Source organism: Peptoniphilus grossensis (assembly GCF_001940285.1).
In the GTDB taxonomy this organism is placed as follows: domain Bacteria; phylum Bacillota; class Clostridia; order Tissierellales; family Peptoniphilaceae; genus Peptoniphilus_A; species Peptoniphilus_A faecalis.
Window position 1 is genome coordinate 1,326,444 of sequence record NZ_MJIH01000001.1, and the last position, 115,343, is coordinate 1,441,786.

The 115,343-nt window shown below is 31.7% G+C and carries 123 protein-coding genes, 1 tRNA gene, 1 other RNA gene and 2 pseudogenes (2 of these 127 cut by a window edge); 100 read left to right on the top strand and 27 right to left on the bottom strand.

Annotated features, from left to right (window positions below):
* Both BIV18_RS06395 and BIV18_RS06400 read left to right on the top strand, forming a co-directional pair.
* Positions 1 to 100: the 3' end of an HNH endonuclease gene (locus BIV18_RS06395; protein WP_075659817.1), read on the top strand. 263 nt of this gene lie to the left of the window's left edge; 100 of the gene's 363 nt are visible here — the last part of the coding sequence; its start codon lies off the left edge, out of view; it ends in the stop codon at positions 98 to 100.
* A complete protein-coding gene (locus BIV18_RS06400; protein ID WP_075659818.1) occupies positions 87 to 635 on the top strand; it encodes an HNH endonuclease signature motif containing protein in 549 nt (182 codons plus the stop codon). Before BIV18_RS06395 ends, BIV18_RS06400 begins: the two co-directional genes overlap by 14 nt.
* Before the next feature lie 57 nt (positions 636 to 692).
* Here BIV18_RS06400 and BIV18_RS06405 read toward each other — a convergent pair whose 3' ends face one another.
* On the bottom strand, positions 693 to 1,574 hold the full coding sequence (locus BIV18_RS06405; RefSeq protein ID WP_075659819.1) for an Abi family protein: 882 nt from the start codon (positions 1,572 to 1,574) through the stop codon (positions 693 to 695).
* 263 nt (positions 1,575 to 1,837) lie between these two features.
* On the opposite strand from BIV18_RS06405, the gene BIV18_RS06410 reads away from it, so the two are divergent.
* The 20 genes from BIV18_RS06410 (at position 1,838) to BIV18_RS10660 (ending at position 14,463) form a co-directional block, all read left to right on the top strand.
* On the top strand, positions 1,838 to 2,305 hold the full coding sequence (locus BIV18_RS06410) for a P27 family phage terminase small subunit (protein ID WP_075659820.1): 468 nt from the start codon (positions 1,838 to 1,840) through the stop codon (positions 2,303 to 2,305).
* A 9-nt stretch (positions 2,306 to 2,314) separates the two neighbouring features.
* Positions 2,315 to 3,097 carry an S-adenosylmethionine synthetase N-terminal domain-containing protein gene (locus BIV18_RS06415; protein WP_075659821.1) on the top strand — a complete coding sequence of 261 codons (783 nt, stop codon included), beginning with the start codon at positions 2,315 to 2,317 and terminating at the stop codon, positions 3,095 to 3,097.
* Positions 3,097 to 4,317, top strand: coding sequence for a site-specific DNA-methyltransferase (locus tag BIV18_RS06420; protein WP_075659822.1), 1,221 nt, complete (start codon positions 3,097 to 3,099; stop codon positions 4,315 to 4,317). Before BIV18_RS06415 ends, BIV18_RS06420 begins: the two co-directional genes overlap by 1 nt.
* Positions 4,318 to 4,339: 22 nt before the next feature.
* The gene (locus tag BIV18_RS06425) at positions 4,340 to 5,671 is read left to right on the top strand and encodes a DNA cytosine methyltransferase (RefSeq protein ID WP_075659823.1); all 1,332 of its coding nucleotides are present in this window, start codon (positions 4,340 to 4,342) and stop codon (positions 5,669 to 5,671) included.
* A 73-nt stretch (positions 5,672 to 5,744) separates the two neighbouring features.
* Positions 5,745 to 6,029: a transcriptional regulator gene (locus BIV18_RS06430; protein WP_075659824.1), complete on the top strand. Its 285-nt coding sequence runs from the start codon at positions 5,745 to 5,747 to the stop codon at positions 6,027 to 6,029.
* 1 nt (position 6,030) lies between these two features.
* Complete coding sequence (locus tag BIV18_RS06435; RefSeq protein WP_075659825.1) at positions 6,031 to 6,225, top strand: hypothetical protein; 195 nt, start codon at positions 6,031 to 6,033, stop codon at positions 6,223 to 6,225.
* Positions 6,226 to 6,352: 127 nt separating this feature from the next.
* Complete coding sequence (locus BIV18_RS06440) at positions 6,353 to 8,002, top strand: terminase large subunit (RefSeq protein WP_235860808.1); 1,650 nt, start codon at positions 6,353 to 6,355, stop codon at positions 8,000 to 8,002.
* Between the two features lie 52 nt (positions 8,003 to 8,054).
* The gene (locus BIV18_RS06445) at positions 8,055 to 8,834 is read left to right on the top strand and encodes a hypothetical protein (RefSeq protein WP_075659826.1); all 780 of its coding nucleotides are present in this window, start codon (positions 8,055 to 8,057) and stop codon (positions 8,832 to 8,834) included.
* Between the two features lie 193 nt (positions 8,835 to 9,027).
* The gene (locus tag BIV18_RS06450; protein ID WP_235860809.1) at positions 9,028 to 10,140 is read left to right on the top strand and encodes a phage portal protein; all 1,113 of its coding nucleotides are present in this window, start codon (positions 9,028 to 9,030) and stop codon (positions 10,138 to 10,140) included.
* Positions 10,127 to 10,813, top strand: coding sequence for a head maturation protease, ClpP-related (locus tag BIV18_RS06455; RefSeq protein ID WP_075659828.1), 687 nt, complete (start codon positions 10,127 to 10,129; stop codon positions 10,811 to 10,813). Before BIV18_RS06450 ends, BIV18_RS06455 begins: the two co-directional genes overlap by 14 nt.
* Positions 10,814 to 10,817: 4 nt before the next feature.
* Positions 10,818 to 12,008, top strand: coding sequence for a phage major capsid protein (locus tag BIV18_RS06460; protein ID WP_075659829.1), 1,191 nt, complete (start codon positions 10,818 to 10,820; stop codon positions 12,006 to 12,008).
* 10 nt (positions 12,009 to 12,018) lie between these two features.
* Positions 12,019 to 12,138 (top strand): head-tail connector protein, encoded by a 120-nt coding sequence (locus BIV18_RS11545; protein ID WP_268875150.1) that lies wholly within the window; start codon positions 12,019 to 12,021, stop codon positions 12,136 to 12,138.
* Positions 12,119 to 12,292, top strand: coding sequence for a head-tail connector protein (locus BIV18_RS11550; protein ID WP_268875151.1), 174 nt, complete (start codon positions 12,119 to 12,121; stop codon positions 12,290 to 12,292). Before BIV18_RS11545 ends, BIV18_RS11550 begins: the two co-directional genes overlap by 20 nt.
* Positions 12,292 to 12,624 (top strand): phage head closure protein, encoded by a 333-nt coding sequence (locus BIV18_RS06470; RefSeq protein ID WP_075659830.1) that lies wholly within the window; start codon positions 12,292 to 12,294, stop codon positions 12,622 to 12,624. The genes BIV18_RS11550 and BIV18_RS06470 overlap by 1 nt, the downstream gene beginning before the upstream one ends.
* Positions 12,621 to 13,001: an HK97 gp10 family phage protein gene (locus BIV18_RS06475; protein WP_075659831.1), complete on the top strand. Its 381-nt coding sequence runs from the start codon at positions 12,621 to 12,623 to the stop codon at positions 12,999 to 13,001. The genes BIV18_RS06470 and BIV18_RS06475 overlap by 4 nt, the downstream gene beginning before the upstream one ends.
* A complete protein-coding gene (locus BIV18_RS06480) occupies positions 12,994 to 13,320 on the top strand; it encodes a hypothetical protein (RefSeq protein ID WP_075659832.1) in 327 nt (108 codons plus the stop codon). The genes BIV18_RS06475 and BIV18_RS06480 overlap by 8 nt, the downstream gene beginning before the upstream one ends.
* Positions 13,313 to 13,597, top strand: a complete 285-nt coding sequence (locus tag BIV18_RS11555) for a major tail protein (RefSeq protein ID WP_235860850.1) — start codon at positions 13,313 to 13,315, stop codon at positions 13,595 to 13,597. Before BIV18_RS06480 ends, BIV18_RS11555 begins: the two co-directional genes overlap by 8 nt.
* A gap of 10 nt (positions 13,598 to 13,607) precedes the next feature.
* On the top strand, positions 13,608 to 13,922 hold the full coding sequence (locus BIV18_RS11560; RefSeq protein WP_268875189.1) for a major tail protein: 315 nt from the start codon (positions 13,608 to 13,610) through the stop codon (positions 13,920 to 13,922).
* Between the two features lie 2 nt (positions 13,923 to 13,924).
* Positions 13,925 to 14,281, top strand: a complete 357-nt coding sequence (locus BIV18_RS06490) for a hypothetical protein (RefSeq protein ID WP_002834869.1) — start codon at positions 13,925 to 13,927, stop codon at positions 14,279 to 14,281.
* Between the two features lie 17 nt (positions 14,282 to 14,298).
* On the top strand, positions 14,299 to 14,463 hold the full coding sequence (locus BIV18_RS10660; protein WP_004816339.1) for a hypothetical protein: 165 nt from the start codon (positions 14,299 to 14,301) through the stop codon (positions 14,461 to 14,463).
* Here BIV18_RS10660 and BIV18_RS06495 read toward each other — a convergent pair.
* Both BIV18_RS06495 and BIV18_RS06500 read right to left on the bottom strand, forming a co-directional pair.
* Positions 14,460 to 14,789 (bottom strand): type II toxin-antitoxin system RelE family toxin, encoded by a 330-nt coding sequence (locus BIV18_RS06495; protein ID WP_049690779.1) that lies wholly within the window; start codon positions 14,787 to 14,789, stop codon positions 14,460 to 14,462. The genes BIV18_RS10660 and BIV18_RS06495 overlap by 4 nt on opposite strands.
* Positions 14,786 to 15,109 carry a type II toxin-antitoxin system Phd/YefM family antitoxin gene (locus BIV18_RS06500; protein ID WP_019117841.1) on the bottom strand — a complete coding sequence of 108 codons (324 nt, stop codon included), beginning with the start codon at positions 15,107 to 15,109 and terminating at the stop codon, positions 14,786 to 14,788. Before BIV18_RS06500 ends, BIV18_RS06495 begins: the two co-directional genes overlap by 4 nt.
* An 89-nt stretch (positions 15,110 to 15,198) precedes the next feature.
* On the opposite strand from BIV18_RS06500, the gene BIV18_RS06505 reads away from it, so the two are divergent.
* The 9 genes from BIV18_RS06505 to BIV18_RS06545 all read left to right on the top strand — a co-directional run bounded on the left by BIV18_RS06505 (position 15,199) and on the right by BIV18_RS06545 (position 29,743).
* Positions 15,199 to 18,264 carry a phage tail tape measure protein gene (locus BIV18_RS06505; protein ID WP_075659833.1) on the top strand — a complete coding sequence of 1,022 codons (3,066 nt, stop codon included), beginning with the start codon at positions 15,199 to 15,201 and terminating at the stop codon, positions 18,262 to 18,264.
* 103 nt (positions 18,265 to 18,367) lie between these two features.
* Complete coding sequence (locus BIV18_RS06510; RefSeq protein WP_075659834.1) at positions 18,368 to 18,730, top strand: hypothetical protein; 363 nt, start codon at positions 18,368 to 18,370, stop codon at positions 18,728 to 18,730.
* Positions 18,730 to 20,604, top strand: a complete 1,875-nt coding sequence (locus tag BIV18_RS06515; protein ID WP_075659835.1) for a hypothetical protein — start codon at positions 18,730 to 18,732, stop codon at positions 20,602 to 20,604. Before BIV18_RS06510 ends, BIV18_RS06515 begins: the two co-directional genes overlap by 1 nt.
* Positions 20,591 to 21,823: a hypothetical protein gene (locus BIV18_RS06520; protein ID WP_235860810.1), complete on the top strand. Its 1,233-nt coding sequence runs from the start codon at positions 20,591 to 20,593 to the stop codon at positions 21,821 to 21,823. Before BIV18_RS06515 ends, BIV18_RS06520 begins: the two co-directional genes overlap by 14 nt.
* Positions 21,824 to 21,976: 153 nt before the next feature.
* Positions 21,977 to 22,360: a phage holin family protein gene (locus tag BIV18_RS06525; RefSeq protein ID WP_075659836.1), complete on the top strand. Its 384-nt coding sequence runs from the start codon at positions 21,977 to 21,979 to the stop codon at positions 22,358 to 22,360.
* A gap of 18 nt (positions 22,361 to 22,378) precedes the next feature.
* Positions 22,379 to 23,188, top strand: a complete 810-nt coding sequence (locus BIV18_RS06530) for an N-acetylmuramoyl-L-alanine amidase (protein WP_075659837.1) — start codon at positions 22,379 to 22,381, stop codon at positions 23,186 to 23,188.
* Positions 23,189 to 23,325: 137 nt separating this feature from the next.
* Positions 23,326 to 24,885, top strand: a complete 1,560-nt coding sequence (locus tag BIV18_RS06535; RefSeq protein ID WP_075659838.1) for a site-specific DNA-methyltransferase — start codon at positions 23,326 to 23,328, stop codon at positions 24,883 to 24,885.
* A 2-nt stretch (positions 24,886 to 24,887) separates the two neighbouring features.
* Entirely contained in the window at positions 24,888 to 27,857 is a 2,970-nt protein-coding gene (locus BIV18_RS06540) for a type III restriction-modification system endonuclease (RefSeq protein ID WP_075659839.1), read from the top strand.
* Positions 27,858 to 28,126: 269 nt separating this feature from the next.
* Complete coding sequence (locus BIV18_RS06545) at positions 28,127 to 29,743, top strand: alkaline phosphatase (protein ID WP_075659840.1); 1,617 nt, start codon at positions 28,127 to 28,129, stop codon at positions 29,741 to 29,743.
* A gap of 127 nt (positions 29,744 to 29,870) precedes the next feature.
* Here BIV18_RS06545 and BIV18_RS11440 read toward each other — a convergent pair.
* Positions 29,871 to 30,005, bottom strand: a pseudogene (locus BIV18_RS11440) (IS3 family transposase); the annotation flags it as partial.
* Positions 30,006 to 30,301: 296 nt separating this feature from the next.
* Positions 30,302 to 30,424, bottom strand: coding sequence for an IS3 family transposase (locus tag BIV18_RS11445; RefSeq protein WP_144015225.1), 123 nt, complete (start codon positions 30,422 to 30,424; stop codon positions 30,302 to 30,304).
* Between the two features lie 113 nt (positions 30,425 to 30,537).
* On the opposite strand from BIV18_RS11445, the gene BIV18_RS06555 reads away from it, so the two are divergent.
* The 5 genes from BIV18_RS06555 to ggt (BIV18_RS06575) all read left to right on the top strand — a co-directional run bounded on the left by BIV18_RS06555 (position 30,538) and on the right by ggt (BIV18_RS06575) (position 37,769).
* Positions 30,538 to 31,179: a DUF6305 family protein gene (locus tag BIV18_RS06555; protein ID WP_075659841.1), complete on the top strand. Its 642-nt coding sequence runs from the start codon at positions 30,538 to 30,540 to the stop codon at positions 31,177 to 31,179.
* Between the two features lie 33 nt (positions 31,180 to 31,212).
* Positions 31,213 to 32,502 carry a TRAP transporter large permease subunit gene (locus BIV18_RS06560; RefSeq protein ID WP_075659842.1) on the top strand — a complete coding sequence of 430 codons (1,290 nt, stop codon included), beginning with the start codon at positions 31,213 to 31,215 and terminating at the stop codon, positions 32,500 to 32,502.
* A 175-nt stretch (positions 32,503 to 32,677) separates the two neighbouring features.
* Positions 32,678 to 33,829, top strand: a complete 1,152-nt coding sequence (locus tag BIV18_RS06565; RefSeq protein WP_075659843.1) for a M14 family metallopeptidase — start codon at positions 32,678 to 32,680, stop codon at positions 33,827 to 33,829.
* A gap of 42 nt (positions 33,830 to 33,871) precedes the next feature.
* Positions 33,872 to 35,710: a gamma-glutamyltransferase gene (gene ggt / locus BIV18_RS06570; RefSeq protein ID WP_075659844.1), complete on the top strand. Its 1,839-nt coding sequence runs from the start codon at positions 33,872 to 33,874 to the stop codon at positions 35,708 to 35,710.
* 238 nt (positions 35,711 to 35,948) lie between these two features.
* Positions 35,949 to 37,769 carry a gamma-glutamyltransferase gene (gene ggt, locus BIV18_RS06575; RefSeq protein WP_075659845.1) on the top strand — a complete coding sequence of 607 codons (1,821 nt, stop codon included), beginning with the start codon at positions 35,949 to 35,951 and terminating at the stop codon, positions 37,767 to 37,769.
* 464 nt (positions 37,770 to 38,233) lie between these two features.
* Here the strand turns inward: ggt (BIV18_RS06575) and BIV18_RS06580 are convergent, their stop codons facing one another.
* The 10 genes from BIV18_RS06580 to BIV18_RS06625 all read right to left on the bottom strand — a co-directional run bounded on the left by BIV18_RS06580 (position 38,234) and on the right by BIV18_RS06625 (position 47,878).
* Complete coding sequence (locus BIV18_RS06580; protein WP_075659846.1) at positions 38,234 to 38,899, bottom strand: response regulator; 666 nt, start codon at positions 38,897 to 38,899, stop codon at positions 38,234 to 38,236.
* Positions 38,889 to 40,286, bottom strand: coding sequence for a sensor histidine kinase (locus BIV18_RS06585; protein WP_075659847.1), 1,398 nt, complete (start codon positions 40,284 to 40,286; stop codon positions 38,889 to 38,891). The genes BIV18_RS06580 and BIV18_RS06585 overlap by 11 nt, the downstream gene beginning before the upstream one ends.
* Positions 40,264 to 41,343 (bottom strand): poly-gamma-glutamate system protein, encoded by a 1,080-nt coding sequence (pgsW, locus tag BIV18_RS06590; protein WP_075659848.1) that lies wholly within the window; start codon positions 41,341 to 41,343, stop codon positions 40,264 to 40,266. The genes BIV18_RS06585 and pgsW overlap by 23 nt, the downstream gene beginning before the upstream one ends.
* An 11-nt stretch (positions 41,344 to 41,354) precedes the next feature.
* On the bottom strand, positions 41,355 to 41,783 hold the full coding sequence (gene pgsC / locus BIV18_RS06595; protein WP_075659849.1) for a poly-gamma-glutamate biosynthesis protein PgsC: 429 nt from the start codon (positions 41,781 to 41,783) through the stop codon (positions 41,355 to 41,357).
* Entirely contained in the window at positions 41,773 to 42,888 is a 1,116-nt protein-coding gene (gene pgsB, locus BIV18_RS06600; RefSeq protein WP_075659850.1) for a poly-gamma-glutamate synthase PgsB, read from the bottom strand. Before pgsB ends, pgsC begins: the two co-directional genes overlap by 11 nt.
* Positions 42,889 to 42,965: 77 nt before the next feature.
* Positions 42,966 to 44,657, bottom strand: coding sequence for a vWA domain-containing protein (locus tag BIV18_RS06605; RefSeq protein ID WP_075659851.1), 1,692 nt, complete (start codon positions 44,655 to 44,657; stop codon positions 42,966 to 42,968).
* Between the two features lie 2 nt (positions 44,658 to 44,659).
* A complete protein-coding gene (locus BIV18_RS06610; protein WP_075659852.1) occupies positions 44,660 to 45,535 on the bottom strand; it encodes an AAA family ATPase in 876 nt (291 codons plus the stop codon).
* Between the two features lie 4 nt (positions 45,536 to 45,539).
* Positions 45,540 to 45,857, bottom strand: coding sequence for a CC/Se motif containing family (locus BIV18_RS06615; protein WP_075659853.1), 318 nt, complete (start codon positions 45,855 to 45,857; stop codon positions 45,540 to 45,542).
* Positions 45,858 to 45,910: 53 nt separating this feature from the next.
* Positions 45,911 to 47,365: a carbon starvation CstA family protein gene (locus BIV18_RS06620; RefSeq protein ID WP_075659854.1), complete on the bottom strand. Its 1,455-nt coding sequence runs from the start codon at positions 47,363 to 47,365 to the stop codon at positions 45,911 to 45,913.
* 436 nt (positions 47,366 to 47,801) lie between these two features.
* Positions 47,802 to 47,878, bottom strand: a tRNA-Pro gene (locus BIV18_RS06625).
* A gap of 184 nt (positions 47,879 to 48,062) precedes the next feature.
* Here BIV18_RS06625 and BIV18_RS06630 point away from each other — a divergent pair.
* From BIV18_RS06630 to ssrA, 3 genes are all read left to right on the top strand, one after another.
* Positions 48,063 to 48,701, top strand: a complete 639-nt coding sequence (locus tag BIV18_RS06630) for an HAD family hydrolase (protein WP_075659855.1) — start codon at positions 48,063 to 48,065, stop codon at positions 48,699 to 48,701.
* The gene (locus BIV18_RS06635; RefSeq protein WP_075659856.1) at positions 48,698 to 49,330 is read left to right on the top strand and encodes a VanZ family protein; all 633 of its coding nucleotides are present in this window, start codon (positions 48,698 to 48,700) and stop codon (positions 49,328 to 49,330) included. The genes BIV18_RS06630 and BIV18_RS06635 overlap by 4 nt, the downstream gene beginning before the upstream one ends.
* 46 nt (positions 49,331 to 49,376) lie before the next feature.
* Positions 49,377 to 49,719, top strand: a transfer-messenger RNA (tmRNA) gene (gene ssrA / locus BIV18_RS06640).
* Positions 49,720 to 49,808: 89 nt separating this feature from the next.
* On the opposite strand, the gene BIV18_RS11565 is transcribed toward ssrA, so the two are convergent.
* The 4 genes from BIV18_RS11565 to BIV18_RS06650 form a co-directional block, all read right to left on the bottom strand.
* Positions 49,809 to 49,967, bottom strand: a complete 159-nt coding sequence (locus tag BIV18_RS11565; protein ID WP_472924269.1) for a hypothetical protein — start codon at positions 49,965 to 49,967, stop codon at positions 49,809 to 49,811.
* Positions 49,968 to 50,000: 33 nt separating this feature from the next.
* Positions 50,001 to 50,273: a Fic/DOC family protein gene (locus BIV18_RS11570; protein ID WP_472924270.1), complete on the bottom strand. Its 273-nt coding sequence runs from the start codon at positions 50,271 to 50,273 to the stop codon at positions 50,001 to 50,003.
* Positions 50,242 to 50,364: a hypothetical protein gene (locus BIV18_RS11575; protein ID WP_456238488.1), complete on the bottom strand. Its 123-nt coding sequence runs from the start codon at positions 50,362 to 50,364 to the stop codon at positions 50,242 to 50,244. Before BIV18_RS11575 ends, BIV18_RS11570 begins: the two co-directional genes overlap by 32 nt.
* Before the next feature lie 349 nt (positions 50,365 to 50,713).
* Positions 50,714 to 51,130, bottom strand: coding sequence for a hypothetical protein (locus BIV18_RS06650; RefSeq protein ID WP_075659857.1), 417 nt, complete (start codon positions 51,128 to 51,130; stop codon positions 50,714 to 50,716).
* A 46-nt stretch (positions 51,131 to 51,176) separates the two neighbouring features.
* Between BIV18_RS06650 and BIV18_RS06655 the strand changes: the two genes are divergently transcribed.
* From BIV18_RS06655 to BIV18_RS06695, 9 genes are all read left to right on the top strand, one after another.
* A complete protein-coding gene (locus BIV18_RS06655) occupies positions 51,177 to 52,172 on the top strand; it encodes an MBL fold metallo-hydrolase (RefSeq protein ID WP_083635548.1) in 996 nt (331 codons plus the stop codon).
* A gap of 65 nt (positions 52,173 to 52,237) precedes the next feature.
* Positions 52,238 to 53,212: a dihydropteroate synthase gene (gene folP, locus BIV18_RS06660; protein ID WP_075659858.1), complete on the top strand. Its 975-nt coding sequence runs from the start codon at positions 52,238 to 52,240 to the stop codon at positions 53,210 to 53,212.
* 52 nt (positions 53,213 to 53,264) lie between these two features.
* Positions 53,265 to 54,236 carry a phosphate acetyltransferase gene (gene pta / locus BIV18_RS06665; protein ID WP_075659859.1) on the top strand — a complete coding sequence of 324 codons (972 nt, stop codon included), beginning with the start codon at positions 53,265 to 53,267 and terminating at the stop codon, positions 54,234 to 54,236.
* Positions 54,237 to 54,339: 103 nt separating this feature from the next.
* On the top strand, positions 54,340 to 55,029 hold the full coding sequence (locus BIV18_RS06670) for a response regulator transcription factor (RefSeq protein WP_075659860.1): 690 nt from the start codon (positions 54,340 to 54,342) through the stop codon (positions 55,027 to 55,029).
* A 40-nt stretch (positions 55,030 to 55,069) separates the two neighbouring features.
* On the top strand, positions 55,070 to 55,975 hold the full coding sequence (locus BIV18_RS06675; protein WP_235860811.1) for a sensor histidine kinase: 906 nt from the start codon (positions 55,070 to 55,072) through the stop codon (positions 55,973 to 55,975).
* A 113-nt stretch (positions 55,976 to 56,088) separates the two neighbouring features.
* Positions 56,089 to 57,351: an erythromycin esterase family protein gene (locus BIV18_RS06680; RefSeq protein WP_075659862.1), complete on the top strand. Its 1,263-nt coding sequence runs from the start codon at positions 56,089 to 56,091 to the stop codon at positions 57,349 to 57,351.
* Between the two features lie 2 nt (positions 57,352 to 57,353).
* Positions 57,354 to 58,100, top strand: coding sequence for an ABC transporter ATP-binding protein (locus BIV18_RS06685; protein ID WP_075659863.1), 747 nt, complete (start codon positions 57,354 to 57,356; stop codon positions 58,098 to 58,100).
* Between the two features lie 63 nt (positions 58,101 to 58,163).
* The gene (locus BIV18_RS06690) at positions 58,164 to 60,083 is read left to right on the top strand and encodes an ABC transporter permease (protein WP_075659864.1); all 1,920 of its coding nucleotides are present in this window, start codon (positions 58,164 to 58,166) and stop codon (positions 60,081 to 60,083) included.
* Between the two features lie 203 nt (positions 60,084 to 60,286).
* Positions 60,287 to 60,484 (top strand): hypothetical protein, encoded by a 198-nt coding sequence (locus tag BIV18_RS06695; RefSeq protein WP_075659865.1) that lies wholly within the window; start codon positions 60,287 to 60,289, stop codon positions 60,482 to 60,484.
* A 29-nt stretch (positions 60,485 to 60,513) separates the two neighbouring features.
* Here the strand turns inward: BIV18_RS06695 and BIV18_RS06700 are convergent, their stop codons facing one another.
* Positions 60,514 to 61,152 carry a GntR family transcriptional regulator gene (locus tag BIV18_RS06700; protein WP_075659866.1) on the bottom strand — a complete coding sequence of 213 codons (639 nt, stop codon included), beginning with the start codon at positions 61,150 to 61,152 and terminating at the stop codon, positions 60,514 to 60,516.
* Positions 61,153 to 61,282: 130 nt separating this feature from the next.
* Here BIV18_RS06700 and BIV18_RS06705 point away from each other — a divergent pair, with 130 nt between their 5' ends.
* From BIV18_RS06705 to BIV18_RS10780, 5 genes and pseudogenes are all read left to right on the top strand, one after another.
* The gene (locus BIV18_RS06705; RefSeq protein ID WP_202968686.1) at positions 61,283 to 62,197 is read left to right on the top strand and encodes a DUF6282 family protein; all 915 of its coding nucleotides are present in this window, start codon (positions 61,283 to 61,285) and stop codon (positions 62,195 to 62,197) included.
* Between the two features lie 16 nt (positions 62,198 to 62,213).
* The gene (locus tag BIV18_RS06710) at positions 62,214 to 62,942 is read left to right on the top strand and encodes a PIG-L deacetylase family protein (protein WP_075659868.1); all 729 of its coding nucleotides are present in this window, start codon (positions 62,214 to 62,216) and stop codon (positions 62,940 to 62,942) included.
* A gap of 12 nt (positions 62,943 to 62,954) precedes the next feature.
* Positions 62,955 to 63,647, top strand: a complete 693-nt coding sequence (locus tag BIV18_RS06715; protein ID WP_075659869.1) for an RraA family protein — start codon at positions 62,955 to 62,957, stop codon at positions 63,645 to 63,647.
* Between the two features lie 74 nt (positions 63,648 to 63,721).
* A complete protein-coding gene (locus BIV18_RS06720; protein WP_075659870.1) occupies positions 63,722 to 64,852 on the top strand; it encodes an aspartate-alanine antiporter-like transporter in 1,131 nt (376 codons plus the stop codon).
* Between the two features lie 544 nt (positions 64,853 to 65,396).
* Positions 65,397 to 65,606 (top strand): annotated as a pseudogene (locus BIV18_RS10780) (ADP-ribosylglycohydrolase family protein); the annotation flags it as partial.
* 70 nt (positions 65,607 to 65,676) lie between these two features.
* On the opposite strand, the gene BIV18_RS06730 reads toward BIV18_RS10780, so the two are convergent.
* Together BIV18_RS06730 and BIV18_RS06735 are read right to left on the bottom strand one after the other, a co-directional pair.
* Positions 65,677 to 66,234, bottom strand: coding sequence for a chromate transporter (locus tag BIV18_RS06730; protein WP_075659872.1), 558 nt, complete (start codon positions 66,232 to 66,234; stop codon positions 65,677 to 65,679).
* Complete coding sequence (locus BIV18_RS06735; RefSeq protein ID WP_075659873.1) at positions 66,227 to 66,787, bottom strand: chromate transporter; 561 nt, start codon at positions 66,785 to 66,787, stop codon at positions 66,227 to 66,229. The genes BIV18_RS06730 and BIV18_RS06735 overlap by 8 nt, the downstream gene beginning before the upstream one ends.
* A 78-nt stretch (positions 66,788 to 66,865) precedes the next feature.
* Between BIV18_RS06735 and proC the strand changes: the two genes are divergently transcribed.
* The 7 genes from proC to BIV18_RS06770 all read left to right on the top strand — a co-directional run bounded on the left by proC (position 66,866) and on the right by BIV18_RS06770 (position 74,514).
* The gene (proC, locus tag BIV18_RS06740) at positions 66,866 to 67,630 is read left to right on the top strand and encodes a pyrroline-5-carboxylate reductase (RefSeq protein WP_075659874.1); all 765 of its coding nucleotides are present in this window, start codon (positions 66,866 to 66,868) and stop codon (positions 67,628 to 67,630) included.
* Between the two features lie 9 nt (positions 67,631 to 67,639).
* On the top strand, positions 67,640 to 68,206 hold the full coding sequence (locus BIV18_RS06745; RefSeq protein ID WP_075659875.1) for a DJ-1 family glyoxalase III: 567 nt from the start codon (positions 67,640 to 67,642) through the stop codon (positions 68,204 to 68,206).
* 263 nt (positions 68,207 to 68,469) lie between these two features.
* Positions 68,470 to 69,618 (top strand): cation diffusion facilitator family transporter, encoded by a 1,149-nt coding sequence (locus BIV18_RS06750; protein WP_083635549.1) that lies wholly within the window; start codon positions 68,470 to 68,472, stop codon positions 69,616 to 69,618.
* Between the two features lie 8 nt (positions 69,619 to 69,626).
* Positions 69,627 to 71,027 carry a Trk system potassium transporter TrkA gene (trkA, locus tag BIV18_RS06755; RefSeq protein WP_075659876.1) on the top strand — a complete coding sequence of 467 codons (1,401 nt, stop codon included), beginning with the start codon at positions 69,627 to 69,629 and terminating at the stop codon, positions 71,025 to 71,027.
* Positions 71,017 to 72,471 (top strand): TrkH family potassium uptake protein, encoded by a 1,455-nt coding sequence (locus BIV18_RS06760; protein WP_075659877.1) that lies wholly within the window; start codon positions 71,017 to 71,019, stop codon positions 72,469 to 72,471. Before trkA ends, BIV18_RS06760 begins: the two co-directional genes overlap by 11 nt.
* Positions 72,471 to 73,838, top strand: coding sequence for an NAD-binding protein (locus BIV18_RS06765; protein WP_075659878.1), 1,368 nt, complete (start codon positions 72,471 to 72,473; stop codon positions 73,836 to 73,838). The genes BIV18_RS06760 and BIV18_RS06765 overlap by 1 nt, the downstream gene beginning before the upstream one ends.
* Before the next feature lie 4 nt (positions 73,839 to 73,842).
* Entirely contained in the window at positions 73,843 to 74,514 is a 672-nt protein-coding gene (locus BIV18_RS06770) for a uracil-DNA glycosylase (RefSeq protein WP_075660390.1), read from the top strand.
* Here BIV18_RS06770 and mnmH read toward each other — a convergent pair.
* On the bottom strand, positions 74,507 to 75,523 hold the full coding sequence (mnmH, locus tag BIV18_RS06775) for a tRNA 2-selenouridine(34) synthase MnmH (RefSeq protein ID WP_083635550.1): 1,017 nt from the start codon (positions 75,521 to 75,523) through the stop codon (positions 74,507 to 74,509). The genes BIV18_RS06770 and mnmH overlap by 8 nt on opposite strands.
* A 92-nt stretch (positions 75,524 to 75,615) precedes the next feature.
* Here mnmH and BIV18_RS06780 point away from each other — a divergent pair, with 92 nt between their 5' ends.
* On the top strand, positions 75,616 to 76,389 hold the full coding sequence (locus BIV18_RS06780) for a prolyl oligopeptidase family serine peptidase (RefSeq protein ID WP_075659879.1): 774 nt from the start codon (positions 75,616 to 75,618) through the stop codon (positions 76,387 to 76,389).
* Complete coding sequence (locus BIV18_RS06785; RefSeq protein ID WP_075659880.1) at positions 76,389 to 77,249, top strand: polyphosphate kinase 2 family protein; 861 nt, start codon at positions 76,389 to 76,391, stop codon at positions 77,247 to 77,249. Before BIV18_RS06780 ends, BIV18_RS06785 begins: the two co-directional genes overlap by 1 nt.
* A 90-nt stretch (positions 77,250 to 77,339) precedes the next feature.
* Here the strand turns inward: BIV18_RS06785 and rd are convergent, their stop codons facing one another.
* Positions 77,340 to 77,501 carry a rubredoxin gene (gene rd / locus BIV18_RS06790; RefSeq protein ID WP_075659881.1) on the bottom strand — a complete coding sequence of 54 codons (162 nt, stop codon included), beginning with the start codon at positions 77,499 to 77,501 and terminating at the stop codon, positions 77,340 to 77,342.
* A gap of 164 nt (positions 77,502 to 77,665) precedes the next feature.
* Here rd and BIV18_RS06795 point away from each other — a divergent pair, with 164 nt between their 5' ends.
* Positions 77,666 to 78,058 (top strand): ATP-binding protein, encoded by a 393-nt coding sequence (locus tag BIV18_RS06795; RefSeq protein WP_075659882.1) that lies wholly within the window; start codon positions 77,666 to 77,668, stop codon positions 78,056 to 78,058.
* Positions 78,059 to 78,517: 459 nt separating this feature from the next.
* Here the strand turns inward: BIV18_RS06795 and pepD are convergent, their stop codons facing one another.
* Both pepD and tyrS read right to left on the bottom strand, forming a co-directional pair.
* Positions 78,518 to 79,909 (bottom strand): beta-Ala-His dipeptidase, encoded by a 1,392-nt coding sequence (gene pepD, locus BIV18_RS06800; protein WP_075659883.1) that lies wholly within the window; start codon positions 79,907 to 79,909, stop codon positions 78,518 to 78,520.
* 7 nt (positions 79,910 to 79,916) lie between these two features.
* On the bottom strand, positions 79,917 to 81,143 hold the full coding sequence (tyrS, locus tag BIV18_RS06805) for a tyrosine--tRNA ligase (RefSeq protein WP_075659884.1): 1,227 nt from the start codon (positions 81,141 to 81,143) through the stop codon (positions 79,917 to 79,919).
* Positions 81,144 to 81,344: 201 nt separating this feature from the next.
* On the opposite strand from tyrS, the gene BIV18_RS06810 reads away from it, so the two are divergent.
* The 34 genes from BIV18_RS06810 (at position 81,345) to BIV18_RS06975 (ending at position 111,609) form a co-directional block, all read left to right on the top strand.
* On the top strand, positions 81,345 to 82,532 hold the full coding sequence (locus BIV18_RS06810; RefSeq protein ID WP_075659885.1) for an NAD(P)H-hydrate dehydratase: 1,188 nt from the start codon (positions 81,345 to 81,347) through the stop codon (positions 82,530 to 82,532).
* Positions 82,533 to 82,661: 129 nt separating this feature from the next.
* A complete protein-coding gene (locus tag BIV18_RS06815) occupies positions 82,662 to 82,919 on the top strand; it encodes a hypothetical protein (RefSeq protein WP_075659886.1) in 258 nt (85 codons plus the stop codon).
* Between the two features lie 10 nt (positions 82,920 to 82,929).
* The gene (locus tag BIV18_RS06820; protein ID WP_075659887.1) at positions 82,930 to 83,199 is read left to right on the top strand and encodes a hypothetical protein; all 270 of its coding nucleotides are present in this window, start codon (positions 82,930 to 82,932) and stop codon (positions 83,197 to 83,199) included.
* Between the two features lie 139 nt (positions 83,200 to 83,338).
* On the top strand, positions 83,339 to 83,683 hold the full coding sequence (locus BIV18_RS06825) for a type II toxin-antitoxin system PemK/MazF family toxin (protein ID WP_075659888.1): 345 nt from the start codon (positions 83,339 to 83,341) through the stop codon (positions 83,681 to 83,683).
* Positions 83,684 to 83,794: 111 nt separating this feature from the next.
* Positions 83,795 to 84,547, top strand: coding sequence for a WecB/TagA/CpsF family glycosyltransferase (locus BIV18_RS06830; protein ID WP_075659889.1), 753 nt, complete (start codon positions 83,795 to 83,797; stop codon positions 84,545 to 84,547).
* Between the two features lie 11 nt (positions 84,548 to 84,558).
* The gene (gene tkt / locus BIV18_RS06835) at positions 84,559 to 86,508 is read left to right on the top strand and encodes a transketolase (RefSeq protein ID WP_075659890.1); all 1,950 of its coding nucleotides are present in this window, start codon (positions 84,559 to 84,561) and stop codon (positions 86,506 to 86,508) included.
* A gap of 66 nt (positions 86,509 to 86,574) precedes the next feature.
* Positions 86,575 to 87,477 (top strand): DMT family transporter, encoded by a 903-nt coding sequence (locus BIV18_RS06840; RefSeq protein WP_144015207.1) that lies wholly within the window; start codon positions 86,575 to 86,577, stop codon positions 87,475 to 87,477.
* A 412-nt stretch (positions 87,478 to 87,889) separates the two neighbouring features.
* Positions 87,890 to 88,978 (top strand): DMT family transporter, encoded by a 1,089-nt coding sequence (locus tag BIV18_RS06845; RefSeq protein WP_075659892.1) that lies wholly within the window; start codon positions 87,890 to 87,892, stop codon positions 88,976 to 88,978.
* Complete coding sequence (locus tag BIV18_RS06850) at positions 88,978 to 89,241, top strand: hypothetical protein (protein ID WP_075659893.1); 264 nt, start codon at positions 88,978 to 88,980, stop codon at positions 89,239 to 89,241. The genes BIV18_RS06845 and BIV18_RS06850 overlap by 1 nt, the downstream gene beginning before the upstream one ends.
* Before the next feature lie 8 nt (positions 89,242 to 89,249).
* On the top strand, positions 89,250 to 89,855 hold the full coding sequence (locus BIV18_RS11580; RefSeq protein WP_075659894.1) for a BMC-T shell protein: 606 nt from the start codon (positions 89,250 to 89,252) through the stop codon (positions 89,853 to 89,855).
* Positions 89,856 to 89,864: 9 nt separating this feature from the next.
* Positions 89,865 to 91,304 carry an aldehyde dehydrogenase family protein gene (locus BIV18_RS06860; RefSeq protein ID WP_075659895.1) on the top strand — a complete coding sequence of 480 codons (1,440 nt, stop codon included), beginning with the start codon at positions 89,865 to 89,867 and terminating at the stop codon, positions 91,302 to 91,304.
* A gap of 9 nt (positions 91,305 to 91,313) precedes the next feature.
* Positions 91,314 to 93,854, top strand: coding sequence for a choline trimethylamine-lyase (gene cutC, locus BIV18_RS06865; protein WP_075659896.1), 2,541 nt, complete (start codon positions 91,314 to 91,316; stop codon positions 93,852 to 93,854).
* Positions 93,855 to 93,872: 18 nt separating this feature from the next.
* Positions 93,873 to 94,823 carry a choline TMA-lyase-activating enzyme gene (cutD, locus tag BIV18_RS06870; RefSeq protein ID WP_075659897.1) on the top strand — a complete coding sequence of 317 codons (951 nt, stop codon included), beginning with the start codon at positions 93,873 to 93,875 and terminating at the stop codon, positions 94,821 to 94,823.
* A gap of 8 nt (positions 94,824 to 94,831) precedes the next feature.
* Positions 94,832 to 95,167, top strand: a complete 336-nt coding sequence (locus tag BIV18_RS06875) for a BMC domain-containing protein (protein WP_075659898.1) — start codon at positions 94,832 to 94,834, stop codon at positions 95,165 to 95,167.
* The gene (locus BIV18_RS06880; protein WP_075659899.1) at positions 95,164 to 95,604 is read left to right on the top strand and encodes a EutP/PduV family microcompartment system protein; all 441 of its coding nucleotides are present in this window, start codon (positions 95,164 to 95,166) and stop codon (positions 95,602 to 95,604) included. Before BIV18_RS06875 ends, BIV18_RS06880 begins: the two co-directional genes overlap by 4 nt.
* Positions 95,604 to 96,122 carry a hypothetical protein gene (locus tag BIV18_RS10795; RefSeq protein WP_075659900.1) on the top strand — a complete coding sequence of 173 codons (519 nt, stop codon included), beginning with the start codon at positions 95,604 to 95,606 and terminating at the stop codon, positions 96,120 to 96,122. Before BIV18_RS06880 ends, BIV18_RS10795 begins: the two co-directional genes overlap by 1 nt.
* The gene (gene eutJ / locus BIV18_RS06890; protein WP_235860812.1) at positions 96,109 to 96,942 is read left to right on the top strand and encodes an ethanolamine utilization protein EutJ; all 834 of its coding nucleotides are present in this window, start codon (positions 96,109 to 96,111) and stop codon (positions 96,940 to 96,942) included. The genes BIV18_RS10795 and eutJ overlap by 14 nt, the downstream gene beginning before the upstream one ends.
* Before the next feature lie 2 nt (positions 96,943 to 96,944).
* Complete coding sequence (locus BIV18_RS06895) at positions 96,945 to 97,241, top strand: BMC domain-containing protein (RefSeq protein WP_075659902.1); 297 nt, start codon at positions 96,945 to 96,947, stop codon at positions 97,239 to 97,241.
* Positions 97,228 to 97,494: a EutN/CcmL family microcompartment protein gene (locus BIV18_RS06900; RefSeq protein WP_075659903.1), complete on the top strand. Its 267-nt coding sequence runs from the start codon at positions 97,228 to 97,230 to the stop codon at positions 97,492 to 97,494. The genes BIV18_RS06895 and BIV18_RS06900 overlap by 14 nt, the downstream gene beginning before the upstream one ends.
* A 10-nt stretch (positions 97,495 to 97,504) precedes the next feature.
* The gene (gene pduL / locus BIV18_RS06905; RefSeq protein WP_083635551.1) at positions 97,505 to 98,371 is read left to right on the top strand and encodes a phosphate propanoyltransferase; all 867 of its coding nucleotides are present in this window, start codon (positions 97,505 to 97,507) and stop codon (positions 98,369 to 98,371) included.
* A 181-nt stretch (positions 98,372 to 98,552) separates the two neighbouring features.
* The gene (eutM, locus tag BIV18_RS06910; RefSeq protein ID WP_075660393.1) at positions 98,553 to 98,834 is read left to right on the top strand and encodes an ethanolamine utilization microcompartment protein EutM; all 282 of its coding nucleotides are present in this window, start codon (positions 98,553 to 98,555) and stop codon (positions 98,832 to 98,834) included.
* Between the two features lie 35 nt (positions 98,835 to 98,869).
* Positions 98,870 to 100,507 (top strand): acetaldehyde dehydrogenase (acetylating), encoded by a 1,638-nt coding sequence (locus BIV18_RS06915; RefSeq protein ID WP_075659904.1) that lies wholly within the window; start codon positions 98,870 to 98,872, stop codon positions 100,505 to 100,507.
* Between the two features lie 32 nt (positions 100,508 to 100,539).
* On the top strand, positions 100,540 to 100,815 hold the full coding sequence (gene eutM / locus BIV18_RS06920) for an ethanolamine utilization microcompartment protein EutM (RefSeq protein WP_075659905.1): 276 nt from the start codon (positions 100,540 to 100,542) through the stop codon (positions 100,813 to 100,815).
* Between the two features lie 7 nt (positions 100,816 to 100,822).
* On the top strand, positions 100,823 to 101,608 hold the full coding sequence (locus BIV18_RS06925; protein ID WP_075659906.1) for a tetratricopeptide repeat protein: 786 nt from the start codon (positions 100,823 to 100,825) through the stop codon (positions 101,606 to 101,608).
* Positions 101,605 to 102,516: a DUF4037 domain-containing protein gene (locus BIV18_RS06930; RefSeq protein WP_075659907.1), complete on the top strand. Its 912-nt coding sequence runs from the start codon at positions 101,605 to 101,607 to the stop codon at positions 102,514 to 102,516. The genes BIV18_RS06925 and BIV18_RS06930 overlap by 4 nt, the downstream gene beginning before the upstream one ends.
* Positions 102,509 to 103,147 (top strand): DUF4125 family protein, encoded by a 639-nt coding sequence (locus BIV18_RS06935; RefSeq protein WP_075659908.1) that lies wholly within the window; start codon positions 102,509 to 102,511, stop codon positions 103,145 to 103,147. The genes BIV18_RS06930 and BIV18_RS06935 overlap by 8 nt, the downstream gene beginning before the upstream one ends.
* Before the next feature lie 17 nt (positions 103,148 to 103,164).
* Positions 103,165 to 104,025: a MerR family transcriptional regulator gene (locus BIV18_RS06940; RefSeq protein WP_083635552.1), complete on the top strand. Its 861-nt coding sequence runs from the start codon at positions 103,165 to 103,167 to the stop codon at positions 104,023 to 104,025.
* 2 nt (positions 104,026 to 104,027) lie between these two features.
* A complete protein-coding gene (locus BIV18_RS06945; RefSeq protein WP_075659910.1) occupies positions 104,028 to 105,113 on the top strand; it encodes a 1-propanol dehydrogenase PduQ in 1,086 nt (361 codons plus the stop codon).
* Between the two features lie 245 nt (positions 105,114 to 105,358).
* A complete protein-coding gene (locus BIV18_RS06950; RefSeq protein ID WP_075659911.1) occupies positions 105,359 to 106,438 on the top strand; it encodes a hypothetical protein in 1,080 nt (359 codons plus the stop codon).
* A 1-nt stretch (position 106,439) separates the two neighbouring features.
* Positions 106,440 to 107,318 carry a mechanosensitive ion channel family protein gene (locus BIV18_RS06955; RefSeq protein ID WP_075659912.1) on the top strand — a complete coding sequence of 293 codons (879 nt, stop codon included), beginning with the start codon at positions 106,440 to 106,442 and terminating at the stop codon, positions 107,316 to 107,318.
* Positions 107,305 to 107,529, top strand: coding sequence for a DUF951 domain-containing protein (locus BIV18_RS06960; RefSeq protein WP_075659913.1), 225 nt, complete (start codon positions 107,305 to 107,307; stop codon positions 107,527 to 107,529). Before BIV18_RS06955 ends, BIV18_RS06960 begins: the two co-directional genes overlap by 14 nt.
* A 1-nt stretch (position 107,530) precedes the next feature.
* On the top strand, positions 107,531 to 108,739 hold the full coding sequence (ilvA, locus tag BIV18_RS06965; protein WP_075659914.1) for a threonine ammonia-lyase: 1,209 nt from the start codon (positions 107,531 to 107,533) through the stop codon (positions 108,737 to 108,739).
* A 57-nt stretch (positions 108,740 to 108,796) separates the two neighbouring features.
* Positions 108,797 to 111,040: an Aq_aa27 family P-loop NTPase gene (locus BIV18_RS06970; protein ID WP_075659915.1), complete on the top strand. Its 2,244-nt coding sequence runs from the start codon at positions 108,797 to 108,799 to the stop codon at positions 111,038 to 111,040.
* Positions 111,041 to 111,165: 125 nt separating this feature from the next.
* The gene (locus BIV18_RS06975; RefSeq protein WP_075659916.1) at positions 111,166 to 111,609 is read left to right on the top strand and encodes an Hsp20 family protein; all 444 of its coding nucleotides are present in this window, start codon (positions 111,166 to 111,168) and stop codon (positions 111,607 to 111,609) included.
* A gap of 228 nt (positions 111,610 to 111,837) precedes the next feature.
* Here the strand turns inward: BIV18_RS06975 and BIV18_RS06980 are convergent, their stop codons facing one another.
* Complete coding sequence (locus tag BIV18_RS06980) at positions 111,838 to 112,773, bottom strand: LysR family transcriptional regulator (protein WP_075659917.1); 936 nt, start codon at positions 112,771 to 112,773, stop codon at positions 111,838 to 111,840.
* Between the two features lie 121 nt (positions 112,774 to 112,894).
* On the opposite strand from BIV18_RS06980, the gene BIV18_RS06985 reads away from it, so the two are divergent.
* The 3 genes in view from BIV18_RS06985 to BIV18_RS06995 are tightly spaced (at most 13 nt apart) and all read left to right on the top strand, a layout consistent with a single transcriptional unit that may run on beyond the window.
* A complete protein-coding gene (locus tag BIV18_RS06985; protein ID WP_075659918.1) occupies positions 112,895 to 113,740 on the top strand; it encodes a fumarate hydratase in 846 nt (281 codons plus the stop codon).
* Positions 113,741 to 113,753: 13 nt separating this feature from the next.
* Positions 113,754 to 114,308: a FumA C-terminus/TtdB family hydratase beta subunit gene (locus tag BIV18_RS06990; protein WP_075659919.1), complete on the top strand. Its 555-nt coding sequence runs from the start codon at positions 113,754 to 113,756 to the stop codon at positions 114,306 to 114,308.
* A 3-nt stretch (positions 114,309 to 114,311) separates the two neighbouring features.
* Positions 114,312 to 115,343, top strand: the 5' portion of a protein-coding gene (locus tag BIV18_RS06995) for a dicarboxylate/amino acid:cation symporter (RefSeq protein ID WP_075659920.1). 186 nt of this gene lie beyond the right edge of the window; the window shows 1,032 of its 1,218 coding nt (coding positions 1-1,032); the start codon lies at positions 114,312 to 114,314; the stop codon falls past the right edge of the window.

A 115,343-nucleotide genomic window follows, 5' to 3' on the forward strand; every position in this document is an offset into this window, starting at 1 on the left:
TGTTGGAACTAATGACGACGACAATATTATGAGTCTTTGTAAATCTTGTCATTCAAAGATTCATGCTGAGCGTGGAGATAGATGGAATGAAAATAATTAAGAAACCAATACCTTCTTATCCAGGTTATTATGCCGATGAGTATGGAAATATTTATTCTATGAGAAGTGGTGTAGAAATAAAGATTAGTCAAAGAATTCATAAAGATTATTTACATGTAACTGTAAGGGACAACAACTCCCCAGTAAGAAGGCACAAAGAACCAGTTCATAAATTAGTATTACAAGCATTCAAAGGATATAGACTTGACGACTATGTATGTAGACATTTGAATGGGGATCGCTTAGATAACAGAGTAGTGAATTTAGAGTGGGGAACCCAGCAAGAAAATATAATGGATTCAATTAGACATGGTACAGCTGCCTGCTTAAGACACGGAGAGAGTTCTAATGGTTCAAAACTCAAGCTAATAGATATTTTAAAAATAAGGTGGCTAAAGCAATTTGGTTATAAGCAAAAAGAATTAGCACTTTGGTTTAATATAAGTCAGAAGCATGTATCGGATATAACTAGAGGCAGAACATGGCAAAAAGATATTTGCGAGGTGATGAGGGGCGGTAACAATCTCTACGACTGATTTTCCTACCAACGGTGCCGCACTCTCACGCACAAAAAAACGGGTTCAAAGGGGGTATTAAAGAATATCTTTCCAATTAGGAGGAAAACCCATAAATTTATAGTTGAAGTAGCCTTGGTATTTATTAAAGGTATTTTCTAAATCTTTTAAAAGGGATTCCCATTGGTCGTTTGAGTTTAAAATTCTCTTTATGATTAAAAGAATGGGGAATATTTTATTTTGTTTGCCCTTATATTGTTCGTTTTCAGAATAAAGAAGGGGAGTTTCTTTTAAAGGCATATTATAAAGTCGAGTGTAATGGGCACAAATATTTCTTACTTCAACGAGACATAGAATCCAATTTTTTAAATATTTAGGATCTGTGTTGTAATAATTAGAAATTTCTTTTTGATCTTCATCCTTAAGAATACTAAACAAAGAAGATAAATTTCCAAAAGACATGAGTTCAACGGATACCCAGATTGGAAACTTTCCATCATATTTTTTTAGGTGGTGTTTAACAAATGGTTTATTCTTTTGTCTGTCAACTTCGTTGCTCAGATTCTCATTTATGATGGAATATATGGTTTGGCCTTTTTTATTCGTTTTATGAATAAAATTATCTTCGTGCATAAGTACATCGGAACCATACGTCATAGCTAGGTGATAAGCAATTTGTGTTCTAAGCTCTATTTCAATTTGGTCAATAGTTCTAATGAGGTTGTTTTTAAATTTGCTATCAAAGCAATAAAGATTAAAGAGATGCTCAATAGTAATATGATTCTTATAATGCTCTTTATTATTGTATTTTTTAAGACCAATACCATAACCTGAAAGTCTGTAATAATTTACTTTTTTCAAAATTTCTGTTGCATAAACTTCATCTTTGATTTTTAAGTTATGGTCAATTTTTAATTTGGTAATTTGATCTTCGTAGTTTAAAGCAGGTTTTAATGTCATATAAGTTCTCCTTAATATAAAAAAGCCCTCTCCGTGGTCCGCATGTAGAAAATCTACATTAAGCGTGGAGAGGTTCTGTTAAATTAATTATAACATATAACTAGTCAAAGTCAATAACATACATGAGAAAAGAAATAAAATAACTAGGAGGTGATACTATCGCTAAAGATGGAACATATAGAGGTGGAAGAAGAGTAAAAGCTGGAGGAAAACCTCAGCCTGCTGCTGAAAAAATAGAAAAAGGTAAAAAAGTAGAAATACTAATGAATGATATTCCAACATTCACTCCAGAAGAAATAGATGCAGTTGACTTACCAGACGGTGCTGTTCTTGATGGAACAGATATGCCAAGCCCTAGTGATTACTTATCTGCAAAGCAAAAGAATGGAATACCACTAGGTGCTGATGAAATATATAAAGAAACATGGTCTTGGCTAAAACAAAGAAATTGTGAGAATCTAGTAAATCCAAGACTATTGGAATCTTACTCACAGGCCTTTGCACGATATATTCAATGTGAGGAAGCTATCAGTCAGTTTGGACTTTTAGGAAAACATCCAACAACAGGTGGAGTTATAGCATCTCCCTTTGTACAGATGTCTAACCAGTTTCAAAAGACGGCTAATCTTCTATGGTATGAAATTTATGACATTGTAAAAGAAAATTGTACGGAGGTCTATGAAGACTATGGAGAAGATATGATGGAAAAATTACTAAGAAGTAGAAAGTAAGGTGATTAAATGTTTGAAAAAGTAAATCCAAAGCACCCTGACAAACAGGCAGATTGTATTGCAGGTGCAATTGTAGATTTAGCATATAAAGAAAAGGAGAACCCTAAAATTGCAGTCGAGGTTTTGCTTGGTCATGGTGATTGTCATGTGATTATTGAAACGGACTGCAAGTTAGATGTTGAAGAAATCAAATCAGCTATTAATAGAATAGCAGGAGAAGTAAAAGCCGATGTAAAAATTGTAAAGCAAGACATTCACTTATCGAACAATCAAAAAGAAAAGATTAGATGTGGGGATAATGGAATATTTAAAGGAGTGCCTACATCTGAAGAAGAAAAGGAACTCTCAACTATAGCCAGAGAAATTTATAGGAACTACCCATATGATGGGAAATATATTCTTGATAGAGATAAACTTATTATTTGCCAGTCTAATGTATCTACAAAAATCTTAAAGTCAATCTATCCGAAGGCAATCATTAATCCTTTAGGAGATTGGACTGGAGGATTTAATGTAGATACTGGAGCAACCAATAGAAAGCTAGGTTCAGATATGGGTCGAGCTGTAACTGGTGGAGGCATTCATGGTAAAGACCTATCTAAGGCTGATGTATCAATTAATATTTATGCCCACCTAAAGGCACAAGAAGAGAAAAGAGAGATTGAATTATCCTGTGCAATTGGAGATGAAACTGTTGATGGTAAAGCCTATGAAGAAATAGTAGAAATTGCCAAAGACTATGTAAAATCTATTGGTGGTTTTGAGGAATTTGCAAAGTGGGGGCTCATCTAATGAAAGAAGGACTATTACAATATGAATTAAAAAATGTAGATGAACTCATCCCATATATTAATAATGCTAGAACGCATACTGACGAACAAATTAATAAGGTAGCTGCATCTATAAAAGAATTTGGATTTTTAAATCCTATCTTAATTTCAGATGAGAATGTTATTACAGCAGGACATTGCAGACTTCTAGCGGCTAAGAAACTTGGACTAAAGAAAGTTCCATGTATTTTAGAAAATCATCTCACAGAGGCACAAAGAAAAGCTTATGTTCTTGCTGATAATAAGTTAAGTTTAGATGCTGGCTGGGATGAAGAACTATTGAGAGTTGAAATTGAATCCCTAGAAGATTATGGATTTAATGTAGAGCTTACAGGATTTTCAACTGAAGAATTATCTTTGCTCTTTGACCTTGGTGTAGAGGCTGAAGAAGATGACTTTGATGTTGAAGAAGAACTTAAAAAGCCTATTTTTTCCAAGGAAGGAGATATTTGGACTCTAGGTCGACATAAAGTTACTTGTGGTGATTCTACTCAGTGGGAGACTTTTGAAAAGTTAATAGGTGATACTAAGGTCAATTTAGTATGTACCGATGCACCATATTTTGTTGAATTAAAAAATAAATCGGGAACGATTAAAAATGACAACTTAAATGATAAAGAAGCCTATGAATTCTTAATGAAAGTCTTTACAAACTTTAAAGACGCAATGGCTAAGGATGCATCAATTTATGAATTCTATGCAACGATGAAAGCTAGAGTTTTCTATGATGCCTTTGAAGATGCAGGATTTAAAGTTGGTGCAGGGCTTATTTGGAAAAAACCAAGAGCACCTTTTATGAGAACAGATTGGAAATTTAATAGGGAGCCTATTATCTTTGGTTGGAGAAAAGATGGAAAACATAACTGGTATGGAGATCAAAAACAAACAGCAGTCTTTGAATTTGATGGAATTAAAGATTCAGAAAAAGAAGGTTGTGGTCATCCATCATCAAAACCAGTACCACTCATGGCTTATCTAATTAAACAATCTACACAGACTAACGGCTTAGTCCTTGATGGATTTCTTGGGAGTGCGTCTACACTTATCGCCTGTGAACAGATAAATAGAACTTGCTTTGGTGTAGAAATAGAGCCTAAATTTGTAGACGTAGCAGTTAAAAGATATTTGAATTTAGTTGGAAGTGATGAAGAAATAAGGCTACTAAGAGATGGTAAGGAATAAAAATATTCAGAGGTAGTTAAAGATGAATACTAAGCTAACCCTTGGTTCACTTTTTGATGGTAGTGGAGGTTTTCCACTAGCTGCAATAAAATCTGGCATTAAACCTGTATGGGCATCTGAAGTTGAGCCATTTGCCATAAGAGTTACACAGAAAAACCTGCCTCAAGTTAAGCATTTAGGAGATATAAAAGATATTGATGGAGGAGAAATTACTCCAGTAGACATAATATCTTTTGGCAGCCCTTGCCAAGATTTATCTATCGCAGGTAAAAGAGATGGTCTTAAAGGTTCTAAATCTAATCTATTCTATGAGGCAATAAGAATAATAAAAGAAATGAGGTGTAAAACAGGTGGAAAATATCCACGATATATCCTATGGGAGAATGTACCAGGAGCCTTTTCCTCTAACAAAGGAGAAGACTTTAGATGCGTCCTTGAAGAAATTACAAGAATTAAAAATTCCAGCGTATCAATATCTAAAGCTAACAAGTGGAAGTATGCTGGAGAAATCATGGGAGATGAATTTTCCATTGCTTGGAGAGTCCTTGATGCTAAATACTTTGGAGTGCCCCAACGAAGGAGAAGAATCTTTCTTGTCGCAGATTTTGGAGGAAGAGGTGCCAGAGAAATATTATTTGACACCAAAAGCCTGCCAAGGGATTTTAGAAAGAGCAAAGAGGAAGGGGAAGGAAATTCCAAAACCACTAAAGGAGGCCTTAATAAAACAATCTGCCTAAATGACCAAGGTGGAGAAAGGATGGATGTATCTGAAGAAATTACAGGAACAATAAGAGCAAAAGCAGGAAATCCTCCTCTTGTTTATGATATAAGACAAACTTCTAAAAATACTAAAAATGAAAGACATAATATTTACGAGTGTGACGTTTCAAGAACAATCGACACATCGGGGAATACTCCTACAAGAAATCAAGGTGGAGTTGCAATAGTTGAAGATATCTATTCTATGAGTAAAAATTCTCATTTTACAAAAGCAGACAAGAATATATCATCTTCTTTAGTTGCCACTGATTATAAAGACCCTCCACTTGTTAATCAGAGACTTGTAAGAAGATTAACACCAAGAGAATGTGGAAGACTACAAGGGTTCCCAGATTACTGGTGTGATAACTTAGAAATAGAAAATCCAACAGACGAAGACTTGGCCTTTTGGAGAGAAGTTTTTGATAAGGACGCAGAAATAAATGGTCTTAAAAAGAAGAAAACAGATAAGCAGATATTAAAGTGGCTTAAAAATCCTCATACCGATTCAGTAGAATATAAAATGTGGGGCAATGGAATTGCTCTTCCATGTGCTATATATATTTTTAAAAGGCTTGTAAATATTGAAAAATAGGCAATAGAGGACTTGACTAATCCTCTCTTATACGGGAATATGTGTATAACAAAAGAAGAGAAGGAGAGAAACCATGAAACAAGAAATTTTAGAAAGATTAGAAACAGAAGTTAAGGCTTGCAAAAGATACGCAGAAAACGGAGTAAAAAAGGCGAAAGAAGGAAAGATTGGCCTAGCAATTAACTTTTTAGACATAGCACAAACAGCAAAGAAATGTGCCAACCAAGCTCACGAAGACATTTGGGAAGTATCACAAGGAAAGCTAACGGATGAAGAATTTGAGCTTTTTGCAGAAGCAGAAACCTTAGACAGAGAACTTCAAAGAGCCTACGAAGAAATAAAGAGAGCGAGAAAATAAAATGACAACTTTTGAAAGAGACTATAAAGACGCAAAAGAAGGCAATGGAGTAGAAGTTCTTAAGAGAAGACAAGCAGAGCTTAAAAAGTTAGATAAAGAACTAAGGTATTGTAGAAATAATTTTAGAGCAGAATGTATTTTTCAAGAGATTCAAAAGAAAAAAGCGGAATACAGAAAAATAGATGAGTTATTTTAATAAAGAGACAAAAGAGCAAAGGCTCTATTTGTCGTAGGAGAAACTAGCTGATGGCTAGTATTTTTTATGACCTAACCCAAAATCTATGATTTTGATGGTAGGTCAGATGTCGCTTTGTTTCAAATCTATGATTTGTCAAAAAGCGACTATGCCCATTTTTACAGGAAGGAGGATTAATAAAAAATTAAAAAATTACAAGCCTACAAAGTTCATGCTGGACTCATCTCACTATGATAAAAATAAAGCAGATTATGCGGTCACCTTTATAGAATGCCTAAAACATACGAAAGGTAGATGGGCAGGTAAAGACTTCAAGCTTATTGATTGGCAAGAAGAAATAATAAGAGACTTATTTGGCATTGTAAAAGATACAGGATATCGACAATTTAATACAGCCTATATTGAAATACCAAAGAAGATGGGAAAGTCTGAACTTGCAGCTGCTGTAGCGCTCCTCCTTACTTGTGGCGATGGAGAAGAAAGAGCAGAAGTTTATGGATGTGCTGCTGATAGACAACAAGCAACCATTGTCTTTGATGTTGCAGCTGATATGGTAAGGATGAGCCCAGCCCTATCTAAAAGAGTAAAAATTCTAGCATCTCAAAAGAGAATGATATATAAGCCGACCAATTCTTTCTATCAAGTTTTATCTGCAGAGGCGTATTCTAAACACGGCTTTAATATTCATGGTGTTGTTTTTGATGAACTTCATACTCAACCTAATAGAAAGCTATTTGATGTAATGACAAAAGGGTCTGGTGATGCGAGAACTCAACCTCTATATTTTCTCATAACAACTGCTGGAACGGATACTAAATCAATCTGCTATGAGACTCATCAAAAGGCAGTTGACATACTTGAAGGAAGAAAAACTGATTCTACTTTCTATCCTGTAATCTATGGAGCAGACAGAGAAGATGATTGGACAGATGAAAAAGTATGGCATAAAGCGAACCCATCTCTCGGAATTACAGTTCCAATAGAAAAAGTAAGGCAAGCCTGTGAATCGGCTAAGCAAAATCCAACTGAAGAAAATGCTTTTAGGCAACTAAGGCTTAACCAATGGGTCAAACAAGCAATTAGGTGGATGCCTATGGAAAAATGGGACCTATGTAATTTTGCTGTTAATGAAAAAGAACTAAAAGGCAGAGTTTGCTATGGTGGTCTTGACCTATCAAGCACAACGGATATTACAGCTTTTGTTTTAGTCTTTCCTCCAATAGACGAAGATGGTAAGTATCAAATATTACCTTACTTTTGGTTTCCAGAAGACAATCTCGATCTAAGAGTAAAAAGAGACCATGTAAACTATGACCTATGGAAAAAACAAGGCTATATTATGACAACAGAAGGAAATGTAGTCCACTATGGGTTTATAGAAAAATTTATAGAAGACTTGGGTGAGATATATAACATACGAGAAATTGCCTTTGACAGATGGGGAGCAGTTCAGATGGTACAAAACTTAGAAGGAATGGGTTTCACAGTTGTTCCTTTTGGTCAAGGATTTAAAGACATGTCTCCGCCAACAAAAGAATTAATGAAACTAACTCTCGAAAGAAAAATAGCCCATGGAGGTCATCCAGTTCTAAGATGGATGATGGATAATATTTTTATACGAACAGATCCTGCTGGAAACATAAAGGCAGACAAAGAAAAGTCTACAGAAAAAATAGATGGTGTAATTGCTACAATAATGGCTCTTGATAGGGCAATAAGGTGTGGTAATGATACAAGTGAATCTGTTTATGATGAGAGGGGTCTTATCGTATTTTAGAAATAAAAAATAGTGATATAATAAAATATATAAAACAGGTGGGTAAATAGTTATGATTTATGATATAAGAAATTCAGAATTAGCAATTGAAACTTTAATAAATTTAACAAATGTACCAAAAAATGTTTGGATAAATAGTTCCAGAGATGTAAAAAAAACTGATTATACTCAAATCGTTGAATGGCTAATCAATGAATATAGAATTAAAGAGCTTAATTGTGATGATATAGATTTTATTTTTTCTCATATAACTACAAGTAACAATGGCTGTGAATCAATTAAAAAGTATGGATTACTGGATTTAAGAGAGTCTTATTTTTTAAAAGATTCTGAGTTGAGAAAAATGTTGGATTCTAATGGGATAGAAATTGATATAGAAAACAAATTACTAAAATATAAAAATAATACATTTAATATCAACTTTGAAATAGATTGTCCTTCAACAGATATAGTGGAAAAGTTAGCTTGGAAAATCGGATATAAATTTTATTTTGATTATAATATCTGTGGATTTTTAACTTTAGAGAATTCTGCTTATTCAGGGAACATACACAAGCGACCGGAAATATTATTGAATATAGATCAACTTTTGGATTTGCAATTATCAAAAAAGTGGACTAGTGAAACTATTGCATATGAAGTAGTAACAAAAGCAAGAGGAGATTTAATAGATAATGAAGGCAGCAACAACTCGAGATGGATAAGCTATTTATGTAAAGCGTATGATATTGCATTTTGTGGTCAAACAGAAAATATTATCCTTTTAAAAAGAGGAGTAAAGATACCAAAAGAAAATGTTTTGGAAATAAAAAAGTTTTCTAAGTGGAAATAGGTAAGAACTAAAGCATCTACATTAGTAGGTGCTTTTTTAATACCTACTTTTAGGAGGTGGTAATATAAACATTTTAAATTTAATATTTAAGTCGAGAGACAAACCTAAAGACGGGGAGAGGATATCTTCATCGTCTTTTTTATTTGGAAGGACAACAGCAGACAGGAATGTAAACGAATTTACTGCCATGCAAATGACAGCAGTTTATTCATGTGTGAGAGTTCTTGCTGAAACCTTAGCAGGACTTCCTCTCCACTTATATAAAAGAGGAGATTCAAACTCAAAGGAAAAAGCAAAAGACTATGCCATATATTTTCTTTTACATGACGAACCAAATACTGAGATGACATCCTTTGTATTTAGAGAAACACTGATGACCCATCTTCTATTGTGGGGAAATGCCTATGGACAGATTATTCGTAATGGAAGAAATGAAATCATAGGTCTATATCCTCTTATGCCAAACAAGATGACTGTTATGCGAAGTGAAGATGGAGAAATATTTTATAAATACAATCACAAATCAGAAGAAGTTTATCTTTTAAAAGAAGATGTCCTTCATATACCAGGACTTGGTTTTGATGGTCTTATTGGATACTCGCCAATTACCATGGCAAAAAATGCAATTGGTATGGCTATGGCTTGTGAAGATTATGGAGCGTCATTCTTTCAAAATGGAGCACAACCAGGTGGAGTTTTAGAGCATCCAGGTATTATCAAAGACCCAGAAAGAGTAAGGGAGTCATGGAATGCAGCCTTTCAAGGGCCTAAGAACGCCAACAAAGTGGCTGTACTTGAAGAAGGGATGAAGTATCAATCGATAGCCATTGCGCCAAGTGAATCCCAATTTTTGGAAACAAGAAAGTTTCAGTTAAATGAGATAACAAGAATATTTAGAATACCACCTCATATGATTGGAGACTTGGAGAAGTCGTCATTTTCAAATATAGAACAGCAGTCACTTGAGTTTGTTAAATACACTCTTGACCCTTGGATTGTTCGTTGGGAGCAATCCTTGGAAAGAGCACTACTAACAAAGAAAGAAAAGGAATCCTACTTTATTAAATTCAATCTTGATGGACTTCTAAGAGGAGACTATGAATCAAGGATGAATGGATATGCTGTAGGAAGACAGAATGGTTGGATGAGTGCAAATGACATAAGAGAGTTAGAAAATCTAGATAGGATATCAGCTGAAGAAGGTGGTGACTTATATCTTGTAAATGGAAATATGCTACCACTTAATAAGGCAGGTAGTTTTTATCAGCAGAAAGGAGAAGAAATAAATCCTAATGAAGAACAATAAAATATTTTGGAACTGGAAAAAGGATTCAAATGAACTCTATATAGATGGAGTAATTGCAGAAGAGTCTTGGTTTGATGATGAAATCACTCCAAGGCTCTTTTTTGAGGAATTAAAAAATAAAAGTGGAGACATAACTGTGTGGATCAACTCCCCTGGTGGTGATTGTATAGCTGCATCGAGAATTTACACCATGCTTTTAGAGCACAAGGGAAATGTGACTATTAAGATTGATGGGCTTGCAGCATCAGCAGCATCTGTCATTGCCATGGCAGGAACTGAAGTATTGATGAGTCCAACATCATTAATGATGATTCACAACCCTTTAACTGTAGCTATTGGTGACTCAAAAGAAATGCAAAAAGCTATAGATATGTTAAAGGAAGTTAAGGAATCAATCATCAATGCTTATGAGATTAAGACAGGTTTATCCAGAGAAGAGATTTCTAATCTTATGGATGGAGAAACTTGGTTTGATAAGAACAAGGCCATTGAGATGGGTTTTTGTGATGGAACTCTCACTGATAAAAGAAAAGATGAAAAAGTTACGAACATGGTCTTTTCAAGACGAGCAATTACAAACTCGCTATTAACAAAGATAAATAAAGAAGTGAAGACTCACTCAATGAGTGAAGTAGAAGAAAGACTAAATAATATTAAAAATACTTGGAGGTAAAGATATGAACTTAAAAGAATTAATGGAAAAGAGAACTAAAGCTTGGGATGAGGCAAAGGCATTTGCTGAATCTAAGAAAGATGAAAATGGTCTAATGTCTGATGAAGACTTTAAGACATATGAAGAAATGGAAAGAACTATCGAGAATTATACTCGTGAAATTGAAAGAAAGAAGAGGGAAGAAGAAATGGATAAATCCTTAGAAAAACCTACAACTCAAGCATTAATAAATGAACCTGCTACTTTTAATGAAGACGAAAAACCAATGAGAGCAAGAAATATCTATAAGAAGTCTATGATGAAGGCATTAAGAACTAACTTTAGAGATATTTCCAATGAATTAAAAGTTGGTACAGATGAAAGTGGTGGATATTTAGTTCCAGAAGAAATGGAAACAGATATTGTAAATGGACTTGAAGATGAAAATATTGTAAGAAAATTAGCTACAAAAGTTCAAACTTCTGGACTTCATAAAATTAACATTGCAGCTACAAAGCCAGCAGCCCTATGGGTAGAAGAAGGTGGTCAACTTACCTTTGGAGATGGCACATTCGATCAAGTATCTCTTGATGCACATAAACTCCATGTTGGAATTAAAGTTACTGAAGAACTTCTCTATGATGCAGCCTTTAATTTAGAAAAATACATCACTGAAGAATTTACTAGAGCGTTAGCAAATGCTGAAGAGGATGCTTTCTTAAATGGTGATGGAGTAAACAAGCCTACAGGAATTTTTGACTCTAAAAAAGGTGGAGAACTTGGAGTAACAACAAAGGCTCAAACAATTACTGCAGATGAACTGATTGATTTAGTCTACTCCTTAGACAGACCTTATAGAAAGAAAGCAGCCTTTATTTTAAATGATGCAACAGTTGCTCAAATTAGAAAACTTAAAGATGTTAATGGTGCATATATTTGGCAACCATCACTTAAAGATGGAGAACCAGATAGGCTTTTAGGATATCCTGCCTATACATCTGCCTTTGCTCCAAAAGCTGATAAAGGAAAATTGGCAGTAGCCTTTGGAGATTTTTCATATTACAAGATTGGAGATAGGGGAAATAGGTCATTCCAAGACTTAAAGGAACTATTTGCTGGTAATGGCATGGTTGGTTTCTTAGGTAAAGAAAGAGTAGATGGAATCTTAGTTTTAAGAGAAGCAGTTAAACTTTTAAAAATCGGTGCTACTGCCTAAGGAGTAGATTATGATTACTCTTGAAGAGGCAAAGTCCTATTTAAGGGTGGATTTTGATGACGAGGATGAGATGATTGAATCTCTCATCCAATCATCAATAAAGCACTCCATTGGAGGTAGCCAGGGTTGATAGTGAGGAAGAACTTTCTAAAAATCCAAATGGAAAGATAGCTGTCTTATATATGACTGCTTATCTTTATGAACACAGAGAAGAGGCGGATTATTCTGAGCTAAACTTAACTCTAAGGGCTTTATTATTTGGAATGAGAAAGGCTGAATTCTAATGAAGATATCGGATTTAAATAGAAAAATAACCTTTCAAAATAAAAATGTTGCGGTAGATGAAATTGGTAACCATAAATCGGTATGGGCAGATTATCTAGAAACATCAGCCTATATATCTTTTCAAGGTAAAGGAGAAGAAGTTTTTCTTGGGATGGAAGTAGACAGGTTAGATATTTCTTTTACTGTAAGATTTCAAAATAGGTTAAAGAATATTAATACTTCAGATTACAGAATTCTATTTGCTGATGAAAAGTACAATATCATCTCAATTGACTTTATGAACTACAAAAACAGATTTATAAAGTTTAGGTGTAGGAAGGTGAGTAGATGAATGTAAAAATTGAAAACCTAGCCAGTGAAATAATGAAAGGCTTAGAAGAATATTCTGATATGGCAACAGATGAAGTCAAAAAGGAAGTCAAAAAAGCTGGCAGCAATATTAGAAAAGATATACAAGAAAATGCACCTGTAGGAGAAACAAAGAAATATTCTAAATCTTGGTCTGTAAAAACTATGAAAGAAACTTCGAACTCAATAGAACTCATAGTTCACTCAAGAAATAGATACCAGCTGGCTCATTTACTTGGAAAAGGACACGCTCTAAGACAAGGAGGAAGAGTATCTGCTAAGCCTCACATTGGACCAGCTGAGGAGAAAGGAGTCAGGGAATTGGAAGAAAATATTATGAGGAAACTAAACGATGGTTAGGTTATTAAAGATAATTGAAGATATAGGACTTCCCTTTGCATACTCGCACTTTGCTGAGGGAGAAAGTCCAGACCCACCATTTATGGTTTATCTATTTCCAAAGAATAAACACTTTGGTGCAGATGGAGTAGTCTTTTATAAAAGCACCCAGATAGACTTAGAACTATACACCGATAAGAAAGATTTAAAATTAGAAGAAAAGATAGAAGAGACACTTGATAGAGAAAAAATCTATTATGAAAAATCTGAAGTTTGGATTGAATCAGAAAGACTCTATGAAGTTCTCTATGAATTTACTATGGAGGTAAAAAATGGCTAATAAAGTTAAATTTAATATTTGTAATGTACACTACGCTCTCTTTGATAAAGCCGAAGAGGGCGTTATTAAATATAAGACGCCAGTGCCAATGCCTGGTGCTGTTTCAATTTCATTAGATCCTAATGGAGAGCCTGAAAGCTTTTATGCAGATGGAATTGAATACTACACTATTTCAAACAACATGGGATATGACGGAGATTTGGAAATCGCTCTTATTCCAGAATCTTTTAGGACTGATGTTTTGATGGAAAAATCAGATTCTAATAAAGTTCTATAATAAAGTTCTAATTGAATCTTCAAATTCTGAAACTGCTAACTTTGCACTTCTTTTTGAGTTTGACGGTGACCAAAAGAAAATCCGTCACGTCATGTATAACTGCTCAGCAGCAAGACCAACCCTTGAAGGAGAGACTAATGAAGAATCAAGAGAAGTTCAACCAGAAACCTTATCTATTCAATCAAGACCACTTCCAAATGGAAATGTAAAGGCTAGAACAGGTGAAGAGACTACGAAGGAAACTTATGATGGTTGGTATAAGTCAGTCTATATGCCAACAGAAACTACAGTAACACCTTCAAGAGCAAGTGTTGGAGGTAAATAAATATGGCGTTAACCAAGAAAATTCAAATCGATGGACAAGATGTTATTTTCCGTGCCTCAGCAGCTATTCCAAGAATTTATAGATTGAAATTTGGTCGAGATATTTTCAAAGACTTGATGGAATTAGAAAAGTCCATGAAGAAAAACGATGAAGATAAATCTAACCTTGATATAGGCTCATTAGAACTATTTGAAAATATAGCCTATGTAATGGCAAAACATGGAGATAAATCTGTGCCAGATAGTCCAGAAGAATGGTTGGATAATTTCTCAACCTTTTCAATTTATCAAATTCTACCTCAGCTAATTGAGTTGTGGGGACTTAATATAAAGTCGGAAGAAGTTCCTAAAAAAAAGTAAGACCAATAGAAAGACCAATGACTACACCTTTGTTTTTACTAAGGGCAGTAGAACTTGGTCTTTCTGTTTCTGATTTATCTCTACTAACAATTGGACTTGTAAATGATATGTTCACAGAAAAGAATAATGACGACTATAAATACAAAGAAGTAGCTACACAAGAAGACTTTGATAAGTTTTAATCTTCAAGCTTAGCTACTCTTTTTTCAGCATCTTTATAGACTTTGGATTCGGCTCTTGCACCGATAATAATGACAAGAACTTCGTCATCTGATTTTTCCAATTTATAAACGATCCTAAGACCTGAACTCTTAAGTTTAATTTTCATAAGACCAGCAAGCTTAGAATCAGATAGGTTAGAAAGAGGCTTGCCATAGCCACCTTCAGTATTAGGAAGAGGATTTATTAAGATCCTCTTAAGTGCTTTATCGACAATTTTTCTTTGAGATCCATCTAAGGCTTTATAGTCTTGGATGGCTTCTTTTATAAAGGATAGTTTATAGTTCATTCGATTTCGTCCTCATCAAGAGGAGAGACTTCATTTAAATCGATATGGAAGGCTTCTTCAAATTCATCTTGAGAAATTAAATCGGATTTATCCATTGATGACATCCTTGTATTGGCAAGCATAAGATCTCTTGCATCTTCGAGCTCATCAATGAGTTTCGTATATTCATCAGGGGAAACAAGAATGCACTCAGGAGTGTTGTTCTTTAATACGACCTTAGAACCGTTCACTTTGACATCATCGAAAATACGTCCAGCTAGGCCTCGATTAAATTCAGAAATGGATACAGTCTTGTTGGATAATTCTTTTACAAAATTCATACTTATCACCTCAAGATAAGTATAGCAGAAATCGATAAAAACATCAATAAAAATACTGATAAATATATCTGTAAAGAGGAGATGAGATATTGGCAAATAGAATAAAAGGGATAACTGTTGAGATTGGTGGGGATACTACCAAATTGCAGACTGCACTAAAACAAGTTAATACGGAGATTAAACATACTCAGTCTGAACTTCGTGATGTCAATAAACTTCTTAAACTTGATCCTGGCAACACTGAACTTATCTCACAAAAGCATAAGCTATTAGGACAGACCTTAGAAGAGACAAAGAATAAACTAACATCATTAAAAGAGGCACAAAAACAAGCTGAACAGGCTCTTGCAGAAGGTAAGATTTCGGGGGAGCAATATGATGCCCTTAAACGAGAGATTATTGAAACAGAACAAGCCTTAAAGTCTCTAGAAAGACAAGGGGCAACTACTAATCAAACTCTTCAAAACATAGCTATTATTGGAGAAAAATGGCAAAACACAGGGCAAAATATAGAAAATGTAGGAAGAAAAATGATGCCAGTATCTCTTGCGGTAGCAGGTCTTGGGGTAGCGGCTGTAAAGACTGCTTCAGATTTTGACTCTGGTATGTCAAAGGTAAAAGCAGTATCTGGTGCAACAGGGTCTGACTTTGATGCCCTAAGGGAAAAGGCTCGTGAAATGGGAGCCAAGACCAAGTTCTCAGCATCTGAAGCGGCAGAGGCTATGAACTACATGGCCATGGCTGGTTGGAAAAGTAAAGACATGATTGGTGGTATTGAAGGAGTCATGAACCTAGCTGCAGCTAGTGGTGAGGATTTAGCTACTACTTCAGACATCGTTACAGATGCCCTTACAGCCTTTGGTTTAAAAGCCGAAGACTCTTCTCACTTTGCTGATGTTCTTGCTGCTGCGTCATCTAATGCAAACACCAATGTTTCATTAATGGGTGAAACCTTTAAATATGCTGCACCTATTGCTGGGACACTTGGATATTCAGTTGAAGATACAGAAGTCGCTATTGGTTTAATGGCTAACGCAGGAATAAAGGGTTCACAAGCAGGTACAGCTTTAAGGTCTGGACTAACAAGACTCGCATCACCAACTAAAGAAGTTATTAACGGAATGTCTATGTTAGGCTTATCTATTGAAGATGTACAGGGGCTTTCACTTGATGAGACTCTAAGCACATTTAGAGTTGCCTTTGCTAATTTAGACGGAACCCAAAAAGCACAAGCAGCATCCATGATATTTGGTAAAAATGCTATGTCTGGAATGTTGGCAATTATAAATGCCAGTGAAAAAGACTACAACAGTTTGAGTGATGCCATATATAACGCAGATGGAACAGCAGAAAAAATGGCTGCTACTATGCAGGATAACCTGGCTGGTCAATTAAAGATCCTACAATCTGCCTTAGAAGAATTAGCCATATCTTTTGGAGAACTTTTAATGCCTGCTGTTAGAAAAGCAGTAGATATATTAACAAAATTGGTAAATGGACTTAATGCACTTCCAGGACCAGTAAAAGGTATTATTGCAGGTATCGGTCTTTTTATAGCTGCTCTTGGACCTGTACTTATGATTGTCGGAAAACTTATCTGGTCAATAGGAACTATTATGACCAAAGGACCTCTAATAGTAGGAGGAATAACTAAGATAGTTGGAATATTTACAGGTACACTTATACCAGCAATCACTGCAGTAGTATCAGCCATTGGTATAGTTCCTATTGCTATTGGTGCAGTAATAGCTGGCCTTGTTCTTTTATGGAAGAAGTGCGACTGGTTTAGAGAAGGGGTCATCTCCATATGGGAAACTATTAAGGAATCAACTGCTGCCATTTGGAATGGAATAAAAGAATTTTTCGTAAACCTATGGCAGGGAATATCAGAATCTTGGACAAGTACCTGGACTGAAATCACAAGTTTTCTATCAGAGTTTTGGTCTGGATTTATTGAAGGAGTTAAGACTACTTGGAAAGGCATCAAGGACTTCTTTGCCAATCTATGGAATGGACTTGCTGAAGGATGGAACAGTATATGGACATCTATAACAACTTTTCTAACTGAATCTTGGAATACCTTTATTGAGGGAGCCAAGAGTCTATGGCAAAGTTTAGGAGAATTCTTTACAAGTCTTTGGACAGAAATTCAAACTACTTTTACCAATGTATGGACAGCTATTTCAACTACAACTACAGAAGTATTTACAGCAGTTGGAGAGTTTATCAGGACTACTTGGGAAGGTATTAAGACTTTAATTTCAACCGTTCTTGATGCTATAAAGGTAAAAATAGAGACTATTTGGAATGGAATAAAAGAGTTTTTAACAACAGTCATTACTGCCATTGGGACATTTATTTCTACATCCTGGACCAATATAAAAACTACAATTGAGACTATCTTGACTTCTATTAAGACAGTCCTTGAATCAATCTGGAATGGGATAAAGACCTTTATCTCATCAACAATGAATAATATTAAAACCTTTGTTTCATCTGCTTGGAAATCCATAAAGTCGACCATTTCATCTGCAGTAAATACTGCAAAGTCAGCAGTATCGTCTGCATTTAATTCGATGAGATCAAGTATTTCATCGACCATGTCAAATATTCAGTCAACTATTAGAAATGGATTTAATAATGCGGTTAATCATATTAAGAACTTAGCATCTCAAGCTTATACATGGGGAGCCGATATGATTAATGGGATTGCAAGAGGGATTAGAAGTGCGATTAGCAATGTGACATCTGCTGTATCGAATGTAGCATCAACTATTAGGTCTTACCTGCACTTCTCTGTTCCAGATGTTGGACCTTTAACTGACTATGAATCATGGATGCCAGATTTTATGGAAGGCTTATCTAAGGGGATAGAAAAGAGCAGAAGACTAGTTCAATCTTCAATGGAAAATGTGGCAAGCGATATGGTTTTAAGTCCCAATATATCAGCTGTTGGTATGGTTGGATTTGATAAAGAATCTGCTGTAAGCGGTATTGATATAGGAAGACAAATATCCGATGCACTTGCAAATATCAATTTAAAATCTGAAAATACTGGAGACATAGTCATACCAGTTTATCTTGGAGGGACTCTCCTTGATGAAGTTATTGTCAATGCATCTATGCGTAAGAATTTAAGAAGTAGAGGTAGATAATGACCTAACCCAAAATCTGTGATTTTGTTGGTAGGTCAGATGCAGTCTCACCCAATGAACAAGGAGCAAAGCGACGTAGTGAATGGAGGTGTAGTCGTATAAATTGAAATATCAATCATATTTAATTATTGAAGGAGTAGACCTACCACTACCAAATTCTTATGATTTGGAGTTTAGAGATATAGAAGCAGATACTGGCGGAGAGACAGAGGCAGGTACTATTCAAAGGGATATTGTTAGAAACAAAGTAGCAAGTATTTCTGTAGGTTTTTCATGTAGTCCTAAGCTTGTGAAGATATTGAGTGGTCTTGCTAACAAGTCTAATCTTAAAGTTAAATTCTTAGATACAGAAACGTTGGAATTAAAAGAGACACAAATGTATATAGATAAGTTTCAAGTCAAATTAATAAAAGATACTTCTTATAAAGGATTGTGGGAAGTATCTTTTTCATTGGAGGAGTACTAATGTATCCAACAAGCAATGAATATAAAACAGTTATAAAAAAGAACTCTCGTAAATTTTACTGGACGGGAAATATCATCTTAAAAGATGAAACAATCATTCCATTTACCAATAAAGATATTCTTAAAGGGTCTGGATACATTCATCGTTCATGCTCTAGATCTTCTGAACTTGAAATAGGTACAGTTTATGCTGGAGAGTTTGGAATCAGTCTTTTTTCAGATATAGATAGGTATTCTCTAGAAGATTCAAAGCTAGAACTTTTTTATCATCAAGAATTAGAGAATAAAAAGATAGAAACCATACCAATGGGAATTTTTGATGTCACTGAAGCAAATAGGTCTAAGAAAATTTTAGAACTAAAAGGCTATGATTATATGCTTAGATTTGATAAGAATTTCCCAGTAACCGATACATTTGGTACAGCTTTTGAATTACTAAGTCTTTCATGTGAGAAGTGCAAGGTAGAACTAGGCATGACAGAAGATGAAGTAAAAGCTTTTGTAAATGGAGAGGAAGTTTTGGCAATTTATCAAGACCATGATATAGAAACTTACAGGGACTTTATTCATTATATAGCATCGACTCTTGGTGCTTTTGCTGGGGTTTCTCGTAATGGTAAGTTGGTTTTAAAGAAGTATGCAGAAAGCATATCAACTGAAATTAAAAAAAGAGAAAGATTTTCTTCATCAATATCAGATTTTAAGACAAGATATACAGCCATCAACTCAACAAATGCAAAGACTAAAATAGCTGAATACTATTCTTTAGAAAATGATGATGGACTAACTATGAACCTTGGAATAAATCCATTGATGCAATTAGGACTTCCAGAAAAAAGAAAAAGAATGTGTGAGGCTCTTCTTACTGAAATTTGTAAGATTCATCACACACCTTTTGATATGGTAACCATAGGAGACCCAAGTCTTGATGTTGGAGATAGGATAGCTATTTCTTACGAAGAAGAAAAGATTGAAGGGCTTATTACCGACATTGAATACAAGATAAATGGAAAGCACAGGATTTTAGGAGTTGGGAAGAATCCATACCTATCCAAGGCCAAAAGCAAGAATGATAAGAATATAGTAGGACTGTTAAATCAAATTGAATCTGAAAAGTTAGTAGTTCATGCCTATTCTAATTACTCTGCCTTTAGTCTTTCTACCACAGACACGCCAATAATTCGTATAGAATTTGCCTCCAATAAAGAAACGGAGGCAATTTTTAATGCATCTATCTTGTTAAATATCATCTGTGATACTGAAGAAAAAACTAGAAAGATATCAAGAAAGGTTAAGAAACAAGTAGAGGTTTTAAATAATGATGGAAAATCCTATGATCCTCCAAAGTTTGAAGAAAAAGAAGAAGTAGAGGAATTAGACTTTATTGAAAACATAGTAATACCAACAAGGCTTGTCATTACCTATATTTTTAATGATACGAAAATAGAACATCACATTCCAAAGGAAACCTACCTAAGTGGTGACCACATTTTAAATCTTTTTTATCCGTTAACTAAACTTCAGGAAAAGACGATGAACAACTTCTCGGTATTAATTAGGCTTGAGTCTGGTCAAGCAATGATTGGAAAAGATAATGCTATCGCAGCTATATCTGGTCAATCTCTAGGTTCTACAGAGGCTTGGGATGGAAAGCTTAAGATTGATGAATCTTGGAAGAAGATAGAACTTAGCCATTCATTCTTGATTAGAAAATTGAAGGCTGAATACAAAGTTGAAAGTCAAGTCCCAAGGTCACTAGTATTTGATGAAAAGGTAGGAAGATTTAAATATCAAGGATTGATGCTTGGAAAATATAAAGAAGAAATTACAACAGAATTTAAAGATAAGGAGGAGGAAGAAAATGCTCAAGGGTAAATCAGTCATTGAACTAACTGATGTGAGAACAAAAAAGAAGGAGATATATGAAGATGAAAACTTAATAACTAATGCAGTCCCAGATTTATTAAGGCTGAATCCATCAGGGCTTATGTATCCGATATTTAAAACCAATGCAGAGGAATACAAGGAAGAAATATTCCCAATAGCAAATAAGTGTTATGGGGGTATTTTATTATTTGAAGCTCCTCTCGATGAAAATTCAAATAAATATATAGCACCTGCAAATAATAAGATAATTGGATATGCATCGAATGATGTTAATTCAACAGATGCACCAAAAAGAGGCTCTGCAAATTTAACTGAATCTACTCCTATAGAAAACGGATATAAATTTGTTTGGGATTTTTCAACATCACAAGCAAATGGTAGAATATCGTCTCTTGCGTTAACTCATTACAGAGGAGGGAAATACTTCTACGGAGATGCTCATGGAAGAGATCCGTTCCTACTTTTAAATAAAACAAAAATGTATTCTGATAGAGTTATTACAGATATTTACCAAGGTTGTGTAGAATATGATATTGAAAACAGTACACTTATATCAATCTGGCCTAAGAATGAGACTTCTATAGAGATTGTCAAACTTAGAGAATCAATTACAGATATCGGTTTAAATGATCCAATATTTACAAAGGGAAATTATCAAGAAGAAAGAACGATTGTAGATGCAAAGGAGTTTTTTGACAAAGTATATTATTGGAAAGAAACATGTTTTTATAACGGACCAGATGATTATTGGTATGGATTTGGGACTAAGTACAATAAGTTAATAAGGATGAAGATTTCTAAAAAAGATTATTCTACTACTGTGGATGAATGGTCTTTAAATGACATTAGCTTATATAAACTTGGAGATTATAAGGACCAAGATTCTAGCTATTGCGAAAGGAGAGCATATAGCTGTATAAAGGACAGTTATCTATATGCTATTGGTGCTGGAAATGATTATAACTTGTTATATAAGATTAACATTAATAATCCTGTTGATATCAGCAAATTTGATCTAGAATATGATATTCAAAGAACTACTTATTCTGGAGAATATATGTATTTATTTAATTGGGGAGACTATATTCTAGGAAATAAATTTTCAATAAATAGGAATGATGAGATTATTCGTAGAGATGATAAAACAGAGTACGAAGGAAGGAGCATTCCGTATTTAATGTCTACACCTATTCAGTTAGACCTTTAATGCTTGGTTATGGAGGATATGAAAATTCGTTTTATAAACTATTATTTCTTCACACTCCATATCTTGGAACAATTAATAACTTATCAAGTCCAATATTAAAAACGGCAGACAAGACAATGAAAATAACTTATACATTAACTTAGGAGGAATAAAATGAACAAATTCTTTGAAATACTAAAAGTATGCTTTACAGCTATCGGAGGATGGTTGGGATTTTATCTTGGAAGTGTAGATGCTTTTATTTACACACTTCTTGCTTTTGTAATAGCTGACTATTTAACAGGGGTTTTAAGAGCAGGAGTTGAAAGAAAGCTATCCTCGTCCATAGGATTTAAAGGGATAGCAAAAAAGATTATGATTTTTATAGTTGTAGGTATCGCAAACCTATGTGATGTAAATTTAATTAAAGGTGATGGGACAATGATAAGAACAGCCATCATCTTTTTTTATATAGCAAATGAAGGGCTTTCTATCTTAGAAAACTCTGTGGCTTTAGGTATGCCAGTACCAGAAAAATTAAAAAGAGTATTAGAATAATTCAAGGAGGAAAAATAAATGAGTAATAGCCCATTAGTACAATCAACAATTCGCTCACCTAACCATAGTGGAAGAAGGAATCAAAAGATAACAAAAATAGCTATTCACCACGCAGCTGGAGTTATAAATAGTAGAAATCTTGCTGGAGTATTTGTGCTAAGGTCAAGACTAGCATCAGCTAACTACAACTTAGGTTCAGACGGAGTTATTGTTTTAGGGGTTGATGAATCTAACAGAGCCTGGACAACTTCATCTTCCTGGTGTGATAACCGAGCAGTCACAATTGAAGTAGGGAACTCTACGAGAGGTCCTCAGTGGTTAGTTTCTGATTATGTTTTAAATAGACTAATTGATTTAGTAACAGACATCTGTAGGAGAAATGGAATCTATCCTTGTACCTATACTGGAGGCAAAGATGGTGTACTTCAAAAACACGAATGGTATAAAAACACTAACTGTCCTGGTCCATATCTTGGCAGCAAGTTTCCATATATTGCAAGCGAGGTTAATAAAAGACTAAGAGGCGATAAGACTGTTAGTAAATCAGTAGGTGGACTATATAGAGTTAGAAAATTTTGGTCTGAGGTAAATAGTCAGAAAGGTGCATTTAAGAATTTAGATAATGCCAAAAGATGTGCTGATAGATTTAGATTAAAAGTATTCGATGCTAATGGTAAGATAGTTTATCCAAAAGATAAAACAATCGACCAATTAGCCAGAGAAGTTATAAGTGGAAAATGGGGAAATGGAGAAGAAAGAAAAAGAAGGTTAATCAATGCTGGATACGATTATTATGCTATTCAGAGGAGAGTAAATGAATTAATTTAATAGAAAAAATTATGCCTGTATCAACTTATGGTACAGGCTATTTTTTATTTCAAAACCTTTTAACGCTATTTATGTAGGGGTGTGCAAATAGAGTTTATAGTCGTTTTAAAAATCAAACATTAAATTGTATCAAAATAGTGAGAGTCTTAGATCCTCCCTATAATACGGGTTCGGACGGCTTTGTCTACCCTGATAATTTTCAGTTCAGTGTAGAAGAACTTTCTTTAAAAATTGGAATTACAGAAGAAGAAGCAGAAAGGATCCTTGATTTAGCAGGAAAAAGTACCCATTCTGCATGGCTTACCTTTATGTATCCAAGATTAGTATTAGCGAGAGATTTATTATCAGATGACGGGGCTATTTTTATTTCAATTGATGATAATGAACAGGCAAATTTGAAATTAATTTGTGATGAGATTTTTGGTGAGGAAAATTTTATTGTAGATTTAAAATGGGCAAACAAAGAAGGTGGGGGTTCTTCGGATTCGAAACTATTTAGAGTAAAAGATGAACATATATTAGTATATGGAAAACTAATAAATAATTTTGAAATTAGAGGTCTACCACCATCAAACATAGAACGATATAAGGAATCTGATGAATATGAACATACACGTGGAAAATATTATTTACAAAAACTTGGAATGGGTTCAATACAATATTCAGAATCCATGGATTATCCAATAACAATGGAAGACGGTACTATTCTATATCCTGAAGATAATAATTCCGGTAGAAAAGCCATTTGGCGTTGGTCAAAAGAAAAATACCAATGGGGGATTGAGAACGATTATATCGTATCAAAACAAGATAAGGAAGGGAACTGGGTTTTATACACTAAGCAATATCTAAATGCTGACAATAATGGGAATTTAATAGAAAGAACGCAAATTCCAATGGGAATAATTTCTCAATTTTCTAGTACACAGGGATCGAAGGAATTATCAAAATTAGGATTGGACGGATATTTTTCATACCCTAAACCTACATTTCTAATTAAATATCTAATTAATAGGATAACAGGGAATGAATTTACTTGTCTTGACTTCTTCTCAGGCTCTGCAACAACAGCCCACGCTGTTATGGAACTTAATGCCGAAGATAATGGAAAGCGTAAATATATTATGGTCCAGCTTCCGGAAAAGATTGAAGAAAATAAGCCTGCCTATAAAGCTGGCTATAGAACTATTTATGAAATCGGCAGAGCGAGAATTGAAAAAGCAGCACAAAAAATCAAAGAAGAAACAGGTGCAAATATGGACTATGGCTACAAACTCTACTATCTTGAAACTCCTGAAGAGAAAACTCTGATTGATCTTGAAAATTTTGAACCAGAAATTAAATTCCTTACGAAGGACATGATAAAAATATTTGATAATGAATACTCTTTAGGAAAAGAAAGTATACTCACTACTTGGCTTAATGAAGATGGCTATGGTTTAACGAAGAGTTCAAGCCCCTATATACTTGAACATTATTCAGCAGACTTAATTGAAAAATCTCTTTATATTATAGATGAAGGTTTAGAAGATGAAGATGTTATGACCTTGATTAAAAGAATTGAGAATGAAGAACTGGATATTACTAGGGTCGTTGCATATGTTCATTCGCTTCGTTTCAATGTTCTTCATGAACTGAGAAAAAATCTTAAGGTTTTAAGGAATAATAAAAATGTTTCACTCATTGAGAGGTTTTAATTATGAGCATTGAATTATCAATTTTACCTCATCAAGAAGACTTTTTAAAAGCTGTCAGGAAAGCCTTTGAAGATATTCGTGTAGTGGCGGGTGAAAATATCCATCAAAGTCCGGTGATCGATTTTGCGGACAACAAAATCAAAGAGAATATTAATGACTTGTGGAAGGGCTATGAAGATCTGCAAGCAATTCCAAGAATTTGGCGAACAAGAGATGATGAGGACTATTTAGGCATCGATATTCGCATGGAAACAGGCACGGGGAAAACTTATTGCTATACAAGAATGATGTATGAGCTTAATGAAATGTATGGATTTAATAAGTTTATTATTCTCGTCCCTTCAACTCCAATTAAAGAGGGCAGCAAGAGTTTTCTACAAGCAGATTATAGTAAAAGGCATTTTGCTGATCTTTATCCTAATAAAGCTCTTAATTTATCGGTATTAGAACCACAGAAAAAGACAAGGGGCAGGAAGATGTTTCCAGCAGCCATATCTGAGTTTGCTAGGGGAAGTAGTTTAGAGAAAAATCGCTTTTCTGTTTTACTCATGACCTCTGGTATGCTTTTGTCTAATGCAACTATGGCTAAAGATGATTATGATCAAACTATTTTAGGCAATTTCACCCAGCCCTATGAGACCTTGAGAGCAACAAGACCCATTGTAATCATTGATGAACCTCATCGATTTAAAAAAGAAAATCAAGCCTATAAAAGAATCCTTGAAGAGCTACAGCCACAATGCATTATTCGCTTTGGAGCTACTTTTCCCGACAAAAAGAAAAGCAAGGAAAAAGATTATAATAATCTTATTTTTAACTTAGGTGCAAGCCAAGCTTTTAATCAAAATTTAGTTAAGGGCGTGGAGACCTTTATGATTGATGCAGAAAAGGAAAAGGAAACTAAATTAAAGCTGATGGATTTCAAAAGAAGTCCTAAAGTGTGTACTTTTAGAGACGAGCAAACAAAGAAATCTCAAGAACTAGTCAAAGGAGGTGCTCTCTCCATATTTGGTGAAGAGTTCTCGGGAATTACCCTTGAAGAAATAGGTTCTACATCTGATGATTCGATAAAAAGCGGAGTAACTCTATCTAATGGTCAAATACTCGCAAAAGGTGACATTGTTTATGGGGGAATCTACACTGAAACCTACCAAGAACTTATGTTGAAGCAGTCCATCATCAATCACCTTAAGACAGAAAAAGAAAATTTCTTACGAGGCAATAAGATAAAGACTTTGAGTTTGTATTTTATTGATTCTGTCAGGTCTTACCGAGACGAAGGGGGCGAGCCGGGACATTTAAGAGTTAAATTTGAAAATATGTTATCGGCTGCTCTTAATAGGGAAATTAAATCGATAGCTAATAGGAAAGATCAGAGGTTGCAAGAATATAAATCTTATCTTGAATCTTCTTTAGAGGATATTTCAAAAACAAATGGAGGATATTTTAGTGAGGACAACGCCAGTTCAGAAGAAGATATTCAAAATGAAGTGGATAAGATTTTAAGAGATAAAGACTTTTTATTGAATTTTCATGATGAAAAAGGCAATTGGAATACCCTGCGTTTTATTTTTTCAAAATGGACCTTAAAAGAAGGATGGGATAATCCCAATGTATTTCAGATTGTAAAGTTAAGGTCTTCAGGTTCAGAAATTAGCAAACTTCAAGAGGTTGGAAGAGGGCTTAGGCTTCCTGTCGATGAAAAGGGAAGAAGAATTGCAGATGAGCAGTTTTATCTAAAGTATTTAATCGACTATTCTGAAAAAGGTTTTGCAAGTAAGCTGCTTGGAGAAATAGAAGCGGATACACCGGAACAAAGCATGAATATTAAAAAATCTCTTGCTGAAATTGCAAAGATTAGGGGAAGTTCAGAAAACGAAATATTTAGCAAGATGCTTATGAAAGGCTACATTGACTTTGATGGAAATATTCAACCTGAAAAAATAGATGATTTATATGCAGATTATCCTGAAGCAGTGGCTGGACTTAAACCTAATAAGGTGATTGATGGGAATAAAAAGAAAAATTTTGTTAAGGTTAGAAAAGATAAGTTTAATGATATTAGTAAGCTATGGAAAACAATTAATCAAAAATATTATTTGAAATTTGAAGATATTCCTGAAGAAGAGTTAAGCAAGGCTCTTTATGATGTTTTAAATTCTGATATCTATAGAGACACGACCATAGATGTAAAAGCAAGAAGAACAGAATCTGTTGATGGGAAACTTGTACTTCGTGAGTATGTGGCAAACTATTACATTGTTGATGACAAAATAGCCTATGGAGATTTTCTTAAAGAAATGAATAGAAAGACAGGTATTTCTATAAACACGATTCACAGGACTTTGTGTAAATTTAACTACAAAGAAGGGGAAATCGACAGTCGCTTATTTACAAGGACTGGAATTACTTTAGCGGTAAGAGAATTTAATAAGTGGTTAGATGAAAAACTCTTGAAGAAGTTCTCATACAAAGCATTGGATGTTGATTCAAGAAAAACAAGCTTGACAGATTATAATGGAGATGTGCTAGATCAGGTCTATCAAGGTGTTTTAGGTATTCACAGAGACGACACTGCCCTTGTACCTAAAGGCTTTATTTATGATAGCGTTGTGTATGATAGTCCAAAAGAAAGAGAAACTTTATTGAAAAGTGATATAGATGAAGTCCTTGTCTTTGGGAAGATTCCTAGAAGATCTATTCAAATACCTTTATTTACTGGTGGAACTACAAGCCCGGACTTTATGTATGTTATCAATTCAGAAAAGGGGGATTATGAAATTAATTTTATTGTTGAAACCAAGGATATGGATGATGATAAAGGACTAAGGCGTGGCGAAGAATACAGGATTAAGTCGGCAGAGAAGTTCTTCCAAACATTGAAGGAAGAAGGTTTAAATGTTGTATTTAAGAAACAACTTAAAAATGATGATATCGTAGCTATGATCAAGGGAATTAAATTAATTAAATAGCATTATAAAGGCTGTGAGTTTGAATGCTCATAGCCTTTTGCCACCTAAGGATCCATCAAATTAGTTTTCTCAAATCCTAATTCAATTAGGTTTTAGTGTTCTTTAACAGGATTTTTATGGAGTAACCTTTGGAATTAAAGATTTAATAATAAAATATTTCGTAAATAACAGAGCTATAGTAAAAAATAATTATATAATTTACATTATGTAAATAATAATTTTACAATTCTCTGTTAAATTATAGTTAAATAATCTTATAGGAGGAATAAATGAAAAGGTTAAAGAAGATTTTAGCGGCGACACTTGTAGTAGCAACTCTTGTACCAAGTTTTGTCTTTGCTGATAAGAAAGACTATGGGAGTGCAAAAAATGTAATCATAATGATACCAGATGGAATGAGTGTTGAAGCACTTACAACTGCAAGATGGATGACTGAGGACAAAAAATTTGTAATGGATGATTTGGCAACTGGTCTTGTAAGAACTAATAACTCAAACACTCCAATTGCCGACTCTGCACCAGCAGGTACAGCGATGGCAACTGGTATAAAGACGGAATCACCTTTCGTGGGATGTTACCCAACTAAGGGAGGAATGCCAGGGGCTATTGAAATCGAAAAAGATAGAGAAAAACAACCAATAGCAAATGTACTTGAAGGTGCTGAAAGAAGTGGAAGATCTACTGGGATTGTTTCAACTTCAAATATTCAACACGCAACACCAGCTGATTTTTCTGCACACAATCCTGACAGGAATAATTACGAAGACCTTGGCGAACAACAAGTATATCAGGGAATGGAAGTTGTTCTAGGTGCAGGCAGTATGTATTTATCTAAAGAAAGTAGAAAAGACAAAGAAGACCTTATTTCTGAAATCAAAAATAAAGGCTATGATTATTTTGATACACTAGAAGGAATGAAAGCTTCAAAGGGCGACAAAATTTGGGGACTATTCGAAGATAAATCCTTTCCCTATGAAATAGAAAGAGATAAGGCTAATAAACCATCACTAGCAGAAATGACAGACAAGGCTTTAGAAGTTCTTTCAAAAAATGACAAGGGATTTTTCTTGATGGTAGAAGGTTCAGAAATCGACTGGGCAGCTCACTCAAATGATCCCGTTGCACTTGTTCACGAGATAAAAGCCTTTGATGATGCAGTAAAAGTTGCAAAGGACTTTGCAGACAAAAATAAGGACACAGTAATTGTGATTGCAGCAGACCACGGAACTGGCGGAATAACTTTTGGATATAGAAATATAACTAAAGGATATGACAAAGCACCTTTAAATGAATTTACAAACATAATTTCATCTGCAAAAGTTTCTGTAACAAAGGCAGCCGAAGAAGTTAAAGAAGACAAATCAAATATTAAAGAAGTTATGTATAAGAATTTTGGGATTGAAGATCTAAATGAAGAAGAACTAAATCTAGTAAAAAATGAAAAAGACACAGCATCAGCAATGGGAAGAATTATTTCAGCAAGAAGTCACATAGCATGGACAACTGGTGGACATGTAGGTGGAGATGTGGGTTTATATTCATACTCAACAGCAGAAGGTGCAGAAAGATTAATTGGAACGGTCCACAATTATGAAATAGGAAGGTATATAGAAGATTTACTTGACATCGACCTAGATAAACTAACAGAAGAACTTTACCAACCAATTAGAAAGGGATTCGAAGATAAAGGTGCAAAAGTTGAATTTAATGCAAAAGGTGCAAATGATTATGAAGCAATTGTAACAAAGGGCAATGACAAAATTATTTTCCCTGTATCAAAAAATTATGCAATTAAAAATGGCGAAAAAGTAGACCTTGGAGGACTTACAATTTACAGTACGAGATCAGTATATGTACCACAAAAAGCCTTTGAATTAGTAAAATAATAAAAAATTTCTACAAATAAATTTTAAAAAATCCAAATATTTGAAAACTATAATTAAATTTACAAATTACAAAAAAACTGCGGCTAATTTTATGATGTGTACCTATAAAACTGGACACAATATTTAATTAATAAGTTGTAGTGGATGCTAACCTATACCTTGTAGGTGGCATCCCTTTTGTTTTTGATTGAACTCTTTCGTTATTGTAATAATAGATATACTCATCTATTGCCTTTGAAAATTCTTCAAAAGAATTAGAACTCTTTTCATAAACATAATAATTTTATTTTTAATCTTTCAAAAAATGTTTTCATAATTGAGTTATCATAACAATTACTTTTTTTTGACAATGATTGTCTTATACCATGTTTTTTAAGTTCATTTACATAATATTTATGTTGGTATTACTAACATTGATCTGAGTGCAATATTAAGTTATTTAGTTTTGTAAAGGCCTATCTTCTTTAAAATTTCTATTTATTATAATATCAGCTACTTTGCCTATTTCGCCTTTATATGGGTGATATTTTCTCTAGATCTTTTTCCAAATAGTTTTAGTTAATGCATTATTTTTTGAACTTTTTTATGATTTATGACATAGCCTTGATTTAATAAATACATATACACTTTTCTTACTCCATATCTTCCTTTGTGTAAATTAAATAAAAGTATAAAAGTTATTTTAAAGCATTTTAGTTTTTAAAAATTTTATGATAAATATGAGAAAAAATAGCATAAAAGCGTTTGCTATGTTAAATTTAAATTAAAATATTATATTTAGGAGGATTATTTTTATGAAAAAGAAAATTGTATTATTATTGTTGATCGCAGTATCACTTTCTTTAGTTGCTTGTGGAGGTGACAATAAACCTGAAAATAAGACGGCTAATAGCAAGATAAATGCATCTCAAGAAGTAGAAGGTAATAATGAAACAGAAAAAACAGTTACAGCAGATTTTAAAGCAGAGGAACCGGTGCTATTAACAACCGTAGGACAAAGTGCTGACGTTGAAATGGTAAAGGCTGTACTAGACAATTTAGGAATAAATTATAAAATGAATAACCTTGTAAAAAAAGGTGAAACTGGAGATGCTAAGACATTAATATTAGCAGTTGGTGGATCATCTAAAGGTTTGGGAGCAGCTGGAATTGATGCTAACGCTGAGCTCGAAAGAGTAAGTGGACTTATAGAAGATGCGAAAGCTAACGGAGTAAAAATAATAGCTATGCATATTGGTGGAGAAGCTAGAAGAGGAGAATTATCTGACAAATTTATAACACCAAGTTTTGAAAATGCTGATTATGCTATAGTAGTTTCAGAAGGAGATAAAGATGGCATGATGAAGGGAATTGGAGAATCTAAAAATATTCCTATTGAATTCATAGATTCAATGTCCAAATCTTTAGATTCTTTAAAGGTAATATTCGGCAAATAATTTATAAAAAGTGTATTAAGAAAGGAGGATTTAATGAACTTTTATTTTAGTATAGAACTCCTAATCTTTGTAGTTATGGTTGTAACTTTTGTTGTTGCCGCTATGGCTTTTAAATTACCTATAGGATTAAGTATGGCTGTAGCAGCAATTGCGGGATCATTAGTTGGTGGTTATGGATTTCCTTTAAGACATTTAGTTGAGGGAATGTTTTCTTATGTTGACACTATACTAGTTATTGCGACAGCCATGATATTTATGAAAGTTGTTGAAGAATCAGGAACCCTAGATGCCTTAACTACTGATATTGTTGGAAGATTTCATACTAAACCAGCATTACTCTTAATATTAGTTATGGTAGTCGTAATGTTCCCAGCAATGATAACTGGGTCATCCACAGCAAGTGTATTGTCAGCGGGTTCTATTATGGCACCAGTATTAATGATGATGGGTATACCAGCTATAGAAACAGCGTGTATACTATCCTTTGGCGGTATTTTAGGAATGATAGCCCCACCTGTTAATATTCCAGCGATGATAATTGGTGGTGGAGTAGATATACCTTATGTTGGATTTGAAGCACCTTTAGCAATATTAACATTCCCATTAGCAATTTTATTTGTATTGCATTATGGATATAAATACGCCAAAAACATGGATTATGAAAAAGTTTTACCAAGATTAAATCACGAAATAGGAAAACAATATGGGGTTAAGTTATACTTACCAATTATAATCGCTATAGTTTTAATGGTAATTAATAAAGTCGTAACTGTTATACCAGATTTAGGAATGCCACTTGTATTTATAATAGCATCAATTATTGGATTATTCACAGGAAAAAAAATCAATATTCTTTCGACTGCAAAGGATGCTATTAATAGTGTTTTAAGTGTTTTATCTATTCTTATGGGAGTAGGTATGTTTATTCAAATTATGACATTAACAGGTGTAAGAGGATACATAGTTAGCCTTTGTTTAAGTATGCCACAAGGATGGAGATATTTAGCAATGGCTATATCTATACCATTATTTGGTGCAGTATCATCATTTGGTGCATCTTCTGTTTTGGGAGTTCCATTTTTATTGGCACTAATGTCTAAAAACACAATAATAACAGCGGCTGGTATTTCATTGATTTCTGGACTTGGTGATTTAATGCCACCGACAGCCTTGGCTGGAATATTTGCAGCACAAGTTGTAGGTTTAAAAGATGATTATTTTCCTGTTTTGAAGAAATGTATAATACCATCAATTGTAATTATTGCTTGGGGATTATTAATAATAATATTCTCAAATAAGTTAGCACCAATAATTGGATTATAGGAGGATTAAAAATGATTACTATTATTTATAGAATGCTTGTTTTGATAGTATTTCTCCTTACAATAGCAAATATTTTTACAGAGGATAAATTATCTATCCAAATTGATAAAGCACTTGTTATAATACCGTTAATTCTTCGATTTCTTATGATAAAGTAAGGAGGATGATTTATTAAATGAAAGCTAACAAAATTACAGCAACTATATGTTTAGTCATATCGCTTGCAATTGCTACTATTACAGGAATAAATTTTAAAAAATTATCAACTGTACCTGAAATTACACCAGGAAAAGGAGTTACAGAGGTTCGAAAGCTTTCAGATTACTTTGAAGGTATAAAGGGTTCTGATGGAGACACTCCAATTTATGTTATGAAAGGTAAAGAAGATGGAGGGAAAGTTTTAATATTAGGTGGAACACACCCAAATGAACCAGCTAGTCATTTATCTACAGTTTTGTTTATTCAAAACGTTAAAGTAAAAAAAGGAACGATCTATATTTTGCCATACACAAACAGAAGTGGATTTACTCATAATGATAGTCAAGAAGGCTCCCCACATGACATGCACTTTATTACTAAAGATGGAGAAGAGGTAGTCTATAGATACGGTTCTAGAGCTACAAATCCAATTAATCAATGGCCAGACCCGGATGTTTACATACATGCAACCTCAGGACAAAGATTGTCTGGTTCTGAAATGAGAAATATAAACAGAGCTTATCCAGGGAAAAAGGATGGAACATTCACAGAAAAAGTTGCATTTGCAATAACAGAAATGATAAAAAAAGAAAACATTAATTTAACCTTTGACTTACACGAAGCTTCACCAGAATATCCAGTAATAAACGCAACTGTATCTCACGAAAAAGGGATGAATGTTGCAGCACCAGGTGTAATGGCTTTACAATTAGATGGTATTGATATGTCATTAGAGCCTTCTCCTAAAAATCTTCATGGATTGACGCATAGAGAGTTGGGGGACTTTACTGATACAATACCAATCTTGATGGAAACAGCTAATGCTTCTCAAGGAAGGTTAAGAGGTGCAACAAATGAATATCAAGTATTAACTGGTAAGGATAAATTTTATACAAGAGCAAACGAGCTAAAGATGACTTATGTTCCTTACGACGATAAAGGTCATCCGATTGAAGAAAGAGTTGGAAGACACTTACAAGGAATAATAGAGTATACTAAGTCATACAATAAAAACTATCCAGAAAAAATGGTAGAATTTGATAATTGCCCTACTTATAAAGAACTTTTTGCTGATATAGACGAAAAAGATTTAGGAGGAAAGAATCTCGGTAGATTTATGATTAAATAGAAAGCCATAAAGTAGAAAATAGTATTTAGAAAGGGATAAATAATGAATAGTAAGATTTTTAAAAAGATTATTTGTATAATATTAGTATTTTCACTTATTATTCCTTTAGTAAGTTGCGGAAATAGTGATACAAAACAAGCTAATGAAGGTAATCAAAAAAATGAAGCTAGTAAAAATGTAGAAGTTGATAAAAAGTATTCATCACTAGATGACTTTCAATTATGGGATAAAGATGGAAATTTAACTACAACTGGTAGAGATGACACGGGTAAAAATGCAATCATTTCTTCGGGAAAATATGAAGCTTCAAAAATAGGTAGAGAAATCATTAAAAATGGTGGAAATGCCGTAGATGCAGCTGTTGCAGTAGGATTTGCACTAGGGTTAACGGAACCAAATGCTTGTGGACCTGGTGGTGGTGGATTTATGCTAATTAAGTCTAGTGATCCAAATAAAAAACCTCTATTTATCAATTTTAGGGAAAAAGCACCATCACACGCTAGTCCTGATATGTGGCAAACTGTAAAAGTTAAAGATGATAAAGGAAATGAAATAGAGAAAGTTATTGGAGATCAAAAAAATGTAGGTGGTAAAGCTTCTGGAATCCCTGGAACAGTTGCAGGTTTAACTTATGCTTTGGAAAATTATGGAACAATGTCTTTAGAAGAAGTATTGAAGCCAACTATTGAATTAGCAAGGAAGGGATATACAGTTACCACATCCTTATCCAAACATATAAATGAGGAGTATGGTCTTCTTAGTAAATATCCTGAAGCAGCATCTATTTATTTAAAAGATGACAATGGAATAAAAGTTCCATATGAAGCTGGAGATGTTATTCAAAATGAAGGATATGCAAAACTTTTGGAAGTAATTGCTAAAGAAGGCAAAAAGGGATTTTATGAAGGAGAAGTTGCAAACACTATAGTAGAGACTATTAATAAATATGGTGGTATATTTACAATGGAGGATATGAAAAACTATGAGGTTGAGACAATGGAACCTATTCATTTCAATTACAGAGGGTATGACATATACTCATCACCATTACCATCTTCAGGTGGAACTATAGTAGCAGAAGTATTAAATATTGTTGAGCAATTCAATCTTAAAGATGTTGAATTTGACTCCCCAGAGAGACTTCACATATTTGCAGATGCATTTTCTTTAGCATATGCAGACAGAGGAAAATACATGGGAGATACAAAATTCGTAAAAGTACCTGTAAAAGGATTAGTTAGTAAAGATTATGCAGCAAAACAAGCGGCAAAGATTAAAGATAAAGCTATAAATAATCCTTTGCCAGATGATCCATGGATGTTTGAACATGAGGATACTACACACTTCTCAGTAGCAGATAAAGAAGGAAATATGGTAGCAACTACTTTTACAATAAATAGTTTCTTCGGATGTAAAGTTGCAGTACCAGGATACGGAATATTAATGAACAATGAAATGGATGATTTTGATGTAGGAGCAAATCACCCAAATTCAATTGCAGGAGGTAAAACTCCGTTATCTTCTATGTCACCTGCATTATTATTCAAAGATGGAAAGCCATTTGCAGCAGTGGGTACACCTGGTGGAACAACTATAATTTCTACAATTGCACAGATTATTTCAAATTTAATAGATTATAATATGTCTATGCAAGAAGCCGTAGATGCACCTCGTATTAAAGGATTTAAAGAAGCAACTATTCAATACGAAAATAGATTTAGTGAAAAAACGATAAAGGCACTTACAGATATGGGCCATATTTGTAAACCAAGTGATGATTTTGATATGAGTTTTGGATCTGTAAATGCAGTAAAGTATGAAAATGGTATTTTACAAGGAGCAGGAGATCCAAGAAGAGATGGTAAGGCACTTGGTTATTAATAAAATTAAATTAAAAACCAATATCTATTTTAAAATAATGTCTTTTTAAATTATAGAAAGAAGAATTATTTAAATTAAATTTTATAGTTAAAAATGGAAATGTTTAATTTAAATAAAAATAAATACTCATATATTTATTATTATGAAAGAGTCTACATTTAATTTATTCATAAAAAGTTAATGGATTAGAGGGCTCACTATTTTAAGCACGAGATTAAATCTCAAAAAGGAGTTTATAATGAAAAGATTTAATTATAAAAAAAGAATATTACTAATATTGCTTTCAATGATATTAGCTTTTTCAAATGTTGGATGTTCAAATAAATCTAATAATACAACTAAAGAAGTTAAAGCTACAACAGAAAGTAGTCAAGTTGAAAATCAAAGAAACTCAATTGACAAAGAAGTCTTAAAAAATTATAAGTATGGAGATTGGATTTCTTTTAATGAAGACGGAACTTTTAAAAAAGATGATAGAGGCGCTACTGGTAAAAACGGAGTTATATCTTCTCAAAGATATGAAGCATCTAAAATAGGAACCTCAATTATGGAAAAAGGGGGAAATGCAATAGATGCTGCAGTTGCTACTGCATTTGCACTTGGAGTATGTGAACCAAATGCGTCAGGACTTGGCGGTGGTGGATTTGCTATAATAAGAGAAGGAAAAACTGGAGAAATAAAATTTATAGATTTTAGAGAAGTAGCTCCTTCAGCAGCTTCAGAAGATATGTTTCCTATAGATAAAGATGGAAAGGTAATTGATGAATCGAAAATTCACGGCGGAAAAGCTGTAGCTGTTCCAGGAGAAGTTAAAGGTTTATTATATATTCTTGAAAAGTATGGAACTATGGACAGGAAAGATGTTATGCAACCAGCTATAGAATTGGCAGAAAATGGATTTTTAGTAACACCAAAAGCTGAAGTTGCTTTTGCAGATGCTTATAAACTAATGAAAGATTACCCTGAGTTTGGAAAAATTTACACTAAAGACAATTTACCTGTTGAAAGAAATAATATTGTAAAAAATCCAGACTTGGCAAATACTTTAAAGATTATAGCTGAAAAGGGAGAGGATGGATTTTATAAGGGAGAAGTTGCAGAATCAATAGTAAATTCAGTAAAAAAATATGATGGAATTATTACATTAGAAGACTTAGCAAATTATAATATTCATGAAATGGAACCTGTAGCAGGAACTTACCATGGATATAAAATATTATCCTCACCAACACCTTCATCTGGTGGAACACATCTAATTCAAATTTTAAATATTCTTGAAAATTATGATATGACTAAATATAAGTTATATGATTCTAATTATATGCATTTACTTAGCGAAACATTTAAGATGGTTTATGCAGATAGAGCAAAATATATGGGAGACCCAAATTATGTAAAAGTTCCAATTAAGGGACTTATGAGTAAAGAATATGCTAAAAAGCTAGCATCAAAAATTGACATGAATGAATGTAAAAATTGGGATGCTGACGATCCTTGGAAATACGAAGGGGATGATACTTCTCATATTAGTTCTGCAGATAAAGATGGAAATATGATTGGAATCACGAAGTCAATAAATTATTACTTTGGAAGTGGAGTAGTTCCTGAAGGAAGAGGATTTATCTTAAACAACCACATGGATGATTTTTCTCCAGTTCCCGGAGAGCCAAATTCAGTTCAGCCTAATAAAAAGCCATTGTCTTCAATGTCACCAACTATAATTTTAAGAGAAGACAATAGCCCATATATGGTATTAGGAGCACCCGGAGGTTCATCAATATTTGCACAGCTTTCACAAGTTATTTCTCACGTAATAGATAATAAAATGGATCTTCAAGATGCAATAAACTTACCTAGAATATTAGATAATATTGACAATAAAGTACAATATATGGAGGATGTAAATCAAGAAGAACTAGATAAGTTAAAAGCTCTTGGACATGAAATAACTAAGGAAGAGGGAGCATTTGGTTTCGTTCAAGCTGTGGAATATCTTGAAGATGGAACTATAAATGGTGGAGCAGATCCATATTCTGATGCTAAAGCAGTTGGGTATTAAAAAGATTTTAATAAATTAATTTAAACAAATATAAAAAGCGATTTCTAATTTCAAACTAAACCCCAAAATCCGCAATAGAGGTGAGGGGTTTTTCAATGTCAAAATATACAAAAGAATTTAAAATAAAAGCAAGTTTCAAATATTTGTTATGGAAATCATTTGAATATAAAATTTTGGTAAAAAATATAATATTCTAAAGACATATTGTTTGATCAAATGAATAAATATATCAGGTGGTTTTAAAAAATTATAAAAGACAACAAACTTCTTAAGATAAAAACAATTCATGGAAAAAGTTACAAATTTTATTACTAGAACAGGAAACAAGATAAATACAAACATATTAATGGTATAATAAGGATAGAATTAAGGAAGAAATTAAAAGGAATGCACCTTACAATGCACCAAGATACATTCCATTTAAAATATTACTAGAATAATCCAAATTTGCGGGTTTGGTTCATTTAGAAATCTACTTTTTTATATTCTTTTAAAATATAAAATTTTTTAGGTCTACCTATTTTTCCAAAAACATTTTTTACAATAACAATGTCATTATCGGTTAGAAATTGCAAATATCTATATGTACTCTGAAGAGAAAGTCCAGATTCATTAGAAAGATAATCAACTGTGATAAATTTTTTGTTCTGATAAAGTATAGTAAGGACTTTTTTTAGTGTACTTTCACTTATTCCCTTATCCAAAGGATACAAATTTCTTACTTTACTTTTTGAATTATTATAATTTAATTTATTAATTTCAAGTAATTTTAAATGAACATTGATTCTTGATATTAAATCAGGAGCTTTAATTGGTTTTATAGCAAAATCATTAGCTCCAATGCTCAAACATTTATTTGCAACATTTTGATTGTCATCTACTGTCAACATTATAATAGGAACGTCTTTGTCTATTTTTCTAATTTCTTCTATACCAACAATTCCACTCTTAAAAGGCATTCTATAGTCAAGTAAAATTAAAGTTGGTTTGTATTTAATTAAGCTTTTTATTCCATCGTCAACATTATACGCTACTATGGATTTCCAGCCTTGACTTTTAATAATAGCTGATATACCAAAGCAAATTGACTTATCATCATCTATAGATAATATTGTTATTTCATTTTTCATAATTATTTACTTCCATCAAAAAAATTGTAAACACGGTACCAATATTTGGACAACTATTGACTACAATACTTCCAGAGTTTGATTCTATGGTATTTTTTACAAAAGGAAGTCCAAGTCCAGTGGTATTTTTAGTAGTATATCCTGATTTCCAAATCAAATCTAAATTACTTTTTTCTATTCCAACTCCATTGTCAATAATTTTAAACCTAATATAATTAGATTTATCTTTTTCTATAGAATCGATAACTATTTTGACTTTGCCATTTTCTGTATCTTTAATAGCGTAGTTAGCATTTTCTAGTAGATTTATTATAGATCGCACAAAAAAAACGGAGTTAATTTTTATAAATTTATTTGGACAATTATCTAAAATAATAATTTTATCATAATAGTCGTAAATAGAAATATTAGATGAAATCTTATGTACTATTTCATTTATTGAGATTATTGAAGTTTTATCAATATATAAAGTTTGAGAAATCATTTTGCTCATACTATCCAATGAGTTTTCTACCTCATCTAGATAAATGTAATCATTTTTTCTATCATCTGAAGTGCAATTTAATTTTACTAAACTAACTAAAGCTTGAGCTGCAGCCAATGGACTATTTAAATCATGGACTAGATGTCTAGATTCTAGATAATTTCGATTTTCTAGTTCCTGTAATTGTGATTTATTTTTAATCATTAAATTTTGTTCTCTTAATAGATTCATATATTTTAAATTATTTTCAGAATTTATTAATGATAAAAGCAATAGTTCTAAAGTAAAAAGCAATATGAAAATATAAGTAGCACAAATATTAATAAAATTGTCTAGTTCTAAAAAATGAGATACTAATTTTATTTCTTGGGATATTTCTCCTTTTCCAATAGGAAACTTACTTAATATTGGCATAATATCCAATATTTGAATAGTAAAGATGACTAAAATTATTAAAATTATTTTTTTGAAATTGCTTACATAGTTATAGCTTTTGCTTCCTAAAAATCCAATAATAAATATTAAAGTTAGAGCTGGTATGCCCAAGTGATATTTTATATGATGTATGACATAAATCAAAAAATAGATCGTTGGAATAATTAAACAAATTGTAAAAATTTTAATATATTTTAAAATTTTTATGTTTTTTTCAGTTGACAATGACTCTCCTATAAAAAAAGCACCTAGATAATGCGGCAGAGCTCTCAAACTATTTAATATTACTAAACAAGTTGCAGCATTAATTAGCAAAAAATCATTTTTATATATGATAGAATCATAAGTTTTATCAAGTATTTTAAAAGTTTCTACTTTAAGAAAAAAAGGCAAAATTAAACTAATAAAAATTAACAAGACTCCTATAGTGAATTTAATTTTATTATCAATTTTTATGTATTTTTTCATTACAGCTCCTTAATTTGAAAAAATAAATTAAATATACAGTTGAAAGAATTATTACGGAAATAATTGCAAAAGAATTGTATGAATATTTGTAATAAATGCTAGATTTACCAGTAGACTCCCAAGTCCAAGGGTCATAAGGCATTCCATAATCTGACATTAATTTTTTTATATTAATAAAAGAAATTGTAGTTATATTTTTATTTAAATAATAATTTATTAGTCCTTTATTTTTACTAAAAGGATCTAAATTTTTAGGTTTTTTTAAAATTCCTTCTTTTAGAACAATTTCAGATCCGTCATTATCGCCAAAACTGAAATTACCACCTATAGTTATAAAAGCTGAAGGATTTCCATTAGAATTTAATACTTCAATTTTCTTAAGTACATTTTCATTAAAATTGTCATTTATGTATATATTTAATTTTCTATCTTTATAATTTTCAATAACCTTATTTTTAATAGTATCTGGAATATCATAAGCGACATCATCGTAACCACCTAATGTAACAAGAGAAGAATTTTCTTTTATGTATCCATCATTAAATAAATTATCTATTATATCAGGGAAAGTGAGTTGTGGTTGGTTGCTACCATAAGTTGATGCCCCCATGCTTGATATAATTGTTATATCTAAATTCATAGCTTCTGAAGCAGCTATACAAGCTAGGTTTAATCCGGTAAAAGATCCAGTCAAAGCTATACTTACTTTATCTCCACTTTTTAAATTAGCATCATTAAAAATTTTGACAACTAAAGCAGCAATATCCGGATTAGTTACTGTACGCTTGGCTTCTAAATTACCCAAAGTAGTTGTAAATTCATTGTAAGGACTTCCCAGTAATCCTGTTTTATAAAAATCATAATCATATATTTCCAAACCATTTTTGATTTTATAACCTTTAACAGCTTTGGAATATTTTTTCATGTTATTGGCAGCTAGGATTTGAGTATCGTAATAATCATTTTTTTCACAAGTTTTAGTCGAATTAATTATTAGCATAGATATTATTAAAAATATAATTATATATACTAATTTTTTAATTTTATAAGTATACAAATAACCACTCCTTATGATATTGGAATTGAGAATAGCATTATAATTAATGCTATTATTATGACAACAAAAGCTAATGACAAAACAGATATTATAAACCCTTGTCGTTCTATTTGATTAGCTATTATTCCGGGAATTATCGTGCCTATAATGCCTGGGTTATTTGGTATTATATTTAATTTCATAATTATATAGTTAATTAAAAAAGTTGTAAGTATCATTAAAGCAAATCTTCTTCGTCCATAAATAATACAAATTTTTGAAAGTATTTTTACTACAAATAAAGTGAGAAGTATAATTAAGAAGGTATATATTAATTTTTTAGGATTATTTAAATTTATAGCAATATAACCAGGAACTATAATCCCACAGGGTATTATTCCAGTTAGATCACTAAAAATCAAACTTATAGCAATGCCAATTAATATTATATTATCGTGCAATTAAATCGCCTCTTTTTCTTATAAAGTCAATTATTTCATTTCCATTATTTCCAATATTACCTATAGCATAAATAAAATTATCTTCATCAATTTCTAATGGTAAATCTTGGATTTTATTAATTATTTTGATGAAATTACAATTTATTTTGGATTTAAGAATATAAGTGTGACTTCCCATTAAGTAGACTGCCTTAGGTTTTACTTTGTTTGCAAAATTTATCATTTGCATTGATCGGTAGCCTCTATCAAATCTATTATTAATCAGCAATATCAAATTCTTTTGATGGAGATTATACTTAGTGCATAAGTTATTGTAAGTAATATTTATTGATGAAATATCATTTATTGATAAACCGTTAATAAAAATACCACCATTTTTTAATTTATATAAAGATAAGTCATAGGGATCATGTTTGTAAACTTTCATTCCATTTAAAGAGTCTTCAAGATTCACGCCGATATATGAGCACACATCCAGAGCTATTGCATAATTATCAGGAAACGTAAAACTCTTTGTAGATTCATCTGGAACAGATAAAAAAGTTTTAGTATTTAATTTTAAGGATTCTTTTTGAATACAATCAAAAAAGTCTTCATCAGATGTAAAACAAACGCCATTTTTTGGAATAGTATTGCATAGACTATGGCATATTTCAGTTAAAGAATCACCCATAACATCAGTGTGGTCAAGTCGAACATTAGTAATAACGCCTATATTTGATTTCACCATCTTATTTTGTGAGATAAATTGAAGTTCAGGATCCACAGCCATGCATTCTAAAACAAGAATGTCAGCATTTTGTTTATATGCCAATTTCATTATTTTCATCTGCTCTTTTATATTAGCTTTTCCAAATCTTCTTATAGGAATTTCATTATTATTTACATCAATATACATAGGGATGGTTCCTGTAGTCTTTGAAAAAATTTTATAGTTAGAGCTTCTCAAACCTGAATCAATTAGTCTTGTAGTAGATGATTTGCCACGAGTTCCGTTAACATAGATTATGTATTTAAAAGATTTTGAGATCTTATTAATATAATAATTTTCAAAAATTAAATAAATTATTATATTACACCAAAGTATTAATATTATTATTTCCATAAATCCCCTCTTTAAGAATTATAACATATAAAATATGTTTTGATGATTATATAAGAGATAAAAAATTTTAATAAAATTTACATTCTTTCTATATTTGCGATTTCTCTTTGGATAAAACGACCGGCAACATTTGCGATTTCTTTTACACTTTTTATTTTTATAAAATTTCTATCAAATAAATATTTTGCATTGTCTATTTTGTCGCTATTTAATATTGCTGAGGTGTGGATGCCTATTTTTCTAAGTTTTTCTAATTCTTTTTTTGCATCATCGAGAGATACTTTATCAGAATATTTTTTTGAACCAAAAAAGTTTTTACTAATCATAGGCTTTATGTCTCGTGGGAAGGCATCTGTGAGGACGATCATCATGTGATTTTTATTTTCTTCATCTACTAAATTAAGGTATCCACGATAAAAAAGTCCGTCACGATTCCAGCCCTGTGTTCTGTATTTAAAAATTTTTTCAAAGTCAGACTTTTCTTCATAGTTTTTTAAGATTGTGATAATGGTGTAGTCGCCAACAGTTTCGTAGGAAATCACACGGTTAAGTATTTTGTTATTTTCAAGGGACTTAGATACAATGTATGCTTCTATGGCAATGTCGCTTTCTATGTCCATTAAAGATGCAGAGGCATCGAGGACTAAGTCCACCTTGAGGTTAGAATGTAGATTTAAAAATTTTTTTGAAAAGATATTTACATTGTCAGAGATCATTGACTTGTAAGCAAGCTTTGAAATTAATTTACCACTATTTGTTACTACTTCTTCTGTACTGAGATGATTTGAAAGTGACATTCTAATTTTTTTGGAAAGACTTTTTATTTGTGTGTTATAAAAATTTTTATTTTCTCTAAACTTTAATAGGTGTCTATTTATTGCATCGTCATTAAAATTTTCTTCGCTAATATTTTTGTGATTTAGACCTCTTGTATAGTGAAGTTTTGATTTTTTATGTGCACCATATAAATATTTTTCTTCAATTATTTTCATTTCATCTTCGGAATAGATTGATTTTCCAAAAGTATCCTCAATGTATTTGTATTTTTCCCTTCTGCGTTTTGCGGCAAAGGAGTACAAAAAACTTGTTATATTTTTGGTTTTTTTATTTTTGAAATCACCAAATATTGTGGGCTTGTTAGATCTTTCGAGGTTTACAAAGCCGATATTATCAAAAAGTTTAATATTTTTTAGTGGAGAAAATTTTAAAATTTCATTTTTTTTGTAATTTAGATTTTCGATAAAGATGTTTAAGATTCTTTCTTCGAAATTATTTTTATCTGTGTCGCTATCTAATTTTAAATTTTCAAAAATTTTTTCTCTTTTGTAGCTTAATTCATACTTTCTCCCCAATATAGAATTTGTCTTTTTAAGCTGCATATCAAAAAATAAGTTTTCTTTAAGTGCTAAATTTTTCCTTTGCAAGTCGTATTTGTCTTCTAAAAATTTTTTTGCGTAATTTTTGCGTAGAGTTTTCAAAACTTTTCGAGAATTGACTTCTTTTTTGTAGACAAAATCTTCTAATAGAAAAATTGCGAACATATCAAATTTATTTCGGTAGAGATTGTACTCCCAATTTGAAAACAATCTTTCGAGATTATGGCTGCCAAAATATTTTGAAGCGAGGCCAATAATTAAATTTATATAAAAATCTGGATTGCCAGAGAGGTCTTCGCCTGTTATAAAGGGCTCACTTGCATAGTCCATGGATCCATTCCAAATGATATTTTTTATTCTATTTTCTTGAAGTCTTGAATTTTTCTTTAACATAATTATTCTACAAAAATATCTTTAAAAAACAAGTTCTCATCAAACCTAGTCTTTATCAAGTCCTTTAAAATTTCTTCTTCATAAGTATCGAAAAGCTTATTTGCAATAGTTAGCTCTAATGCTGAATTTAAGCTAAGGTCTTCTTTTACAAGGTCAATTGCATCAAAGATCCCCCTAAGGTCGGGTGCGTTTCTGGAAATTTCTCCTGCCTCTGCTTTTAATTTCAAATCGTAAAAGAAAAAGGCAATATTACCCACGTGTTCATTCTTCATATTTGGATATTCCTTTTTTATAAGATCTACAAGTCTTTCACGAGAGATCAGTGGCATTTTTATGATTACAAAACGAGAGAGAAGTGCCTCGTTTAATTCTCTTGTTCCTTCGTAGCCATAGTTCATAGTTGCAATAAATCTAGTGGCAGGATGAAGCTTAATCAAGTCGTAACCAGGTATGTCAATTATTCTTCTGTAATCTAAGATAGAGTGTAGTACAGCCATAGCTTCATTTTTTGCCATATTAATTTCATCTAAAACTACAAAACCGCCACAATTTGCTGCCTTAGTAATTGGTCCTTTGCGAAAGAGAACATTGCCATTTTTCAATGTGTCGTCGCCAATTAAGACAGAGCTATCAATATTTATGTGAAAGGACAAGTTCCAAAGAGGTCTTTTGAAGATGTAAGCGAGATTTTCTGCCAAAACATTTTTGCCAGTTGATTTGTCGCCAACTAATAAAATGTTTTTGCCGGCTAAAATTGCAGAGATTGCTTCCTTTAAAATTTCATCTCCAGAATAAAAGAAGTGAGGCTTGGGTATTCTATTTGTATATTTTTCATCTAATTCATAATTTTTTATAAAATCTTCAATTTTATTTTTCATTTTATCACTGCTCTATGGAATTTATTTCATTTGCAATATATAGTTTTTTAAAGTTTCCTAGCCCTATTGCAGATATAATTATCTCTTGGTCTTCTTTTTCTTCAAAATAAAGCTCAATAGTTGGATTATAATAAATAGATATATTAGACACTTCTGTTTTTTTATATCTACTTGTATCATCATCCTTTGTACTTATATTAAAATCATAAGTAGCCACAGAGCAACAAGATGCCTTTACATCAATATCTGGATTTATAAAAATTTTATTGATATTTTTCTTTTTAAGATATGCTAAAGCCTTATCCTTTAATATAAAATTCATAAAAACCTCCTAAATAAAAAAAGGTGGCATCCAACCACCCTTTTAATAAGCAATTAATCTAAAATTATAGATTCGATTCTAGTTTTATTTTTCTTGCCAATTTTTACTATAAAGAATGCATATAGTACTGCAATGACAGCAGCTGCAGGGTATGCAATTGAGAATGGCATTCCAAGTCCAAGGCCTTTTATGTTTATAATAAATGAGAATACTACAAATACATAGAAAATACCTGGAATTAAAGTAATAATATAGTTTTTGTTATTGTTAATTAAATAAATAGTAGCTACTGCAAGTGCGAAGGTTGCTACAAATTGGTTTGTAAAACCAAAGTATCTCCAAAGCATGTTAAATCCATTAGGATTTGATTTTGCAAAGAATAAAATTGCAATTGCTGGAATAAATAGAGCGGCAGAAAGAGCAGCTCTCTTTGATGGAGATTTTTGATCAATATTCAATTCTTCAGAGATGATAAGTCTAAGAGATCTAAAGGCAGTATCACCAGAAGTGATAGGAAGTGCAATAACACCAAGAACTGCAAGAAGTCCACCAACATTTCCCATGAAGTATTTAGAAATTTTACCAACCATAAGAGTTCCAGCTGTATCAAGTGGAGCTTGTCCAGAAGAGAAGATAACCATTGCGCCAGCTGCCCAAACCATTGCGATGAAGCCTTCAGCGATCATAGTTGAGTAGAAAGTTACTTTAGCTTCAGATTCAGCTTTAATAGTTCTAGAAATAAGTGTTACTTGAGAACCGTGGAATCCAGATAGAATACCACAGGCAACAGTGATAAAGAATGATGGAATAAATTTTTGTCCAAGAGGGTGTTCTGCAAGAAGTCCAGCATTAGCGAAAGATAAGTCTCCAGATCCCTTGACAAAGATTCCAATAAACACTCCAATAGCAGAGATAATTAGAAAAGCACCAAAAATTGGATAAATTCTACCTATTAACTTATCAATAGGAAGTACAGTTGAAAGAATGTAGTAAATAAAAATTACTGCATAAATGATCCAAATAGCCTTTGAATCAACACCAATTTTAAGAACATCATTTGCGATTAAGTCCCCAGGAGTGTAGACAAAAACTACACCAGTTAGAAGAAGTAAGATTGCAATAACAATATTGTAGAATTTACGAACTCCATCGCCAATGTATTTACCAACTAGCTTTGGTACTTGAGATCCGCCGTTTCTCATTGAAATAAATCCAGTCATGTAATCATGAACTGCACCTGCGAAAACGCAACCAATAGGAATTGCTAGAAAAGCAATAGGTCCAAAAAGAATTCCTTGAATAGGTCCAAGTATTGGTCCGGTGCCTGCAATATTAAGTAGATTGATGAGCCAGTTTTTCTTTTCGCTCATTACTACATAGTCAACTCCATCTGCCTTTTTGACAGCAGGAGTTTCTCTGTCATCTGGCGCCAATTGACTTTCTACATATTTAGAGTAGAAAAATCCGCCGCCAATTAAAATTATAAGCCCAATAATAAATAATAACATAATATCCTCCTTTACATATATTGCTTATATATAAATTATAGAACAAATACTTTATAAATACAATATATAACGATTAAGAATTTCAACCTGTATAAATCGTTTGCGTATCTTCTAAATATAGCGATTTTCCCAAAAGTTTTTATAAAACATATTTCGAAAAAACACTATATTTAGGATAAAATATATAAAAATTTATATAATGTAAAAGCTGATAAGGCATTCATAAAAAGAGCTGAAGAAATATAAAAATTTTAAAATACTAATCAATAAAGGTATTTAGATAAATATAAGAATTATAAAAGTTGGCAACGAGTTGGTAACGCAAGAGTAAAAAGGTGTAAAAACATGTAAAAAAGCATGTACTTTAATTATTGAGTACATGCTTAATATTTGTATTTTTAGCCATTTGTAAAGAAATGTAAAAATAAATAGAAAATGGTCGGGGTGAGAGGATTCGAACCCCCGGCCCCATGGTCCCAAACCACGTGCGCTACCAAACTGCGCTACACCCCGACGATAAAAAATTTACAAAAAATTTAATTTTTTTATACATAATTTGAACAGATATTATTATAACATGAAAAAAAGTTTTGTCAAAGCTTTTTTAAAAAATTTTATAAAGACTTTATAGAAAATCATTATAGTTGATTTATAAAAAAATTACAACTAAAATATAATTACTATACGAGGAGGTAACATGAAAGCTATTATATTTGATTTAGATGGAACATTAGTGGACTCTATGGGATATTGGCGAAGTGTATCAAAAGACTTTATGAAGGCAAAGGGAATAGACATAGAAGACGATTTACAACATAAAATGACTACAATGAGCCTTAAAACTTCTCTTAAATATTTAAAGGATTATTACAATTTAAATGAAAGCTTTGAAGAGTTATATCATGGATTTAGTGAAAGGGTTATAGATTTTTATTACAATAAAGTTCAATTAAAGGATAATGCCATAGAAATTTTAAGATATTTTAAAAATAAAGACATAAAAGTTGTAATAGGAACATCTACGGCAAAGCATTTTGCAGATATTGTCATAAAAAAATACGACATTGACAAAATAGTCGATGGGCTTTATACCGCAGATTCAGTGGGATACATCAAAAGTGAAGAAAAATTTTTTACATCAATAACAGATTCTTTATGTGAAAATCCAGAGGATGTATATTTAGTTGATGATTCCTATTTAGCTCTTAAAACTGCAAGAAGTGCAGGATTAGAAACAGTTGGAGTCTATGACGAAAATTCTAAGGATAAGTGGGAAATAGTAGTAGAGGAAAACAAATACGCCATTACAAATTTAATAGAATTAAAAAACATATGAGATTATTTTTATTTTTTGCAGCGAGAACAATACCTGCCTTTATAATTACCTTTGTAGTTTTTTCTATATTAAGAGTAAAATTTTTTTCACACAGAAAAATAAATTCCAATGGATTTAGAGAGTTTCTATTGAGTATATTTGCTGGCTATATTGCTTTTTTGGCAATAATGCTCTTTATGCCAAATTCTTATATCTCTGATTCAGGAATAAATTTAACTAACGAGCACTTTGACTTCGTTGGAAATTTTAAGGATAGAATTACGTCAGGAGCATGGGGGGTAAATTTAGTTCCCTTTAGGACTATAAAAAACTACATAAAATATTCGGGTTTTTTGCACACTATGACAAATATAATTGGCAATATAATAATTTTTGTGCCCTTTGGAATTTTATTGCCAGAAATTTTTCCAAAGACAAGAAGTCTATTAAAGATCCTTGGGATTACATCTGTAACTTCTTTTTTTGTTGAATTTATACAATTCTTTATAGGAAGGTCTGTGGATATTGATGATTTAATTTTAAATGTACTTGGTTCAGCGATAGGGTATTTTATGTGGAAGGAAATTTTACGCTTTAAATTTGCAAAGAAAAAGAGAAGGAAAAAGACGAGAAGGACTGAGATACGCTAAAATTGACAAAAAACACAATTTTTAGTATAATCTTAGTCTAATATATGGGGGCGAAAATGGTTTCGACGGGGATTTTGAGCTTTAAGTAGCGAGTCGTTGATGGATCACACAACGTAAAAATGGTCCATAAAAAATAAACGACGAAAATAATTTCGCACTAGCTGCCTAATTAGGTAGCAATCCGGCCAGACGCCGCGAACTGTAACCGGGTTTCAAATTAGCGGGCAAACGAACTCTGTGATGCGTCATAGCAGAGGGGTTTAATGGCGCTACTGTGTATGAGTTTGACACTCTAGTAATACATGGAAAAATTAAAGAGGAGTCTGCACTCGGAGAATCTTTCTGTAAAAAGTCTTCGGACGTGGGTTCGACTCCCACCGCCTCCACCATTTATATTATTGTGTATTATCGTTAACTATCGTTTATTTGTATTTTAAACGGTTTTCGAGGATACACTTTTATTTTATTATTCCTTATATTACTTATCTAAATTTTCTATATCATAATTGTATAAGCCTTCGTAATAATAAGAATTTTGTATTCCACGAATATAAACTTGTCTGTTATTTATATCTTTTGTTAAAGCTGATTTTAATAAATGTTTTATCTCAAGTATATTTACTAGAGATCTTTCCATTGCATTAAGATATTAATATTTATCAACTTTTGATCAGTCAACACAAATTTTTAAATTTTTCTTTAAAATCAAATCAAGCCATATTCTTGTTGCTCTACCGCTGCCCTCTCTAAAGGGATGTGCAACATTAATTTCTACATATTTTTCTATTATTTCATCAAAGGTGTTTTCTGGCATTAGTTCGATTATTTTTAAGTTTTCATTTAAAAATAAAACTGGTGCAAATCTGAAATTGCCTTTTGAAAGGTTTACATTTCTTATTTGACCAGCAAAATCAAATATATCTTGAAATAAATATTTGTGAATTTCTTGTAGTTCCTACTTCAATTTCATTTATTAAATTGCTGTCCCAGAGTTCTATTGAACCTTTCTTTGATAATAATTCTTCATTTTTCATTCTTTTAACACCTCTATTTACATCTCTTTGAATAAACTCCGACCATTTGACCAAGTATTAGAATATTTTTGTGACCTTGTTTGGAAACTGTTATAGGTTCATAATTTTATTACAAGGTTATAAAATCAATATATCATTATATCTATTTCCATAAGATAGTAAATTGTTAGGTATTCATACATTTTCAAAATTGAACTTATTTAAAAGCAATGAATGCTTTGTATAATGTATTACATCTTGTAAGGGAATAGATTTTTATTTTCTATTGCGGAATAAAATTCTCCATTTCATTTAAGAATAATTTGGCTCTGTGTCAAATTTTTGGAAGTCGATAATATCGGGTCTATTTTTAGCTTGATTGTAGTAGTTTTTCATACATTTCTATTAATTCTATTGGTATCACGAAGTTAAAGTAGGTACCAGATTTTGATAAGAAGAGATACATAAGACCTAGAGATGTAAATTTTTTCATATTTACATAGACATTTTCGTCGGAATAATCTACGGCACCATTGTAAAAATCATAAAAACTTTTGTGCTCTTTTTCGTCAAAGCTCATTAGAGTGTTTTTAAATTCTGATATTATTTTATTATGTATTGCATCAACTTCTTCTGTTAAGCTTAATCCGTCAAGGTCTAAATCATAGGAATTTGCAATGAGTCTTCTCTGATCTTGGTCTAAACTTTCTATAATAGGGTATAATTTATCAATAGGCAGTTTGTTAATTGTTTCAACTTTAAATAATTTTAATAAAAAATCGCTCATAATTCACCTCGTATTTATTATACATGAAATGAGCAGGGGAGGTAATATGTCTAACATTAAAAAACTTTCAGATGGCGTTTATTTGAAAATTATTCCGTTAAAGGGCAATCCTTTAAAGAGCATAAATATTTATATGGTTAAGTCTAAGGGATATACAATGATAGTGGATACTGGTTTTAACACTGAAGAGATAAGAGAGGAAATGCTTTCTTTTATTGAAGATATGGGAGTGGATTTAAGTAAGACAATTTTATTTTTAACTCATCTTCATTCAGATCATACAGGTCTTGCTACATGGTTTCACAAAGAACTTGGTGTTAAAATTTATATGGGTGATATTGACTATCGAATTATGTCTTCTATGACAGACGCTAACTCAAAAAGATGGAAGAGTGTTATGGAAACTACTCATCTTCAAGGGCTGGATGAAGACAATTTAAAAATTGAAGAGCATGCTGGTTTTCGTTATAGACCCAAGGCAGAGTTTCCCTATGTTTCTTTTAATCCTGACTACATTTTAAGAGTTGGGGATTTTACTTTTAAGGGAATGGATTTTTCTGGGCACACTCCTGGTATGATTGGTCTTTATGAAGAAAGTAAAAAAATTTTATTTTGCGGAGATCATCTTTTGGGAGATATTACTCCAAATATTACTTTTTGGGATTTCACTGTGGGCGACAGTTTGGGCATGTATCTTAAAAATATTGAGGAACTGAGAGATCTTCCAATTGATCATCTTTATTCATCTCATAGAGCATTAATAGAAGATGTGCCAAAGAGAATTGACGAGTTAAAAGAGCATCACAATCATAGAATTGATGAGGCACTAAAAACTTTAAAAAGTAAGGGAAAGTGCACAGTAAGAGATATTGCCATGAACATGAACTGGGATATGCGGGCAAAAGATTTTTCCGAATTTCCAAATACACAAAAGTTTTTCGCAGCAGGAGAAGCTCATGCACATCTTGAGCATTTAAGGGCTATTGGTAAGGTGAATTTTGAAAAAGATGAAGATGGAGTTTTATGGTATTATGCTCTTTAAATTTATTTGATTTAATAAGACATTAGACATAAAATAAACTTGATAACATAGCAATGGAGTGAACAATGAAGAATTTAGTTTGTAAGTATAAAGACAAAGTTTTAGAAAGCGGAAGGGAAACAATTTTGTGCGGAATTGTGAATGTTACGCCAGATTCCTTTTCTGATGGTGGAAAGTGGTATGGTACAGACAAAGCTGTAAATAGGGCAATGGAGCTTATTAAAGCTGGTGCAAAAATGATTGATATTGGTGGCGAATCCACTAGACCTGGTTCAACTTATGTTGAGATTGAAGAAGAAAAAAATAGAGTTGTACCAGTTATAAAAAAACTAAAGAAAATGACTGATGTGCCTCTTTCAATTGACACATGGAAAGCTGATGTTGCAGAAGCTGCAATAGAAGCAGGAGTTGATTTTGTAAATGATATAACAGGATTTATAGGCGATCCAAAGATGGCAGAGGTCGTAGGGAAAAGTGATGTGGGAGCAATTTTAATGTTTAATCCAAAGATTGCAAGGCCAAATCACAAGAGCAGTGCGAACTTTCCGTCTTTTGGAGGTGTTGGAGCTTTCACAGATGAAGAATTAAAATCCTTTGAAGAAATGGATATTGTCGAAGTAATGAAAAAATATCTTTCAAAGTCAATTTCTCGTGCAGAAAAAAATGGAATAGAGAGAGAAAGAATAATGCTTGATCCAGGCATTGGCTTTGCACTGACAAAAAGGGAAAATCTAAAGTTAATTGATAAAATTGACGTGTTAAGAGAAATGGGATGCTTTATATTTTTGGGAGTATCAAGAAAAAGATTTATTACAAATATTTTGACTGAAAATAGTATTGATGTAGATGCAAGTAAGGAAGAAGGATTTGAAAATAGAGATGAAGCATCAGCAGCACTTACGACAATAGCTGCCTATAAGGGTGTTGAAGTTTTAAGAGTTCACACAATGAAACATCATTTTCTTGCAAAGCTTGTTGCAGATTCAGTAAGGCTAAATGAATTAATTGAAGATGTAAATTTCAAACCTTATTCACTTTAAAAAAATTTTTAGAAGATATATAATGTAATTATTAACAATAAAGGGGGACATTATGTCATTAATTGAAAATTTAAAAAGTAGAGTAAGATCATCTAAACCAGAAATTGTATTTCCTGAAGGCGATGATACAAGAATTTTAAGGGCAGCAATTAGACTTAATGAAGATGGTGATATTAAACCAATAGTTCTTGGAGATAAAAAAGAACTTGAAGCTTTAGCAGAAAAAGAAGGTGTAGAACTAGGAAGTCTTGAAGTTTTAAATCCAGTTAACTACGAAGAAAAAGATGAAATGGTCAAAGCTTTTGTAGAAAGACGAAAGGGAAAAGTTACCAAAGAGCAAGCAGAAGAAATTTTAAAGGACCACAATTATTTTGGAACTATGTTAATCTTCATGGGAAAAGCTAAAGGATTAGTATCAGGAGCAGCCCACACAACAGCAGATACTGTTAGACCAGCACTTCAAATTATAAAAACAAAACCAGGTTACAAGAGATGTTCTGGAGCATTTATTATGCTAAGAGGCGAAGAAATGTATTTAATGGCAGATTGTGCAATTAACATTGACCTTGATGCAGAAGGACTTGCGGAAGTAGCAGTAGTTTCAAATGAAACAGCTAAACAATTTGGGTTAGAACCAAAGATTGCAATGCTTTCCTTCTCAACTAAGGGATCAGCATCTCACGAAAGAGTAACAATGGTAGCTGAAGCAACAAAAATGGCAAAGGAAAAAAATCCTGAAATGGCAATAGATGGTGAACTCCAATTTGATGCAGCCTTCGTAGAGTCAGTTGCAAAGAAAAAAGCACCAGGTTCAGAGGTTGCAGGACATGCAAATGTATTTGTATTCCCTAACATTGAAGCAGGAAATATTGGATATAAAATAGCACAAAGATTTGGCGGATTTGAAGCTATTGGACCAATTCTTCAAGGACTTAATGCCCCAGTAAACGACCTATCTCGTGGTTGTGTAGAAGATGAAGTATATTCGCTAGCAATTATAACAGCAGCACAAGCAGTGCTATAAAATAAATTTGACAAAGACTTCTTCGGGGAGTCTTTATTTTTTTGTTGTAAATATATATAATCAATTCAAGAAAGCTGTGATTATAAATAGTAGGTTGTGAAAAATGAGAAATAGAAAGTGGAAAATATTTTTAGTTGAAGATGATAAGGTAATTGCAGAAGAAATTGAAAGATATTTGAAAATTTGGAATTATGAAATAAAAAGAGTTAAGGACTTTCAAAATGTTTTTAATGAATTTAAAAATTTTCATCCAGATTTAGTTTTAATGGATGTAACTCTTCCTTTTTTTAATGGATATCATTGGTGTAAAGTAATTAGGGATAATTCTAAGGTTCCTATTCTATTTATTTCTGCTGCTGATGAAAATTTAAACTTAATAATGGCAATGGATCTTGGAGCAGATGATTACTTGACGAAGCCCTTTGATTTAGAAGTACTTCAAATAAAGATGAGGGCTCTTTTGAGGAGAACTTATGAATATTTTGAAACTAAAAATATTTATTATGAAGATATTATTCTTAAATGCGACAACATGATTGTATCTAGGGAAGATAGTGAAGTAGAACTTACAAAAAATGAATTTAAAATTTTAGAAATTTTATTGGAGAAGCCAGGGAAAATTATCAGTAGAGATGAGATCATCAATAAAATTTGGCAAACTGATTCTTACATAGATGATAATACCCTAACTGTAAATATTATGCGTTTGAGAAAAAAGCTAGAGGATATAAAGATTTTTGGGCTCATAAAGACTAAGAAGGGAGTAGGATACTATGTCCCGCCTGTCAATTAGAAGTTTTTTAAAAAAAGAGAAAATTACAATTATATTTGGATTGATTATATTTTTTTATATTTTGGGAGTTCATTTAATTTTTGAAATTGAAAAAAACAAGAGCATCTATATTTCTTTCTTGTATTTATTTTTATTTTTTATGTATATTTGTTTTCTTTATTTTGAAAGTAATAGAGATTATATCGAAGAAACTTATATTATAAATAAAAGGGACTACAAAAAAATATTTGAAATGAAGGCTTCTCCCTTATCAAAGGCTTTATATGAAGAAATAAAAGAAAATAAAGTTTATAGGGATGAGGAAGAGAGAAAAAGAGAAGATGTAAAAAAATATTTAACAATTTGGACTCATCAAATCAAATCTCCAATTTTTGCATTAAAACTACTTCTTAAAAAAGATGAAATAAATAGGCTCGATTGTGAGAAAGAAATTTTTGAAATTGAAGAATATGTTGGAAATATTTTAGGCTATGTAAGGATGAATGTAGATAGCACAGATTATGTTTTTGGAAGGCATGATTTAGATATTATTATTAGGAGTGTAATAAGAAAGTATTCAATTCAGTTTATTGGGAAAAACAACAGCGTTGATTTTAGTGAAACTAAAAAAATTATTTTAACCGATGCAAAGTGGTTTTCCTTTTTACTTGAGCAAATAATTTCTAATTCAATTAAATACACTGAAAATGGGAAAATTTCGATTTATTTAAGGGACAATGAGCTTGTAATAGAAGATAATGGAATAGGAATAATGCCTGAAGATTTACCTAGAATTTTTGACGCAGGATATACAGGTTATAATGGAAGACTAGAAAAAAAGTCAACGGGACTAGGTCTTAATCTTACCAAAAATATTGGAAAATCTTTAAGAATTACTTTAAGATGTGAATCAGAAGTTAATGTAGGAACTAGGATTTATATAAATTTAAAAAATATTTTGAGCTAGAGTGCGTGGCACTCTTTTTTCTTACAAAAATGTCACATTAAAGTTGAATTTGTAATCTTGAATAAAGGATTTAATTTTTTACATAAATTATAATTAGAAAAGGAGGCAAGAAAATGTTAAAAAAGTTTTTTAAAGGAATTGTAATTTTCTTATTGGCTATTATTTTTATGGCAGCTGTGGGAGATTTTTTGTGGATTAATCTACCAAAACTAAAGGCAAGAAAAGATATCGTTGATATTGAAGATTATGGTAAAAAAGTAAGTGAAATAAAACTAGGTGAAGACATAAGAGTTGTGGGACTAGGTGAAGCCACACATGGAAATTCTAATTTTCAATATTTAAAACTAGAGTTATTAAAAGATTTAGTCGAAAAAAACAATTTGAAAATTTTTTGTCTTGAATCAGATTTTGGCGAAGGAATATTGATAAATAATTACATTCATGGCAACAAGAGGGATGAAAATATTTCGAGGATTTTTTCCTTTAATATTTATCACACAAAGGAAATGAATGAACTTATAAATTTTATGTTTGATTACAATCAAAGGGCGGAAGATAAGGACAAGCTATCTTTCTATGGTTTCGATATGCAAAACCCAGAAAAATCAATTGAAGCAATTTTAGATTTTTGCAAAGATAAAAATATTTTACAGGATAAAAACCTAGAAAAAGAATTTTCCTTTATGAAAGACAAAAATTTTAAAATTACAAAAATAAAAGAGAAAGAAAATTTATTGAGGGAGATAAAAAGTCATGTTGATCCACTTTCTTATGATTATGCGAAAATTATTTCCAGATCTATTGTAAATATACTTGATAGCATAAAATATTATGCTTTAGACTTTAATGATTATGCAAAAGTTAATAATGAAAGAGATAAATTTATGGCTGACAATGTTAAATGGATTAGTGATTTTGAAAGTTCAAAAGGAAATAATTTGATTTTAATTGCTGGACACAATGGTCATGTTGCAAAGATTCAAAAATTTTATAAGCCAATGGGTGCTCACTTAAAGGAAATTTTTGGCGATAGATACTTTATTATTGGAACGGATTTCTACAAGGGAATTGTAAATATCAATGAAATTGGTCCTAATAATAGGAGATCAAATCATACCTTTGTATCAGCAAACCATCTTGCGTATAGTGCAAAAAAATTCGAAGGAAAATATTATTTAGACTTTTCAAAAGTTAAAGATGGAGAAACTTTTAAAGTTATAAATAAGGAGATTAACATGATAAGCTTAGGTGAAGGATATTCTCCGGTTATGAAATTTATTCCAACAAGTTATAGAGTAAAAGAAGTTCCAAAAGATCTATATGATGCGATGATTTTCGTGTATTATGCTAAGCCAATTTTTGTAAACGAGGAGTAATTATGCTAGAAGTTCAAAACATTAAAAAAATATATAAAAGTCGATTTGGCGGGAATGAAGTTGAGGCTCTAAAATCAATAAATTTTACTGTCGAATCAGGTGAATATATTGCCATAATGGGCGAATCGGGAAGTGGAAAGACAACTTTGTTAAACCTATTGGCATTACTTGACAGACCAACTTCTGGAAATGTCTTTTTAAAGGGCAAGAATTTATCAGAAATAAAAGACAGTGAAATGGCAAAGTTTAGAAGAGAAAATTTAGGATTTGTATTTCAAGATTTTAACCTTCTTGATACTTTTACTGTTAAAGAAAATATCTTATTGCCCTTAGTTTTGGCAGATGAAAAAATTTCTGTAATGGAAGAAAAATTGTTAAAAATTGTAAAAAAGTTAAACATTGAGGAATTATTAAATAAATATCCCTATGAAATAAGTGGAGGTCAAAAGCAAAGAGTTGCCATAGCAAGGGCTCTTATTACAAAACCGAAAATAATACTAGCAGATGAACCCACAGGTGCCCTAGATAGCAATAGTACAAAAGAACTTTTGAAAGTTTTTAAAAACTTAAATCAAGATGGACAAACTATACTTATGGTAACTCATTCGATTTTGGCAGCTTCAGAGGCAAAAAGAGTTTTATTTATTAAAGATGGAAAAATTTATCATCAAATTTATAGTGGCGACAGATCTTCTATGGATATGCAAAAGAAAATTGCAGATACAATGCAAATGCTACAAAGGAACTGATAGAATGAAATCACTTTATTATAGACTTGCTCTTTCAGGAATTAAAAGAAATAAAAAATTTTCATGCCTTTTATTGGAACTGTAATTTTTTTAATGGTAACATGTTCAGTTTGTTTAAGTCTTTTCTTAGATAAGTCACTTGCACAAGCAGGTGGAATGGCAACAATGAAGTCCATCCTTTCATTAGGATTCATGATTTTGTCGATTTTTTCATTTATAATGCTTTCATCGGTTTATTCTTTTATTCAAAAAAGAAAGCTAAAGGAGCAGGGGCTTTATTTAATACTAGGTCTTGAGAAAAAGCATCTTAGAATAATTTTGTTTTGTGAAATTATATATATCATTATTTTTTCTGTAGTGCCAGCGAGTATTTTAAGTCTTGTTTTGTATAAATTGTCCCTTGGGATTTTTGTAAAAGTAACAAATCTTTCAATAAATATTTTTAATGAAGGATTTTTTAACAATTTTTATGCAGTATTTGTTGTCGCTCTTATATTTATTTTAATTTTAACACTTGTATACTTAATTCAAATTATAAAAATGAAAAATTATTCTCCAATTGCCTTGGTAAAGGAATCAAAAGCTGGAGAGAGGAAAAATAAATTTATAAAAGTAATTGCACTATTGGGAATAATTTTTATTGGAACAGGTTATACAATTAGTTTGACTACAAAGAATCCAATGCAAGCTTTTTTAAAATTCTTTCTTGCAGCTATTTTAGTTATAATTGGAACTTATTTTGCATTTTCTGCAATAGTAAGCCTAGTGCTTGAAATATTAAAAAATAATAAAAAATTTTATTATAAGAAAGAAAATTTTTTTGCAATATCCGGACTTTTATATAGAGTTAAAAATAATTCAAAATCTCTTGCAAATATTGCAATTTTATCCACAGCCTTTACAATAGTTTTGACATCAGGCATAAGTTTATATTTGGGCATTGGTGATATTACCAATAGATTATTTCCGGCACCTTATACTATAGAAACAGATGCAGAATCATTAAAGATAGAAAAAATAGAGCAGTATAGAAATAATATTAACAATTTATTAATTGAGAATAATATTAAAGGAGAAAGTTCAACAACATTTGAGTGGTCTATTCCTTTGATAAGGGATAGAAATAAATTAAGAGTTTTAAATAATGGAGAAGAGGTAGGGGTAAATTTCAAAGAAGATTTTATTGTATTGGACATAATTTATACTCCCGACACGAAATTAGATTTTAAAGGTAAGGATTTTATTTATTTTAAAGAAGACAATAACGAAGAATTTATAAAAAGTTTGGGATATAGTGCTAGGGTAATATCTAATGAAGAAAATGATATTCCCTTAGAAACTGTAATAACAGTTTTTGAAAAAAATAAAATAATAGCTAGAGATTATGAAAGAGCATATGGACTTTTAAAGAAATTAAAGCTTGAAGGAAGTAATATAGAACTAAAACCTGAAGTAAAAACCTTAATAAGAGGAGAATTTCCAGAAGATTTTAAAAATTATTTAAACGAACACATAGATGATTTAAAAGTTGATCCCAATCAAAAACTCACTATAATCGATAGAGATGCAACAAAAATGGAATTTTTAAGCTATTATGGAGTAATATTCTTTGTCGGAATACTTCTTTCTATTGCATTTTTAATAACAATGGGTCTTGCTATATATTACAAGTTTTTAACAGAAGGATATGAAGATATTGAAAGATTTAAAATTTTAGAAAAACTTGGATTAAGAGAATTTGAAGCAAAAAAATCTATAAAAAAACAAATGTTGATACTTCTATTTCTCCCAATAGTTTTTTGTATAGTTCACACAAGCTTTGCTCTGCCAATATTGCAAAAATTTTTAATGTTGGTAGGGCTTATGAATACAAAATTATTTATAAAATCAATGATTTTTGTATTTATAATTTATATGATTTTCTATTTGATAATTTACAAATTTGCAGAAAAAGTTTATACAAAAATAGTTTTAGAAACATAAAGGGAATAATTGATTTTTAAAACACATAATAATACTTCTAGATAATAGAGAGTTATGTAAACTGTATATAAGTTTGCGTAAAAGAAGATTTTTCTGCCATGCTATTTTTATTGGAGCAACTTTTTTCTTTTTAGTAATGAAAAAATACAAAATATATATTCAAAATAAACAGGACAGTATTAAGTGGAGCTATAATTGGAGGTATGACATCTGCACCAGATATTGTAGGATGTGACAAACCAGCAATAGGCTACGGAGCAATACAGCCAATAGCAACACTATTTATGATTATATTCTCACTAAAATATACCAATTATCAATTAAAGTATGAAAAAACAGGTAAAAGTCAGGAGATACTGAATTTTGTCCTGTTTTATTTTGTGTGCATACATATACTTTAATTAAATTAGCCTATAAATTTTCATAAACATTAAAATAGTAAATCATAGTATTCTTTAAACATAGTTTCAAAATTCTTTAAATGCTTTTCAATTATATTAATAGCATTCTTTTTGTCGCCGTTTTTTAGAGCATTATATAACTCTATGTGCTCCTTATATGACTGCTTACTTCTACCTGGTATGAGCACAGTTTTTGAGTGATATTTTTTCATTCTATCTTTTAAATCTACTGTCATATTGACTGCAGTTTTGTTATCACAAGCATCATAAATAATTTTATGGAATTCAGAGTTACACTTCGAGTAATCTATTAAGTTATTTTCTTCTAAGCAGACCTTCATTTCATCTAAAATATTTTCCAATTTCAAAAAGTCATCTTTTGATAAATTATCAATAGAGTGTTCAATTATAAACTTTTCTAGGTGTATTCTAATTTCCAAGTACTCTAATACTTCTTCTAATGAAAAAGATCTTACATAGGCTCCTTTATTAGTCTTAAGTAATACAAGTCCATCACCTTCAAGCATAATTAATACGTTTTTTATAGTGTTTCTACTTACATTGAAACGCTTAGCTAGTTCTATTTCTTTAAGATTTTTATCTGGGGAGAGTTGTCCACTTTGAATTTCATCTTTTAATTTTATATATATCTGTTCTGATTTTGTCATTTGAACCTCACAAGTTTTATTTAGTCTAATATATATATTAGTTTATATTAATTATTTTGTCAATTTTCAAAAAAATATTTGACATAGGATTCTATAAGTGATACTATAGTGTCAACAAAATTGATCAACAATGTTGAAGTACAATAAGGAGGAAAAAATGAAAGATATAATTAAAGGTGCATATGATTTGCACGTGCACTCAGCTCCAGATATATTACCAAGGAAGTTCGATGACCTAGAAATGGCTCAAAGAATAATAGATTCTGGTATGGCAGGATTTGCGGCTAAATCACACTATTTTTGCACTGCAGAAAGAGCGAAATTAGTTAACAAGCTTTATCCTGATTGCAATATGGTTGGAGCTATATCATTGAATAGTTCAGTTGGTGGTATAAATCCAATGGCAGTTGAAATGGCGGCAAGAGCAGGAACTAAAATAGTTTGGTTTCCTACATGTGACTCGAAACATGAACAAAGTTTTGTGTTTAATGATGATCCAAATAAAAAATTGCCGTATTGGGCATCTATAGTAATACAGCTAAAAGAAGATGGTATTAACTATCCAACATATAGAATATTAGATGAAACTGGAAAACTGATAGATGAAGTTTATGAAATACTAGACATTATTGCTAAATATGACATGATTTTAGCCACAGGACATTTATCTCATGAAGAAACTTTTGCTTTAGTAGAAGAGGCATCTAAACGTGGAGTAGAAAAAATAATAATAACTCACGTAACTTTCCCGACTACTTTTTATGATATTGAAGAACAGAAAAGATTAATAAAGTATGGTGCGTATATGGAACACTGCTATACAACTTATTCAACAAACAAAGTAGATTTTTCTGTTATGTATGAACAGATAAAAGCAGTAGGTACAGATAATGTAATATTAGCAACTGACCTAGGACAAAGCACAGCGCTATATCCTGATGAAGGTTTATATGATTTTGCAATGAAATTGATTGAAGCAGGAATAGATGAATCTGATGTAAGAGATATGATCGTTAAAAACCCAGCAGATTTATTAGGTCTTTAAGAAAGGTAAGGATAAAATGAAATCGAATAAGAATTTATTGGTTGTAAGTGCACATGCTGCCGACTATGTTTGGAGGTCTGGTGGTACAATAGCTAGATATATCGATGAAGGTGCAAACGTTTCAGTTTTGGTTCTTAGCTATGGAACTAGAGGTGAATCAAATGATCTTTGGAGAAAAGAAGGTATTAGCTATGAAGAAGTAAAAGAAATAAGAAAAAGTGAAACGGAAAAAGCAGCGTCCATTCTTGGTGTTAAAGATATTGAATTTTGGGATTTAGAGGATTATCCTATGGTTTTAGGAAGGAAAGAGCAAGATAAATTAGCAAAAATAATTCGCCAAAAGAGACCTGATACCATAATAACTCATGGAGAGTATGACTATTTAAACCCTGATCATAATGATGTTTATGACTTCGTACTTCGTAGCAGTATAATGGCAAACTCAAGAGGTGTACAAATTGAGGGCTTAGAAGTTACAAAGCAAATGAGACTATTAGGTTTTGAACCACATCAAACAGAAATGAGTAATTTCAAACCTGATGTAATAGTTGATATTACAGATGCTTTTGAGAAAAAAGTTAAAGCTATGGAGTGTTTTAAAGCACAAGGTCATTTAATAGAATATTACAAGCAAAGAGCAATCATGAGAGGCAATCACGCCAGAAGAGTTAGTGGTAACAGTGATTATCAATACGCTGAAACGTTCTGTACCCATTTCCCGCTTGTAATAGATATTTTAGATTAGAGGAGCTGAGGTATGTTAATTATAAATAGTTTGCCAAGTTTAATAGATGAGAAATTAGTCAAAAGAGCAAAAATTTTAGGTTCTGCAGAGTTGTGTGATGGCATGACAAAATTAGGTATTAAATCAGGAGGAGCTATGTCTAGAACCATGTTACCTTTAAATATAGATGATATCTGTGTTGGTACCGCAACAACTGTAGAAACAAGTGAAGGAAATAATTTTCCTATTCATGTAGCAGTATATCAGGGGATGCCAGGTTATGTATTAGTTATTGATGGAAAAAACTATGATAATAGCGGGTATATCGGTGACTTAATTGTAGGAGCTGCAGATGCAATTGGTTATGAAGGAATAGTAATTGATGGATGTGTAAGAGATAGAAAAGGACTTTTAGATATTGGTCTTCCAGTCTATTCTCAAGGTTATATGCAAGGAACTCCACCAAAAGTAGAAAGTGGACAAATCAATACAACTATAAAATGTGGTGGTATAGAGGTTGCACCTGGCGATCTAATAGTTGGAGATTGCGATGGAATAACTGTAATACCTAAAGAGCATATAGAAGATGTAATTATAGAGGCAGAAAAGAAACAAGAATATGAACACCAGCGTAGAGAAATTATAAAAGAATATAAAGAGGCATTTAAAAAAGGTGGTAAACTACCTGAAATTATGCCTGAGTGGGTAGCTGAAAAACTAAAATAAAATGCTTTTAAAATTACTACAACAGAAGGATATATTCCATCTGTTGTAGTGCTTAATATAATAAGGAGGTTCGAATGGGAACTATAACGGTAATGTTTTTGATCATGGCTTTAGGCTATGTTATTGGGAGTATAAATTTCTTTGGCGTTAAATTTGGAGCATCAGCAATATTGGTAACTTCTTTATTTTTTGGCCATTATGGATATGAAATTCCACCTTTGATAGGAGAACTTGGGCTTGTATTATTCCTTGCTCCTATTGGATTGATGGCAGGAGACACTTTCATTAGGAATATAAAAAGAAATGGAATCTCGTTTTTACTTATTGCCATTATTACATGTGTGGTAGCAGGAACGATAATTTCATTATCATCAGTATTATTTGAAATTCCTTTAGATTTATCTTTAGGACTTGGTACAGGAGCGCTTACATCGACAGCTATGCTAGGCAGTGTTACTAGTCTAACTACATCAGCTTTGCCAAGCGTAGGTTATGGAATTGCATATCCTTTTGGTGTAATAGGTGTAGTTTTATTTGTTCAACTGGTTCCTAAGTTTTTAAAGGTTGATATAGATATTGAGAATGATAAACTATCTGTACATGAACCTGCAACGGTAGGAAAAGCTTTTCACAAGAAAGATCTGATTGATTTTGAGCCACATGGACTATTTGGTATAGCCATAGCAATTATGATAGGTACAATAATTGGTAGCTTTAAAATTCCAGTTGGTGATAAAATTGTCATTTCTCTTGGGAATGGTGGAGGTTCAATTATTGCAGGTATTATGCTAGGCCATTTTGGTAATATAGGTCCAATTAATTTTGTGTACGATAGATCAAAGCTTCAATTAGTCAGAGATTTTGGGTTAGCTCTATTTCTGATGAGATCAGGACTTAATGCTGGGGCTGGATTTGTCGAAGTCGTAGGAGATTATGGAATTAAATTATTTTTTATAGGAGTTTTAATGACTTTCGGAACTACATCAATCAGTTTCTTACTTGCGTACTATATATTTAAGTTACCTTTATTTGCTGCCTTAGGGACAACTACAGGATCTATGACAAGCGCACCATCATTAGGAGCTCTTTTAGAAGTATCTAAAGATGAGAGAGTTTCTACTTATTATGCGGCGACTCAGCCAGTAGCTACAATATTCTTAGTGTTCATGCCACAGCTGATTTATATGATTTTTGGATTATTATGATATATACGGTTATTAAAAAACCTCCGATGATATAATGATTAAGTTACCGGTAGTAGCTTAATCAAAATCAGGGGGGTATTAAAATGGATAAAATAGCTTATCATATAAAACTTGGAATTGTAAGTATTATATAGTATTTACATCAAAGTATAGTCTTAACTGTCAAGACATATGTTACACTTTTTGCACTTTAATAATTTACAAATTTACATAAAAAGTTTATACAAAAATAGTTTTAGAAACATAAAGGGAATAATTGATTTTTAAAACACATAATAATACTTCTAGATAATAGAGAGTTATGTAAACTGTATATAAGTTTGCGTAAAAGAAGATTTTTCTGCCATGCTATTTTTATTGGAGCAATTTTTTTCTTTTTAATAATGAAAAAATAAAAGAAGTTTCTAGTATTACTCATGTTCATGAAATTTCATGAAAAGCTTGCGTAGATTATGTGCATATTGCGAGGAATTTAATTAAAGGCGAAAAATTAAATGTAGGAAATAAAAGTATAGACTAAGTTAAATAGGCTGGCTTCGCATATCATACTTTGGACGCTTCTTTGTGGTGCATATTAAACACTAATAATTATAAAGACGCCCTTCTAAAAACAGTAAACCTTGGAGATGACACAGACACAACTACAGCTATTACAGGTAGACTTGCTGGAATAATTTATGGCTATAATGCTATTTTGAGAGAGTGGATTGAAAAGTTAAAAAATAAAAAGTTAATAGAGTATTGTTTATTTTAGTGAAGAATCCTTATTAAAAAAAAGTGATGTGCAAAATAGAATCATCTATTTTGCAACACCACCATCACTTTTAAATATAATTTAAGGAAAGTTTCACTACGATGCCAATTATTGCACCAAGACCTATTAACTTAAATAGGTCTACTTTTTTTAGATAGAGGATAAAACCAAGTACAAAGGAAATCAGTGCGGCTATGCTCATGCCTTCAAGTTTAATTCCTTCTGGAAAAACTGAGGACTTGAATAATTTTAGAGTAGTTATAAAAATTAGTGATACAACTCCTGCCTTTATTCCAAGAAGGGAGTAATCCATAATTTTAAATTTTTTGTCCTTGCTAAATAAAAAGTAACCTAGAATCGTCATCAAAACAAATTGTGGAAGTACAAAACCTGTAGTTGCAATAATTGATCCAATTATTCCGTGTATATTTTGTCCAACGAAAGTTGCAGAATTTATGGCGATAGGTCCTGGGGTCATTTGTGAGATTGAAATTAAATCTATAAATTCTCTGGTGTTTATCCAGCCGTTTTCTTCTACAACATATTTTGAAATTAAAGGTATTACTGCGTAGCCTCCGCCAAAGGCAAAGCATCCGATTTTAAAGAAAATTAAAAATAAATCAAACATTTTTGTATCTCTCCATTACACTAAAATAAGAAATTCCGGCTATTGCACATAATAGAATAATTAGTCCCGTGTTAATCTTTGTAAAGAAAGCAACTAAAAAGACCAGTACAATCATTACGACGCTAAATTTTGAATTTTTTTTGTAGGAAGAAATTCCCATGCGAAAAACTGTAATAAATAAAACTGCGGATATTATTCCACTAATGCCTTCAAGAGCTGCCTTTATATAAAAGTTAGTTTTAAATTCTTGATAAAAATTTGAAATTATAGATAAAATTATCAAACAGGGAAGAGAGGATGCAATTAGACAAGTTATAGCACCAATAGGACCCCTTAAGTAATACCCAGTTAAGACTGAACAAGAAATTGCCATGGCACCAGGTCCACCTTGAGAAATGGCAACTATGTCCATCATATCATCTTCATCTATTAGTTCTAAGTCAGAAACAAAAATATCCTTTATAACAGGTACAATAGTATATCCGCCACCAAAAGTTATGGCATTTATTTTAAAAAATGTTAAAAATAATTTTAACAAAGAAATATTTTTCATAAAATCACCTAATTAATTATAGCACATAAATGAAAAATTAAATAATATCGTGTATAATCTAATTAAGGAGTGGTTGTAATGAAGATGGGAATAGTAGGTCTTGGCAATATGGGGTCTGCCATGGCACAGGGTCTTTTAGATAATAATATAGAAACTTTTCTATATGATATAAATAAAGACAAAAGAGATGAATTTAAGGGTTTTGAGAGGGCAAATATTGTCGAGTCAGAGGTGGATGTAGTGAAAAATGCTGATGCAGTAATTCTTACAGTTAAGCCCTATGCTTATGACGAATTGTTGGATAAAATTAAGGAAAGCGTAGAAAATCAAATAATAATTTCCGTTACATCAAGTTACGATTTAAAAAAATTAGAAGAAAAATTGCCAGGGAAAAAACTTTTGATGGCAATGCCAAATACACCTGCGAAAATTTTAAATTCAATGACAGGAATTTGTCCAGGCAAAAATATTTCAGATGAAGAATTAAGGGAATTAAGAAAAATCTTCTCTTCCTTTGGAGAAACTGAAATTGTTGAAGAAAAAAATATAAAAATTTATGAAGCAGTTTGCGGTTGTATGCCTGCTTATGTCTATATGTATATTGAGGCAGCAGCAGATGCGGCAGTATCTTATGGAATGAAGAGAGATGTGGCTTATAGAGTAATTTCACAAGCTGTGGCTGGATCTGCAAATATGGTTAGAGTTTCTGGTCTTCATCCAGGTGAGTTAAAGGATCAAGTTACTACACCAGGCGGTACAACTATTAAGGGATTAAAGTCTTTGGAGAAGGATGGTTTTAGATCTGCAATTATAAATGCAGTGGATTCTATTATGAATAAATAGGAGGTCATTATGAAAGATTTATTGGTATTTTTAGCGGATGGTTTCGAAGAAATTGAAGCATTAACTATTGTAGATGTGCTTAGAAGGGCTAATCTTAAAGTTGAAACAGTTTCTATTACTGACAGAAATGAAGTTAGAGGAACTCACGATGTAAAGGTCATCGCCGACAAAATCTTTGATGAAATAAATATTGAAGATTATAGGGCGATGTACATTCCAGGAGGACAACCTGGTGCCACAAATTTAATGAAGGATAAAAAAGTTGTTGAATGTACAAATTTATTTAACGACAATGGGAGAAAAGTTGTCGCAATTTGTGCAGGACCACAGGTTCTAGATGCAGCAGGAATTTTAAAAGATGGCAAATTTACCTGCTATCCAGGAGTAGAAAATAGACTTAAAGTAAAAGATCCACAAGATGAAGCAGTAGTCGTTGAAAAAAACATTATTACAGCAATGGGACCTGCTTTAGCAATTTTACTTGGAGTAAAATTAGTTGAGATACTAGATTCAAAGGAAAAGGCAGATGAAGTTGCAGAAGGATTATTACTTCATAAACTTAAAAAATTTATTTGATTTGCGATAAAAGGAATAAAATAATTTTTAATGTACCAGAGCATGCTTTGGTACATTTTTTGCAAAAAAAACTTATAGGATTTTGAATTGAGGGCAAATATAATCCTATAAGTTTTAATTAATATTTTTATAAATTAGATTGAAGTTGGCTTTTGAATTCTTGATCCTTTTCTTTTATTACTAATATTTCAGTGCTATAATGAATATAATTATAATAAATTTTAAAAATGGGCATTGTGCCTGTTTTTATTTATGGAGGATAAATGTTAGCAAAACTCATTTTAAAAAGAGGCACTAATGCCTATGGCTACGATAGAGCGAAAATTGCAAAGGAGACATCTATTCTTGGACTATTGTCAAATATATTTGCGGCCCTTTTAAAAGTTATTTTATATACTTTTACAGGTTCAATTTCCATATTGTCTGATGCTGTTAATAATATTACGGACTGTGCTAGTTCAATTATTTCAATTTTTGGGATAAAACTTGCTTCAAAGCCAAGGGATAGAGATCATCCCTATGGTCACGGAAGGCTTGAGTATTTAATATCACTTGTAGTAAGTGGTATTGTACTTTCAGTTGGTTTTCAATTTTTGAGGACTTCTGTTGAAAAAATTTTGCATCCCATAGATATAAGATATCCAAGTTCTACAATTTTGGTATTAATAATAACTGTATTTATAAAATTTTGGCAAGCGTCTCTTTATTCTCATGTGGCGAGGGAAATTGATTCGGTAACATTAAAGGCACAGGAGAAGGATTCCCTTAGCGACACACTTATTACCCTTGTGGTAATTATTTCTATAATTATAGAAAAATTTACTGGAAAAAATTTAGATGGCTATGTTGGAGTCTTGGTGGCACTATTTATTTTATACACTGCACTATCTCTAATTTATGAAACTATTTCAATTATATTGGGTAGAGGTCTTACAGAAGAAACTAAGCACGAGATAAAGTCAAAGGTTTCAACTTATGATGGTATATCCAATGTTCATAATATGATGGTAACAGATTTTGGCCCAGACAACATAATTGTATTAATTGATGCTGCTCTTGATTATAATTTGACACTTGAAGAGGCGCATAATATAGTAGATAAAGTGGAAAGGGAAATATCTGAACTTTTAGGAATCAAGCTAATTATTCACGCTGATCCACTGGGCAGCAGTAGCGCCATAATTAAATCAGTGTCAGAAGATCTTAAAAAAATTATTAGAGAAAGTTTAAATATTTATTCTTTTCACGATATAGTGCTTGAAGATAAAAAAATATACATCGACATTGATTATAATGCCGACGCTGTTTATAGTTTGAAGGAAAAAGAGGCTCTGAAAAGAGAGCTAGTTGATAAATTAAAATCAATTTATGAGGACTATGATTTTGAAATAATTTTAGATCCGATTTTTTAGGAGGAAATATGAAGGCTTTAGTTGTAGGTGCTGGTAAATTAGGTTATAGACTTGCAGCTTCACTAATAGGTGAGAATTACGAAGTAACAGTAGTAGATAATGACGAGGACGTAATTGAAAATATTTCAAATTCTCTTGACGTTTTTAGTATTTGTGCAAATGCGCTTGATTTTGGAGTTTTGGAAGAACTTGATATATCTCTATTTGATTATGTAATTGCAACAACTACTAATGATGAGGCTAATGTAATAGTTTGTACAATTTCAAAAAAGCTTGGAGCAAAATATGCCATAGCGAGAGTTAGAGATCCCGAGTATAGAAAACACTTGGATTTCATATCAAAGGAACTTGAGATAGATAAAATTATTAATCCAGACAATGCTACGGCAAGGTACATTGTAAAGTACCTCATGAAGAGATATCAACTTTACTATGATGAATTTGCGGACGGAAAAGTTTCCCTTGTTGAATTTAATATTGCAAAGGATCCAAATTTTAGTGGTAAAAGAATTATGGATATCGAAAAAATTAACAATCTCTTGATTTCTGCGATTTCAAGAAATGGTGATGCTATTATACCAAATGGTCGTACAGTCCTTGAAGAAAACGACGTAATAATTTTAGCAGGAAAATCCGAAAATATAGAATTGTTTGACAAGGAACATACTGGTGTAAAAAAAACTAGATCTCTTAGAAGCACAATGATTTTAGGCGGCGGGAAAACTGGATTATACCTTGCCATACTTTTATTAAAAGAAAATATTAATGTTACAATTGTAGAAATCAATAGAGAGAGATGCCTTGAATTAAAGGAAATTGTGCCAGACGCAGAGATAATAAATGGAGACGGAACTGACATAGGCATCCTTGAAGAAGAGATGTTGCACACTTATGATGCCTTTGTAGCAGCAACTGGAATTGACGAGGCAAATTTACTTATGAGTCTTGTTGCAAAACAAACTGGAATTTATAAGTCTGTTGCAAAGATTTCCAGAACCAATTACGACAAGATTTTAGATAAATTAGACATAGATGCCGTTTTCAATACTTCTTATATAACAGCTGCAGAAATGTTAAAGGAAATCAGAGGAAAGAGCTCTCTTTCACTTCATCTTTTGTTAAATGGACAAGTTGAATGTGCAGAATTAATTATAAAGGAAAAATATTTGGTTTGTGGCAAATCACTTGAAGAATTAAATCTTCCAGAGGGAATCCTTATTATTGCTGTAGTGAGAAATAATAAAATGATAGTTCCAAATGGAAAGACAGTTCTACAAGTTGGTGATAGGATTGTTTTATTCTCAAAACATGAAGTTGCACCAAAGATGCAAAAGTTTTTTTCATCGGAAGGGAAATTAAATGATGTACTAAAATCTTTTAAGAATCGAGGGAAATTGGATGAACTATAAGCTTATTTCAAAAATACTCGGTTATATATTGTTAATAGAAACAGCTTTTATGGCACCATCTCTTATACTTAGCTTAATAGAGAGAGATGGAAGTGCTAATGGCTTTATAATCCCAATGGCAATTGCTGCTTTTTTGGGATTAATTTTAATCAACCTAAAAGTAAAAAAGATTTCTCTTGCACCCCGAGATGGAATTTTAATCGTAACAGCATCTTGGATTTTAGTATCCATTGTTGGAGCAATTCCCCTTTTTATTTCAGCAAAAATGACTTATGTGGACTCCTTTTTTGAAATTGTATCGGGCTTTACGACGACAGGCGCCACAGTTATATCAGGAATAGAATCCTTTCCAAGATCAATTATTCTTTGGAGATCTATTACTCACTGGATTGGAGGTATGGGAATACTTGTATTTACTGTTGGACTTCTTCCAAAACTTGGAGTAGGAGGATTTCAAATATTTAAGGCAGAGTCACCAGGACCAGTTGCAGGCAAAATTGAGTCTACGATTTCTCAATCTTCAAAAAGACTTTATATTATTTACATTACTTTATCTGCTGCACTTTTTATATGTTTAAAAATTGCAGGCATGCCTGCTTTTGATAGCTTCGTTCACACTTTTGGAGTACTTGGCACTGGTGGTTTTTCCTCTTATAACGATTCTTTTATGTCTTATAAAGGAAATGCTGTTCACTTTATTCTTGCGTTTTTTATGTTTTTGAGTTCAACAAACTTTACTATATATGCATTAATTTCTAGAAAAAAATTCAAAGAAGTTCTTCAAAACGACGAGTTAAAACTTTGGATTTTAATTACAGTGGGCTCAATTGTTTTAATTGCTTTAGATTTATTTTCAAAGGGTTACAACTCGCTTTTTATAGCCTTTAGAGATTCAGCCTTTCAAGTTACATCAATATCATCTACATCTGGTTTTGCCAATGCAGATTATGATTTGTGGCCAAGTTTTTCAAAATTTATTTTGTTAATACTAATGATTTTTGGTGGATGTGCTGGTTCAACTGGCGGTGGAATTAAAATCATTAGGATTTCAATTCTATTAAAACTTATAAAAAGAGAAATGAGGAAGGCTACACATCCAAAGGCAGTTCTTCCAGTTGTATCCGATGGAAAAACTCTATCTGATGAAGTTGTCCTTGGAATAAATGCTTACCTTGGGACTTATTTTGTAATTGCAATAATTTCAACTGGCATAGTTACACTTTCTGGAACAGATATCATAACAGGATTTTCTTCTGTTACAACTACACTTTCAAATGTAGGTCCAGGATTTGGAGAAATTGGTCCGACAAAAAACTTTTATTTTTATAGCGACTTTTTAAAATTATATTTTAGTGCACTTATGCTTCTTGGAAGGCTTGAATTTTTTACGATTTTAGCATTATTCTCAAGGAGTAGACATAGAAAGGATATTATTAAATTATAATGAAAATTTTAATTATTGGTTCAGGAAAAGTTGGATCTACAATTGCAAATACACTTAGCCTAGAAAAATTTGAAATAGATGTAGTTGATAGAGATGAGTTAAACTTTGAAAAAATCACAAACACTGTGACAAAAATTAAGGGCGATGTATTAGACGAAGATTTTGTTTTGACTATGGATTTAGAAAGCTATGATTATGCTATCATAGCGACAGATAGCGACAAGACAAATTTAATAATGGCATCAATTTTTAAAGATCTCAGTGTAAAAATAATTTTACGTCTTGATGAAATGGAAAATATTTCTGAAATTGGAATTATAAAAAATTCTCTCCCAAATATTGTAAATATTTTTAACAGAAGTCTTGAGTGTGCAAAACTTGCGACAAAATTAATTGGAAGCTCCAACTATTATGAAGCAGATTATTTTGGCAAGGGGAAAATTGAAGTTACAGGTCACTACATCGACATGGATGAGGAGTTTGAAAATTTAAAGATAAAGGAAATTGGATCTCTTTCGACAATTTTGGTGGTTGGGATACTTAGAGAGGGCGATTTAATAGTTCCTGATGGTGAAACTATTTTAAAAAGTGGCGACTACATGTATCTAATGGGACTTTCAAGAGATATTAGAAATTTTAAATACTCTCATTTTGAGATAAAGGAGAAAGAAGAAGTAAGAGATGTAGTAATTGCATCTGGAGACATGACTTTTAACAGGATTATTGCTAATCTTGAAAATGTAAATTTAAAAATAATTGAACCAAATAGAGAAAAATTTGAAGACTTTAGAAAAAAACTCAATAGAGCCTTTGTTGTAAATAAAAATTTAAAAAATGACAAAATTTTTAAGGAAGAAAATATTTCAAAGGATGCAGTTTTTATTTCTATGACGGATTCTGACGAGCTAAACATCGTTCTTGGACTTATGGCGAGAAATCATGGAATTTCAAGAAATGTAATTATACAAAGGGACAACAACTACGATAATATTTTAGAAAGCCTTGGCATTTATAGAGTTATTGATCCAAAGGTCATTGTAGCAAATGAAATTATTAAATCCATTAACACGGATATGAAGGTTTCAATAAACTATATGTTTGGAGGCAAGGCACAAGTTTATGAAATAAAAATCCCCGACGATTTTATTTACATTGGCAAAAAATTATCTGAAATTAATCTTCATAGAGAAATTATTATTGGAGGAATAATTAGATACGACAATTCAGCAGTAATTCCTAGGGGCAATACGAGAATTGAAAAGGGCGATAGGCTTGTAATTTTTTCTACAAATGAAAGCAGGAAGGAACTTGAAGAGCTAATTGATCCAACGTTAAAGAAAAGTATTTTTGATTTTTTCAGGAGATGATTTGGTGAAGACAATTTTTAAAAACGACTGGCAAGAAATTTTGGAAGAAGAGTTTGAAAAAGATTATTACAAAGAACTTAGAAAACTTTTAATTGAAGAATACAAACATTACGAAATATTTCCAAAGGCTGAAGATATTTTTAACGCCTTTCACTATACATCTTACAAGGATTTAAAAGTTTTGATTTTAGGACAAGATCCCTATCACAATGTTGGTCAAGCTCACGGACTTGCTTTTTCTGTGAAGGATGGTGTTATGATTCCGCCTTCACTTCAAAACATTTATAAAGAACTTAATTCAGATCTAGGGCTTCCAATACCAAGCACAGGTTATTTAAAATCGTGGGCAGACGAAGGCATAATGCTTTTAAATACAACATTAACTGTGAGAGCACATCAGCCAATGAGCCATGCAAAAATTGGTTGGGAAATTTTTACAAATGCAGTCATAGAAAAAATAAATGAAAAAAAAGAGCCCATTGTCTACATACTATGGGGCAATCACGCAAAGGCTCGCAAAAAATTTATAAATAATAAAAATCATCTTGTAATAGAAGGCGTGCATCCATCGCCACTTTCTGCCAACAGAGGTTTTTTTGGTTCTAAACCCTTCTCTAGAGCAAATGAATTTTTAAGAGAAAGAGGAGTTACGCCACCTACCTGGGAAGTCAAATAGAATTTTTAAAATTTAAAATATTTTTTATTACAGCAGAATCATTTGCCAAATGCAAATCATCACTGCTGTAATTTTTTTTGTAATTAGGGTCGTAATAATTTAACAAGAGATCGCGGATTAAAAAGTCGTAATCGCCTTCGTAAAATTTTTCTAAGTAAATACTTTCTTTTTTATGAGAAATAAATTTTTTAATTTCTATTAAAGCCTTATAGATCTCATCTTTATTGGACAAATTGTAATCTCTCTTAATTCTTGCTATGCGGTTTTCTATTTTATCTTCTATAACTATCTTTTTGCCAGAAGAAATTTTTTCAATTAAAATTTTTGGCAGCTGAATATTTCCAATTTTTGCACTTTCTCCTTCGGTGAAAAAAGTTTTTTCATCATTATCCAAGGCTTCAAATAGAAGTGATTCAAAATATTTTTGAGAAGGCTGATTATTTAATCCAATTCCACCAAAAATTGAACCTCTGTGGTTTGCAAGTTTTTCCAAATTAAGCACGGGAAAGTTGGAACTTAAAGTTTTTAAAATTTCAGTTTTTCCAACGCCGGTTTTGCCGCACAAAATTACAAAATCCTTTTGTGCAATTAAATTATCTAGGTTTTCATTAATATATTTTCTGTATGCCTTGTATCCGCCAATTAATTTTTTTACATTCACATTAAGGGCACGCAGAAATGAAAAAAACACATTGGACCTGTAGCCGCCACGAGAGCAATAAATTATCACATGATCATAATTTCCTGTGAGTTCAATAACTTTTTCATAGAAATCTAAAAGCTTATCCTTTGCAAAATTTATTCCAAGGTATTTTGCTTTTTCCACACTTTCCCTTACATAAGTTGTTCCGACAATTTTCCGTTCTTCATCATCTAGTATAGGAAGATTAACTGCGCCGGGAATTCTATTTTCATTAAACTCCCTTGGACTTCTCATGTCTATAAATTTTATTTTTTCGCCATTTTTTATCATTTTATGAATTTCTTCATAATTTAATTCGTATTTCAAAATATCACCAATAATAATATATCATGTAATTTAAAAGCATAAAATAAATTTGCAAAAAAAATTATTTTGATATAATGTAACTGAGGTGAATTATGGAGTATTTAAAAATGAATTATTCAGATATAAATAAGATAAATATAGGAGAAGTTCCTGCGATAATTATTGAGCCCAACTTGAAAACAAATAAGACAATTGTTTTCTACCACGGTTGGGGTTCTTGTAAGGAAAATCAAATTTTCCGTGGAAATATTTTTGCCAGCTATGGATATAGAGTAATTTTACCCGATGCAAGATATCATGGAGAGAGAAATAATATAGATCTCGACTATACAGCCGAAGACATTGAGGCTAAGTATATTTTAAAAGTCATCATGCACAATATTGAAGAGGCACCTTCAATTTTTAAATTTATAGAAGAAAATTATCCTGAAAATGAAATTGCAGTAGGCGGTCATTCCATGGGTGCTATAACTGCAGGAGGGCTTTATAATTTTAAAAAAGATTTGAAAATGGCCTTTGTTTATAATGGTATAAACGATTGGCATGCACTTGTAGATGCTTTAAATAAGATTAAAAAGGAAGAAAAGATTGACGAAAATGAATTTAGGATTAATGAATTTTTCCTAGATATGAATCCAATGGATAGCCCAGAAAATTTTAAAGATAGACCAATTGTACTATACAATGGAGAAGACGATGATATAATTGACCCAGCTGGTCAAGAGTCCTTTGCGAGGAAAATTGAAAAAATTTATAGCGACAAAAAACTTTTGGATTTTCAAACTTTTGAAGCCACATCTCATCAAGTTACCACTCAAATGCTCGAAGCGTCAATTATTTTTTCTAAAGAAATTGCGGGGTTTTAATGAATACAGCGAGATACTTGGTAAAAGGAAAGGAAAAATTAAATTTATACGATGTTCCAACTTCTTATAAAGGCAAGTTAGAAAAAAAGGAAGTAAAAGAAGTCTTAATTCCCGAGAACATTGAGAAGATGCGTGAATATCACGAAAAACTTTACGCAGAAAACAATCAGTCCTTATTAATAGTTTTACAAGCAATGGATGCTGCGGGAAAGGATTCTCTTATTAAAAACATTATGACTGGCGTAAATCCACAGGGCACAAAGGTTGCCTCCTTCAAAAAGCCAAGTGAAAATGAATTGGATCACGATTATCTATGGAGAGTTACAAAGGAATTACCACCTCGTGGCGAAATTGGAATTTTTAACAGAAGTCATTACGAAGATGTTCTTGTGTCAAGGGTTCACAATTTAGTTTTGGATCAACCCTTTCCAAAAAATTTAGTCACTAAGGATATTTGGGAAAAAAGATTTGAAGAGATAAATAATTTTGAAGAATATCTTTCAAACAATGGAATAACAATTGTAAAATTCTTCCTTCACATTTCTAAAGATGAACAAAAGAAAAGGCTTATGGAGAGAATTGAAAGACCAGAAAAAAACTGGAAGTTCACATCATCTGATATAACTGAGAGAAAGTATTTTGACGATTACATGAAGGCTTATGACGATATGCTTGTAAAAACTTCGACAAAAACAGCACCTTGGTATATTGTGCCAGCAGACAAAAAGTGGTTTTCAAGGTACTTAGTTTCAGAAGTAATTTTAGAAAAGCTAAAAGAAATGAATCCACAGTTTCCAAAACTTTCTAAAAAAGAGCTTGAAAGTTTAGACAAGTGGAAAAAGATTTTAGAAGAAGATTAATTAAATTAAAATCTATAAAAGACCTTTTTATATAAAGTAAAGAGGTCTTTTACATAAAAAAAAAGAAGGCATATGCCTTCAATAATATAATTATTCAGCTGGTTCAAAATCTGATTTTTCAGCTCCACAAAGTGGGCATACCCAATCTTCTGGTAGATCAGCAAAATCAGTTCCCGCTTTGATTCCATTTTCTTCGTCGCCTACTTCAGGGTCATAAATATAACCACAAAGTGTACATTCGTATTTTTTCATTGATCTTCCTCCTAATAAAAATACTTGCTACACAAGCTTATTTTCATTATAACAAATTACTAAATATAATACAGTAAAATTTTAAAAATAATAAAATCACAAATATTAATTGAAGTTTAAAAGATGAAAGTAATGGGTATTTTTTAATAAATGGAGTGAGAATTATGGATACTTTATATAAATTTAAGGGCTTTGTTAATAGTGATTTATCTTTAATAAAAAATTTTTTAGATTCTGCAATTATGGATTTATATCCCTTTATAGAAGACCAAGAAAAATTATTTGATATAAAAGTTATATTAAACGAACTTGTTGTAAATGGAGCCATGCATGGCAATGAAGAAGACCTCAACAAAAAAGTTTGTCTAAAATTGCTTTTAGACGAGAAATCTTTAAAGATAATTGTAAAAGACGAGGGTAGAGGCGTGGATTTTGACACATCTCTATATGACTGTACAAAAAAGAATTGCAATGGCAGAGGGCTACTAATTGTTGAAGCACTTACAGACCAACTTATATTAAATAAAAACGAAGTTATCGCAATAAAAAATCTATAAATTCTATTTGAATTTACATATGAAACCTCTAGGGTTTCTTTTTTTAAAAAAAATTATTTAGTTGAAGACGTAGATTTTAGATTATAAGTCTTCATTATGCAGATACATTTTACAAACAATAATTATCATATAATATAAGAGTTATTTTATAAAATAGAGTTGTTTTTTTATTATTTATAATATTTTTGGCGGCATATACAGCTGAAGATTATAGCCAAGTGGGTATAATTGATTTCAAATTGATTATGAATTTAGGCTTGTTGTATATTATATGTTTAATAGCAGCAGTGGTATTAAATTTAATTTATTTAGTGATAAAAAAATTTTTTAGTTTTATTAAGTTGTAATTATCAAGGAAAAATATTTAGAAACTAAAAATATATAAAAATATAAAAGTTTTATATTCTTATATTGTTAAATAGAAAAATGGCTGTCAAGTGGCAGCCATAATTTTTTTTATTAAATTTCCTTCAGAACTTTTTTAAGATGCTCGTATACTCTTTTAGTTGAAGAAATTGAAAGAGTTTCCTTTTGTGAGTGAGCACCCCTAATGTCTGGGCCAATGGAAATAATGTCCAGATCCCTATTTTTTGTAAAGAATACTCCGCATTCAAGTCCTCCGTGAGTAAATTCTTCTTCCATTTCAGTACCCTTCATTTCTTTATAGATTTTCTTTACAATTTCTCTAAAAGTAGATTCCCTTCTATATTCCCATTCAGGATATGGATTTATAAATTCAGCTTCGACTCCATATTTTTCAGCTATGTCTAGATAAACTTTTCCAAATTCTTCAGAAAGTGATGAGCTTGCAAATCTCAATGATACAAAAACTTCTGCAATTCCATCGACTAATTTTGCTATTGCGAGATTTGATGAAGATTCAAGAACTTTTTTTTCTTCATTTATAAAGGAATGAGGTCCAGTTGGGAGTTCTAATAAATATTTTGCAAGTTTTTCGCTAGATTCTGCTGTCAAAATTTTTCCCTCGTGAGAAGTTTTTTCGCATTCGATGATAAGTTCTCCATCGACATTTTTAAATTTATCTTTAACGTAATTAATGGCATCCTTTAGCTCTTTTTCGTCGCAAATAATAGAAAGTTTTCCTTCTCTTGGGATTGCATTTTGTTTTGTGCCGCAGTCTATGTCGATTAAATTTACATGACTTAATTTATTTAAAATTTCTGCAATAACTTTAATCATATTGCCCTTGTTGTTTGCAATTTCCATTCCAGAGTGTCCACCCAAAAATCCGTGGAGATCAAGTGCAAAAGCTTTTCCAGAATAATTTTCCCTTTCAGGTTTAAATTTTGAGTGTAGCAATTTTCCGCCAGCAGATGAAACAGTTAAAATTCCTTCTTCTTCGGAGTCGATGTTGATTAAATACTTGCCTTCGAGATATTTTGCGTCAAGATTCTTCGCTCCGTGCATATCAGTTTCTTCAGACACAGTTACAATTATTTTTAGTGGACCATGCTCCTCTTCGGCAAGTGCCATTGACATTGCAACGCCAATTCCATCGTCTGCACCAAGGGTAGTATCCTTTGCGTGAAGTTTGTCGCCATCTACTATTAATTCAATGGGGTCAGTTGCAAAATTGTGGTCTGAATCCTTATCTTTTTCACAAACCATGTCCATATGACCTTGGAGTATGACCTTAGGTCTATCTTCCATGCCCTTTGTGGCTGGAACTTCCATAATTATATTTAAACTTTCATCTTGAGTAACTTCATAGCCGGCATCTTCTCCAAATTTTTTTAAAAAATCAGAGACAGCTTTTTCCTTTCCAGATTCTCTAGGAATTTTTGATAACTTTTCAAAATAATCAAAAACTTTTTTTGGTTCTATATTCATATTAACCTCACTTTAAAATAACTTTGTGATAAACTTTTTTGCCCTTTCTAATAATAATTTCGCCATTTTTGAAATCATCTTTAGTAAGTTCAAGTTTTGGATCACTTATTTTTTTGTCGTCAATGCTAACTCCACCTTGAGTTATAAGTCTTCTACCTTCAGAATTTGTCTTAATAAGGCCTAGTTCAGTCATTAAATTTAAAATTCCAACAGGTTCATTAAATTTATCTGATGCCATTTCAGTTGAAGGTATGTCATCAGAATCTTTTTTGCCACCGAAAAGCGAATGGGAAGCATCGAGGGCGGATTTTGCAGCTTCTTCTCCGTGGATGTCCTTTACAACTTCATAAGCCAAAACTTCCTTTGCCCTATTTAATTCAGCACCTTCTAATTTTTCGTATTCAGCAATTTTATCGAGAGGAAGCATTGTGAGAAGCTTCATAAATTTGATGACATCTCTATCATCGCAGTTTCTCAAATATTGGAACATTTCATAAGGGGTAGTTTTTTCCTTATCAAGCCAAATTGCACCAGCCATAGTCTTTCCCATTTTGATTCCAGCAGCAGTAGTTAAAAGTTTAAAAGTCATTGCATAAACTTTGTCGTTTTCTAATTTTCTAACGAGTTCATAGCCACCAAGGATATTAGACCATTGGTCTGAACCACCGACTTGTAGCTTGCAGTGATGTTTTCTGTAAAGATATAAGAAGTCGTAGGATTGCATAAGCATATAAGAAAATTCAAAAAAAGTAAGGCCTTGTTCCATTCTGTTTTTGTAACAATCAAATTGTAGCATTCTATTTACAGAAAAATGAACGCCAATTTCTCTAACGAAATCCAAGAAATTTAATTTCAAAAGCCAGTCTGCGTTATTTTCGATAATGCCCTTGCCTTCAGAAAAATCTAAGAAATTAGAAATTTGTTCCTTAAATCTTTGAGCATTGTAATTAATAGTTTCTCTGTCCATGAGAGTTCTCATGTCGCTCTTGCCAGATGGGTCGCCAATAGTTGTAGTTCCACCGCCAAGTAGAGCAATTGGAATGTGCCCTGCCCTTTGCATATGTTGCATTACCCTAATTTGAATAAAATGGCCGAGAGTTAGAGAGTCTGCAGTTGCATCAAAGCCAACATAAAAAGTAACGGATTCTTTTCCCAGCATTTCCCTTAATTCATCTTCATAGGTACACTGATCTAGATAACCTCTCTCGCTTAAAACATCAAATACATTTTCCATAATTCCTCCAAAAAAATAAAAAGAACCCCACGATGAAAGGACGCATTCGTGGTACCACCTTTCTTCGCCGAGGCCTCAAAAATTAATAGACTCCAATATTGTAATTCAGCTTTCGCTTACTGTATATCTTCTCCGTCTTGTATACATACTATTTATGATATAATAATCGAAAATAAATAAATTGTCAAATGGGGTGAAACTTTGATTGGTATAGATATTGTAGAAGTAAAACGAATAGAAAAAATAATAAAGGAGCATGTAAATTTTCTCCAAAAAGTTTTTAATGAAGATGAAATAGAAAGAATAAGGAAGAGAAAAAATCCCTACGAGAGAATAGCGGGTATGTATGCGGCAAAGGAAGCGGTTTCAAAGGCAATGACTACTGGTATAGGCAAAATTTCCTTTCACGACATAAAAATAAAATACATAAAAGATATGCCCTATGCAGAAGTTTTTGACCAAAGATTTTATCTATCCATTAGCCACGAGAGGAATTGCGCAATTGCAATTGCAAAATTAGCTTGCAAAAATATTTCTAAAAATATGGAAGAAAAAATAATTTTAGATGAAAAAATAAAATCCCTTTGGAAAAATAGAGAAGAGGACACACACAAGGGCGATTTTGGGAAAATAGCCATAGTAGGAGGTTCCCTTGGCATGACAGGTTCATCTTATCTATCGTCAAATGCAGCATTAAAGGCAGGAGCAGGTCTTGTGTATAATATTGTGCCACGAGAAATTTTTGACCTTATGTCTATAAAATATATTGAACCCATTGCAAAAACTTTTTTTAACTTAGAGGAAATGGAAAAATTTTTAACAGGACTTGACGCAATAGCCATGGGTCCGGGAATGGGACTTGGCGAATATGCCAAAGCTGTCTTTGAAAAAGTAATAAAGATGAAAAAAAATCTCTTGATAGATGCCGATGGACTAAATATTTTGTCAAAAAATTTAGAACTTTTAGATGAGAGGAAGAATTTTACAACAATTTTAACGCCACATGAAGGTGAGTTTGCAAGGCTCACGGAACTATCTTTAGAAGAAATAAAAAATAATCGTGAAAAAGTTGCCCTTGATTTTGCAAAAAAACATAAGGTAATTTTAGTCTTAAAGGGGAATAAAACAATTGTAACAAAGGGCGAAGAAATTTATGTAAATAATACAGGAAATTCTGGCATGGCAACGGCAGGATCTGGTGATGTCTTAACTGGAATAATTTCTGCCTTTATGAAAAATTATTCCCTATTTGATGCAGCAAAACTTGCAGTTTATGTTCATGGACTTTCTGGAGATATTTATGCAAAGAAAAATTCAAAGACTAGCCTAAGGGCAAGGGACTTAATAAAAAACCTAAGCACAGTATTTAAAAATTTTGAAAAAAAATAAATTTGTTTTTTTGGTTTATAATAAACATTAAAGTAATGTAACCCGAACTATAACTGAATGTTTACATGTAAATATTAAAAAAACCGAAAATTAATTTATTATAAAAGTGAAAGTAGATGAAGAAATTTTATGAAATCATATCCATTTAAAGTCCATGCCTTTTGGCAGATCCTAAACATTTTTGTCCTAATCACAATATCGGAGTCTGTCAAAAATCATAGAAGTCCAATAATTGTAGCCTTGCCAGGTTTATTTGCTCTTGTTTTAAATTTGATTTGGATAAAAAAAGAAAGGGACAATTGGAGCAAGGGATACAAAATAGCCATGGGAGTTTATATAGTAGTTTTAATTTTATTTACAATTAGCATGGTTAGGATGTCAATGTAAGGGAGTTATTATGTTTAAAAATAGAAAAATACTTTTTATAATTTTATTTGCATTTGACCTTATTTATACATATTTTGCAATAATAGGAGTGGCAAAATTTTTCCAAAGGTTTAGAGGGCCGATATATGTACAAGTTCTTTGGTATGTAATGATTTCTGCACCGGCAATTGTGCATTATTTACCTGGTGGAACAAAATTTAATTTAAAAGAAACAAAAAGATACACAATTCCTTTATTGATTATGATTGCAATAAATTTTGTAATGCCTATGTATTTATAATAGATTTATTAAAAATTTGTAAAAAAATAAAATTAATTCCTATTATTTAAGTATAATAATTAAAATTGTGTTAAAATAATATTAGGATTGTTCATAGATCAATCTTTAAAATCTCTCTTGCCTTAAAAGGTGAAAAAATATGATGATAAAAAGAGGGGATATATTTTATGCCGACCTGTCGCCAGTTATTGGATCTGAACAGGGAGGAGTAAGGCCCGTAGTTGTTGTTCAAAACGACATTGGAAACAAGTACTCGCCTACTACAATTGTTGCTGCAATTACATCTCAACTTAACAAGGCGAAGTTACCAACACACGTAAATGTAAGGGCTAAAGATGTTCCACTTCCAAAAAATTCTGTAATTTTAATGGAACAGCTGAGGACCATAGATAAAAAAAGGTTGAGGGAGAAAATCGGTAAATTCGACAAGGATGTTATGGACGAGATAGACGCTGCAGTAAAGGTTAGTTTGGCGATGAAATAATTGAACAGCATACATATTTAAAGACTACTTCTTTTGAGGTAGTCTTTTATTTTGGGTTTTTATTTATAGAAATAGAAGGATCTATGTGATAAACTTATAGTGGAGAGATATATGGAAAAAATAAAAATTTTTGGAGTTGAAATTTTTAATATTGATAATTTAGAGTGTGAAAATATTTTAAGAGATTTTTTAAAGGGAAAGGGTCTTAAAAAAATTTACACTCCAAATACTGAAATTGTCATGGCAGCTAAAAGAGATGAAAATCTTAGACATTTAGTTAATTCTGGAGATTTAGTCTTAGCTGATGGAATTGGTCTTATTTATGCGTCAAAGATGAGAAAAAAGCCTTTAAAGGAAAGAGTTACGGGCTTTGACACTTCCATTAAGTTATTGGAGCTTGCAGATGAAATGGGACTAAATTTATATTTTTTAGGCGGCGTGGAAGGTGTAGCAGAGGATGCTGCAAGGGCAGTCAATGAGAAATATAAAAATGCTAATGTGGCTGGATTTCACAATGGCTATTTCAATTCTAGGATAGATGGCGAAACATCTAGTGAAGAAAAGAATATAATTGAAGAGATTAACAGCAAGGATATTGATATTGTATTCGTGGGCTTTGGCTTTCCTCGTCAGGAAAAGTGGATAGAGGAATTTAAAGATGATATTAAGGCAAAGGTTATTATTGGAAATGGTGGTGTTCTCGATATTTTATCGGGAAGGGCAAATAGAGCTCCTGAGATTTTTATTAAGCTTGGATTGGAGTGGCTATATAGACTTTTAAAAAATCCTTCGAGGATTAAAAGACAAATTGATTTGCCAAAGTTTTTGTTCGCAGTTATGAGAGATAAAAATTCAGTTGAATGAGGAGTGAAATTTTGAATATCGAAAATAAAGCAGTTAATACTATAAGAATGCTATCAGTTGATCAAATTGAAAGCGCAAATTCAGGACATCCCGGTCTACCACTTGGTGCAGCACCAATGGCTTATGTACTTTTTAAAAATCATTTAGTAAGAGATTCTAAGGATTTAGATTGGGAAAATAGAGATAGATTTATTTTGTCTGCGGGACATGGATCGGCTCTTTTGTACTCACTTTTCTATTTATTTGACTATGGTTTAAGCCTTGATGATTTAAAAAATTTTAGACAACTTGATTCAAAAACTCCAGGGCATCCAGAGTATGGTCATACTAAGGGAGTGGAAGCAACTACTGGTCCACTAGGTCAAGGCATTGCCATGGCAGTTGGTATGGCAATTGCAGAAGAAAAACTTGCAGCTATTTATAATAAAGATGATTTAAAACTTATAGACCACTACACTTATGCCCTTGTAGGCGATGGATGTTTAATGGAGGGAATTTCCAACGAGGCATCATCTCTTGCGGGAACATTAAAATTAAGTAAATTAATTGTACTTTACGATTCAAATAAAATTTCTATTGAAGGTTCAACTGATTTAGCTTTCTCTGAAAATGTTCGTGAAAGATATAAGGCTCTTGGATGGGATACTTTTTTAGTTGAAGATGGAAATAATCTAGATGAAATTAATGAGAAAATTGAAGAAGCTAAAAAATCTAATAGACCAGCACTTATTGAAGTAAAGACAAAAATCGGATATGGTTCACCTAGAGAAGATTCTGCTAAGGCTCATGGAGAACCGCTTGGAGCAGAAAATAGAAGGGAAACTAGAAAATTTTTTGGACTTCCTGACGAAGACTTTTGTGTTTTAGATGACGTAAAAGAGTATTTCCAAAAAATTGTAGAAGAAAATACAAAAAAAGCTTCTGAAAAGAAAAAAATCGAAGAAGAATATGCGAAAAAATACCCAAAGGAATACGAAGATTACAAAAATTCCTTTAAGTTTGAAAGGAAGGAACTTTTAGAGGATTCTTATTATGATTCCTTTGAAAAGGACATGGCAACTCGTGCCATCTCTGGAGAAGTTTTAAATAAAATTGCAAAGGAAAACATTCATATCTTTGGTGGATCTGCAGACTTAGGTCCGTCAAATAAGACAATTTTAAAGGAAGAAGAATATTTCTCAGCAGAAAACAGAACTGGCAGAAATTTAACTTTTGGTGTACGTGAAAATGCCATGGGAGCAATTACTAATGGAATTTTATTGCACGGTGGACTTAAAACTTATGCAGCTACTTTTTTAGTTTTTAGCGATTACTTAAAACCGACAATTAGACTTGCCGCTCTTATGAACCTTCCAAATGTCTATATCTTCACTCACGACTCCATAGGAGTAGGAGAAGACGGGCCAACTCATGAACCAATTGAACATTTAGCAATGTTAAGGTCAATTCCTGGAGTAGTTGTTTTAAGACCAGCTGACGGAAGAGAAACAGCAGCAGCACTTAACCTCGCTTTTAACTCGAAGAACACACCTTTTGTACTTGCACTTTCAAGACAAAATTTGCCACAACTTGAAAACTCATCGAGAGATATTAACAAGGGTGCTTATATAATAAAAAAAGAAGAAGGCGAGCTTGAAAAAATAGTAATTGCAACTGGTTCTGAAGTTTCTCTTGCACTTGATGCAACAGAAGGGTTAAAGGGTGTTCGTGTAGTTTCAATGCCTTCTATGGAAATTTTTGACGGACAAAGTTCAGAATATAAAGAAGAAATTCTTCCTTCAAATATAACTAAGAGGATTTCAATTGAAGCACTTTCATCCTTTGGATGGCACAAGTATATTGGAATGAAGGGCATGGCAATTTCCATTGATACCTTTGGAGCAAGTGGAAAGGGTTCGGAAGTCTTCGAGAGATTTGGATTTACAAAGGAAAATATTAGAAGAAAGATAGAAGAATTTTAAAAATAAATTATTGAAGGGGAGGGAGACCTCCTTTTTTACATTGAGAGGGAATATTGAGAGGGAATGATGAATTTAATTAAAGAAAAAAAATGGGCAATAATTTTTTCACTTTTTGCGATGTTTCTTTGGGGGTCTGCAATTCCCCTAATAAAGTTAACATATATTCATGCAAATATTTTGCCTAAGGATTCCGGTGGGAAAATTTTAATTGCAGGGATAAGATTTTTTATGGCTGGCATTTTGACCTTTATATATTTCTTTATTTTTAACAAAGGAAAAGTTGAAAAAGATAAAATAAATTTTAAATTTATAATAATACTAGCCTCCATACAAACTATGTTTCAGTATATGTTTTATTACATTGGTCTTTCAAACACATTAGGCTCACTTGCAGCAGTTATTCAAGCATCTAATGCCTTTATAATAGTAGTAATTTCAGTTATTTTTATTAGCGATGAAAAATTCACAAAGAGAAAGGCGTTGGCTCTCATAATAGGAACAATTGGCATACTTATTACAAATGCAAAGGGTGCAGAAGGGCTTCACTTTAAATTTACTGGCGAGGGATTTATTCTTATTGCAACAACTTTAAACGCATTAGCAGCAGTTTTAATAAGAAAGTATGGAAGAAGACAGAATCCCTTTATTCTAACGGGAACACAATTTTTACTAGGAGCAACTCCCCTTATAGTAATTGGAGCACTAACACATAAATCCAATGTAAACTTTGACTTTACGCTTTTCCTACTCCTATCTTATGGAGCATTTATATCGGCAACAGGTTTTACAATTTGGACAAGTATTCTACAGGTGCATAGTTCAAGTGAGTTTGGCATATACAAATTATTTGTTCCAGTTTTTGGAACAATTTTATCTGTAATCTTTCTCGGAGAAGAACTCACAATAAATATTGTTTTAGGGCTTATATTTGTATTTATAGGGGCATTAGTTTTAAATAAAAAAATATAAAACAATAGAACTGATGAAATATTATCAAGAAAAAATAAAATTTAAAACAATATTTTAAAGGCTCCTTCATAAAAAATAAGTCAGAGTGTAGACAAATCTATCAAAATTTGATGGGTTTGTCTATTTTTTATTGAATTAAAAAAGATAAAAAAATAATTAAAAAGCCAAAATAGCAGTAAATAAGTACATTTTAAGCGATGAAAAAAGTTTAACATTGCGGCAGAGTTTTATTGAGTTATAGCAAAGATAAAAGTGTAAAAAAAAATAAAACAAAAATAAAAAATCAGTTTTAAGCTATTTCAGAAGAATATAAAAAAATTTAAAATATGATATTGACTATCACGCTGGGGAAAATAATAAAATACTGGTAAAGAAAATGTTTGCAATAAAAAAAACTAAAGGAGGCGACAATATGGAAGAGGTAGTAAGTAATGGCTCAATAAATAGAGCTGATCTTGCGAAAAAGAAATTAGATAGTACATATTTCAAAAAGGGGATTAAAGTTGGAATTTATTCTGGAGTTACATATGGTTTATACACAGCGTTTGTTACAACAGCGACAACTTATGGAGTATGGGCTGGCTGGTACGGAGAAAAATCTCCCCTATCAGCAATGGCAGTAGCATTTATACTTGGAACATTAGCGACGGGAATCAATGATTTGCTATCAGCATTCTGGGCAATAGCAAATGCCTTAATAAAGGGAAAATTTGAAGACTTTATAAAAACTGTAAAGACTAAACCGGGACTTATAATGATTTTTGCAGCTATTGTAGGTGCGCCAATAGCAGGAGTTGCATATGTGCTTGCGATAGTAGCTGGTGGACCAGTAGTAATTCCAATAGCAGGACTTAATGTGTCTATTGGAGCAATTTTAGGCAGAGTGATTTTTAAACAGAAGTTAAGTCCAAGAATGATTTTTGGTATCTTAATTTGTTTTATAGCTAGTGCGATTATAGGAGTGTCTGGTCTAAGTGGAGAAATCAAACCAGGGATGATACTTGGAATGATCATGGCATTTATAGCAGCTTTTGGATGGGGACTTGAAGGAACAATTGCAGGATTTGGCACTGCGATGATTGATTCAGAGATTGGTATTGCAATTCGTCAAACAACAAGTACAATTTTTAACTTTTTAATTGTACTTCCAATTCTAGGAATAATTGAGGGAAGTGGTGTTTCATTAATTGCAAGTCTAACAACAACTGCACTCACTGACAAGACAGTTTTAATATTCTTAATCAGTGGTTTATTCACATTTTTGACATTCAACACTTGGTATAAGGGTAATTCAATGTGTGGTACAGCACTTGGCATGGCACTTAACGGAACATATGCTTTCTTTGGGCCCTTCTTCTGTTGGATAATACTTGGAGTAATTCTTAAAAACCCTGGATACGAGCTTGCACCTACGACATGGTTTGCATCTCTATTAATGGCTTTTGGAATTTTTATCATGAGTGTGAATCCTCTAGATTATATCAAGGGAGGAAATAAATAATGAGAAGACCATTAAATTACGAAATCCTTAAATATTTAACAAATCATGACAAAGTTTCGGCAGAGGAAATATATAATTCACTTCATGAAGAGTACAAAGATCATAAAGCCTTTAAGCTAAGCATTATCGTGGAATCACTTATGACAGCTAAAGAAAATGGGCTTATAAATGAAGATGGTTATGATTTAATAAAGGATAAGTTAGTTGTATATTACAGTGCAACGCCTGAGCAAAAAGAAACTATAAATTCATATATAAAATAGGAGGTTTTATGAGGTGTTTAGGAAATGAAGCAGCTGGTTTAGTTGAGACACTAGGTATGTTACCAGCAATTGAAGCTGCGGATAAAATGTTAAAAGCAGCAGATGTAGAGCTTGTATCTTATGAAAATGTTGGATCTACTCTTGTAACTGTAATGGTTAAGGGAGACATAGCTGCAGTGGAATCATCTGTATCAAGTGGAGCTGAAGCTGCAAAAAAAATTGGAAAAGTAACTGCAGCAAATGTTATGAAAAGGCCTGTGAAGGCTGTTGCAGACGTGCTTGCAGTTCATGGGATCAATGATGTAGATGAGAGTGTAAGAGTTAGAGCACTTGGTGGAATTGAAACTTTTGGGCTTGTATTTGTATTAGAGGCAGCAGATGCAATGATTAAGGCGGCAGATGTAGAATTTATAGGCTATGAAAATGTGGCAAGTGGATATATTTCAGTTCTAGTTTCAGGAGATGTAGCTGCAGTTGAAGCTGCAGTAGCTGCAGGTGAAAGAGCAGTAAAGGAAATGGGAGCAGATATTTATGCGAAACTTGTAATTCCGAGTCCACACAGAGATTTATATAGTATTACAGAAAGATATGAGATAGATAATTTGCTTCCATAAGGAGGAATTATGAAAATTATTGATTATGATCTTTTGTCTCTTCAAGAAGCGAGAATTTTAATAGAAGACGCCGTAATAGCAAGGGATAGCTTAAAAGAATTTAAAGATAATCAAATAGAAAGTTTAAAAGACCAAATAAAACTATACATGAAGAAAAATTTAAAATCTTTAACTCATATGTCCTATGAAGAAAGCTGCTATGGCAATGAAATGGATGAATATAATCTTGCTAATTTTTATCTCGAAAATATAGACGAGGAGTTAAAGAATTTCCCCAAGGTTTTTGATGTAATAAAATCTGAAAACACAAAGGAAGTTTTTGTTGCTCTGCCTAAGGGAACAATACTTGCATATATTGCACCATATCTTAGCGTTCTTACAACTTTTCAAATAATTTATATGGCAATTAGTGCAAGAAATCCAGTGATTATTGTGGCTAATAAAAAAGTTAAAAAAACTATTATAAAAATGGTGGAAGAAATCACTGATATTTGTTATGAAAACTTATATCTTAGAAATGTAGTTTCTATACTAAAGATAAATTCAGATTTATCTAATGAGACTTTAGTAGAAAGCGAAGAGATTTCTCTAATAATAGAAAATGTATTAAGTGATGAAAAGTTAAGTATAAAGAATAAAAATGCAGATCATTTTTTAGCGGAAATGGGAAATAATATTGTTTTCATTGACAAAAACGCTGACTTAGAAAGTGTAGCAAAGGAAATTATAGCAAGTAAGAGCTTCAACAATGGACTTCTTCCAGGAGTTGAGCAAGCAGTGGTTGTAGATCATGAAGCTTACGATGGTGCAAAAAATTATTTTTCAAGTAATGGAGCCTATTTTTTAACTAAGGAAGAGCATATAAAACTTCAAAAGATTTTATATGATGATAGTTTACAAATTAGAAAAGAACTCATAGGAAGAAGTGCAAAAGAGCTTCTTAAAATGGCTGATATAAAAACTGATAGGGATATAAAAGTCTTAATCGTAACTAAGCCCTATGTGTCTATAAACTCACCATATTCTAAAGAAAAATATCATCCAATACTTTCAATGTATATAGAAGATGATTGGCTAAATGCTTGTGAAAAATGTGTGGAACTAATATTAAATGATGAAAAAGGACAAAGTCTTTCTATTTATTCTAATGACAATTATGTAATTGAACAATTTATAGAGAAAAAACCTGTTGCAAGGGTTTTGGTAAACACATCGACGGGATTTGGAACTATAGGGCTTAGTTCCAACTTGCCACTTAGTTTTATAGTTACGAATAAACAAATAACTGGACAAAAATCAACAAGTTTAAATCCAAACCATTTTGTTAGATACAAACAAATTGCAATGAAGGACGATAATAGATCAAATAAATTTAAAGATTTTATAAATAAATCAAAAGAAGGAAGTAATTTATTCAAGGAAGTATATAAAAATATAAAAGATAGTTAGGAGAAAGTTATGGATTTAAAAGAATTTTCAAAACAATTAGCTAAAGCTACTGAACGCATGACAGAAGAGGAAAGAAGAAACCTTCGAAACATGTTTGAACAAGTAACTAATAGCATAGTAAAGGAAGACAAAACAGCAACATGTAATGACGATTCATGTGGTACAGAAATACCAGATGGTCCCACTAAGAGACATGTGGCATTAAAGGAAAACTTCTTAAAACAAGTGCCAACAATCACTCTACATAGAGCGAAGATTGTAACAGAACTTGCAAAAGAAAATCCAGGAATGCCAAAAATTGTATTAAGAGCAAAATCTTTTAGAAAATGTTGCGAAACTGCACCCCTTGTAATACAAGATAACGAACTTATTGTTGGAGCACCTTGCGGAGCACCAAGAAGTGGAGCATTCTCACCTGATATTTCATGGAGATGGTTAGAGGAAGAACTTGACACTATTGCAACAAGACCTCAAGATCCATTTTATATTTCAGAAGAAGACAAAAAATATTGTCGAGAAGTATTATTTCCATATTGGGAAGGTAGATCTTTAGATGAATCTTGTGAAGCCATGTATAGAGATGCAGGAGTTTGGGAATTATCGGGTGAATCCTTTGTATCAGATTGTTCTTATCACCAAATAAATGGTGGTGGAGATTCTAACCCGGGATATGATGTAATCCTTATGAAAAAAGGCATGATTGATATTCAAAATGAAGCAAAGGCTCATTTAGAAAAATTAGATTATTCTAACCCAGAAGATATTAATAAAATTTATTTTTATAAATCAGTTATAGACACAACTGAAGGTGTAATGATTTATGCAAGAAGAATGAGTGAATATGCAAAAGAACTTGCAGCAAAGGAAACCGATCCAAAGAGAAAGAGAGAGCTTGAACAAATCGCTGAAGTAAATGCATATGTACCAGCGCATAAACCAAGAACTTTCTGGGAAGCAATTCAATCAGTATTTACAATTGAGTCACTTCTAGTAGTTGAAGAAAATCAAACTGGTATGTCAATTGGTAGAGTCGATCAGTATATGTATCCTTTCTATAAAGCTGACATTGAATCAGGAAGATTGAATAATTACGAAGCCTTTGACCTTGCAGGATGTATGCTAATCAAAATGAGTGAAATGATGTGGCTAACAAGTGAAGGCTCATCTAAATTCTTCGCAGGATATCAACCATTTGTAAATATGACAGTTGGTGGTGTAACTAGAGAGGGAAAAGATGCAACAAATGATTTAACTTACCTATTAATGGATGCAGTTAGACATGTAAAAATTTATCAACCATCACTTGCAACTAGAATTCACAATAAATCACCTGAAAAGTATTTGAGAAAAATTGTAGATGTAGTTAGAAGTGGTATGGGATTTCCTGCTTGTCACTTTGATGACACTCACATTAAGATGATGCTTGCTAAAGGCGTAAGTGTAGAAGATGCCAGAGATTATTGCATGATGGGCTGCGTTGAACCTCAAAAATCAGGAAGACTATATCAATGGACTTCAACTTCATATACGCAATGGCCAATAGCAATTGAACTTACTTTAAACCACGGTGTACCACTATGGTATGGAAAGCAAGTTACTCCAGATCAAGGGGATTTATCTCAATACAAAACATATGAAGAATTTGAAAAGGCGGTTAAAGATCAAATAGCATATATCACAAAACTTACAGCAGCTGCTACAACATTATCTCAAATAGCACATAGAGATATAGCACCAAAGCCACTTATGTCAATTATGTATGAAGGATGTATGGAATCAGGTAAAGACGTATCAGCAGGTGGAGCAATGTATAACTTCGGACCGGGAGTTGTATGGTCAGGACTTGCAACCTATGCAGACTCAATGGCAGCTATTAAGAAATTAGTATTTGATGATAAGAAATATACGCTTAATGAACTTAATACAGCTCTTAAGGCAGACTTTAAGGGATATGAGCAAGTAAGAAGAGATTGTTTAGATGCACCTAAATACGGTAATGATGACAGTTATGCAGATGATATTTGTAATGATGTAATTATATTTACTGAAAGAGAACACGCTAAATACAAGACACTTTACTCAAGACTATGTCATGGGACTCTTTCAATTTCAAATAACACGCCTTTTGGTCAAATGACAGGAGCGTCAGCAAATGGGCGTGAAGCATGGGCTCCACTTTCAGATGGTATTTCACCAACTCAAGGAGCCGATTACAAGGGACCTACTGCTATTATTAAATCAGTTTCAAAAATAGCTAATGATTCAATGAATATGGGTATGGTGCATAATTTCAAGATTCAAAAGGGATTACTTGATTCTAAAGAAGGAGAAAATGCACTTATCACACTTCTTCGTACAGCAAGTATGTATGGAAACGGAGAAATGCAATTCAACTATCTTGACAATGAAACTATGATAGATGCACAAAAGCATCCAGAAAAACACAGAGATTTAGTTGTACGTGTAGCTGGCTACTCTGCATTCTTCGTAGAATTATGTAAAGATGTACAAGATGAAATTATAAGTCGTACAATGCTTGAACACTTCTAAGAAGTAGAAAGGATTAAAATGGACAGAGGATTAAATGAAGCACAACTTGAGAGGACTGCTAGGATATTTAATGTCCAAAAATACAATGTTCACGATGGACCGGGTATTAGAACAATAATATTTTTCAAAGGTTGTCCCTTGAGATGTAAATGGTGTTCTAATCCAGAAGGCTTAAAATATGAACATCAAGTTATGCTTAAAAGAAATGCTTGTATAAATTGTGGAGCATGTGTTCCTGTATGTCCTAAAAACATTCACTATATGGAAAATAGTGAACATAAAGTCCGTAGAGATATAAAATGTATAAACTGTAAAAGATGTGAAAAAGCTTGTCTTCAAAATGCAATTGAAGTAAGAGGAGAAGATAAAAAAATAACTGAACTTATAGAAATTGTAAATGAAGACAAGGACTTTTACAGAATGAGTGGTGGCGGTCTTACTGTCGGTGGAGGCGAATGTACAGCACAGGCAGAAAGTTTAATTTCACTACTTGAAAGTGCTCATATAGAAGGCATTAACACAGCGATTGAAACTTGCGGTTACACTGATATAGAAAAACTCAAAAAAATTAAAGAACATGTTGATTTATTCCTATTTGACATAAAACAAATGGATCCAATAAAACACAAAGAGTTAACGGGAGTTAACAATGAATTAATTTTAAATAATTTAAAATATTTACTTGAAAATGGTTCCCGAGTTAGAATCAGGATGCCAATCTTAAAGGGAGTTAACGATAGCTTTGAAGAAATACAAGAAGTTGTCAATTTCTTAGAGCCATACAGATTCTTTAAAAATTTTGAAGGTATTGATATACTTCCTTATCACAGATATGGAGTAGGAAAATACGATCAACTTGACATGGTTTATCCTATGGAGGGAGGGTTCTCTTTATCAGAAGAAGATTTAGACAATATTGAGAATTGGATAAGAAGTGAAAATATAGATGTAAACCTTGTTAGACATTAGGAGTGGGTATGGAAAATTTACAAAGAATTATTCAAGAAACTGTTCCCGGCAAACAAATAACATTGCTTCATTTAATATCTTCGCCTGATCCAAATGTAAATGACAGAATAGGGGTGGACGAGGGCTCTCTTGGGATTTTAACCTTAACACCGACAGAAAGTTCAATAATAGCCGCTGACATAGCTTCAAAAGCTGCAAGCGTAGATATTGCATTTGTAGATAGATTTAATGGAGCAGTATTAATTAATGGAGATGTCGAAGGAGTGCACACAGCTCTTGCAGAAGTACAAAGATATTTCAAGGAAATTTTAGGATTTAATGTTTGCGAAGTAACAAAATCATGAAAAGAAAATGGGCAATTGTTGGCAAAAACAATTCAGGTAAGACAAAATTAGCGGATTTTATAGAAAAGGATAGTAATAATAAAAAGGTTTCACTTGATTTATATTATAGGGACAAAACTATAGAGATTCCTGGTGAATATTTAGAAATGAATTATTTAAACAATGCGATTATAATGATATCTCAAAACCAAGCCTTGGGAACATTGTTTGTAGTATCGGCAGATGATGAGTTTATTTATCCGCCTAATTTTGCAAAATCTTTTACAAGAATATGTGCAACAGTAATTACAAAAATAGATTTAGTAGAAGAAATTAAATTAAAAGAAATACATGAAAAGGCATTAGAGATTGGAACAGAAAATATTTTTCTAGTTTCTAATAAGACACATGAAGGTCTAGATGAGCTAGAAGAATTTATAAAGGGATGTGAAGATTAGTGAAATTTATAACAGAGGATGATTTAAGAGATTTATATTTCAAAAATCCTTTTACATCATATGAAATAAAACAAGGCACTCGCTTGACTCCCGGGGCTAGACAATTTTTAATCGACTTTAAAATTGATTTTAATATTAACAATAAAATCAAGAAAGCTTATAAAAAAAATTGTGAGGATAATATCATAGATGAAATTAATCTAGCCATTGATATAAAAGAATTTGCTCTGAGCATAAGGAATATAGATAAAAATTTTTCAGATAAATTATGTGACTTATCATACAAGATTTATAGTAATGAAAATTTAAATTGTGGCATAAGATTTAGAGAAATTAATCTAAAAAAAGAATTTATGAACATTAATTTAGATTTAAAATTAGCAGAAAAAATAATTAAATCTATAAGATTTGAAGAATATTTATCTAGTAAATATGAAGAAGATAATAATATTAAATTACTTAAAAATCTCATAAAATTATGGGCAATAAGAGATAATGAGGACGGTGATAGAAATTAATTTCGATAAAACAAATGAATTAATAGAAAAATTCGAAAAATCAATTACAAGTCCTAAGATTGATAAAAAGAAAAAACTGTATACAGGAATTGATTTGGGAACAGCCTTTATTGTACTTGCTGTATTAGATGAAGATAAAAATCCAGTATGTGGAGCTTATGAATTTGCAAATGTAATAAAAGATGGAATGGTAGTAGATTACATTGGAGCTTGTGACATAGTTAAAAAGTTAAAAAAACAAATCGAAGATAAAATTGGTGTGGAACTTTTTGATGCAGGCGTGGCAATACCACCTAATACAGAAAGTTTAGATGGTGGAGTCGTAAAAAATGTTGCTGAATCAGCAGGGTTTAATGTAGTAGATGTATTTGATGAACCGACAGCTGCTAATAAAATACTTAATTTAAGAGACGGGGCAGTTGTAGATATTGGCGGAGGAACAACAGGAATATCAATACTAAAAGAGGGCAAGGTAACGAAAGTAGTAGATGAAGCCACAGGTGGTACGCATTTTTCTCTAGTACTTTCTGGAGCAAATAAAATTTCTTTTGAAGAAGCTGAGCTTTTAAAAAGAGATTTTAAAAAGCATAGTGAAATTTTTCCAATTGTAAAACCTGTTGTAGATAAAATTATTTCGATAATAAATAAGGCAATTGAAGGCAGTGAGGTAAATGAAATAATTTTAGTTGGTGGTTCTGCTCTTTTAAATAATATTGAAAATTATATTGAGGATAATATAAGAATAAAAACATTAAAGCCCAAAAATCCAATGTTTGTAACACCTCTTGGAATTGCAATGGGAATTGTTGAAAAGAGGTAGATATGGATATTAGACTTATAAAGGCACCTGGGGAAAATACACTTAGGATAATAAGTGAAAGAAGCAAGTACAAAATTGAAAATAAGCCTGGAGCTATAGGGCTAGTACAAGGAAAGCTAATTGAAATGATATCAGCTTCCGATATTGCAGAAAAGTCAGTAGGAGTTGAAGTTTTTGATGTAAGGGGCTCTTGTCCTCAAAATTTTGTACTATTAGCAATAGTAGGAGATATGGAAGAAGTTAAAGTTGCCTTAGAAAATATCAGAGCTGGTGGTGATTTAAGAAATGGTAATTGCTAAACTTGTCGGAAAGGTTTGGTCCACAAGAAAATATGACTCGTTAAATGGTTTAAAATTCATGTTAGTTGAATTAACAGAAGGAGTGGACAAGGGAAAGAGAATTGTAGCAGTTGATACAATAGGTGCAGGTGATGGCGAAACTGTCTTAGTAACACTGGGTTCATCAGCAAGAGTAGGGCTTAGTGAGGGAAGTTCAACTATTCCAATAGATGCTTTAATTATTGGAATAGTTGATGAAGATTGTAAGTTGTAGGAGGTATTATATGAGGCTTATTACAGCAAAAGAAATCTACCAAGCAAAGAAAGAAAACAAGCCTATCTACATTGATAAAGATACAATTGTTACACCTTTGGCAAGAGATATTGCAAAAGAAAACAATGTTTCCTTTGAAGATGGTAGTAGCTGTAAAAAAGAAAAAGTTGAAGTTGTTGAAACTAAAGAATGCGCTTTATCAGAGGATGAAATATATAACATTTTAAAATTGGGAATTGAAAACAAGTTTTTTACGGAAAAAGATTTAGAAAACTTATTAGGTAAAGAAGATGAAAAAAAAACTTCACTTAATATTATTCCTGTGGGAATTAGTGGAAGACATGTACATTTATCTAAGGAGCATTTAGAAATACTTTTTGGAAAAGATTATGAGTTAACTCCCATTAAAAATTTAACTCAGCCTGGTCAATTTGCATCTAAAGAAACAGTAACACTTGCAGGGCCTAAATCAGTTATAGAAAATGTGAGAATTATAGGGCCTGTAAGGAGTAAAACACAAGTTGAAATACTTACATCAGATGCTTTCAAATTGGGATTAAAACCTGTTGTGAGACTTAGTGGCCATTTAGAAGGCACACCTGGTATAACAATTATAGGTAAAAAGGGTACTGTGGTTTTAGATGAAGGTGTAATAGTTTCTCAAAGACATATTCACCTCAATGAAGAACAAGGTCGCGAGAGAAATTTAAAAAATGGAGATGTAGTTAAATTAAGAACAAGAGGTATCCGCTCTGCAATACTTGATAATGTAAGCGTAAGAGTTGGAGATAATGGTTACTTAGATTGTCATCTGGATCAAGAAGAGGCAAATGCTCTAGGTCTTAATTCGAAGAGTTATGTTGAAATTGTGAGGTAAGTAAATGGCAGAAGAAAAAAATAAAGATGGGCTTGGCGAAAATAAAAAAGTGGAGTCAAATCCTGCTCAAGCAATGGAAACAGAGGCAAAAGCAAAACCTCAAGAAGTAAAAGAAGAAGTAAAAAAAGTAGTTAATAAAAACACAAATAAAAAACAAGAAGAAAAAAAGGAGATAAGAAAAATGGCACAATTAGACGCATTGGGAATGATTGAAACTAAAGGATTAGTAGGAAGTATTGAAGCAGCAGATGCAATGGTAAAGGCAGCTAATGTAACATTAGTTGGCAAAGAACATGTAGGTGGTGGACTTGTTACAGTAATGGTTAGAGGAGATGTAGGAGCAGTTAAGGCAGCAACTGATGCAGGTGCAGCAGCAGCTCAAAGAGTTGGAGAACTTATCTCAGTTCACGTAATTCCAAGACCACATGTAGAAGTAGAAACAATTCTACCACAGGCAAAATAATTTTTAGAAATTTATAGCGTGGAAAGAAGGTAAATATGTCAGAATTTGATTTTGATCTTTCTTCAATTCAAGATGCTAGAGACTTAGCTAGAAAAGGTCTTGTAGCTGAAGAAAAATTAAAAAACTACACTTTTGAAGAAATAGACAAAATTATAAAAGCCATTGCAGAGGCTGGAGAAGCCCATGCAAAAGAACTTGCTGAGCTTGCAGTAGAAGAAACAGGCTTTGGGAAAGTAAAAGATAAAATTTACAAAAATCACATGGCGAGTGGGCTTTTATATGAACAAATTAAAAATGAACAAACAATAGGGATTATCGCTGCAGATGAAAAAGCTCAAACTTTAACAGTGGCTGATCCAGTTGGATTAATAATGGGAATTGTACCATCAACTAACCCAACATCAACAGTTTTATATAATGCAATGATTGCAATTAAATCTCGCAATCCAATTATATTTAGCCCGCACCCAAAGGCTGCAAAGTGTTCACTTCGTACAATTGAAATAGTAAATGATGCAGCAGTTAACGCCGGAGCACCAGAAAACATTGTTCAAGGACTTTCAAAACTATCCATGGAAGCAACAAATGAATTAATGCACTCAAAAGAAGTTAAGCTTATCATTGCAACAGGTGGTCCAGGAATGGTTAAAGCAGCATATAGTGCAGGAAAACCAGCAATAGGAGTTGGAGCAGGCAATTCACCAGCATATATTGAAAGATCTGCAGATGTTAAAAAAGCTGTTAGAAATATAATGGCTTCAAAAACTTTTGACAATGGAACAATTTGTGCATCTGAACAAAGTATAATTACTGAAACATGTAATAGAGATGAAGTTATTAGAGAACTTAAAGCTCAAGGTGCATATTTCATGAACAAAGAAGAAACTGATAAAGTTTGTAAACTTCTATTCAAAAATGGAACTTCAATGAATGCAAACTATGTTGGTAGATCAGCAAAAGTTATAGCAGATGCAGCACATATTAATGTAGGTCCATATACTAGAGTATTAGTTGGAGAACAATTTGGAGTAGGTCCAGAATTTCCGCTATCTTACGAAAAACTCACATCAGTTTTAGGGTTTTATACAGTAGAAAACTGGGAAGAAGCTTGCGATCTTTCCATTGAACTTTTACAAAATGGCATTGGACATACAATGAGCTTACACACTGAAGATAAAGAAATTGCAAGAAAGTTCTCAGTAAAACCAGCAAGTAGAATACTTATTAATACTGGTGGAACAATGGGTGGTACAGGTTTATCAACGGGACTTCCAATCGCACTAACACTTGGCTGCGGAACAATGGGTGGTTCAAGTGTATCTGAAAATGTTGGACCAAAACACTTAATCAATATTAAAAAACTTGTATATGGAATTAAAGATGCATATACTTTAGTAGAAAATGATGAATTATTTAAAAAATATCATCCAGAAGAATTTGCAAACTATAGTACAAATAATTGTGAATTAACATTTGATAATCTTGCGGGATTAAAAAATGATAAATTACCTGAATATAATAGTTCAAAAAATTATTTTGAATATAGTACAGGATGCAATGTATGTAAAGACAATAAAGAAGATAAGAGACCAAGTGTTACTGAAGAAGGTCTTGATTTAGAAGCTTTACAAAAAATGTTGGACGAGTTAGTACACGCTTTTAAAGGCGAATAATAAATATAAAATAATAAAAAAGGAGAATAACAATGAACGAAGCATTAGGAATGATTGAAACTAAAGGATTAGTAGGAAGTATTGAAGCAGCGGATGCAATGGTAAAGGCAGCTAATGTAACATTAGTTGGCAAAGAACATGTAGGTGGCGGACTTGTTACAGTAATGGTTAGAGGAGATGTAGGGGCAGTTAAGGCGGCAACTGATGCAGGTGCAGCAGCAGCTCAAAGAGTTGGAGAACTTATCTCAGTTCACGTAATTCCAAGACCACATGCAGAAGTAGAAACAATTCTACCACAGGCAAAATAATAAGTTTATGTATGATTTAGTAAACTTTTATAATAATCTTAAAGTAAAGTTTAGTAAATCAAGTGCCAATGAAATATTAACATTTATGATTTATGAGCTTAAATCTGCCATAAACTTGAAGGATACTGACGCAATAATTTTCATAGGAAATGAACTGGGAAGTTATCTTAGAGTTATGGCAGAAATTAAAAGCTCATATAAAATTTATGAAACAATTAAATATTTAACTCTTAAGAAATATGGTTGCAATTCTAAGGAATATGCAACTATACTATTAAATTTAGCTGATGTAGATATAGTAGATAAAAATTACACAAAAGCCATTGAAAGATTAAATAGATCTGAAGAGATTTTAAAAGATCTAAATGAAAAATACTTAATGGCGACTATGTATAACAATAGAAGCTCAGCATATAGAGGACTTAATAATTATAAATTGGCAAGAAGGGATATAGAAAATGCAATTAGACTTATAGACAATAGGGATAAAATTGCAATATCAAGGATTAATCTTGCAGAAGTTAAATTACTCGAAGGAAATTTTCTAGAGGCACTTAATGATATAAGAAAAGTTATAGAATATTACTCAAATGAAAACCCAAGGGACATTCATTTTGCAAATGCACTCTCAACAGCAGCAAATATATTTTATAAATTACGAGATTATGATAGGAGTATAGAGTTTTACAAATTGGCATATACTAAATTCCATGACAAATTTGGAAATTGCGAGATGACAAAACTATTACAAAGAAATATTGAAAAAGTAAAAATAGAGAGGAATAAATATTGAAGGGTATAGAATTATCTAAGAAATTTTTCAATGAGTATTGTTTAGGAGAATTAAATAATAAGGCACCGCACTTAATTGATAAAATAAATGTAGGGCTAGTTGGAGAAGGTTCTGAATGTTTCTTCCTCGATGATGAAATTTCAAGGGATCATGACTTTGACAAGGGATTTTCTATATTTATAGAAGAAAAATATTATAAAAAGTATAAAGATTTACTAGAAAATTTATATCGTGGATTTTTTGGAGATGAATTTATCCATAATCCTAGAAAGGGTGTAATATGTACAGAAAATTTTTATCAAAGATACACTAATAAAAGAAACATACCCATATCAAATGTCGATTTTTTAAACATAAGAGAGTCCTATTTATCGGTTGCAACTAATGGAGAAATTTTCTTTGGTAGAGATAATCTATTTATGGAAATGAGAAAATATTATAAAAACTTCTATCCAAGGGATGTATTATACAAAAAACTCGCAGCATATTTGTTTCAAATGGCACAATCAGGTCAATATAATTTATTTCGATCAATAAAGAGGAAAGATAAAATAGCAGTGTTTTTTGCAAAAAATGAATTTATAAGTGGAGCATTTGGTGCCCTTTATTTACTAAGTGAAAACTATATGCCTTATTACAAACTCCGCAAAAGGTATTTAGAATCGAAAAATTATTATCCGCCTGAACTTTTTACAGATTTAGAAATTATAGCAACAGAAGAGAATGAAGAAAAGCTATATTATTTAGTTGAAAAAATATCGATTTATATTCTAAATATTTTAAAACTTAGAGAGATAGTAGATACTAGAGATAATTTTTTAGTAAAGGCAGCAGAGGATGTTACGAAAAGAATAAAAGACCCAAGGATAGCAACAATTCCAATAATGAAGGGGAACTTTAATGTATAATATTTTTGACTACATAGATGAAAGAAAATTAAATAAAATAAATTGTGAATTTAATATTGAAAAAAGAGAACTAGAAATTATAAAAGATATTATAAATATAGAGTGGAATTTCTTTGATAAAGTCAAGGGAATGCATGGACGAGCAATATGCCAAGATAGTCCAGTAAACTTTATAATAAATAGAATGGCTCAGTATCTAGCATATAATGAAAAAATTTGTCTATATATTCGAAGAGATTATAAAAATTGTCTAGAAAAAGGAATTAATCCTGTATTTGGAAAGTATGCAAGGATGATGCAATTTACTGATATCAATAGGTATGAAGAAATAAAAGAAAAATTGCCTAATATTTCACCAGTAAAGCAATATGCTTTGAAGGAAATCAGCGATATATTTCACATTGGTTTGGTAAATATCGAGAAAAAACTTCCAAAAACAACTGAAAAAGCTAGACCTATTAAGTCAATTGATAATAAAATATCTTCAGTAGGATATTTTATCTCCGAAATTTCTTTTTATAATCTTGAAACAATTTGGCTTATAAAAAATCTAATTATAAAAATAAAATCAGAAAATTTTATAGAAAATATCTATAGGAATACCATGGAGTTAAAAAATATATTGTCTTAGAAAGGGAGTATATTATTATGATAGAAAAACTTTATTCAATTGGAGAAATAGCGGCAAAGACAGGGGTAACGACTAGAACATTAAGGTATTATGAGGAAATAGGATTAATAGAGCCTGATTTGATTAAAGAAAATGGATATAGGTATTATTCTGAAAGAACAGCAACTATTATACCAGTCATAAAATATCTTCAATTTATGGATTTTAATTTAAAGGGAATTAAAGATTTCATAGATAATGGAGACTACGAGAAGAAGATGATAAGTTTTAAAACTGCCATTGCAAGAACAAAAGAAGAAATAAATAAACTTAAAGCAAGAATTGCAGTAATCTCAGATTGGGATAAATTAATTAATGAAAGTGTAATTTTTCACTTAATAAACAAAGAAGTACCAATAAAAGTTAGACGTCATGAAAAAGTAGATGTAATTAAATATGATATGGACTTTGACTTTGATTATAAAAAATTGATTTTAAGTGTGGATTTTGCGAATTTTGTAAGTGAAAATAACACTACAATAACAGATTCAGTAATGGCGTACTATCCATCTTTTAAAAAGAGAATTGAAGATGAGAAAAATAAAAACACAACACCAGTAGTTTGTTTGCAAAAAACTGTTAGCAAAATTGAGAATATAGAAAACATGACAAGAATCGAAGAAGGATATTATTTATCTACATATCACCTAGGAGCATATAATAATATTATTGATTCATATATTAGAGCTGAAAATTATGCTAAAGAAAAGGGATATACTTTAAAAAATGAAGCAATAGAAAGATTTGTATTAGATTATTGGACAACAACAAATGAAGGGGAATTTGTAACAGAAATACTAATACCGATAGAAAACTATGAAAAATTTAGAGAGGAATAAGAATGACATTTTCAGTAAAAACTAAAATTTACAATACAGAAGATAGTTTAAATATATTCGAAGAACTAGATTACAAAAGAGTATTGTTTATAACAGATCCCTTTGTAGTTGAAAGTAGAATGATTGAAAAGATCACTTCAAGACTTAAAAGTGAAACTTCATATGAAATATTTAGCGATATAAAACCAGATCCTACAATTGAACTAGTAAATAGTGGAGTTAAAAAACTACTTGAAAAAGATTATGACTTAGTAGTAGCAGTAGGTGGAGGATCAGCAATAGATGCAACTAAGGCAATAATATATAAGGCTTATGAAAAAACTGGAAGCAAAAAAATCTTTGTAGCAATACCTACAACAGCAGGTACAGGATCAGAAGTAACAAATTTTTCAATAGTGACAATTGGAGAAAAGAAAGAAGTACTAATAGACGACTTGCTATTAGCAGATTATGCAGTACTTGTGCCAAGCTTTACTAAATCAGTACCAAACTTTATCACGGCAGACACAGGAATGGATGTGCTTACACATGCAATAGAAAGTTTAGTATCAAATAAAGCAGATAGATTTTCTAAAATTTTGTCAAAAGAAGCAATTAAACTTGTATTTAAAAATTTACCCATAGTATATGAAGATGGATTAAGAATGAAATCTAGAAAAAATATGCTAGAAGCATCGACAATAGCGGGGATTGCATTTACAAATGCAGGACTTGGGATAAACCATTCACTAGCACATATATTAGGGGGAGTCTTCCATATATCGCACGGAAGGCTAAATGCAATACTACTTCCATATATAATTAAATATAATATGGAAAAAAGTGAAAATGCAAGAAAAGAATTAAGAGAAATATCTAAAGAATTAGGATTAGATCATGAGTATCATTTAATAGAAAAAATCGAAGAATTAAATAGAAAATTTAACATTCCAAAAAATCTAAGAGAGCTAAATAAAATAGATGAAAAAGAATACTTTGGGAAAATAGACTATATGTCAGAAGTAGCATTTAAGGATAGATGTACAGCTACAAATCCAGCACTTGTAACAAAAATAAACTTAAAAAATATTTTTAGGGATATATACTAAGATTAAAACTCACGTCGCAGCGTGAGTTTTTAATTTATGCCATCTATTAAAAATTTACTCCAACAGATATTATAAAAGCTAAATTATTTAAGGAGAAAATGAATTTTAAAACACAAGTATTATAAGTTGATATAATAAATAAAGGTCTTATTTTACTAGGCAGATAATTCGCAAAGCCTCTTTTTAATTGCAAAAAAATGCAAAAATAAAGGGAGAAATGGTATAATAAAATTAGGAGTGATATTTTGAGATTAAAGAAAAATCACACAATAATTTTAATTTTATTAATAATTTTTTTTGGATTTATATATTTTAATCATAAGAATTTTTCAAGGGAAAGAACTATAATAAGACTTAAAGGTGTGAGTGTAAATGAACCGATAGAGGATTTTAGCATTGCATCAAAGTCCGTTTTTTTGTGGGCGGACCCAGTTTTATACATTACAGATAGAGATGGCAATATTATAAAAAAAATTCAGAGAGAAGACGAAAATATTAAGGTATTTTTTGCAAATAATTATGCTTTTTTATACGAAGAAGATCTAGGAAAGGTTCAAATGTACTCTGAAACAGGGGAACTTCTTTCTACAATTGATGTAAAGGGCGAAGTTTTTAATATTTCCTACGAAAATGCAAATATTATTTTTCACATAATTGATGAAAAAAATGAGATTTTATACTTATTGGGAAATGATTCTACACTAACGGAAATTTATAAGACGGGAAATCAAATTTTAACTCACGATGTTTTAGATCCCAAGAATCTATCTATTGCAGAGATAAAAAATGATGCTAGTGGATATAGTTCCCTTCTTTATTCTCTTCACAAGGGAAATAAAAAGAGTGTAGTGTTAAACCATGAAATAGTGTTTTTTGTAAAAAAAGACAAAAGATCTGTCCTTGCTCTTACTGACAAGTCAATTTATAGATTTATGGATGCAGGCAAAAAATATGAGGGAAAAGTCCCAAATATTTCCGATGTATTAGTGGACGGAAGAAACACTTATCTTCTTCACTCAGGAATTATCACAAAGTATGATTATGTGTTAAAGCCTGGTGACAAGAAAATAATAGCAGCGAATGTCAATAAAATGGAAAATGTTTCTGGTTCAATATATGTTTATGGACCTAGTGATGTTGGTGGAGAAATAGGAAATCGTGGAGAATTTTACACTAGGCTTGGATATTCTCTTGATAAAATAAAAATGAACGGACTTTTAATAGGTGCACTTCGAAATGGCGAGTTAAATTTATATTCAGTTGTAAATTCAAATTCAGTGAGAGACGATGAGAATAGAATAGAGACTACTTATAAAGAGGTGTAGAGTGAATTTAGATAAGAATACAGACACTGTTGCAAATGAGGCTGATGCAGCACTTCAGTCTACCTTTGCAGGACTTGGTTCGTGGCAAAGACTTGCGGTTGTCGCTGCAATAATAATTGGAATTTTTATAATTTTACAAATTATTAATAGATTTATAAATAGACAATTAAATTCAAATAAAATAAAGGGAAAGGGATCTTATAATAGAATTGTTACAGTTACAAAATTATTTGAAAGAATAATAAAAATTGTTTTAACTTTTATTGGAGTTACAATAATTATGAGTGTATTTGGCATTTCTATTGCACCTATACTTGCAACTCTAGGTGTGTTTTCCTTGGCAATTGGCGTTGGTGCACAAAACCTTGTAAAGGATGTTATCAATGGTTTTTTTATTATATTTGAAGATCAATATTCTGTCGGCGATTTAGTTGAGATAGAGGGAATTGAAGGCATTGTTGAAGATGTAGGTCTTAGAGTAACGAAGGTTCGAGACTTTGGAAAGATTCTTCACATAATCCCAAATAGCAACATCTCCATTGTGTCAAATAAGGAAAGGGCAAATGTTAGGACGAAAATTGATTTTTACGTTGATAATTCTTGCGATCCAAGTTTTGTTTCTGAAAAAATAAAAGGAACAATAGAAAGATACAAAGATGATGCTAGGATAGTGATGGGCCCAAATCTTTGGGGAGTTACTGAAAATGCTAAGGATTCATACAAGATGACTCTTGTTTATTATACAAAGCAGGGAGAGCAATATGAGCTTGAATATGCAATTAGGGCAGAAATTTTAAAAACTATGCAAAGAGAAAATATTAAAATGCCAATTGTTAGAAATAAACTGATACAAAAGGAGGATAGTGATGCTTTATTATAATTTGGGAGATATTGTAACCTTAAAAAAAGGACATCCTTGTGGTGAAAATAAATGGGAAATTGTTAGAAAGGGTGCCGATATAAAGTTAAAGTGCCTTGGCTGCGAAAGGCTCATTTGGATGAGTCGTATGGATTTTGAAAAAAGGGTTAGAAAAATTCTAGAAGATGATAAATTTGTAAGTATAGTCCATCACAAGAAAGAAGGGGAATAGTATGGATGTAAAAGAAATTTATGATGCTAAGGAAAGACTAAAGGGTCATATTAAAGAAACGCCAGTAGTTTATGCACCTAATTTAGGTGAAGATGTATATTTAAAAGTTGAAGTTCTGCAAGACACAGGTTCTTTTAAATTAAGAGGAGCTTACAACAAAATTGCGACGCTTACTGACGAAGAAGCTGAGAAGGGAGTTGTAGCTTGTTCTGCAGGCAATCACGCACAAGGTGTGGCAAAATCTGCTACTGAAAGAGGAATAAAATCAATTATTTGTATGCCTTATCATGCACCACTTTCAAAAGTTCAAGCTACAAAAAATTATGGAGCAGAAGTTGAACTTATAAAGGATTCTTTTGACGATGCAGCGGCATATGCAGCAAAACTTTCGAAGGAAGAAGGATTGACTTTTATTGCTCCTTTTGATGATGAAAAAGTTATTGCAGGTCAAGGAACTATTGGACTAGAAATATTAGAAAAGATCCCTGATGTAGACATAATAGTAGTGCCAATTGGTGGCGGTGGACTTATTTCTGGAATTGCACTTGCAGCAAAAAGTATTAATCCTAATGTAAAGGTAATTGGCGTACAAACTAAAGTATCTCCAAGTATGTATGAATCAATTAAAGAAGGTAAAATTTTAACTGTAAAGGGAGGAGCAACTATTGCAGATGGAATTGCAGTAAAAACTCCAGGAAAAATTACTTATAATATTGTTAAAGAATATGTAGATGAAATAGTTTTAGTAACTGAAGGAGAAATTTCATCAGCAATACTAACACTTCTAGAAAAAAATAAAATTATAACAGAAGGTGCAGCAGCATCAACTGTGGCAGCTCTAATGTACAAGAAGTTTAGCCACATAGGCAAAAAAGTTTGTTGTGTACTTTCTGGAGGAAATATTGATGTAACAAGAGTTTCAAAGGTTATTGAAAAGGGTCTTTACAAGACTAATAGAAGAATGGAACTTAAGATTAAATTAAAGGATCAACCTGGTGAAATGACACGTGTTACAAAGTTATTGGAAAAAGAAGGAGCAAATATAGTAAAAATTGCTCAAGACATCGATGTAGTGGGAGACACAATCGATTCTATGATAGTAAGCATAGTAGTTGACACAAAGGATAAGGATCATCAAGAACAAATAATAACAGAACTTAATCAAAACTTCTACGTATTTAAAGCAAATTACAACGATACACAATTTTAACAAAAAGAGGGTTTGCCCTCTTTTTATTAAAATTAGTATTAAGCTAAGGAGGGAAAAATGGAAAACAATAATTTAAGTTTTTTTGATAGCGATAGTGGATTAAAGAAAATAAACACCATACATATATTAAAAGATGGAAAAGAAGAAGACTTATCTATTGAAAAAATTTTTGACAAGGAAAAGTATAAACATTTTTTAGGAATAACTTATTCCATTTCCCCTAAATTTGTAAATGAATTTTTAAAGGAATTTGAAACTTCTGAAATTGTAATTGGAATTGACAATGACAGGGTAAAAAATTCAATTAATGAACTGGCAAAGCATTTAAAAGATAGAATTTTAGAGCAGATAGAAGGAGATCCAATTAAATTTTATCAAGAGCTAGACATGGAGTCTAAATTTAATTTAGATAAAGGAAATTTAAAAGTTTGGGTATCCGCAGCTTACATAATACATTCAAAATTTTATCTCATGTGGAATGATAAAGGCGAAAATCGAGTTATACTTGGATCTGCAAATTTATCAGAAAGAGCCTTTGACAAGGAAAGCTCTCAATTTGAAAATATTGTAATTTTTGATGATTCAAATTTATTTAATATATATAAAAAATATTATAAAGAAAATTTGTCTCAAGTCCTTTGTGATTATATTCCAAGTGAACTTAAAAAAATAAATTCAAAAAATTTTAAAAATATAAAGAATATTGATGAGATAAACGCCGACGAAATTTTTATAATTTCTAATGATGATTTGGGAAAGATTAAAGAAAAAGCTGCCGTAGAAATTATTGACGACCTAAGAGACAAATTGGCTTTAGGAGTATACAAAGATAAAATTATTACTGAGATTGACAACATTTCTGTCGACAGAGAATTTGTCAAGAATGAGAAAAAGAAAGAAAATATTGCAGAAGATGTTGCCTACGAAATTGTTAATGAAATTATAAATAAAAGGAAAAAGGATCCAGAAATAAAAAGCAAAAATATAATTACAAATCAGGTTAAGCAAAAAGTAGAGAAAATTATTGTAAAAAAGGTAGAAGCAAATAAAAATCTAAAAAGATATGGGCTCTACAATAGACCTGATTTGCGAAACACCAAAAATAACAAAACTGGACTTTTCGTCATATCTGATCTCGACAATAATATAAGTATTCCCTTTGGGAAAAGAGCGACTAAGGAAGAATTGGCATATGCCTTAAAAGTTTTAAATAATTATATAAAGGGATTTGAAAATTATTCTAATAGATATACAGATGATTATGGGAAAAGAGTTTTTGAAAGTTTACTATGTACTTTTACTGGTCCCTTTATTCAAGAATTAAGGTCAAAACTTGAAATTGAAGAAAATAGATTGGACATACCCCAATTTATTATAATTGGTGGAGATGCAGGAAGTGGAAAATCATCTTTACTCTCTATAATGTCAAAACTTACGGGAATAAATAAAGGCGACTATTATCAATGGGAAGCCCTACTAGGTCAATCGCAAAACAAGGCAAAGAGAGAAAGGCTAGATACTATTCAAAATTGGATTCTTGAAAATAATGTAAATCCCATACTAGTAGATGAAATCGATAGCGACTTTTTCACAAAAACAAATTATGGAAGAGATTTTATAGTAAATATTTCCAATCTTTGCGTTAGAAATGACGAACCCTATCCAATTTTTATAGGAACGACCAATACAAAATCTTATTCGCTGCCAAAAGAGGCGAGGAGAAGAAGTTATTATTTAATAATTGATAGAGAGATCTCAAAAAATTCCGAAGCTAAGGAATTTTTTAAAAATATTTATGAAAATGTGGACAATACTTTGTTTTTAGACTTTTGTTTTAGAATGGCAGAGAGATTGGAAAGCTCCTCAGATTATAAATGGGATAATTATACAGAAGAAAGCGGCTTTGACTTTTTATATAATTCCAGAGAAATTTTTAAAGAAATTTATGAAGAAGCAGAAATGCCACTGCCAAGATATTTTCCAGAGAAAAAATACAATGATGATAGTGAAACCAACAAAGAAAATTGGAGAAATCTTTACTTAGGTTCTAAAAATGATTTTGTGTACGACGACGATACGGGACATATTTATTACAATATTAAAAAATTAAATGAAAATGATAAATATTATGGAACAAGTACGGCACAAATTTATGCAGACGCATTGCCACAAGAAGTTTGCGTCAATAGCGTTCATGGTGCAGTCAATATTGGATTATATACTGATGAATTTTTTGACTGGATAGAATTAAAAAATCCCTATAAAAAGAAGTCCTTTCTTGAAAAAATCTTTGGAAAATGATTTTAACGAAGGTCAAAAAAAGTCAAAAAAAGTATTGACATTCTTTGACTTTAGGTTTATACTAAAGATAGTTAGCAGAGGAGCTAACAGGCTGCTAATAATTTAATAAAAAAGGGGAGTTTTAAATGAGTATTAGACCATATGAAAAAAATTATTTAAGAGACACAAGATTTGATGATTTTTATGACATGATTGATTCTTTCTTTAACGATGATTTTACGCCTCAAAGGGCAATGAAATCTGCAACTTTTAAAGTTGATGTGATCGATGAAGAAAATGATTATAAGGTAGAGGCTGAACTTCCTGGATTCAACAAAGATGAAATTGATGTTGACTTTGAAGAAGGTAATCTTACAATTTCAGCTGAAAAGAATGAAGAAGTTAATGAAGAAAATAAGGAAAGAAATTATATTCATAAAGAAAGAAAGTCTTCAAAAATGGTTAGAAGAATGTTCTTTAAAGATGTGGACGAAGAAAACATGTCTGCGAAACTAGAGGGAGGAATTTTAGAAATTATTATTCCTAAAAAAGCTGAAGAAAAGAAAAACAAAAAAATTGAAATTCAATAATCTTTTTAGTTAATTTTTCAAGATTAAAATTAGATAATTCATAATAATAAAAAATAAAATAATTTAGGGACTGTTGCAAAAGTCCTAAAATAAAAAGGCGAGGAATAGAAAAAACCTCGTCTTTTTTGATGCAATATAATCACTAAAAACAAAAAACGCAATGGCTAAACTTAAATAATTGATAAAAAAGATGTTGCAGAGTACAATCATCTATTCTACAACACTTTTTTATTTTAAGTTGTAGAAATTTTGCATTATTCTTATAAAATTTTTCACAGCATAACTTTCATAAACTTGTTTTTTCCTAACTGAATAAAATTTTCTATGAGAATTATTATAGTCTAAAGAAAAATAAGATACATTTTCACTATACTCTATGGGCAGCATATAAGAGCCAATAAAAGTTGCACCTATTTCATTTTTACATAAACTGTGAGCTGTTGATAATTGATCTACATACATTAATATTTCATAATTCGACTTATTCGTCTTAAGCATTTCAGTAGATCTTTCATATAAATTATTGTAAGGGTTTAATAAAATATATTTTAAATTTTCAAAATCAGACAATTTCACTCTTTTTTGGGAATAGTTTTTATCCATTATATCTTTTTTGGTAAGCCTATATTTTAACAAAGATTTATTTACATTTTTATTAGGAAGACATAATAAAACTTCGTCATCAAATACAGGGTTTAAATCATAAGTATTAAGCTCTAAATCACCGCAGTTAAAGGATAGATCTATTTTATTTTCATTTAATAATTCTAAAGATTTTGGAGAGCTATTTTCTATTAAGGACACTTTTATAAAGGGATATTTTTCCATGAAAATTTTTAATATGGGAGCTAAAACGAAGTTATTCATATAATTTGTAGCTCCTATAACTATACTTCCTACCTCTAAATTCTTTATGTCGTTAATTTTAGTTAAGGTATTTTTTTCAATTTCTAATATACTTTCTAGTCCTTTAATATATACAATTCCTACTTCTGTTGGCTCTATTGGATATTTACCTCGATTAAATATTGGAGCTCCTAAATTACTCTCAATTTTTTTTACAGCTATGCTTAGGGCAGGCTGTGTTATAAAAAGTTTTTGTGCAGCTCTTGAAAAACTTTTTTCTTCATAAATTTTTAAAATATACTTATTTTCAACTTCCATTTAAATCACCTTATAAAATTTAATTATATTATCATAAATATCATTAATTTGATTATATAACTATTGGATGCTAATATCAAATCAAGGAAAACATTATTATTAATCTTAATAGGAGGAAGATATGGTTAGAGTAATAAACACAGAGGAATTAATTCCAATAATAAGTGATTTGGTAAAGAAAGCATGTTATGAATTAAGTGAAAATGTTTTAGAAGCATATAAAGGAGCTTTTGAAAAAGAAGTATCCCCTTATAGTAAAGAAACGCTAAAACTTCTGATAGACAATGCTGAATATGCAAAGAAAGAGCAGATAGCCTGCTGCCATGACACAGGAACGGCTGTAATTTATTTAGAGATTGGTCAAGATGTTAAGTTTGAAGGTGAGTATTTAATTGATGCAGTAAATGAGGGTGTAAAAAGAGGATATGAGGAAGGATATCTTAGAAAATCAATTGTTGCAGATCCCTTAAATAGAGTAAATACAGAAACAAATACACCTGCAGTTGTGCATACAGAAATAGTTAAGGGAGATAAAGTTAAAATAACTGCAATGCCTAAGGGTGGAGGCAGTGAAAATATGGGAACTTTTACAACTTTAACACCTGGCGAAGGGATTGAAGGTGTTAAAAAATTTGTAATTGATTCAGTAAAAAGGGCTGGCGGAAAGGCTTGTCCACCTATGATTATTGGAGTTGGCGTTGGAGGAACTATGGATAAGTGTACGGAGATTGCAAAAAAATCTTTGCTTAGACCAATAGGTAGTCATAATGAGAATCCAATTTATGCAAAATTAGAAGAAGACTTATTGGAAGAAGTGAACAAACTTGGTATTGGGACACTTGGCATGGGAGGAGTTGTAACAGCTTTAGATGTTCATGTTGATTATTTTCCTTGTCATATTACAGCTTTACCAGTTGCAGTAAATTTTCAATGTCATGCAAGTAGACATGCATGTAAAACTATTTAATTTGGAGGATTTTATGAATACTTATAATATGGAATTACCTTTAACAAAAGAGGATGTAAAAAAACTTAAAATAGGAGATATTGTTTATTTAACGGGAGATGTATACACTTCTAGAGATGCTGCACACAAAAGATTTAAAGCATGTATTGAAAAAGGAGAGGAACTTCCAATTGATTTAAAAGATAAGACGATTTTTTATGCAGGGCCTTGTCCTACAAAGCCAGGTAGAACAATGGGCTCAATTGCTCCAACAACTTCGGCAAGAATGGATCAATATGTAGAGATGACATTAAAACTTGGAGTTACTGCTATGATAGGAAAGGGAGACAGAGCCGATTATGTTGCTGATTTGTGCAAAAAATATGGTGGAGTTTATCTTTTAAGCATAGGCGGTGCATCCGCTATGATTTCTAATCAAGTAAAGTCTTGTGATGTAATAGCTTATGAAGATTTGGGAACAGAGTCGATAAAAAAATTGTATGTCGAAAATTTAAGGGTAATAGTTGGAATTGATACTAATGGAGATGTATTTCAAAAAAGAGAAATAGAAAAATACAGAGAGGTGTAATATATGGGATTTATTTTTAAACCATGGAAAAATCTTAGCCTTTTTAAGAGGATAATGGTCGGATTTGTATTAGGTATTATTGCAGGTTTTATATTTGGCGAAAAAGCATCCATGTTTAATTTTTTGGGGACGATACTTACAAATTTATTAATGATGGTGGTAGCTCCCTTAGTTTTATGCCTTTTGGTGTGTGCTGCAGGAGATATGGGGGATGCAAAGAGACTTGGAAGAATTGGTATTAAGTCGGTAGCTATTTTCTTATCCTCAACGGCTCTAGCTATTGTGTTGGGACTTGTTATTTCTAATTTAATAAATATAGGATCGGGAATTTCAATAAATGTAGATATCGCAAAAGTTGAGCAAAAAGAAACTGTGTCAATGCTTGATACATTAATAAATATTATACCGAAAAATATATTTAAATCTTTAGCTGAAGGAGATTTGTTGCAAATAATATTTTTTGCTTTGATTTTTGGATTTTCCTTATCTAGGCTTGGAGATACTGGAAAAAAATTATTAGAAATTTTTGAAGCGGGACAAAAATCTATGGAAAAACTAACTGATATAGTGTTGCAATTTACTCCTTATGGAGTTTTTGGATTAATGGCCAATGTTATTGGAACAAATGGGGCGGATATATTAATACCATATTTAAAATCAATAGCAGCTTTATATTTATCATCACTTATCTATCTTATTTTTGTTCAAGGAATTTTAATGGTTGGGATAATTGGGAAAGTTAATCCAATTAAATTTTTTAAAACTATGAAGGAACCAATGGCCTTTGTTTTTGCAACTTGTTCTAGTGTTGCTACAATACCTCTAAATCTAGAAAGTGTTAAAAAGCTTGGAGTAGATGATGAGACTGCAAATTTTGTTATTCCCTTTGGTGCTGTAGTTAACATGAATGGTACAGCAATATATCAAGCGGTGGCAGTTGTTTTTACAGCTCAAGTGTTTGGAATAGATTTAAGTTTTACGGAGCAAGCTATGGTAATGTTAACGGCAACATTAGCATCAATAGGGACAGCTGGA

What these genes read in the sequence shown, in the direction of transcription:
- BIV18_RS06400 (WP_075659818.1), top strand. Translation starts at nt 87, where the DNA reads ATGAAAATAATTAAGAAACCAATACCTTCTTATCCAGGTTATTATGCC.
- BIV18_RS06405 (WP_075659819.1), bottom strand. Translation starts at nt 1,574, where the DNA reads ATGACATTAAAACCTGCTTTAAACTACGAAGATCAAATTACCAAATTA.
- BIV18_RS06410 (WP_075659820.1), top strand. Translation starts at nt 1,838, where the DNA reads ATGAATGATATTCCAACATTCACTCCAGAAGAAATAGATGCAGTTGAC.
- BIV18_RS06415 (WP_075659821.1), top strand. Translation starts at nt 2,315, where the DNA reads ATGTTTGAAAAAGTAAATCCAAAGCACCCTGACAAACAGGCAGATTGT.
- BIV18_RS06420 (WP_075659822.1), top strand. Translation starts at nt 3,097, where the DNA reads ATGAAAGAAGGACTATTACAATATGAATTAAAAAATGTAGATGAACTC.
- BIV18_RS06425 (WP_075659823.1), top strand. Translation starts at nt 4,340, where the DNA reads ATGAATACTAAGCTAACCCTTGGTTCACTTTTTGATGGTAGTGGAGGT.
- BIV18_RS06430 (WP_075659824.1), top strand. Translation starts at nt 5,745, where the DNA reads ATGAAACAAGAAATTTTAGAAAGATTAGAAACAGAAGTTAAGGCTTGC.
- BIV18_RS06435 (WP_075659825.1), top strand. Translation starts at nt 6,031, where the DNA reads ATGACAACTTTTGAAAGAGACTATAAAGACGCAAAAGAAGGCAATGGA.
- BIV18_RS06440 (WP_235860808.1), top strand. Translation starts at nt 6,353, where the DNA reads ATGATTTGTCAAAAAGCGACTATGCCCATTTTTACAGGAAGGAGGATT.
- BIV18_RS06445 (WP_075659826.1), top strand. Translation starts at nt 8,055, where the DNA reads ATGATTTATGATATAAGAAATTCAGAATTAGCAATTGAAACTTTAATA.
- BIV18_RS06450 (WP_235860809.1), top strand. Translation starts at nt 9,028, where the DNA reads ATGACAGCAGTTTATTCATGTGTGAGAGTTCTTGCTGAAACCTTAGCA.
- BIV18_RS06455 (WP_075659828.1), top strand. Translation starts at nt 10,127, where the DNA reads ATGAAGAACAATAAAATATTTTGGAACTGGAAAAAGGATTCAAATGAA.
- BIV18_RS06460 (WP_075659829.1), top strand. Translation starts at nt 10,818, where the DNA reads ATGAACTTAAAAGAATTAATGGAAAAGAGAACTAAAGCTTGGGATGAG.
- BIV18_RS11545 (WP_268875150.1), top strand. Translation starts at nt 12,019, where the DNA reads ATGATTACTCTTGAAGAGGCAAAGTCCTATTTAAGGGTGGATTTTGAT.
- BIV18_RS06470 (WP_075659830.1), top strand. Translation starts at nt 12,292, where the DNA reads ATGAAGATATCGGATTTAAATAGAAAAATAACCTTTCAAAATAAAAAT.
- BIV18_RS06475 (WP_075659831.1), top strand. Translation starts at nt 12,621, where the DNA reads ATGAATGTAAAAATTGAAAACCTAGCCAGTGAAATAATGAAAGGCTTA.
- BIV18_RS06480 (WP_075659832.1), top strand. Translation starts at nt 12,994, where the DNA reads ATGGTTAGGTTATTAAAGATAATTGAAGATATAGGACTTCCCTTTGCA.
- BIV18_RS11555 (WP_235860850.1), top strand. Translation starts at nt 13,313, where the DNA reads ATGGCTAATAAAGTTAAATTTAATATTTGTAATGTACACTACGCTCTC.
- BIV18_RS06490 (WP_002834869.1), top strand. Translation starts at nt 13,925, where the DNA reads ATGGCGTTAACCAAGAAAATTCAAATCGATGGACAAGATGTTATTTTC.
- BIV18_RS10660 (WP_004816339.1), top strand. Translation starts at nt 14,299, where the DNA reads ATGACTACACCTTTGTTTTTACTAAGGGCAGTAGAACTTGGTCTTTCT.
- BIV18_RS06495 (WP_049690779.1), bottom strand. Translation starts at nt 14,789, where the DNA reads ATGAACTATAAACTATCCTTTATAAAAGAAGCCATCCAAGACTATAAA.
- BIV18_RS06500 (WP_019117841.1), bottom strand. Translation starts at nt 15,109, where the DNA reads ATGAATTTTGTAAAAGAATTATCCAACAAGACTGTATCCATTTCTGAA.
- BIV18_RS06515 (WP_075659835.1), top strand. Translation starts at nt 18,730, where the DNA reads ATGTATCCAACAAGCAATGAATATAAAACAGTTATAAAAAAGAACTCT.
- BIV18_RS06520 (WP_235860810.1), top strand. Translation starts at nt 20,591, where the DNA reads ATGCTCAAGGGTAAATCAGTCATTGAACTAACTGATGTGAGAACAAAA.
- BIV18_RS06525 (WP_075659836.1), top strand. Translation starts at nt 21,977, where the DNA reads ATGAACAAATTCTTTGAAATACTAAAAGTATGCTTTACAGCTATCGGA.
- BIV18_RS06530 (WP_075659837.1), top strand. Translation starts at nt 22,379, where the DNA reads ATGAGTAATAGCCCATTAGTACAATCAACAATTCGCTCACCTAACCAT.
- BIV18_RS06540 (WP_075659839.1), top strand. Translation starts at nt 24,888, where the DNA reads ATGAGCATTGAATTATCAATTTTACCTCATCAAGAAGACTTTTTAAAA.
- BIV18_RS06545 (WP_075659840.1), top strand. Translation starts at nt 28,127, where the DNA reads ATGAAAAGGTTAAAGAAGATTTTAGCGGCGACACTTGTAGTAGCAACT.
- BIV18_RS06555 (WP_075659841.1), top strand. Translation starts at nt 30,538, where the DNA reads ATGAAAAAGAAAATTGTATTATTATTGTTGATCGCAGTATCACTTTCT.
- BIV18_RS06560 (WP_075659842.1), top strand. Translation starts at nt 31,213, where the DNA reads ATGAACTTTTATTTTAGTATAGAACTCCTAATCTTTGTAGTTATGGTT.
- BIV18_RS06565 (WP_075659843.1), top strand. Translation starts at nt 32,678, where the DNA reads ATGAAAGCTAACAAAATTACAGCAACTATATGTTTAGTCATATCGCTT.
- ggt (WP_075659844.1), top strand. Translation starts at nt 33,872, where the DNA reads ATGAATAGTAAGATTTTTAAAAAGATTATTTGTATAATATTAGTATTT.
- ggt (WP_075659845.1), top strand. Translation starts at nt 35,949, where the DNA reads ATGAAAAGATTTAATTATAAAAAAAGAATATTACTAATATTGCTTTCA.
- BIV18_RS06580 (WP_075659846.1), bottom strand. Translation starts at nt 38,899, where the DNA reads ATGAAAAATGAAATAACAATATTATCTATAGATGATGATAAGTCAATT.
- BIV18_RS06585 (WP_075659847.1), bottom strand. Translation starts at nt 40,286, where the DNA reads ATGAAAAAATACATAAAAATTGATAATAAAATTAAATTCACTATAGGA.
- pgsB (WP_075659850.1), bottom strand. Translation starts at nt 42,888, where the DNA reads ATGGAAATAATAATATTAATACTTTGGTGTAATATAATAATTTATTTA.
- BIV18_RS06605 (WP_075659851.1), bottom strand. Translation starts at nt 44,657, where the DNA reads ATGTTAAAGAAAAATTCAAGACTTCAAGAAAATAGAATAAAAAATATC.
- BIV18_RS06610 (WP_075659852.1), bottom strand. Translation starts at nt 45,535, where the DNA reads ATGAAAAATAAAATTGAAGATTTTATAAAAAATTATGAATTAGATGAA.
- BIV18_RS06615 (WP_075659853.1), bottom strand. Translation starts at nt 45,857, where the DNA reads ATGAATTTTATATTAAAGGATAAGGCTTTAGCATATCTTAAAAAGAAA.
- BIV18_RS06620 (WP_075659854.1), bottom strand. Translation starts at nt 47,365, where the DNA reads ATGTTATTATTTATTATTGGGCTTATAATTTTAATTGGCGGCGGATTT.
- BIV18_RS06630 (WP_075659855.1), top strand. Translation starts at nt 48,063, where the DNA reads ATGAAAGCTATTATATTTGATTTAGATGGAACATTAGTGGACTCTATG.
- BIV18_RS06635 (WP_075659856.1), top strand. Translation starts at nt 48,698, where the DNA reads ATGAGATTATTTTTATTTTTTGCAGCGAGAACAATACCTGCCTTTATA.
- BIV18_RS11565 (WP_472924269.1), bottom strand. Translation starts at nt 49,967, where the DNA reads ATGGAAAGATCTCTAGTAAATATACTTGAGATAAAACATTTATTAAAA.
- BIV18_RS11575 (WP_456238488.1), bottom strand. Translation starts at nt 50,364, where the DNA reads ATGAAAAATGAAGAATTATTATCAAAGAAAGGTTCAATAGAACTCTGG.
- BIV18_RS06650 (WP_075659857.1), bottom strand. Translation starts at nt 51,130, where the DNA reads ATGAGCGATTTTTTATTAAAATTATTTAAAGTTGAAACAATTAACAAA.
- BIV18_RS06655 (WP_083635548.1), top strand. Translation starts at nt 51,177, where the DNA reads ATGTCTAACATTAAAAAACTTTCAGATGGCGTTTATTTGAAAATTATT.
- folP (WP_075659858.1), top strand. Translation starts at nt 52,238, where the DNA reads ATGAAGAATTTAGTTTGTAAGTATAAAGACAAAGTTTTAGAAAGCGGA.
- pta (WP_075659859.1), top strand. Translation starts at nt 53,265, where the DNA reads ATGTCATTAATTGAAAATTTAAAAAGTAGAGTAAGATCATCTAAACCA.
- BIV18_RS06670 (WP_075659860.1), top strand. Translation starts at nt 54,340, where the DNA reads ATGAGAAATAGAAAGTGGAAAATATTTTTAGTTGAAGATGATAAGGTA.
- BIV18_RS06680 (WP_075659862.1), top strand. Translation starts at nt 56,089, where the DNA reads ATGTTAAAAAAGTTTTTTAAAGGAATTGTAATTTTCTTATTGGCTATT.
- BIV18_RS06685 (WP_075659863.1), top strand. Translation starts at nt 57,354, where the DNA reads ATGCTAGAAGTTCAAAACATTAAAAAAATATATAAAAGTCGATTTGGC.
- BIV18_RS06690 (WP_075659864.1), top strand. Translation starts at nt 58,164, where the DNA reads ATGCCTTTTATTGGAACTGTAATTTTTTTAATGGTAACATGTTCAGTT.
- BIV18_RS06695 (WP_075659865.1), top strand. Translation starts at nt 60,287, where the DNA reads ATGACATCTGCACCAGATATTGTAGGATGTGACAAACCAGCAATAGGC.
- BIV18_RS06700 (WP_075659866.1), bottom strand. Translation starts at nt 61,152, where the DNA reads ATGACAAAATCAGAACAGATATATATAAAATTAAAAGATGAAATTCAA.
- BIV18_RS06705 (WP_202968686.1), top strand. Translation starts at nt 61,283, where the DNA reads ATGTTGAAGTACAATAAGGAGGAAAAAATGAAAGATATAATTAAAGGT.
- BIV18_RS06710 (WP_075659868.1), top strand. Translation starts at nt 62,214, where the DNA reads ATGAAATCGAATAAGAATTTATTGGTTGTAAGTGCACATGCTGCCGAC.
- BIV18_RS06715 (WP_075659869.1), top strand. Translation starts at nt 62,955, where the DNA reads ATGTTAATTATAAATAGTTTGCCAAGTTTAATAGATGAGAAATTAGTC.
- BIV18_RS06720 (WP_075659870.1), top strand. Translation starts at nt 63,722, where the DNA reads ATGGGAACTATAACGGTAATGTTTTTGATCATGGCTTTAGGCTATGTT.
- BIV18_RS06730 (WP_075659872.1), bottom strand. Translation starts at nt 66,234, where the DNA reads ATGTTTGATTTATTTTTAATTTTCTTTAAAATCGGATGCTTTGCCTTT.
- BIV18_RS06735 (WP_075659873.1), bottom strand. Translation starts at nt 66,787, where the DNA reads ATGAAAAATATTTCTTTGTTAAAATTATTTTTAACATTTTTTAAAATA.
- proC (WP_075659874.1), top strand. Translation starts at nt 66,866, where the DNA reads ATGAAGATGGGAATAGTAGGTCTTGGCAATATGGGGTCTGCCATGGCA.
- BIV18_RS06745 (WP_075659875.1), top strand. Translation starts at nt 67,640, where the DNA reads ATGAAAGATTTATTGGTATTTTTAGCGGATGGTTTCGAAGAAATTGAA.
- BIV18_RS06750 (WP_083635549.1), top strand. Translation starts at nt 68,470, where the DNA reads ATGTTAGCAAAACTCATTTTAAAAAGAGGCACTAATGCCTATGGCTAC.
- trkA (WP_075659876.1), top strand. Translation starts at nt 69,627, where the DNA reads ATGAAGGCTTTAGTTGTAGGTGCTGGTAAATTAGGTTATAGACTTGCA.
- BIV18_RS06760 (WP_075659877.1), top strand. Translation starts at nt 71,017, where the DNA reads ATGAACTATAAGCTTATTTCAAAAATACTCGGTTATATATTGTTAATA.
- BIV18_RS06765 (WP_075659878.1), top strand. Translation starts at nt 72,471, where the DNA reads ATGAAAATTTTAATTATTGGTTCAGGAAAAGTTGGATCTACAATTGCA.
- BIV18_RS06780 (WP_075659879.1), top strand. Translation starts at nt 75,616, where the DNA reads ATGGAGTATTTAAAAATGAATTATTCAGATATAAATAAGATAAATATA.
- BIV18_RS06785 (WP_075659880.1), top strand. Translation starts at nt 76,389, where the DNA reads ATGAATACAGCGAGATACTTGGTAAAAGGAAAGGAAAAATTAAATTTA.
- rd (WP_075659881.1), bottom strand. Translation starts at nt 77,501, where the DNA reads ATGAAAAAATACGAATGTACACTTTGTGGTTATATTTATGACCCTGAA.
- BIV18_RS06795 (WP_075659882.1), top strand. Translation starts at nt 77,666, where the DNA reads ATGGATACTTTATATAAATTTAAGGGCTTTGTTAATAGTGATTTATCT.
- pepD (WP_075659883.1), bottom strand. Translation starts at nt 79,909, where the DNA reads ATGAATATAGAACCAAAAAAAGTTTTTGATTATTTTGAAAAGTTATCA.
- tyrS (WP_075659884.1), bottom strand. Translation starts at nt 81,143, where the DNA reads ATGGAAAATGTATTTGATGTTTTAAGCGAGAGAGGTTATCTAGATCAG.
- BIV18_RS06815 (WP_075659886.1), top strand. Translation starts at nt 82,662, where the DNA reads ATGAAATCATATCCATTTAAAGTCCATGCCTTTTGGCAGATCCTAAAC.
- BIV18_RS06820 (WP_075659887.1), top strand. Translation starts at nt 82,930, where the DNA reads ATGTTTAAAAATAGAAAAATACTTTTTATAATTTTATTTGCATTTGAC.
- BIV18_RS06825 (WP_075659888.1), top strand. Translation starts at nt 83,339, where the DNA reads ATGATGATAAAAAGAGGGGATATATTTTATGCCGACCTGTCGCCAGTT.
- BIV18_RS06830 (WP_075659889.1), top strand. Translation starts at nt 83,795, where the DNA reads ATGGAAAAAATAAAAATTTTTGGAGTTGAAATTTTTAATATTGATAAT.
- BIV18_RS06840 (WP_144015207.1), top strand. Translation starts at nt 86,575, where the DNA reads ATGAATTTAATTAAAGAAAAAAAATGGGCAATAATTTTTTCACTTTTT.
- BIV18_RS06845 (WP_075659892.1), top strand. Translation starts at nt 87,890, where the DNA reads ATGGAAGAGGTAGTAAGTAATGGCTCAATAAATAGAGCTGATCTTGCG.
- BIV18_RS06850 (WP_075659893.1), top strand. Translation starts at nt 88,978, where the DNA reads ATGAGAAGACCATTAAATTACGAAATCCTTAAATATTTAACAAATCAT.
- BIV18_RS11580 (WP_075659894.1), top strand. Translation starts at nt 89,250, where the DNA reads ATGAGGTGTTTAGGAAATGAAGCAGCTGGTTTAGTTGAGACACTAGGT.
- BIV18_RS06860 (WP_075659895.1), top strand. Translation starts at nt 89,865, where the DNA reads ATGAAAATTATTGATTATGATCTTTTGTCTCTTCAAGAAGCGAGAATT.
- cutC (WP_075659896.1), top strand. Translation starts at nt 91,314, where the DNA reads ATGGATTTAAAAGAATTTTCAAAACAATTAGCTAAAGCTACTGAACGC.
- cutD (WP_075659897.1), top strand. Translation starts at nt 93,873, where the DNA reads ATGGACAGAGGATTAAATGAAGCACAACTTGAGAGGACTGCTAGGATA.
- BIV18_RS06875 (WP_075659898.1), top strand. Translation starts at nt 94,832, where the DNA reads ATGGAAAATTTACAAAGAATTATTCAAGAAACTGTTCCCGGCAAACAA.
- BIV18_RS06880 (WP_075659899.1), top strand. Translation starts at nt 95,164, where the DNA reads ATGAAAAGAAAATGGGCAATTGTTGGCAAAAACAATTCAGGTAAGACA.
- BIV18_RS06895 (WP_075659902.1), top strand. Translation starts at nt 96,945, where the DNA reads ATGGATATTAGACTTATAAAGGCACCTGGGGAAAATACACTTAGGATA.
- BIV18_RS06900 (WP_075659903.1), top strand. Translation starts at nt 97,228, where the DNA reads ATGGTAATTGCTAAACTTGTCGGAAAGGTTTGGTCCACAAGAAAATAT.
- pduL (WP_083635551.1), top strand. Translation starts at nt 97,505, where the DNA reads ATGAGGCTTATTACAGCAAAAGAAATCTACCAAGCAAAGAAAGAAAAC.
- eutM (WP_075660393.1), top strand. Translation starts at nt 98,553, where the DNA reads ATGGCACAATTAGACGCATTGGGAATGATTGAAACTAAAGGATTAGTA.
- BIV18_RS06915 (WP_075659904.1), top strand. Translation starts at nt 98,870, where the DNA reads ATGTCAGAATTTGATTTTGATCTTTCTTCAATTCAAGATGCTAGAGAC.
- eutM (WP_075659905.1), top strand. Translation starts at nt 100,540, where the DNA reads ATGAACGAAGCATTAGGAATGATTGAAACTAAAGGATTAGTAGGAAGT.
- BIV18_RS06925 (WP_075659906.1), top strand. Translation starts at nt 100,823, where the DNA reads ATGTATGATTTAGTAAACTTTTATAATAATCTTAAAGTAAAGTTTAGT.
- BIV18_RS06935 (WP_075659908.1), top strand. Translation starts at nt 102,509, where the DNA reads ATGTATAATATTTTTGACTACATAGATGAAAGAAAATTAAATAAAATA.
- BIV18_RS06940 (WP_083635552.1), top strand. Translation starts at nt 103,165, where the DNA reads ATGATAGAAAAACTTTATTCAATTGGAGAAATAGCGGCAAAGACAGGG.
- BIV18_RS06945 (WP_075659910.1), top strand. Translation starts at nt 104,028, where the DNA reads ATGACATTTTCAGTAAAAACTAAAATTTACAATACAGAAGATAGTTTA.
- BIV18_RS06960 (WP_075659913.1), top strand. Translation starts at nt 107,305, where the DNA reads ATGCTTTATTATAATTTGGGAGATATTGTAACCTTAAAAAAAGGACAT.
- ilvA (WP_075659914.1), top strand. Translation starts at nt 107,531, where the DNA reads ATGGATGTAAAAGAAATTTATGATGCTAAGGAAAGACTAAAGGGTCAT.
- BIV18_RS06970 (WP_075659915.1), top strand. Translation starts at nt 108,797, where the DNA reads ATGGAAAACAATAATTTAAGTTTTTTTGATAGCGATAGTGGATTAAAG.
- BIV18_RS06975 (WP_075659916.1), top strand. Translation starts at nt 111,166, where the DNA reads ATGAGTATTAGACCATATGAAAAAAATTATTTAAGAGACACAAGATTT.
- BIV18_RS06980 (WP_075659917.1), bottom strand. Translation starts at nt 112,773, where the DNA reads ATGGAAGTTGAAAATAAGTATATTTTAAAAATTTATGAAGAAAAAAGT.
- BIV18_RS06985 (WP_075659918.1), top strand. Translation starts at nt 112,895, where the DNA reads ATGGTTAGAGTAATAAACACAGAGGAATTAATTCCAATAATAAGTGAT.
- BIV18_RS06990 (WP_075659919.1), top strand. Translation starts at nt 113,754, where the DNA reads ATGAATACTTATAATATGGAATTACCTTTAACAAAAGAGGATGTAAAA.